Source organism: Streptomyces sp. PA03-3a, assembly GCF_033792735.1.
GTDB lineage: Bacteria > Actinomycetota > Actinomycetes > Streptomycetales > Streptomycetaceae > Actinacidiphila.
Genome location: NZ_JARAVM010000015.1, coordinates 1 through 110256, shown reverse-complemented (window position 1 = coordinate 110256; position 110256 = coordinate 1). Strand labels below are relative to the sequence as shown.

Here is a 110256-nt window from a genome sequence, read left to right as displayed (position 1 = left end):
GCACCGCGGCCCAGCGGGAGCTGGCGCTCCAGTCGTACCCGCGGATCCTGAAGGACACCTACGGGGGCTACTACACGCTCGGCCGGGCCTTCGTGAAGCTGATCGGCAACCCCAAGGTCATGAAGCTGGCGACGCAGCGCGGCCTCACGCACCCGATGCTGATGCGCTTCACGCTGAAGCTGCTGGCGAACCTCACGGACCCGTCGGGCGGCGACGCGATGGACCGCGTGATCAACGGTCTGTCGAAGGTGGCGCCCCGCTCCTGACGTCCCGGCACCCGCTTGCCGCGCCGGCCCGTACCGCTCGGGCCGGCGCGGCTTTTTTCTGCCCTCTGCCATGAGCGTGGGTAGGTAAACGCCCCTATCCTTCCCCTTGAAGGGTAGGATGCATACATATGGAGAGGGATTGGCTGTCCGTCGAGCAGGTCGCGGACCGGCTCGGCCTGCATGTCCGCACGGTCCGCGGCTACATCCGCGACGGCCGGCTGAAGGCGGTCCGCATCGGCAAGCAGTACCGCGTCGCCCGGACCGACCTGGACGCCCTCACCGGTGCGCCGGCGGCCGCCGCGCGGCACCGGGTGGAGGTCTCGGCCATCGTCGAGGTGGACGGCATCGGGGCGGCCGCGGCCGACCGACTGGGCACCCTTCTCGTGGCCGGTGCCCAGATGGCGCGGGACCCCCACGAGTTGGCCCGGGTGCGGACGGCGTACGACGACGAGCGTTCGCGGCTGAAGGTCGTGGTGCTCGGCGGCGCCGCGGCGACGGCGGACGTCCTGCGGACCATCGACGACGTCATGGGAGGGGAGAACGACATGTTCCCGGAGGAGCGCACCGAGCACCCGGAGGCGGGCCGTGACTGACGTGGTGACCGAGCGGCGGGGCGTGCCGGTCCTCGTCTGCGGCGAGGACGGCGCACGGATCCGCGGAGTCCAGGACGCGCTCGACGTGATCGGCTCGGCCTTCCAGCGGGCGGAGGTCGTCGCCGTCCCCGCCGGCCGCCTGGACGAGCGGTTCTTCGCCCTGCGCACCGGCCTGGCGGGGGAGATCCTGCAGAAGTTCGCCAACTACCGCATCCTGCTCGCCGTCGTGGGCGACGTCTCGGCGTACACGACGGCCAGCAAGGCCTTTCGGGACCTGGTGCGCGAGTGCAACCGCGGCGACCGCACCTGGTTCGTCGACGACCTCGAAGCGCTCGACGCCCGACTGGGCTGACCCGGCGCCGGAGCGGCCCGGGCGCGAACCCCGCCCGGGATCGGCCGTGTTGCCCCGCCCGGCATCACCTCCCATGGGAGCCGAGCGGTGAACTCCGCAGCCCTGTACGCCGGTTCGCGCGGGCCGGGGTGGAGGGGCGCGGGCGGGGCGGACCGCCGGTTCTTTGACATCGATGTCGTTGACATCGATGTCAGATGAGTCTGCCCCGGAGTCAGCTCGCGCTCGAAATGCGGGATTTGAGGCGTTGTGCTCATACTTTTGATCACTGCTCGGGGATTCGTGATCAACAGAAGGGTGCAGACATGAGCACGCGCATATTCCAGGTCCTGGCCGCCGCGGCCGCATCGGTCCTGCTCGCCGGAGGGGGCGTGCTCGCAGCCGGCCCGGCCTCCGCGGCCCCGACGGACCACCGCTCGAGCGACCGGCAGGGCGACGACCGCCGTGGCGACGACCGCCGTGGCGACGACCGCCGTGGTGACGACCGCCGGGACGGGGACCGCCGTGGCGACGACCGCAGGGACGGCGACCGGCGTGGTGACGACCGCCGGGACGACGACCGGCGCGGCGACCGGCAGCGACAGTGCTCGGTCGGTCTGGGCTCCTGGAAGCTGGAGTACCGTCCCGGACGCCTGGTGCGGGTCTCCAGCCACGGTCGCGTCAAATGGGTCCGCACGCCGGGCCACTGGGTCAGGGTCTGGCACGGCGGAGGCCGCGACTGCCACCGCTGATGAACCCGAGGCCCGGAGCCCGGTCCCCCGCCACCGCGGAGGCCGGCTCCGGCCCGTGAGCCCCGTCCGGGGCTCCCCGGTCGTCCGGCCCCGTGTGCGGTACCTCTCCTTGCGGCGGGGCCGGACCCCTGTCCGGCCGCCTTCCGCGGGGCGCGCTGCGGCGGCCCCGTCCCGCGGCGGCGGAGGACCGCACGGGGTGGAACGGAGGAGGCCGCCGGCCCTTCGCGGGCCGGCGGCCTCCGTGGGGACGGGGCGCGTGATCAGAGCACGCGGACGGCCGACGTCGGCATGTAGTTGGACATCTGCTGGATGACGACGCCCTTGCTCGGGTTCGCCGCGTCCAGGTACTGCCCGCCGCCTATGTAGACGGCCACGTGGTAGGCGGAGCCCGCGCCGCCCCAGAAGACGAGGTCGCCCGGCTGGACCGCGCTCACGGACACCGGGGTGCCGAAGGTCGACTGCGCCTGCGAGGTGCGCGGCAGGTCGACGCCGATGGTGCGGAAGGCGGCCTGGGTGAGACCGGAGCAGTCGTAGGCGCTGGGGCCCGTGGCGCCGTAGACGTACGGCTTGCCGACCTGGGCCTTCAGGAAGCCGATGACGGAGGCGACGCTGCCCGTCGCGGAAGTGGAGGAGGAGGCGGCCAGCGCGGTGCGTCCGGCGGAGCGGGACGCGGTCGCGGTCTCGCGCGCCTTGGCGGCCTTGGCCGCGGCGCGCGACCGCGCGTCGGCGGCGGCCTTCTTCTTCTGTGCGGCCTTCATGGCCTCGGTGCGGGCCTCCGTGCGTGCGGCGTCCAGCTGCTGCTCGACGACGGTCTCGTCGACGGCGTCAGCGGCCTGCGCGGCGGTGGCGGTGGTGGAGAGGGCGGGGATGACGGGGATGCTCCCCGTGGTCGCCGGGTCGGCGGCCGAGGGCTCGGCGTTCGCCGAAGACGACATTCCGGTCAGGGCGAGCGTTCCGATGACGCCGCCGGCGACTCCTGCGCGGCGCACCCAGTTGGGGCTCTGCGAGGCGCGTCGCCGGCGGCGTATATGCGAGGTCTGAAGGGACATGAAGACTTGGGTATCAGGCCAGGTCGGTTCCGTTCAACAAAAGTGTGATGCGCCACAGTTGGCTTGCGAGCAGTGCTATTGTCCCCTTTTCGATCTTCCTTATTCGGGATGATGGGGACATCGAACCGCAAATCCTCGTGCGCGCGTTCACGTGCCTCGGGCCGCTGTCAGTGCGGGGTTTCGCGGCTCACCCGCGCGAGTGGCGAGGCGCTATCACGTCCTGCGGACCAGCTCCAATTTGCCTCGGATCGTCGGCGCCTGATAGTGCGGCACCCCTGTTTACCAGCGGAAACGCAAGTAAATGTGACTTCTGGTGATCGTTTGGGATTACTGAGTGAGAAGATCACCGCTCATCCCCGTTCATGATCGTTCGACTGGTGGCAGAGATCACAAAGGCCAGAGTGAACCCCGTGTCGCAGATCACAGACCAGGAGGCATAGGATGCGGGCAGTCTGGGCTTGTGAACTGCCTCACATGGAGGGGATCCAGGTGGCGTGGGGCGCACGTCCGGGCACGGTCCGTCATCAGTCATCGTCGACTGGAAGGAGCGGGGACGTGAATGCCTACGCGCCCATCCTCGTGCTGGGCGGCCTCGGGGCCGGCTTCGCGATCTTCTCCGTGGTCATGGCCTCCATCATCGGCCCAAAACGGTACAACCGGGCTAAGTTGGAGGCGTATGAGTGCGGTATCGAGCCGACTCCGCAGCCAGCCGGGGGCGGCCGTTTCCCGATCAAGTACTACCTGACGGCGATGCTCTTCATCGTCTTCGACATCGAGATCGTCTTCCTCTACCCCTGGGCCGTCACCTTCGACGCCCTCGGGGTCTTCGGGCTCGTCGAGATGCTCCTCTTCGTGCTCACCGTCTTCGTCGCCTACGCCTACGTCTGGCGTCGCGGCGGCCTGGAATGGGATTAGGGGCGGAGAATAGCCATGGGTATTGAAGAGAAGCTGCCGAGCGGGTTCCTGCTCACCTCCGTCGAGGCGGCGGCCGGCTGGGTCCGGAAGGCCTCGGTCTTCCCGGCCACGTTCGGCCTCGCGTGCTGCGCCATCGAGATGATGACGACCGGGGCCGGGCGGTACGACCTGGCCCGCTTCGGCATGGAGGTCTTCCGCGGGTCCCCGCGCCAGGCGGACCTGATGATCGTGGCCGGCCGGGTGAGCCAGAAGATGGCGCCCGTCCTGCGCCAGGTCTACGACCAGATGCCGAACCCCAAGTGGGTGATCTCGATGGGGGTCTGCGCATCGAGCGGCGGGATGTTCAACAACTACGCAATTGTGCAGGGTGTTGACCATGTGGTGCCTGTTGACATTTATCTCCCGGGATGTCCGCCCCGCCCCGAAATGCTGATGGACGCCATCCTCAAGCTCCACCAGAAGATCCAGCACAGCAAGCTCGGCGTGAACCGCGAAGAGGCCGCGCGCGAGGCGGAGGAGGCGGCGCTGAAGGCGCTGCCGACGATCGAGATGAAGGGGCTGCTTCGGTGAGCGACGCACGCGAGGCCGCCGGGCCGCAGGCAACGACGAGCCCCGCACCTCTGCGCCTGGGGGCGCCTCCCGCGCCGCAGGCCGCGGGGGCGGGCGGAGAAGCGAACGAAAGGGGCGCGCGATGACGGATTCCCCGGACACCCCGAACCCGGACAGGGACGTCAACGCGGCCGGACTGCCCGGCCAGCGCGGCGACCACGGGGAGGCGATCCGCGTCCAGCGCGGAATGTTCGGTGCCCGCAACGGCGGCGACACCTCCGGGTACGGCGGCCTGGTGCGCACGGTGCGGCTGCCCGGTGCGGCGAGCCGTCCGTACGGCGGCTGGTTCGACGACGTCGCCGACGAGCTCGAGGGCGCCCTGGAGGAGCAGGGTCTCGTCCCGGACAACGCGATCGAGAAGGTCGTCGTGGACCGCGACGAGATCACCTTCCACGTCGCGCGCGAGCACCTGCCCCTGGTCGCCAGGACCCTGCGGGACGACCCCGCGCTGCGCTTCGAGCTCTGCACGGGCGTGAGCGGCGTCCACTTCCCGGAGGACAAGGGCCGCGAGCTGCACGCCGTCTACCACCTGCGCTCGATCACCCACAACCGGCTGATCCGGCTGGAGGTGAGCGTCTCCGACGCGGACCGGCACGTCCCGTCGCTCGTCGAGGTCTACCCGACCAACGACTGGCACGAGCGCGAGGCCTACGACTTCTTCGGGATCGTCTTCGACGGGCACCCCGCCCTGATCCGGATCATGATGCCGGACGACTGGCAGGGCCACCCGCAGCGCAAGGACTACCCTCTCGGCGGCATCCCCGTCGAGTACAAGGGCGCCCAGATCCCTGCTCCGGACCAGCGGAGGTCGTACTCGTGAGCACTCACCACGCACCCCAGCAGGCCGAGGAGCGGGAGACCACCGAGGGCCGGGTCTTCACGGTCACCGGCGGCGACTGGGACGAGCTGGCCGAGACCGTCGGCAAGGCCGACGACGAGCGCATCGTCGTCAACATGGGCCCGCAGCACCCGTCCACCCACGGCGTGCTCCGGCTGATCCTGGAGATCGACGGCGAGACGGTCACCGAGGCCCGCTGCGGCATCGGCTACCTCCACACCGGCATCGAGAAGAACATGGAGTTCCGGACCTGGACCCAGGGGTCCACGTTCGTGACGCGCATGGACTACCTGACGCCGTTCTTCAACGAGACGGCGTACTGCCTGGCGGTGGAGAAGCTGCTCGGCATCACCGACGCGATCCCGGACCGCGCCTCGGTGATCCGCGTGATGCTGATGGAGCTGAACCGCATCTCCTCGCACCTGGTGGCCATCGCCACCGGCGGCATGGAGCTCGGCGCCACCACGATCATGATCTACGGGTTCCGCGACCGCGAGCTGATCCTGGACCTCTTCGAGCTGATCACCGGCCTGCGGATGAACCACGCGTACATCCGCCCCGGCGGCCTCGCCCAGGACCTGCCGCCCGGCGCGGTGGACCAGGTCCGCGAGGTCGTGAAGAAGTTCCGCAAGAACCTCCCCGAGTACGACAAGCTCGCCACCGGCAACCCGATCTTCAAGGCCCGCATGCAGGACGTGGGTTACCTGGACCTGGCGGGCTGCATGGCGCTCGGCGCCACCGGCCCGATCCTGCGCTCCACGGGCCTGCCGCACGACCTGCGCAAGTCGCAGCCGTACTGCGGCTACGAGAACTACGAGTTCGAGGTCCCGACCGTCGACACCTGCGACTCCTACGGGCGGTTCCTGCTCCGCCTGGAGGAGATGCGGCAGTCGCTGGACATCGTCGAGCAGTGCCTGGACCGGCTGCAGCCCGGCCCGGTCATGGTCGCCGACAAGAAGATCGCCTGGCCCGCGCAGCTCGCGCTCGGCCCGGACGGGCTCGGCAACTCCCTCGACCACATCAAGAAGATCATGGGCACCTCCATGGAGGCCCTGATCCACCACTTCAAGCTGGTGACCGAGGGCTTCCGGGTCCCGGCCGGCCAGGCGTACGTCGCCGTCGAGTCGTCCAAGGGCGAACTCGGCGTCCACGTGGTCAGCGACGGGGGCACCCGCCCCTTCCGCGTCCACTTCCGCGACCCGTCCTTCACCAACCTGCAGACCATGGCGGCGATGTGCGAGGGCGGCCAGGTCGCCGACGTCATCGTCGCGGTGGCGTCCATCGACCCCGTGATGGGAGGCGTCGACCGGTGACAGAGGTATCACTCGGCATCCCCGCGATGCCCGCGCCGGACTACCCGGCCGACGTACGGCAGCGACTGGACGAGGACGCGGCGAAGATCATCGCGCGCTACCCCGGCAGCCGCAGCGCCCTGCTGCCGCTGCTGCACCTGGTGCAGGCGGAGGAGAGCTACGTCTCCCGCACCGGGGTGCGCTTCTGCGCCGAGCAGCTGGGGCTGACCACGGCCGAGGTCACCGCGGTGGCCACCTTCTACTCGATGTACCGGCGCAAGCCGTCCGGCGAGTACCAGGTCGGGGTCTGCACCAACACGCTGTGCGCGGTCATGGGCGGCGACGCGATCTTCGACGAGCTCAAGCAACACCTCGGCGTGGGGAACGGCGAGACCACCGACGACGGCAAGGTCACGCTGGAGCACATCGAGTGCAACGCGGCCTGCGACTTCGCCCCCGTGGTGATGGTCAACTGGGAGTTCTTCGACAACCAGGACCCCGAGTCGGTCAAGCGGCTCGTCGACGACCTGCGCGCCGGCCGCACCGTCGAACCCACCCGCGGCGCTCCTCTGTGCTCGTACAAGGAGACGTCCCGGATCCTCGCCGGGTTCCCCGACGAGCGCCCCGGCGCCGTCGAGGCGACCGGCGGCGCCGGCCCCGCCTCACTGGCGGGCCTGCGGCTCGCCCGCGGCGAGTCGCTGCCGGGCGGCGGGGCCGGCGTGCCCCGGCAGACCTCCGCCCCGCCGCAGGACGAGACACCCCCGGCCCACCCCAGCTCCCACGACGCCCCCCTGGACTCCGCGGTCTCCGACCCCGAGCACCCGGCGGGACCGGTCACGCAGGAGCGCCCGACGGAAGGCGAGGAGGACCGGTGACCATGGTCGACTCGGCGGAGAAGGTGCTGGCACCCGTTCTCTCGGCCTTCTGGGACGATCCCCAGTCCTGGACCCTCGACACGTACCGCCGCCACGAGGGCTACGAGGGCCTGCGCAAGGCGCTGGCCATGCCCCCGGACGACGTGATCGCCCTTGTGAAGGAGTCCGGCCTGCGCGGCCGCGGCGGCGCCGGCTTCCCCACCGGGATGAAGTGGCAGTTCATCCCGCAGGGCGACGGCAAGCCGCACTACCTCGTCGTCAACGCGGACGAGTCGGAGCCGGGCACCTGCAAGGACATCCCGCTGCTCTTCGCCAACCCGCACTCGCTCATCGAGGGCATGGTGATCGCCTGCCACGCGATCCGCTCCCACCACGCCTTCATCTACCTGCGCGGCGAGGTCGTGCCCGTGCTTCGGCGGCTGCACCACGCCGTGGCCGAGGCGTACGAGGCCGGATTGCTCGGCAAGAACATCCTTGGCAGCGGCTTCGACCTGGAGCTGACCGTGCACGCCGGCGCCGGCGCGTACATCTGCGGTGAGGAGACCGCGCTGCTCGACTCCCTGGAGGGACGCCGCGGCCAGCCCCGGCTGCGCCCGCCCTTCCCGGCGGTCGAGGGCCTGTACGCCTGCCCGACGGTGGTCAACAACGTCGAGTCCATCGCGTCGGTACCGTCGATCCTGGTCAAGGGCAAGGACTGGTTCCGCTCGATGGGCAGCGAGAAGTCCCCGGGCTTCACGCTGTACTCGCTCAGCGGCCACGTCGCCAACCCCGGCCAGTACGAGGCCCCGCTGGGCGTCACGCTGCGCCAGCTGCTGAACCTCAGCGGCGGCATGCGGCCCGGCCACCGGCTCAAGTTCTGGACCCCGGGCGGCTCCTCGACGCCGATGTTCACCGACGAGCACCTCGACGTCCCGCTGGACTACGAGGGCGTCGGCGCCGCGGGCTCCATGCTCGGCACCAAGGCGCTGCAGTGCTTCGACGAGACGACCTGCGTGGTGCGCGCCGTCACCCGCTGGACCGAGTTCTACGCACACGAGTCCTGCGGCAAGTGCACCCCCTGCCGCGAGGGCACGTACTGGCTCGTCCAGTTGCTCCGCGACATCGAGGCGGGCAAGGGCACCCTGGCGGACCTCGACAAGCTCGCCGACATCGCCGACAACATCAACGGCAAGTCCTTCTGCGCCCTCGGCGACGGAGCGGCCAGCCCGATCTTCTCCTCCCTCCAGTACTTCCGCGACGAGTACGTGGAGCACCTGGAGGGCCGCGGCTGCCCCTTCGACCCGGCCAAGTCCACGGTCTGGGCCGACAAGTCTCACCTGGAGGTGAACGCGTGACCGTCACGACCAACGCCGCCTCCGGTGAGGCGGCGGTGCCGCCCGAGGACCTGGTGTCCGTCAGCATCGACGGCGTCGAGATCTCCGTGCCCAAGGGCACCCTGGTGATCCGTGCCGCCGAGATGATCGGCATCGAGATCCCGCGCTTCTGCGACCATCCCCTCCTCGACCCCGTGGGCGCCTGCCGCCAGTGCATCGTCGAGGTCGAGGGCCAGCGCAAGCCGATGGCGTCCTGCACGATCACCTGCACCGACGGGATGGTCGTCAGGACCCAGCTCACCTCCGGCATCGCGGACAAGGCCCAGCGCGGGGTGATGGAGCTGCTGCTCATCAACCACCCGCTGGACTGCCCGGTCTGCGACAAGGGCGGAGAGTGCCCGCTGCAGAACCAGGCGATGTCCGCCGGCCAGGCCGACACCCGCTTCGAGGGCCGCAAGCGGACCTACGAGAAGCCGGTCCCGATCTCCACCCAGGTGCTGCTGGACCGGGAGCGCTGCGTGCTGTGCGCGCGCTGCACCCGCTTCTCGCAGCAGGTCGCCGGCGACCCGATGATCGAACTGCTGGAGCGCGGCGCCCTGCAGCAGGTCGGCACCGGCGAGGGCGACCCCTTCCAGTCGTACTTCTCCGGCAACACCATCCAGATCTGCCCGGTGGGTGCCCTGACCTCGGCGGCCTACCGCTTCCGGTCGCGGCCCTTCGACCTGGTCTCCTCGCCGAGCGTGTGCGAGCACTGCGCGGGCGGCTGCGCCACCCGTACCGACCACCGGCGCGGCAAGGTCATGCGCCGGCTCGCGCAGGACGACCCCGAGGTCAACGAGGAGTGGATCTGCGACAAGGGCCGCTTCGGGTTCCGCTACGCGCAGCGCCCCGAGCGGCTCACCACCCCGCTGGTCCGCAACGCCGACACCGGTGAACTGGAGACCGCGAGCTGGCCCGAGGCGCTGGAGGCCGCGGCCCGCGGGCTCGCGGCGGCCCGGGGCCGCACGGGCGTGCTGACCGGCGGCCGGCTCACCGTCGAGGACGCCTACGCCTACGCCAAGTTCGCCCGCGTCGCCCTCGACACCAACGACGTCGACTTCCGGGCCCGCGCGCACTCCGCTGAGGAGGCCGACTTCCTGGCGGCCGTCGTCGCGGGCCGCGGGCGGGACCTGTCCGGCGACGGGGTCACCTACACCCTGCTGGAGAAGGCCCCCGCCGTACTGCTGGCCGGACTGGAGGCCGAGGAGGAGGCGCCCGGCGTCTTCCTGCGGCTCCGCAAGGCCTGGCGCAAGCACAAGCAGCGCACCTTCGCGCTGGCCCCCTACGCCACCCGCGGGCTGGAGAAGGCGGGCGGCACCCTGCTGCCCGCCGCGCCCGGCACCGAGACCGAGTGGCTGGACGCCCTGGCCGGTGGGGGTACCTCCGGCGAAGCCAGGGGGAGCGTCGGGCTGGACGGCAACGGCCGTACCGCCCATCAGGCGCTGCGCGCCGAGGGCTCGGTCGTCCTGGTGGGCGAGCGGCTGGCGGCCGTCCCCGGCGCGCTGACCGCGGTCGTGCGGTTCGCCCAGGCCACCGGCGCCCGGCTGGCGTGGATCCCGCGCCGCGCGGGCGAGCGCGGTGCCGTCGAGGCGGGCGCCCTGCCCGGGCTGCTGCCCGGCGGCCGCCCCGTCACCGACCCGCGGGCCCGCGACGAGGTCGCCGAGGTCTGGGGCGTGGCCACGCTCCCGTCCCGCCACGGCCGCGACACCGGCGGGATCCTGGAGGCGGCCGTAAGCGGCGAGCTCGGCGCGCTGCTGGTCGGCGGCGTCGAGCCGGCCGACCTGCCCGACCCGGCCCTGGCCCGCGCGGCCCTGGACGCGGCGGGCTTCGTGGTCAGCCTGGAGCAGCGTCCCGGCGAGGTCACCGAGCGGGCGGACGTCGTCCTTCCGGTCGCCGCGGTCGCCGAGAAGGCCGGCACCTTCCTCAACTGGGAGGGCCGCGTACGGCTCTTCGAGGCCGCGATCAAGCCGGCCCAGCAGGTCCAGCGCCACCAGTACCCGGACGCCCGGGTGCTGACCATGGTGGCCGACGCGATGGACGTCACCCTCGGGCTCGCCGACGTGAGCTCGGCCCGCGCCGAGCTCTCCCGGCTCGCCCCGTACGAGGGCCCGCGTGCCGCGGCCCCGCAGGAGACCGGCCGGCCGCTGCCGAAGCCCGGCAGCGGCGAGGCGGTCCTCGCGGGCCACCGGCTGCTGCTCGACCAGGGCCTGCTGCAACAGGGCGACGACGCCCTCGCCGGCACCCGCCACCCGGCGGTCGCCCGCGTGTCGGCGACCACCGCCAAGGAGATCGGCGTCGCCGACGGCGAGCCGCTGGAGGTGTCCGGCCCGCTGGGCACCGTCCGGCTGCCGCTGCAGGTGACGGCGATGGCCGACCGCGTCGTGTGGGTGCCCCTCAACTCGGCCGGCGGGGGAGTCGCCTCGGACACCGGCGCGCTGCCGGGCCAGATCGTCCGGATCGCCCCGGCCGCCGTGGACACCGCTGCCGCACCGGAGGTGACCCCGTGACGGGACTGACCACGCTCGCCGCCGAGGACCTGTCCCTGTTCGGGCGGGACCCGTGGTGGCTGATCGCCATCAAGGCGGTCTTCTGCTTCGCGTTCCTGATGGTGACCGTGCTCTTCTCCATCGTGTGGGAGCGCAAGGTCGTCGCGTGGATGCAGCTGCGCATCGGCCCCAACCGGCACGGCCCCTGGGGCATGCTCCAGTCGCTCGCCGACGGCATCAAGCTGATGCTCAAGGAAGACCTGATCGTCAAGAAGGCCGACAAGGTCGTCTACGTGCTGGCCCCGATCGTGGCGGCCATCCCGGCCTTCATGGCGGTCGCGGTGATCCCCTTCGGCCCGGCGGGCAACGAGATCTCCATCTTCGGCCACCGCACGCCGATGCAGCTCACCGACCTGCCGATCGGCGTCCTCTACATCCTGGCCACCGCCTCCGTCGGCATCTACGGCATCGTGCTGGCCGGCTGGTCCTCCGGCTCGACGTACCCGCTCCTCGGCGGTCTGCGCTCCTGCGCGCAGATGATCTCCTACGAGATCGCGATGGGCGTCGCCTTCGCGTCGGTCTTCCTCTACTCCGGCTCGATGTCGACCTCGCAGATCGTCGCCCAGCAGGAGGACCGCTGGTACGTGCTGCTGCTGCCGGTGTCCTTCATCATCTACATCGGCACCATGGTCGGCGAGACCAACCGCGCGCCGTTCGACATGCCCGAGTCCGAGGGCGACCTGGTCGGCGGCTTCAACACCGAGTACTCCTCGATCAAGTTCGCGCTCTTCATGCTCGCCGAGTACGTGAACATGGTGACCGTCTCGGCGGTGGCCACCACGCTCTTCCTGGGCGGCTGGCGGGCCCCGTGGCCCATCAGCACCTTCTGGGAGGGCGCCAACCACGGCTGGTGGCCGCTGCTCTGGTTCGTGATCAAGGTGCAGCTGCTGCTCTTCTTCTTCATCTGGCTGCGCGGCACGCTGCCCCGCGTCCGCTACGACCAGTTGATGAAGCTGGGCTGGAAGGTCCTGATCCCGGTCTCGATGGTGTGGCTGATGCTGGTCGCCACCGTCCGGGCGCTGCGCAACGAGAACTACGACTTCCAGTCGATCGTGCTCTACGTCGGCGGCGGCGTGGTCCTGCTGCTCCTGCTCTCGCTGGTCTTCGACGTCTTCCGCGACCGCGGCGACAAGGCCCGGGAGGCGGCCGAACAGGCCGGGCCGCAGGAGCCGTTCGATCCCATGGCGGGCGGGTTCCCCGTGCCGCCGCTGCCCGGCCAGGAGCTGCCGCCCGTCCCGCGGCGGCCGTCCCGTGCGGAGCGTCAACTCGTAGGCAAGGAGGCCGACGATGCCTGAGTTCCTGGGCCCGGTCGCGGGCTTCGGCGTGACCTTCAAGGCCATGTTCAAGAAGCGCCTGACCGAGCAGTACCCCGAGGAGAAGAAGCCGACCGCGCCGCGGTTCCACGGCCGCCACCAGCTGAACCGGCACCCGGACGGGCTGGAGAAGTGCGTGGGCTGCGAGCTGTGCGCCTGGGCCTGCCCGGCGGACGCGATCTACGTCGAGGGCGCCGACAACACCGACGAGGAGCGCTACTCGCCGGGCGAGCGCTACGGCCGCGTCTACCAGATCAACTACGCCCGCTGCATCCTGTGCGGGCTGTGCATCGAGGCCTGCCCGACGCGCGCCCTGACCATGACCAACGAGTACGAACTCGCCGACAGCAGCCGCGAGTCGCTGATCTTCACCAAGGAGCAGCTGCTCGCGGGCCTGGACGAGAACATGGTCGACACCCCGCACGCGATCTTCCCCGGCATGGACGAGGGCGACTACTACCGCGGCGCGGTGACCCACGCGGCCCCCGGGACCGAGCGCCAGGTCGCGGTCTCCAAGGGCGAGAAGCCGGACGAGACGGAGCCGGGCGACCGGGACGGCGAAGGCGCGGCGGGCGCGCAGGTCCCCGCGACCGGTGCCGCCGCTCCGGCCGGGACGGGAGGCGAGGCATGAACGGCGTGACCACGCTGGCCGCTTACACCACCTCCACCGGGGAGGCGGTCCAGTTCTGGGTGCTCGGCACCGTCGCAGTGCTGGGCGCGCTCGCGACCGTACTGATGAAGAAGGCCGTGCACAGCGCGCTGTCGCTCGCCGGGACGATGATCGTTTTGGCGGTCTTCTACCTGGCCCAGGGCGCGTACTTCCTCGGGGTCGTCCAGATCGTCGTCTACACCGGCGCGATCATGATGCTCTTCCTCTTCGTCGTCATGCTGGTCGGCATCACCGCCGCCGACTCGCTCAAGGAGACGCTGAAGGGGCAGCGCTGGCTGGCCGCCGGGGCCGGACTCGGCTTCGGCGTGCTGCTGATCGCCGGCATCGCCAACGCCTCGATCAAGAACTTCCAGGGGCTCGGCCAGGCCAACGCCGGCGGCAACGTCGAGGGACTCGCCTCCCTGATCTTCACCAAGTACGTGTGGGCCTTCGAGATCACCGGCGCGCTGCTCATCACCGCCGCCGTCGGCGCGATGGTCCTCACCCACCGCGAGCGCACCGAGGCCCGCGCCACCCAGCGCGAGCTCGCCGAGCGGCGCGTGCGCGAGGGCAAGCAGATCACCCCGCTCCCCGCGCCCGGCGTCTACGCCCGCAACAACGCGGTCGACGTCCCCGGCCTGCTGCCGGACGGCACGGTCTCGGAGCTCAGCGTCAGCCCGACGCTGCGCGGCCGCGGCCAGTACCGGGACGTGTCCGCGGAGTCGGTCGCCAAGGTCGCCGAGCTGGAACAGCGCTCCGAGGAGGCGTCGAAGTGAATCCGGTCAACTACCTGTACCTGTCGGCGCTGCTGTTCACCATCGGCGCCGCCGGGGTGCTGATCCGGCGCAACGCGATCATCGTCTTCATGTGCGTCGAGCTGATGCTGAACGCCGCCAACCTGGCGTTCGTCACCTTCTCCCGCATGCACGGCAACCTCGACGGCCAGATCATCGCCTTCTTCACGATGGTCGTCGCCGCCGCGGAGGTCGTCGTGGGTCTGGCGATCATCGTGACGATCTTCCGCTCCCGCCACTCGGCCTCGGTCGACGACGCCAGCCTGATGAAGCTCTAAGGGGTAGCGACAGTGGACTACTTGATCGGATGGCTCGTCCTCCTGCCGCTGCTGGGCGCCGGTGTGCTGCTCACCGGCGGACGGAGGCTGGACCGTACGGGCCACTGGATCGGCACCGTGCTCGCGGGGTCGTCCTTCGTCGTCGCGGCGGTGCTCTTCTTCGACATGCTCGGTCGCGGCGGCGAGGACCGCGCGCTGCACTCGACCGCGTTCACCTGGATCTCCGTCGGCAGCTTCAAGGCGGACGTGGCCTTCCAGCTCGACCAGCTGTCGATGACGTTCGCCCTGCTGATCACGGGTGTGGGCACGCTCATCCACATCTACTCGATCGGCTACATGGAGCACGACGAGCGGCGCCGCCGCTTCTTCGGCTACCTCAACCTCTTCCTCGCGGCGATGCTCCTGCTGGTCCTCGCCGACAACTACCTGCTGCTGTACGTCGGCTGGGAGGGCGTGGGCCTCGCCTCGTACCTGCTGATCGGCTTCTGGCAGCACAAGCCCAGCGCGGCGACCGCGGCCAAGAAGGCCTTCATCGTCAACCGCGTCGGCGACGTCGGCCTGTCGATCGCGATCATGCTGATGTTCACCACCTTCGGCACCTTCACCTTCGGGCCGGTCCTCGGAGCCGTGGACGGCGCGGGTGAGGGAGTCCTCACCGGCATCGGCCTGATGCTGCTGCTCGCCGCCTGCGGCAAGTCGGCGCAGGTCCCGCTGCAGTCCTGGCTCGGCGACGCGATGGAGGGCCCGACCCCGGTCTCGGCCCTGATCCACGCGGCGACGATGGTGACCGCCGGCGTCTACCTGATCACCCGCTCCGGCGCGATCTTCGACGCCGCGCCCACCGCCCAGGTGGCCGTGGTGACGGTCGGCGCGGTCACCCTCCTGTTCGGTGCGATCGTCGGTTGCGCGAAGGACGACATCAAGAAGGCCCTGGCCGGCTCGACGATGTCGCAGATCGGCTACATGGTGATGGCCGCGGGCCTCGGCCCGATCGGCTACGTCTTCGCGATCATGCACCTGGTCACCCACGGCTTCTTCAAGGCCGGGCTCTTCCTCGGCGCCGGATCGGTCATGCACGGCATGAACGACGAGGTGGACATGCGCAAGTACGGGGGCCTGCGGAAGTACATGCCGGTCACCTTCGTCACGTTCGGCCTCGGCTACCTGGCGATCATCGGCTTCCCGGGCCTGTCCGGCTTCTTCTCCAAGGACAAGATCATCGAGGCCGCCTTCGCCAAGGGCGGCACCGAGGGCTGGATCCTCGGTGGCGCGGCCCTGCTGGGCGCGGGGATCACCGCGTTCTACATGACCCGCGTGATGCTGATGACCTTCTTCGGCGAGAAGCGCTGGGAGCCGGACGCCGAGGGCCATGAGCCGCACCCGCACGAGTCGCCGAAGTCGATGACGATCCCCATGGTCGTCCTGGCCTTCGGCTCCGTCTTCGCCGGATTCCTCTTCAGCTGGAACGAGGCCTTCGTGACCTGGCTGGAGCCGGTCACCAGCTTCGAGGAGGGCCACCCGCCGATGGGCGCGGCGGCCGTCACCGGCGCCACGATGGTGGTGATGGTGCTCGGCGTGGGCCTCGCCTGGGCCATGTACGGGCGCCGCCCCGTCCCCTCCGTCGCCCCGCGCGCCAGCTGGCTCACCCGCGCCGCCCGGCGCGACCTGCTCCAGGACGACTTCAACCACGTCGCCCTGGTGCTGCCCGGCGAGTACCTCACCCGCGGGCTGGTCTACGTGGACCACAAGGGTGTGGACGGCGTCGTCAACGGCACCGCGGCCGCCGTCGGCGGCCTCTCCGGCCGGATGCGGCGTCTCCAGAACGGTTATGTGCGCAGCTACGCCGTGTCGATGCTGGCGGGCACCGCGGTGCTGGTCGCCGCGACGCTGCTGATGAGGGGTGTTGCCTGATGTCCTTCCCCCTGCTCACGCTGACCGCCGGCCTGCCGGCGCTCGGCGCGATCGCCACCGCCGCCGTGCCGGCGGCGCGGCGCGGGGCCGCCAAGTGGCTCGCGCTGGCCGTCTCGCTGGCGACGCTCGTGCTGGCCGCGATCGCCTTCGTGCGCTTCGACCCGGGCGGGGCCCGGTACCAGCTCACCGAGTCCCATGCGTGGATCGCCGACTTCGGGGTCCGCTACGAACTCGGCGTGGACGGCATCGCCGTCGCGCTCATCGGGCTGACCGCGCTGCTCGTACCGTTCGTCATCGCGGCGGGCTGGCACGACGCCGACCCTCTGGAGGAGAAGAACCCCAACCGCCGCTGGCGGCCCACCCAGGGCTTCTTCGCGCTGATCCTGCTGGTCGAGGCGATGGTGATCATCTCCTTCGAGGCCACGGACGTCTTCCTCTTCTACATCTTCTTCGAGGCCATGCTCATCCCGATGTACTTCCTCATCGGCGGCTTCGGGGACCGTGCGCACGAGCACGGCGAGGAGGAGGCGGCCCGTCAGCGCTCGTACGCGGCGGTGAAGTTCCTGCTCTACAACCTGGCCGGCGGACTCATCATGCTGGCCGCGGTCATCGGGCTGTACGCCGTCACCGCCGACCAGCTCGGCCAGGGCACCTTCTCCCTCCAGGAGATCCTGCAGGCCCGGGCGGCCGGTGAGCTCGACATGTCCACCACCGCGGAACGCGCCCTGTTCCTGGGCTTCTTCTTCGCCTTCGCGGTCAAGGCACCGCTGTTCCCGCTGCACACCTGGCTGCCCAACGCCATGGGCGAGTCCACGGCGCCGGTCGCGGTGCTCATCACCGCGGTCGTCGACAAGGTCGGCACCTTCGCGATGCTCCGCTTCTGCCTCCAGCTCTTCCCCGAGGCCAGCAAGTGGGCGACGCCGGTGATCCTGGTGCTGGCGCTGATCAGCATCGTCTACGGCGCACTGCTCGCGCTCGGCCAGCGCGACATCAAGCGGCTGATCGCCTACGCGTCGATCTCCCACTTCGGCTTCATCATCCTGGGCATCTTCGCGATGACCTCCCAGGGCCAGGGCGGGGCGACGCTGTACATGGTCAACCACGGCATCTCCACCGCCGCGCTGATGCTGGTCGCGGGCTTCCTGATCTCCCGCCGCGGCTCCCGCCTCATCGCGTCCTACGGCGGGGTGCAGAAGGTGGCCCCGGTGCTGGCCGGCACCTTCCTGATCGGCGGTCTGGCCACCCTGTCGCTGCCGGGGCTCGCGCCCTTCGTCAGCGAGTTCCTCGTCCTCGTCGGGACGTTCAGCCGCTACCCGGCCGTCGGGATCATCGCCACCACCGGCATCGTCCTCGCCGCGCTGTACGTCCTCGTCCTCTACCAGCGGACGATGACCGGCCCGGTGAAGGCCGAGGTGCAGGGGATGCCCGACCTGAAGGTCCGGGAACTGGCCGTCGTGGCGCCGCTGATCGCGCTGCTGATCGTGCTCGGGGTGTACCCGAAGCCGCTGACCGACGTCGTCAATCCGGCGGTGCAGCAGACGCTCTCCGACGTGCACAAGACCGACCCCAAGCCGGCGCTGGAGGCATCCAAGTGAGCAGCACAGTTGCTGTCCACAGCCTGTGGACAACGGCGGCACCGCTCGCCGCCGACAAGATCAACGCGCCGAAGATCGAGTACGCCCAGCTCGCTCCGGTCCTGATCGTCTTCGGTGTGGCCATCCTGGGCATCCTCCTCGAGGCGTTCCTGCCGCGGCGGTTCCGCTACACCGGGCAGGTCGGCCTCGCGGTCGTCGGCATGGCCGCCGCCTTCGCCGCGGTCGTGGCGCTCGCGGCGGGCGGCTACGCCACGACGAAGGCGCACATCGCGGCCATGGGCGCGGTCGCCGTCGACGGCCCGGCCCTCTTCCTGCAGGGCACGATCCTGCTGGTGGGCATGGTCGGGGTGTTCACCTTCGCCGAGCGCCGGCTCGACCCCAAGGCGCACGGCCGGCACGTCGACTCCTTCGCCGCGCAGGGCTCCGCGGTGCCCGGCAGCGACCAGGAGAAGGACGCCGTCCGGGCCGGTTTCACCACCACGGAGGTCTTCCCGCTGCTGATGTTCGCCATCGGCGGCATGCTGATCTTCCCGGCGGCCAACGACCTGCTGACGCTCTTCGTGGCCCTGGAGGTCTTCTCCCTCCCGCTCTACCTGCTCTGCGCCCTCGCCCGGCGCCGCCGCCTGATGTCGCAGGAGGCGGCGGTCAAGTACTTCCTGCTGGGCGCCTTCTCCTCCGCCTTCCTGCTCTTCGGCATCGCCCTGCTCTACGGCTACGCGGGCACCGTCTCCTACTCCGGCATCGCGTCGGTCGTCGACGGCACCGCCAAGCTCAACCCGGCCCTGGCCGACTCGGCGGGCAACGACGCGCTGCTGCTGATCGGCGCCGCGCTGGTCGGCATGGGCCTGCTGTTCAAGGTGGGCGCCGTGCCGTTCCACATGTGGACGCCCGACGTCTACGAGGGCGCGCCGACCCCGGTCACCGGCTTCATGGCCGCGGCCACCAAGGTCGCCGCCTTCGGCGCGCTGCTGCGGCTGCTCTACGTGGTGCTGCCGGAGCTGCGCTGGGACTGGCGACCGGTGCTGTGGGGCGTGGCGATCCTCACGATGCTGGTCGGCGCGATCGTGGCGGTCACCCAGACCGACGTGAAGCGCCTGCTCGCGTACTCCTCGATCGCGCACGCCGGGTTCATCCTGGCGGGTGTCATCGCGACCACGCCGGAGGGCGTCTCCTCGGTGCTCTTCTACCTGGCGGCGTACTCCTTCGTGACGCTGGGCGCCTTCGCGGTCGTCACGCTGGTGCGCGACGCCGGCGGGGAGGCCACGCACCTGTCGCGCTGGGCGGGTCTGGGCCGTCGTTCCCCGCTGGTGGCCGCGGTCTTCGCGGTCTTCCTGCTCGCCTTCGCCGGCATCCCGCTGACCTCGGGCTTCGCCGGGAAGTTCGCGGTCTTCAGCGCCGCCGCTCAGGGCGGTGCGATGCCGCTGGTGATCGTGGGTGTGATCTCGTCCGCCATCGCGGCGTTCTTCTACATCCGGGTCATCGTGCTGATGTTCTTCAGCGAGCCGAAGGCCGACGGCCCCACGGTCGCCGTGCCCTCGCCGCTGACGTCCACGGCCATCGCGGTGGGTGTGGCCGTCACCCTGGTGCTGGGTGTCGCGCCCCAGTACTTCCTGGACCTCGCGAACCAGGCGGGCGTCTTCGTCCGCTGACCCCTCGCACGGCCCGAGCGCCCCGTGACCGGCTCCCCGGTCGCGGGGCGTCGTGCTGCCGCGGGCCGGCCGCCGGGGCCCGGGCCGCCGCGGCCCGTCACGGCCTCATCGCGCCAATCCGGTTTCCGTAGCGGCTTTCTGACCTGCGTTCGCCCGCGACACCCCGATGAATTGGGCCACTTGATGCCATGGTGAACAGCTCTTCTCGATTGTCTAAAGAGTTCGCAATGTCCGGAAAAGTCTTGCGGTACCGGTCAATTCGGGCTTAGCTTCCTTTCGGGTCACGGTCGGGAGGGGCCGATCAATACCGTGACCATTGGGGGGATTACGTGGTGAAGTCCGCGTTCGCGGTCGACCCTGCAGTGCCGGGACTGATCGTGAAGATCGGAAACTATCCGCTGCACCATGGCGGCGTGGGGGCGATCCGCAGTCTGGGGAGGCTCGGGGTCCCCATGTACGCCGTCACCGAGGACCGGCACACACCCGCCGCGGCCTCCCGCTACCTGCGCGGTCGCTTCGTCTGGCCGACCACCGGACTGGAGCCCGCGGAGCGCCTGGTCGAGGGGCTGCGCCGGATAGGCCACCGGATCGGGCGCCCCACGGTGCTCATCCCGACCGACGAGGAGGCGGCCGTGCTCATCGCCGAGCACGCCGCCGAACTGGAGGGCCTCTTCCTCTTCCCGCGCACCGACGACCCCGGGCTGTCCCGGCGCCTGGCCAGCAAGCAGGGCCTGCACGAGCTGTGCGTCCGGCACGGGGTGCCGACCCCGCGGTCGGCCTTCCCCGACTCGCCGGAGGAGGTCGAGAAGTTCGCGGCGGACGCTCGCTTCCCGGTCGTCGCCAAGAACCGGGAGGCCTTCGAGCGGCGCCGCACACCCGCCGTGCCCGGCACCACCCGTATCGACGACGCGGAGGAGCTGCTGGCCCTGGCCCGCGGCTGGGGACCGAGGCCCGGCGTGATCCTGCAGGAGTACCTGCCGCGCGAGGAGGTCGAGGACTGGATCGTCCACGCCTACTTCGGGCCCGGCGGGACGGAGCCCGTGCTCTTCACCGGCGTCAAGGTGCGTTCCTGGCCGCCGCACGCCGGGATGACGGCCTGCGCCTATGTGGTGGCCAATCCGGAACTTGCCGCAATGGCCCGCCGTTTCTGCGCGGCCATCGGATTCCGGGGCATCGCCGACCTCGACTGGCGCTACGACCGCCGCGACGGCCGCTACAAACTGCTCGACTTCAATCCCCGCATGGGCGCCCAGTTCCGGCTCTTCGAATCCGAGGCCGGGATCGACGTCGTCCGCGCGCAGCACCTCGACCTGACGGGGCGGGAGATCCCCCGGGCAGGGCAGCCGGAGGGCCGGCGCTTCGTCGTGGAGAACATCGACCTGCCCGCCCTCCTGGCCTACCGCCGCAGCGGTTACACCACGCCCCACGCCCCCGCCCGCGCCGGCCGCACCGAGCTGGCCTGGCTGGCCGCCGACGACCTGGGGCCGTTCGTCACCATGCTCGCCCGCTTCGTACGGCCGGGCGCCCGGCACCTGATGCAGATGTACCGGTCGCGACGTCGAACCGCGATGCGAAGGGAACACCCATGACGACGCCCGTTGCCGTGATCGGCGCCGGCCCCTACGGACTGTCCACCGCCGCACACCTGCGCGAACGGGGCGTCCCCGTACGCACCTTCGGCGACCCCATGGTCAGCTGGCGGGAGAACATGCCCTCCGCCATGGTGCTGAAGTCCACCCCCGCCGCCTCCGACATCTCCGCCGCCCGGCCGGGGCACACCCTGCGCGACTTCTGCCTGGACGCCGGGGAGCGGCCGCTGGTCACCGACTGGGACCTCGTCCCCGCCGAGACCTTCGTCCGCTACGGCCACTGGTTCCAGCAGCGGCTCGTGCCCGATCTGGAGCAGGTCAGGGTGGTGTCCGTGGACCGGGCCGGCGGCGGGGGCTTCGAGCTCAAGCTGGACTCCGGCGAGCAGTTCCGGGCCCGGGCGGTCGTCGTCGCCAGCGGGCTGCACGGCTTCGCGCACACGCCCGACGTGCTGCGCCGCGTCACCCCCGACGGGCCGTCCGCGGCCGGGCCCGTCTCCCACAGCTCCCAGCACACCGACCCGGGCCGGCTCGCCGGACGCGCGGTGGTGGTCGTCGGCGCAGGGCAGTCGGCCCTGGAGAGCGCGGCGCTGCTCGCCGAGGCGGGCGCCACCGTACGGCTGCTGGCCCGCGGACGGCGCGCCGTGGGTTTCGGAGCCCCGCCGGACCGGCAGCCGCGCCTGCGGCCCGAGTCGCCCTTCGGGCGGGCCTGGTCCCTGTACGCCTTCAGCCACCACGCCGGGTACTTCCGCGGCCTGCCCGCGCCCCTGCGGCTCTACCTCGTACGCCGCGTACTGGGCCCGCTGGGCGCATGGTGGCTGCGTGAGCGCTTCGAGGGCAAGGTCGCCGTCAGCGAGGGCCACACGCTGCGCAGCGCCCGCCTGGACGAGGACGGCAAGGTCGTGCTGTCCACCGCCGCGCCCGGTGGCCGCGCGGCCGAGTTCCGCGCCGACCACGTGATGGCCGCCACCGGCTACCGCGTCGACCTGGAGGCGCTGGAATTCCTCGGCCCCGAGCTGCGCGCCGAACTGGCCCGTACCGGCGGCTCACCCCGGCTGGGCGCCGACTTCGGTTCCTCCGTCCCGGGGATGTATTTCACCGGTCTGCCCGCCGCGGCCACCTTCGGGCCGGTGCTGCGCTTCGTGTGCGGTACGGAGTGGGCCTCGCCGCGACTGGCGGCGGCGGTGGCGAAGGCGTACGGGCGCTAGGCGCGTTCCGGCGCACGGCCATCCACGGCGCGGCGCCCCGCACTTGGCGGGGGCCGCGCCGTTCGCCGTGCGCGCCGGGGGCCCGCGGCGGTCGGGCATGGGGGGCGGCTCTCGGGGAAGGAGTGACAAGGGCGCGGGTTCCTCGCGGAGGCGGCCGCGGTGCCTCGTCAGGGGACGTGCGGGGCGGCGGTGGTCCCCGTGGACGGGCGGAAAGCCGGTGTGGGCCGGGCTCGGGCCGGTCGCGGGCCGGGAAAGTCCGGCCGCACACGCGGGCAAAACCGGGCGTAGTGGCCCGAGGGGGCCATGCCCTCGCAGTGATCGAGAGGCGACCGGTTACGCTGCCGGTGTAGTACAGCGCCACGCCGCAAGCCGCAGAAGCGATCTCAGCGACAGGAGAATCCCAGGTGACGACCGTCGTCGGGCCCTTCGGGCTGAGCGTAATGGATGAGGACCTCGAGTCCGGGATCCGGGCCGGGCTGTCCGCCGTCGAGGAAGGCCTCATGGAGGCCACCAAGAGCGATGTGCGGTTCATCACGGAGGCGGCCCGGCACCTCGTGCACGCGGGCGGGAAGCGGTTCCGTCCCCTGCTGGTGCTGCTGGCAGCCCAGTTCGGCGATCCGCATGCGCCCGGCATCGTGCCGTCGGCCGTGGTGGTGGAGCTGACGCACCTGGCCACGCTGTACCACGACGACGTCATGGACGAGGCCGAGGTGCGGCGCGGCGTGCCGAGCGCCAACGCCCGCTGGGACAACTCGGTGGCCGTGCTGACCGGCGACTTCCTCTTCTCCAAGGCCTCGCACATACTGGCCGACCTCGGGCCGGAGGCCGTACGCATCCAGGCCGAGGCCTTCGAGCGGCTGGTCACCGGGCAGATCCTGGAGACCGTCGGCCCGCGCGACGGGCGCGACCCGATCGACCACTACCTGGAAGTCATCGCCGGCAAGACGAGCTCGCTGATCGCCGTCTCGTGCCGCTTCGGCGCGATGATGTCGGGCGCCGAGGAGAGCGTCGTCGACATCGTCACCCAGTACGGGGAGCGCATCGGTACGGCCTTCCAGCTCGCCGACGACGTGCTGGACATCGCCAGCGACTCGCACGAGTCCGGCAAGACCCCCGGCACGGACCTGCGGGAGGGCGTGCCGACCCTGCCGGTGCTGCACCTGCGTACGGCCGTGGACAAGGCGGGCGGCTTCGCCTCCGCGGACGACCGGCGGCTGTGCGAACTGCTGGACGGCGATCTGACGGACGACCGGCGGCACGCCGAGGCTCTGGCGCTGCTGCGCGCCCACCCGGCGCTGGCTCAGGCCCGGCGCGACACCGTGCGCTATGCGGACGAGGCGCGGGCCCTGCTGGCACCGCTGCCCGACTGCGCCGCCAAGCAGGCCCTGGAGGGCCTCTGCGACGCGGTGGTGCACCGCGCGGGCTAGCCCAGAGCCAGGGCCGCGTTCCCGGCGCCCACGCCGCCTCTGCGGCCCGCGCGGTCCGTCCGACCTGTGCGGCCACGGGGGTGCGGGACGCCTTCTGCCCTGAGCTGGCGTCAGGGGACGTCATCCCAGAGGCGTACGCCGAGTTGATCCCGTCGGGCGATGCGCCCGAGGGGCCGTGTTGATGGGATAAGAGGCACCACCACACGGCGGATCGGGTGACAATGGCCCGAGGTGGACGATTGCGACGCTGACGGGAACCCGCCGTTGACAACGGAGGTAGGGACGTAATGGCACCCATCCAGCCCATGGACGACGACCGGGAGCCCCGGCGGCGGGCCAAGGCGATACGTTACGCGGTCCCGGTGGCGGCCGCGGGGGTCGCCGCGGCGACCATCGGCCTCGTACCGGCGCTCGCGAGCGTGGGCAGCCCCGATCTGCCCAAGATCACGGCCGAGGAGCTGATCGCGAAGGTCGCGGCCTCGGACACCGAGACGGTCTCCGGCTCGGTCCGCATCAGCACGGACTTCGGCCTGCCGGCCCTGCTGACCGGCGCCACGGGCTCCGGCGGGCCGTTCGGCGGCGGTGCGGGCGGCCGTGGTGACTCCTCGGCCGATCCGAAGGAGCAGCTGACCGAGCTGCTGGCCGGCTCCCACACCCTGCGCGTCGCGGCCGACGGCCCGCAGCGGCAGAAGGTGTCGATCGTGCGGAACGCCGCGGAGTACAGCCTCATCCACAACGGCGACGAGGTCTGGGCCTACGACAGCGGCAGCAACCAGGCCTACCACCTGACCGGCCTCCCGCAGGAGGCTCAGGGCAAGGACGGGGCCAAGAGCGGGCACGAAGCGCCCGAGGGCTGGCCGGCCACCCCGCAGGAGGCCGCGAAGAAGGTCCTCGACGCGGCGGACGACAGCTCCACCGTCACGGTGGACGGCACCGCGCGCATCGCCGGGCGCGACGCCTACCAGCTGGTGGTCACGCCCAAGGCCACGGACTCCACCGTCGGGTCGATCCGGATCGGCGTCGACGCCGCCACCGGTGTGCCGCTGAAGTTCACCCTCGCCCCGAGGGGCGGCGGCAAGGCCATCGTCGACGTCGCCTTCACCAAGGTCGACTTTTCCCGGCCCGCCGCCTCGACCTTCGACTTCACCCCGCCCAAGGGCGCCGAGGTGACGACGGAGAAGGCCGGCGAGAAAGCGGACGCGAAGACCGGGCGGGAGGCCCGCGGGGCGCGCGAGGAGTTCGGTGACCTCGGCGGCCCGGACGCTCTGGAAGGCCTTGACGTCCTCGGCAAGGGCTGGGACTCGATCGCCGAGCTGAAGCTGCCCCCGGAGGCGCTGAACGCGTCCCCGTCCGAGGGCGGCGGCAAGGCGCCCGGTCTCGGCGGTCAGGGGCTGCTCGGCACCTTCGGCAAGGAGGTCAAGGGCGACTTCGGCACCGGCACGGTGGTCAGCACCCGCCTGGTGAACGCCCTGGTCACCGACAGCGGCAAGGTCTACGTGGGCACCGTGACCCAGGACGCCCTGATCAAGGCCGCGGACGCGGCCGCACGGTAAGGCGCGGAGCAGGACACGTCACCGAGCGAAGGAGCGCCGATGGGGGAGCCGTCCGCGCAGACCGGTGAGCACGCGACCGGTGAGCACGTGAGCGGTGAGCACGTGAGCGGTGAGCACGCGATCTCCACGAGCGGGCTCACCAAGCGGTACCGCGGTGGACAGCTCGCCGTCGACGGCCTTGACCTGGCCGTCCCCCGCGGCAGCGTCTTCGGCTTCCTGGGGCCCAACGGCTCCGGGAAGACGACGACGATCCGCATGCTCATGGGGCTCATCGCCCCGACCTCCGGCACGGCACGGGTGCTTGGCGAGCCCATGCCGCGCGCGGTGCGCAGCGTCCTGCCGCGCGTGGGCGCGCTGATCGAGGGCCCGGCCCTCTACGGCTTCCTCTCCGGCCGTGACAACCTGCTGCGCTTCGACGCGGCCGATCCGACCGCCGTGCCCCGCACCCGCGGGGTACGGGTCGACACGGCGCTGGAGAGGGTGGGCCTGGCCGCCGCCGCGGGCAAGAAGGCGCGCGCCTACTCGCTCGGCATGAAGCAGCGGCTCGGTCTGGCGGCCGCGCTGCTGCGCCCACGCGAGCTGCTGGTGCTGGACGAGCCCACCAACGGCCTGGACCCACAGGGCATGCGGGAGATCCGCTCGCTGGTCCGGGAGCTGGCGGCGGACGGCACCACGGTCTTCCTCTCCTCCCACCTCCTCGACGAGATCGAACAGGTCTGCACCCACGCCGCGGTGATGTCCCGCGGCAGGCTGATCACCCAGGGCCCGGTGGAGGCGCTGTCCTCTGCCGGGCGCCTGGTGGTCACCACACCCGACCCCGCCGAGGCGGTACGGGTGCTGAAGGAGCAGGGGGTCACCGGTCTGGCCGCCGACGGCGACCGGGTCACCGGAGAGCTGCCGCAGGACCCCGCGGCGCTCCCCGAACTCGCCGACCTCAACGCCGCACTGGTCGCCGCCGGAGTCCGCGTCCGCGGCTTCGGCGTCGAACGGGCGTCACTTGAGGACGCGTTCGTCGCGCTGACCGGAGAGGGCTTCGATGTCGCAGGCTGACACCCTGACCAGGTCGCTGTGGCCGATCCGCTCGCTGGGGCTGTTCCGCAGCGAACTGGTGACCGTGCTGCGCCGCTGGCGCACCCTCGCCCTGCTGGCCGTCCTGGCCGGGGTCCCGGTGCTCATCGGGGTCGCGGTGCGGATCGAGACCGGTGACGGCGGCTCGGCCGGTGGCGGCGGCGGGGGCGGCCCGGCCTTCGTCGCGCTGATCACCAACAACGGTCTCTTCCTGGTCTTCGCCTCGCTCGCCGCGACGCTGCCCTTCTTCCTCCCCATGGCGATCGGTGTCGTGGCCGGCGACGCCGTCGCCGGCGAGGCCAACGCCGGCACCCTGCGCTATCTGCTGGTGGCCCCGGCCGGGCGCACCCGTCTGCTGGTCTCCAAATACGCCTCCGTCCTGGCCTTCTGCCTGATCGGCACCCTCGTGGTGGCCGTCTCGGCCCTGGTGACCGGCGCGTTGCTCTTCCCGCTCGGGGACGTCACCCTGCTGTCGGGTACGACCGTCCCCTTCTCCGAGGGACTGCTGCGCGCCCTGCTGGTCGCCCTGGTCGTGGCGGCCTCGCTCACCGGCATCGCCGCGCTGGGCCTGTTCATCTCCACGCTCACCAACAGCGGCATCGCCGCCATGGCGACGACCGTGGGGCTGCTGATCACCGTGCAGATCGTCGACACCATCCCCCAACTGCACGCCGTGCAGCCCTACCTCTTCCCCCACTACTGGCTGAGCTTCGCCGACCTGGTCCGCGACCCCGTCTACTGGGACGAGATGCGCAGCAACTTCCAGCTCCAGGCCCTCTACGTCGCCGTGTTCGGCTCCGCGGCCTGGGCCCGCTTCACCACCCGCGACATCCTGGCCTGACCCCCGCCGGTCAGCTGAAGAAGGCCTTCGCCCGGCCCAGTGCCGCCGTGTCCCGCAGGATGTCGCCAGGCCCGCTGCCGTAGCCCAGCAGCGCCCCGCCCCAGCGCATACCGGCGTAGTCGGCCGTGTGGCGCAGGGTCCCCACCAGCGGGGCCGCCGTCGCCGGGTCCTGGCCGCCGTGCACGGTCACCGACCACAGGGTCTTGCCCCGCATCCGCTCCAGGAAGTCCAGCCCCGGCACCCGCATCCAGCCGGACCAGAGGTCCAGGTAGAGCTTGGTGGCGGTCGAGACGCTGTACCAGTCCAGCGGTGAGACCACCACGATGTCGGTGGCCGCCAAGGTGGCCTCCAGGAGCCTCTCGGCGAGCCCCGACGACGCGGGACGGGGCCCCTCGCCCTCGTGCCGGCGGTCCTCGAAGAGCGGCCGCGCCAGATCCCCCAGCCGCAGCCAGCGCCGGTCCGTCGTCGGCGGAAGCTGCTCGGCGGCGCGGCGCGCCAACGTCTCGGTGTTGCCGTCGGCGCGGCTGCTTCCCACCAGGAAGAGGAACGACCGCTCTGAATCCGACACCCCGTCATCTCCTTGCGTATGCAATAATTGCGTATGCATGGAGATATTTTCATCGCGCCGCCACTGGCGTCAAGGTGAGCGCGGTAGGGCTACTCGACGTCGAACTCGTTCCCCTCCGGGTCGGCCATGGTGACCCAGGTGCCGGAGGGCTCCGCTATCCGCCGCAGCACCTTCGCGCCGAGCGATTCCAGCCGGGCCACCTCCTCTTCCAGCCGTCCGCCGCCCGGGTGGAGGTCGATGTGCAGCCGGTTCTTCGCCATCTTGGTCTCGGGCACCCGCTGGAAGAGGATGCGCCGTCCCAGTCCCGAGCCCTTCTCCTCGTCGTACGGGTCCTCGGGGTGCCGAACGGCCGCAAGGTCCCGCCAGGCCCTGCGGCCGGCCGCCTCCGTCAGGAGGTCCTCCGTGACGGCGCCGAACCCCAGCAACTTCTCGATCAGCACGCTGTGGTCCTCGAGCGTGTACTCCAGGACCTCCGCCCAAAAGGCGGCCTGCCGGTGCGGATCCGCCGCATCGATCACGAGTTTCCAGTGAACTGCCATGACGTGCCCCCTCGTTCGCGTCCCCGCCGACTCTCGGCCGGTGTGTAACCAGTTATATTGGTTACATGACGGAGCCCGCAATCGGTCTGGTCCTCCATTCATCCGAAGGAGTTGCCTACCGCTTCGACCCGGGAGCACTCGGCCTGGAACTGCTGCCCACCGGAGGCCCCGGCGCGTACGCCCGCCACGAAGTCCTCCACGAGCCCGCCGACCTGGCCCGTTGGGCGGCGTCGTCCCGGCTGCGCCCCGACGCCGGCGCCCTCGCCGTCTCCCCGGAGGACGTCGCCGTGGCCCGGTACCTGCGCGATGCCCTCTGGCACATCGCCGTCGCCCGCGTCCACGGCCAACCGCTGCCCGCCCCGGACCTCGTCGTCCTCAACGAGGCGGCCGCCTGGCGGCCCCCGGCGCTGCGTCTCGCCCCCGACGGGGGCCGCAGCTGGCGCACCCCGGTCACCGGCACCCAGGTCCTGGCGGCAGTCGCCCGGGACGCGGTGGAGCTCTTCTCCGGCCCGTACGCCGACCGCGTCCGGGAATGCTCCGCCCACGACTGCCGACTGGTCTTCGTGGACGTCTCACGCCCCGGCCGGCGCCGCTGGTGCTCCATGGAGCACTGCGGCAACCGCCACAAGGTCCGCGCCCACCGCTCCCGCGGCCACGCCCACGAGGCGCCGGAAGGCTAGCGCGCGCCGGTGGGCGGACGCCGCCGCTCAGCCGGTGACGGCCCCGCGCGGCGCCGCCTCGTCGGGCACCACCGCCGCGTCGCGCACCGCGATCCGGCCGCGCCGGGCGGCGCGCAGCGCGTCCCAGGTCAGCAGGGCCAGCGCGAGCCAGACGAGGGCGAAGCCCGCCCAGCGCTCCGCCGGCATCTCCTCGTGGAACCAGAGCAGTCCGAGGGCGAACTGGAAGACCGGCGCGAGGTACTGCAGCAGCCCCAGCATGCTCAGCGGGATGCGGATGGCCGCGGCGCCGAAGCAGACCAGCGGCACCGCGGTGACGACGCCGCACGCGGCGAGCAGGGAGGCGTGACCGGCCCCGTGCGAGGCGAAGGTGGTCTCCCCGCGGGTGCCGAGGAAGATGAGGTAGCCGAGCGCCGGCAGGAACTGGATCGCGGTCTCGGCCGCGAGCGACTCCAGGCCGCCCATGCCGACCTTCTTCTTGATGAAGCCGTACGTGGCGAAGGAGCAGGCCAGGGTGAGCGCGATCCAGGGCAGCCGCCCGTAGCCCAGGGTCAGCACCAGGACGGCGGCGGCGCCGACGCCCACGGCCGCCCACTGCGCGGGCCGCAGGCGCTCGTGCAGGACGAGGACGCCGAGGGCGATGGTGACGAGCGGGTTGATGAAGTAGCCCAGCGAGGTCTCGACGACGTGGCCGCTGTTGACACCCCAGATGTACAGGCCCCAGTTCACGGATATCACGGCCGCGGCCACGGCCAGCAGCCCGAGCCGCCGCGGCTGCCGCAGGAGCTCGGGGACCCAGGCCCAGCGGCGCATCACCAGCAGCACGACGGAGACGACGGCCAGCGACCAGACCATGCGGTGGGCCAGGATCTCGCCCGCGCCGGACGGTTCGAGGAGCGGCCAGTAGAGGGGGAAGAGCCCCCAGAGCCCGTAGGCGGCGAATCCGTACAGCAGACCGGCACGCTGCTCGTTCACTCGTTCCTCCCGGGGCGCTGGCCGACCGCTCGAAGGTAGCGTGCGGGGCGTTCTCCCGTCATCTGCGTATCGCATGACGGTCATGACACCTTCGTGGCGGGCGGGGAGGGCGCCGTGACGGGGCGGAACGGGCGGGGCCCCGCGGGCGGATCCTCTCCGCCGCGGGGCCCCGTCCCGGCGGGTGCCTCAGGTCAGCCCTTGAGCGCCGCCGCGATCGTGTCCGCGAGCGGGGTGGTGGGACGTCCGATCAGCCGGGCGAGGTCGCCGCTGCCGCCCTGGAGGAGGCCGCGGGAGACGCCGGCGACGTCCACGTCGACGTAGATCGCGGCCACCGGCTCGGGCAGCCCGGCGCCGGTCAGGACCGCCAGGAAGGCGTCGGCGGGCAGGTCGGTGTAGGCGACCGGCCGGCCGGACTGGTGCGCCAGCTCGGCGGCGTACTCGGCCATCGTCCAGGCCTCGTCCCCGCTGAGCTCGTACACCGCGTTCTCGTGCCCCTCGCCGGTCAGCACGGCCGCGGCGGCGTCCGCGTAGTCCTCGCGGCTCGCGGAGCCGATGCGGCCCTCGCCCGCGCTGCCGGCGACGCCGTGCTCCAGCTGGGTGGGGATCTGGGCGGTGTAGTTCTCGGTGTACCAGCCGTTGCGCAGCAGCGTGTAGGTCAGGCCGGAGTCCAGCAGGGCCTGCTCGGTGGCCTTGTGCTCGGCGGCGAGCAGGAAGTCGGCCGACGGGCCGCCGAGGACGCCGGTGTACGCGAGCCGTGCGACCGCCGCCTCCTTGGCGGCCTCGATCACGGCGGTGTGCTGGGCGACACGCTGCCCGACCTCGCTGCCCGAGATCAGCAGCACCACGTCGCCGGCCCGGAAGGCGCCCTTGAGGGTCTCGGGGGCGTTGTAGTCGGCCACCCGGAGCTCCACGCCCCGGGCGGCGAGGTCCGCGGCCTTGTCCGCGTCGCGTACGACGGCCACGATCTCCCCGGCCGGGACGCCGGCGAGGAGCCGGTCCACGACCAGACGGCCCAGCTGTCCGGTGGCTCCGGTGACGACGATGCTCATGAGGGGTTCACTCCAGTCCCTGTTGTCCCCGTTGGTGATGACTGAACTAACTCTAGGGCCGGTACTAACTTCTAGAAAGTACCCACTTTGAAGTAAGCTAGTGGCATGGACGTAAGGGAAGAGCCGGCCGGCCTGCTGCAGGCGCCCCCCGACGTGAACGCGCGCAACTGCCCCTCACGCGTGATCCTCGAACACGTCACCAGCCGCTGGGGTGTGTTGGTACTGGCCGCACTGATCGACGGCACCCTGCGCTTCAGCGAGCTGCGCCGCACGGTCGGTGGGGTCAGCGAGAAGATGCTCGCCCAGACCCTGCAGACCCTGGAGCGCGACGGCTTCGTGCACCGCGAGGCGCACCCTGTCATCCCGCCGCGCGTCGAGTACTCCCTCACGCCGCTCGGCAAGGAGGCCGCCGACCAGGTCTGGGCCCTGGCCCGCTGGAGCGAGGACCGCACCGGGCAGGTGATCGCCGCCCGCCGGACGTACGACGAGGCCCGGGCCTGATCGTGCGGCCCGGGCCCCGTACGGCGGCTGAGACGGGTGGCGCGGCTCAGCCCACGACCGTCCAGGTGTCGTTGCCGGCCAGCATGGCGGCGAGGTCGCCCTTGCCGTGCTGCTCGACGGCCTGCTCCAGCTGCTCGGACATCAGCGCGTCGTAGACCGGCCGTTCGACGCTGCGGAACACGCCGATCGGCGTGTGGTGCAGCGTGTCGGGGTCGGCGAGTCTGGACAGGGCGAAGGCCGTCGTGGGCGTCGCGGCGTGCGCGTCGTGCACCAGGACCTCGTCCTCGTTGGACGCGTCGACGTCGACGACCCGCAGATCGCCGGTCGCCCGGTCGCGCACGACGCCCTTGGCGTTGTCCGCGCCGAAGCGGATCGGCTCGCCGTGCTCCAGCCGGATCACCGCGTTCTCCGCCGAGGTCCGGTCCTTCAGCACCTCGAAGGCGCCGTCGTTGAAGATGTTGCAGTTCTGGTAGATCTCCACGAAGGCCGTGCCCGGGTGCGCGGCGGCCGCCCGCAGCACGCTCGTGAGGTGCTTGCGGTCGGAGTCGACGGTACGCGCCACGAACGAGGCCTCCGCGCCCAGCGCCAGCGAGACCGGGTTGAAGGGCGCGTCCAGCGAGCCCATCGGCGTCGACTTGGTGATCTTGCCGAGCTCGGAGGTCGGGCTGTACTGCCCCTTGGTCAGCCCGTAGATCCGGTTGTTGAAGAGCAGGATCTTGAGGTTGACGTTGCGCCGCAGCGAGTGGATCAGGTGGTTGCCGCCGATGGACAGCGCGTCGCCGTCTCCCGTGACGACCCACACCGACAGGTCGCGCCGCGAGGCGGCGAGCCCGGTCGCGATGGCCGGGGCGCGGCCGTGGATGGAGTGCATCCCGTAGGTGTTCATGTAGTACGGGAAGCGGGAGGAGCAGCCGATCCCCGAGACGAAGACGATGTTCTCCCGGGCCAGGCCCAGTTCGGGCATGAAGCCCTGCACCGCGGCGAGGATCGCGTAGTCACCGCAGCCGGGGCACCAGCGCACTTCCTGGTCCGACTTGAAGTCCTTCATGGACTGCTTGGCTTCGGCCTTGGGGACCAGGGACAGCGCCGGCAGCCCCGGCGTGCGGTGTTCGGCGGCAGGAGCCTCAGACATCTGCGCTCTCCTCCTGGATGGCGGCAGCGAGTTGCTCGGCCTTGAAGGGCAGGCCGGTGACCTGGGTGTGCGAGCGTGCGTCGACCAGGTACCTCGCCCGCAGCAGATGAGCGAGCTGGCCGAGGTTCATCTCCGGGACCACTACCTTCTGGTAACGCCCGAGGACCTCCCCGAGATTCCTCGGGAAGGGGTTCAGATGGCGCAGATGGGCCTGCGCGACCGCGCCCCCTGCGCCCCTGATGCGCCGTACAGCCGCCGTGATCGGACCGTACGTGGAGCCCCAGCCGATCACCAGGGTCCTCGCCTGCCCGTCTGGGTCGTCGACGACGACGTCGGGCACCTCGATGCCGTCGATCTTGGCCTGCCGGGTGCGCACCATCAGATCGTGGTTGGCCGGGTCGTACGAGATGTGCCCGGTGCCGTCCTGCTTCTCGATGCCGCCGATGCGGTGCTCGAGACCGGGGGTGCCCGGCACCGCCCAGGGGCGCGCCAGGGTCTCCGGGTCGCGCAGGTACGGCCAGAACTCCTCGGTGCCGTCCTCCGCCACGTGGTTGGGCGTCGTCGCGAACTGCACCCGAAGGTCGGGCAGCTCGTCCAGCTCGGGGACCCGCCACGGCTCGGAGCCGTTGGCGAGGTAGCCGTCGGAGAGCAGGAGGACGGGGGTGCGGTAGGTCAGCGCGATGCGGGCCGCCTCCAGCGCGGCCCCGAAGCAGTCGCCGGGGGTGCACGGCGCCACGATCGGGACCGGCGCCTCGCCGTTGCGCCCGTACATCGCCTGCAGCAGGTCGGCCTGCTCGGTCTTGGTCGGCAGGCCCGTCGAGGGCCCGCCGCGCTGGATGTCGACGACCAGCAGCGGCAGCTCCATGGAGACCGCGAGGCCGATGGTCTCGGACTTCAGCGCGACGCCCGGACCGGAGGTGGTGGTGACGGCCAGCGAGCCGCCGAAGGCCGCGCCGAGCGCGGCGCCGATGCCGGCGATCTCGTCCTCGGCCTGGAAGGTGCGCACACCGAAGTTCTTGTGCCTGCTCAGCTCGTGCAGGATGTCCGAGGCCGGGGTGATCGGGTACGAGCCCAGGAAGAGCGGCAGGTCCGCCTGGCGGCTCGCGGTGACCAGGCCGTACGACAGCGCCAGGTTCCCCGAGATGTTGCGGTAGGTGCCGGCCGGGAAGGCCGCCTCGGCCGGGGCCACCTCGTAGCTGACCGCGAAGTCCTCGGTCGTCTCGCCGAAGTTCCAGCCCGCGCGGAAGGCCGCCACGTTCGCCTCGGCCAGCTCGGGCTTCTTCGCGAACTTCTTGCGCAGGAAGTCCTCGGTGCCCTCGGTGGGACGGTGGTACATCCACGACAGCAGACCGAGCGCGAACATGTTCTTGCTGCGCTCGGCCTCCTTGCGGGTCAGCGGGAATTCCTTGAGCGCCTCGACCGTCAGGGTGGTCAGCGGCACCGGGTGCACCGCGTAGGCCGACAGCGAGCCGTCCTCCAGCGGCGAGACCGCGTAGCCGACCTTGCCCATCGCGCGGGAGGTGAACTCGTCCGTGTTGACGATGACCTCCGCGCCGCGCGGCAGGTCCGCGATGTTCGCCTTCAGTGCCGCCGGGTTCATCGCGACCAGGACGTTCGGGGCGTCACCCGGGGTGAGGATGTCGTGGTCGGCGAAGTGCAGCTGGAAGCTCGAGACGCCCGGCAGGGTGCCTGCCGGAGCCCGGATCTCGGCCGGGAAGTTCGGCAGGGTGGACAGATCGTTGCCGAACGACGCCGTTTCCGAGGTGAACCGGTCTCCCGTGAGCTGCATCCCGTCGCCGGAGTCCCCGGCGAAACGGATCACCACCCGATCGAGCTTCCTGGTCTCCTTGGCCGGTTTCCGCTGCTCACCCAGAACGGGGCGATCGGGGGTAGTCGGGCTGCTGACCTGGCTGGTCACTGAATCGGACCTCCTTCGAGGCGGCGGCTCACGACCGGGGCCGTGACCTTGTGTCCCACGCGCCATCGTACGTGGGTAAGGGTCGCCTTCCCGGGTCTTCCCGCATCGTGGGCGCCGCGCTGAGCTCCCTTTGTGCCCTGATGGGTCACGGTCACCGCCCCCCGGAGCCCGTGCTGCCTGCTTCCTCCATATGGGACGCCTCCCGGCGCCGCTCCGGTTCTGTGCCTCCGCGGGCTCCTCTGACGATACGTCAGAGGATCAGGAATTGAGGTACGTGAGCACGGCCAGGACACGCCGGTGATCACCCTCGCTGGGGGCCAGCCCCAGTTTGAGGAAGATGTTGCTGACGTGCTTCTCGACGGCGCCGTCGCTCACCACCAGCTGCTTGGCGATCGCGGAGTTCGTCCGGCCCTCCGCCATCAGTCCCAGCACCTCGCGCTCCCGCGGGGTGAGACCTGCCAGTACGTCCTGCTTGCGGCTGCGCCCCAGCAGCTGCGCCACCACCTCCGGGTCCAGGGCGGTACCGCCGCCCGCCACGCGGACGACCGCGTCGACGAACTCCCGCACATCGGCTACCCGGTCCTTGAGCAGATACCCGACCCCGCGGGAACTGCCGGCCAGCAGCTCGGTGGCGTACTGCTCCTCCACGTACTGCGACAGCACCAGCACGCCCAGCTGCGGATGGTCGCGGCGCAGCCGCACCGCGGCGCGCACGCCCTCGTCGGTGTGGGTCGGCGGCATCCGCACGTCGGCCACGACCACGTCGGGCACCGCGCCCTCGGCGGCGAGCTCGCCGATCACCTTCAGCAGGGCCTCGGCGTCGCCGACCCCGGCGACGACCTCGTGCCCGCGGTCGGTCAGCAGACGGGTCAGTCCCTCCCGCAGCAGCACCGAGTCCTCGGCGATGACCACGCGCACTCTGTCCTCCACCGCTACCGGCTCCCCCGTGTCGACGTCGACGTGTCCCTCCCCCCAGCATTCCAGCTTCCGGCGGCCGGCACACGACCTTGCCGCCGGGGTGGAGTGCGGGGGAGGGACGGAGGGGGGCGCCGTCAGCGTCCTCTCGGTAGTTTCCGGTCTTCTCTGTCCGCAGGGTCCCGCGGGCGTTCTCCAGCCGACGCCCTCGCGGGGTCAGGTACGCCAGGGCAATTCCGCCGCGACAGTGGTCGGGCCGCCGGCGGGGGAGTCCACCGCGAGGACGCCGTCCACCGCTCCCAGCCGCTCCGCGAGCCCGGCCAGACCCGAGCCGCGCACCGTGGACGCGCCGCCGCGCCCGTTGTCGACGACGTGGATCATCAGCCGGTCGCCGGAGCGCCACAGGTCGACCGTGGCGCGCGAGGCCCCGCTGTGCTTGCTGATGTTCTGCAGCAGCTCGGAGACGGTGAAGTACGCGATGCCCTCGATCGCCGGCACCGGCCGCCCCGGCAGGTCCACGCTCACCTGCACCGGCACGGTGCAGCGCGCCGCGAGCGAGGACAGGGCGGCGTCCAGGCCGCGGTCGGTGAGGACGGCCGGGTGGATGCCGCGGGCCAGGTCGCGCAGCTCCTGGAGGGCCAGCTTCACCTCGCCGTGTGCCTCCTCCACCATGGTGGCGGCCGCCTCGGGGTCCTCCTGGAGCTTCTCCTTGGCCAGGCCCAGGTCCATGGCGAGCGCCACGAGCCGCGCCTGCGCCCCGTCGTGCAGGTCGCGCTCGATGCGCCGCAGGTCGGCGGCGGCGGTGTCCACCACCGTGCCGCGGTCCGACTCCAGCTCCGTGACGCGGCTGGCCAGCCGTGACGGCCCCAGCAGCCCGGCGACCAGGCCCCGGTCCACGTACGCCATGCCCCGGATCAGCCAGGGGGTGACCAGGACGAGCAGCAGGCCCAGTACCGAGGTCATGGCCACCTCGAACGGCGAGTCCAGCCACCAGCCGTTGCCGTTCCCGTCCCCGTACAGCTGGAGTCCGGGCTGGTCGGTGTAGGCCGGGAAGACCCACTGCCACAGCGGGTACGTGAGGAGCCCCCAGCCGTAGGTGAAGAACGAGACGGCCACGGAGAAGGTGAACACGCCCCACGGGAAGTGCACGAAGAAGTACAGGATGTGCCGCCAGGAGGCGCCGCTGGTCAGCTGGCCGCCGAGCCACGACATGAAGCCCTGGCCGGGCCGCCGGCGCAGCGGCTCGGGCGCGGCCACGTCGATGCGCAGGCACTGGCGGGCCCGCTCGCGCTCCACGACGCCGAGCCCCCGGCACCCGGCCAGCATCAGGGCGAGGACGGGCAGCCCGAGGAAGGTGACCAGCAGCCCCGCGCCGAGCGACAGCATCGTCACGGTGAAGACGAAGCCGATGATGCCCATCGGCAGGTTCAGCAGCAGATACAGCAACTCGCGCCAGGTGCGGGCCTCGATCGGCGCGCGCAGCGCCGCGGGCAGCCGGTGCTCGCGCGGCTCCGGGAAACCGTATGCCATGGTCACGTCCGTCCTCTTCGTCGTCCCTCTGCGACCGCCTGTGTGCCTCCAGCCTCGTCCTCCGGGGCCTTCGCGCCCATGGTGCGGATAGGCGTCTTGGACCTGGGGAAAACCCCACCCCCGCGGTGCGGCCCTTCGGTGTCCCGAACCGTAGGCGAAGCCGGCACCCGGCGGCACGCGGGAAGGCCGGTGCCCTCCAGCGAGGGCACCGGCCTTCCCGTACGCGGTTCAGGCGCGGTCCCGCCAGGGCAGCTCGGCCGTCACCGTCGTCGGGCCGCCGGCCGGGGAGTCGACCACCAGCAGACCGTCCACCGAGTCCAGCCGCTCGGCCAGCCCGCCCAGACCGCTGCCGCCCGACGTGGTCGCCCCGCCCCGGCCGTCGTCGCGGACCTGGATCATCAGCCGGCCGTCGGAGCGCCACAGCTCGACGACGGCCCGGCGCGCCCCGCTGTGCTTGCTGATGTTCTGCAGCAGCTCGGAGACCGTGAAGTACGCGATGCCCTCGATAGCCGGCGCCGGCCGGCTCGCCAGGTCCACCTGGACCTGTACCGGCACCGTGCACCGGGCGGCCACCGAGGACAGGGCGGCGTCCAGGCCGCGGTCGGTGAGGACGGCCGGGTGGATGCCGCGGGCCAGGTCGCGCAGCTCCTGGAGGGCCAGCTTCACCTCGCCGTGGGCTTCGCCGACCATCCTCGCCGCAGCCTCCGGGTCCTCCTGGAGCTTCTCCTTGGCCAGGCCCAGGTCCATGGCGAGCGCCACGAGCCGCGCCTGCGCCCCGTCGTGCAGGTCGCGCTCGATGCGCCGCAGGTCGGCGGCGGCGGTGTCCACCACCGTGCCGCGGTCCGACTCCAGCTCGGCGATCCGCCGCTCCAGCTCGTCGGAGGGCGACAGCAGGCCGCGGACCATCGCGCGGTCGGCGTTGGCCAGCCCCCGCGCGATGAACGGCAGCACCGGCCACGCGACGAAGAGCGAGGTCAAGGCGATGGTGAAGGTCACGATCCCCCACGGCAGCCGGATGAAGAAGTACAGCGCGTGGCGCCACCCCACCGGGTCCTTCAGCGAGGTCCACAGCCAGGGGAAGAAGCCCATCCGCCCGGGGCTCAGCGAGCGGGGCTCGTCCACGGCCAATCCGAGCATGCCGCGCGCCCGTATCCGCTCCAGCCGCCCCAGCAGCCGGCACCCGGCCAGGCCCAGAGCCAGCACCGGCAGGCCGATCACCGTCACCGACAGCCCGACGCCGAGGTAGAGCACGACGGCGACGTAGACGAAGCCCGCGATGTCCATGGGCAGGTTCGCCAGGAGATACGCGATCTCCTTCCATGTCACGGCGTCGAAGGCGAAGCGCGCCGGCGGCAGCGGGGCGGCTTCCCCGCGCTGGGAGTTGATGGTCATGACCTCAAGCCTGCCGGGGACGGGGCGGCCACCGCCATGGGGTGCGCCTGCCAGGACAAGGTGGGGTTATCCGTACCACCGGTCAGGACGGGTGGTCCGGCTCCGGGGGGCAGGGCCTAGACTCCGTTCGTACAGATCGTCTAAAGATCCGCCGGGATCGCTGGACAACGCGCTTACGACGAGAAACGAGGGGCGGACGGACGTGGACTACTTCCACGGCTACTCGGTCGTCGGGCTGGTCGCGGTGCTCGGGGTGCTCTTCGTGACCGTGGCCTTCGGGGCCGGTCGCCTGCTGCGGCCCGTGGTGCCGACGCAGGAGAAGATGCTCACGTACGAGTGCGGCGTCGACCCCGTCGGCGAGGGCTGGGCGCACACCCAGATCCGCTACTACGTCTACTCCTTCCTCTACGTCATCTTCGCGGTCGACGCGATCTTCCTCTTCCCCTGGGCGACGGTGTTCGCCGCCGAGGGGTACGGCGGCACGACGCTGGTCGAGATGTTCGTCTTCCTCGGCTTCCTCGCCGTCGGTCTGCTCTACGCCTGGAAGAAGGGCGTCCTGGAATGGACGTGACCGAGGTGACCGATGTGAGCACTCCCGAGTACCTGCCGGAGCCGCGCCGCCTCGGTACGCTGGCGCGCCTGGCACCCGAGCCGATGAAGGTGGTCCTGAACTGGGGCCGCCGCTACAGCCTGTGGGTCTTCAACTTCGGGCTCGCCTGCTGCGCCATCGAGTTCATCGCCGCCTCCATGGCCCGGCACGACTTCATCCGGCTCGGCGTGATCCCCTTCGCGCCCGGCCCGCGCCAGGCCGACCTCATGGTCGTCTCCGGCACCGTCACCGACAAGATGGCCCCGGCCGTGAAACGTCTGTACGAGCAGATGCCCGAGCCGAAGTACGTCATCTCCTTCGGTGCCTGCTCCAACTGCGGCGGCCCCTACTGGGATTCGTACTCCGTGACCAAGGGCGTCGACCAGATCATCCCCGTCGACGTCTACGTGCCCGGCTGCCCGCCGCGGCCCGAGGCGCTGCTGCAGGGCATCCTCAAGCTCCAGGAGAAGATCGCCCGCGAGTCGCTCGGCGAGCGCTACGGCGACGGCGGCACCCCGCGCGCGTCCACCGCGGCGCTGCGCAGCGGCCTCGTCCAGGCCCCGCCGCCGCCCGGGGAGGAGGCGAAGTGACCACGCCCTTCGACCGGCTCCCCGAGCCGGACGCCGTCGCCGAGGTCTTCGGCGCCGAGGCCACGGCGGAGGAGGCGTACGGCCTGCTGACCGTCGACGTCCCCGCCGCCTCCTGGACGGACGCCCTGCGTGCCGCCCGGGACACCCTCGGCTGCACCTTCTTCGACTGGCTCAGCGCCGTCGACGAGGGCGGCAGCGGCTTCCGGGTCTGCGCCCACGTCGTCGCCCCCGCGGTCGGCTCGGTGCGGCGCCTGATGATCCGTACGACCGTCCCGCACGGGGCACCGGCCCTGCCGACCGCCGTCGGCGTCTACGCGGGCGCCGCCTGGCACGAGCGCGAGACGCACGAGATGTTCGGCGTCGACTTCACCGGGCACCCGCACCTGGCGCCGCTGCTGCTGCCCGAAGGCTTCGAGGGGCACCCGCTGCGCAAGGACTTCGTGCTGGCGGCACGCGTCGCGAAGGCGTGGCCCGGCGCGAAGGAGCCGGGGGAGTCCGATCACGGCGGCCCCAAGCGGCGTCAGATGCTGCCCCCCGGCGTGCCCGATCCCAACGACTGGGGCCCCATGAAGGGCCAGCTCCCGCCCGCCCCTGCGCGCCCCGCCCGGACCCCGCGCGCTGCCGGAGCCGCCGGTGCGGCGGGCGCCGCCGAGCGCCCGGCCCGGCGTTCCCGCAGCGTCAGCGACGGCTCCGCCAGCCAGGGTGCCGCCGAGGCTCCGGCAGCGCCCGCAGCCGCCGCCGCCCGCCGCACGCGCTCGGCGAGCGACGGCCCGGCCGGCCGGACCGGTGCCGCCGAGACCCCGGCAGCTCCTGCGACTCCGGCGACTCCGGAGGCCCCCGCGGCTCCCGGGACGACGCCCCGCAAGCGCACTCCGGACGCCCCCTGGGACGTTCCCCGCGACACCGGACCGGCCGCCGCCGCTCCCGCGGCGGAACCCGGCGCGACGAAGCCCGGGGAACCCGCGCCGCCCGCCGAGGACGGCACCGGCGAGCCCGCCGAAAGCTCCCCCGACGGCAGCCCGGCCACCGCGCCGGACTCCTCCGGCAACGACGACGCAGAAGAAGGAGGCAGCACATCGTGAGCGACGCCCTCGAAGTGATCCTCCGGCTGCTCGCCGTGCTCGTCGCCTTCCTCGTCCTGCCCCTGGTCGTCGGCCAGACCGAGCACAAGGTCATGGCCCACATGCAGGGCCGTCTCGGGCCCATGTACGCCGGCGGCTTCCACGGCTGGGCCCAGCTCGTCGCCGACGGCGTGAAGTTCGCGCAGAAGGAGGACGTGGTCCCGGCCGACGCCGACCGGAAGATCTTCCAACTCGCGCCCGCCGTCGCACTGCTGCCCTACCTCCTGGTCCTCATCGCGATCCCGATCGGCCCCGGCGGGCTCGTCGGCCAGGACATCGACGCGGGCCTGTTCTTCGTCCTCGCCGTGATGGGCGTGGGCGTGCTCGGCTCGCTCATGGCCGGCTGGGCCTCGGCCAACAAGTTCTCCCTCCTCGGCGGTCTGCGCAGCGCGGCCCAGCTGATGTCGTACGAGCTGCCGATGCTGCTGGCCGCCGCGTCCGTCGCCATGGCGGCGGGCACGCTCTCGCTGCCCGGCATCGTCGACGCGTACGCCTGGTGGTGGACGCCGTGGCAGCTGATCGGAGCCGTCGTGTTCTTCACGGCCGGCCTCGCCGAGCTCCAGCGTCCGCCCTTCGACATGCCCGTCGCGGACTCGGAGATCATCTTCGGCGCCTACACCGAGTACACGGGCCTGCGCTTCGCCCTGTTCCTGCTCGCGGAGTACGCCGGCATCGTCGTGCTGTGCGGCCTGACGACCGTCCTGTTCCTGGGCGGTTGGCACGGCCCCTGGTCCGACAGCGTCGGCTGGCTGTGGACGCTGCTGAAGACCGCGGCCCTGGCCTTCGTCGTGATCTGGCTCCGGGTCACGTACCCGCGGCTGCGCGAGGACCAGCTGCAGAGGTTCGCCTGGACCGTCCTCATCCCGCTCGCCCTGACCCAGATCGCGCTCACCGGCGTGGTGAAGGTGGTGATCTCCTGATGGGCATCCCCGGTTCCGGCCTGGCCAAGGGCCTCGCCGTCACCCTGCGCACGATGACCCGGCGCTCGCACACCGCGCAGTACCCCGAGGTGCAGCCCGAACTGCCCCCCCGCACCCGCGGAGTGATCGCGCTGTTCGAGGAGAACTGCACGGTCTGCATGCTGTGCGCCCGCGAGTGCCCCGACTGGTGCATCTACATCGACTCCCACAAGGAGACGGTGCCCGCCGCAGCCCCGGGCGGCCGCGAGCGCAGCCGCAACGTGCTGGACCGCTTCGCCATCGACTTCTCGCTCTGCATGTACTGCGGCATCTGCATCGAGGTGTGCCCCTTCGACGCCCTGTTCTGGTCGCCGGAGTTCGAGTACGCGGAGACCGACATCCTCGAACTCACCCACGAGCGCGACAAGCTGCGCGAGTGGATGTGGACGGTGCCCGCCCCGCCGCCGCTCGACCCGGCCGCCGAGGAACCCAAGGAGCTGGCCGCCGCCCGCAAGGCCGCGGAGAAGGCCGCCGCCACCGCCGCCACTGCCGCCGCCACTGCCGCCGCCGCCCAGGGCGAGGCAGAGCCCGGGCGCGAGCAGCCGGGGGGCGAGGCGTGAACGCCGCCGCAGCCCACCCCGGCTTCCTGTCCCCGACCGGGGTCGAGATCGTCTTCGTCCTCGTCGGCGTCGCGACCCTCGCCGCCGCCGTCGTCAGCGTCACCACCAAGCAGCTGGTGCACGCCGCGCTGTGGCTGGTCGTCGCGCTCGGCGGCGTCGCCGTCGAATACCTCCTCCTCACCGCCGAGTTCATCGCCTGGGTGCAGGTGCTGATCTACGTCGGGTCCGTCGTCGTGCTCGTGCTGTTCGGCCTGATGCTCACCAAGGCGCCCATCGGGCGTTCCCCGGACGCCGATTCCGGCAACCGGATCGCGGCCCTCGCCGTGGCCGCCGCCGCCGCGGGCACGCTGGTGTGGGTCGTGGTGGACGCCTTCCGGTCCACCTGGATCGCCGTGGACGGCGCCGCGCAGGGCTCCACCAAGGTCACCGGCGAGATCCTCTTCCGCCACTGGGTGCTGCCGTTCGAGGCGCTGTCCGTGCTCCTGCTCGCCGCGCTCGTCGGTGCGATCGTCCTGTCCCGCAAGCAGTCCCGTCAGCAGCCGGGAGAGCGCTGATGCATCTCGCCTATCCCGCCGTCCTCGCCGCCCTCCTGTTCTCCGTCGGCCTGTACGGCGTCCTCGCCCGGCGCAACGCGATCCTCGTCCTGATGTCGGTCGAGCTGATGCTGAACGCGGTCAACCTCAACCTGGTCGCTTTCGACGTCTGGCTCCGCGACACCCTCCACGCCGGGCAGGCGCTGACGCTGTTCGTCATCGTCATCGCCGCCGCCGAGATCGGCATCGGTCTCGCCATCGTGCTGCTGGTGTACCGCAACCGGGGCAGTTCGGATGTCGACCGCCTCACCGACCTCGCCGAGCACGGACCGCATGATCCGCACGACCCGCAGGGCGAAGGGGCCGGGCCCTCCGCACCCGAAGAGAAGGCCGAGGCCGCAGCGTGACCCTGACGACCCTCGCCGTCCTCGTCCCCCTCCTCCCCTTCCTCGGCGCCGTCGGTGGTCTGCTGCTCGGCCGCACCGCCCCCGGCTTCGTCCGGCCGCTGGCCGTGCTGCCCACCGCGACCGCGTTCGTGCTGGCCGCCATCGTCGCCGTACGGCAGGGAAGCGGCCCGGCCACCGACGCCGCGACCCGGCTCACGCCGACCGGCTCGGTGCCCGTCGACCTGGCCCTGCACCTCGACGGCTTCGCGGTGCTCATCGCCGTCCTCGTCGGGCTGGTCGCCACCTGCGTGCAGCTGTACTCCACGGCCTACCTGCGGCACGACCCCCGGTACGCCTCCTACTCCGCCCTGGTCTCCCTCTTCACCGCCGCCATGTTCCTGGTCGTCTACACCGGCGACCTGATGGTGCTGCTGGTCGGCTGGGAGATCATGGGCATCTGCTCGTACTTCCTGGTCGGCCACTACTGGGAGACCGAGGTCGCCCGGGCCGCCTCCCTCAAGGCCTTCCTGGTCACCAAGCTCGGTGACGTCCCCTTCCTGATCGGTGTCTTCGCGCTCGCCGCCGACGCCGGGACCTTCCGGATCAACGGCATCCTCACCGCCGCGACCCACGGCGGGATCGAGCACCCGACCGTCGTCGGCCTGCTGCTGCTCGCCGGTGTCGCCGGCAAGTCGGCGCAGTTCCCGCTGCACACCTGGCTGCCCGACGCGATGGCCGGTCCCACCCCGGTGTCCGCGCTGATCCACGCCGCCACGATGGTCGCGGCCGGCATCTACCTCGTCGCCCGGCTGCTGCCGGTCTTCGAGGCCTCCACGGTCACCCTCGCGGTGCTCGGCGTGCTGGCCGCCGTCACCATGATCGGCTCCGCTCTGGCCGCGCTCGCCCAGGACGACATCAAACGCGTGCTCGCCTACTCGACGATCGGCCAGCTCGGCTACATGGCCGCCGCCCTCGCCGTCGGCGACCGCAGCGCCGCCGTGTTCCACCTCGTCTCGCACGGTGCCTTCAAGGCCCTCCTCTTCCTCGCCGCCGGCGTCGTCATCCACGCCGCCGGCACCAACTCGCTGGCCGCGATGTCCCGCATGGGCGACCTCGGCAAGCGCGCCCCCGACGCCATGTGGACCATGGGCATCGCGCTGGCCGCCCTGGCCGCGGTCCCGCCCTTCTCCGGCTTCTTCTCCAAGGAGTCGGTGCTGCGGGCCGCGGAGCACGCCGCCTCCGGCCATGCCGAGGGCGTCCCGTCGGCCGTCGGCTGGCTCGTCCTGGTCGCCGCGCTGCTCACCGCCGTGCTCACCGCCGGCTACGCCACGCGCCTGTTCCTCCTCGCCTTCCGCGGCCAGGGCGCCGCCGCGCCCGAGGCCCACGGCAGGGAACCGGCCCTCATGACCGTCGTGCTGTGGGTGCTGGCCGTACCGACCCTCGCCTTCGGCGCTGTCGCCCTCGTGCCCTCGCTCCTCGACCTCCCCGCCTGGCTCGACGGCAACGCACTCGCCCCGACCCTGGTCACCTCGATCCTCGGCGTCGGCCTCGCCGTCGTCGGCATCCTGGCGACCTACGGCGCCTGGCAGGCCGCCGCGATCCGTCGCGGAACCCCGCTCGGCGCGGTCGTCACCACCGAGGCCGCGGAGGAGGAGCCCGCCCTCACCGAGGCCGCCGCTCTCCAGACCCACGAGCAGGTCTACGGGGACGTCGCTGCCGCACAGGACCCCGCCGACCCCGGACGCCTGCTGCTCGGCCCGCTCTTCGAGCCCGCCTCGCACGGCTTCCGCCTCGACGCCCTGTACGCGAAGCTCTTCGTCCGCCCCGTGCTCGCCGCCTCCGGTCTCGTCCGCTTCCTCGACCGCGAGGTCGTCGAGACGTACGTCCGCGGCGCGGGCGGACTGCCCCGGCTGCTCGGCGCGCTCGTGCGCCGCACCCAGACGGGCAACGTGCAGACCTATATCAGCGTGCTGCTGGCCGGCTCCGTGATACTCGCCGTCCTCGTCGCCGTCGGAGCGTGAGCCGTGAACGACACCGTCCTCCCGTACGTCCTCGCGGCCGTCGTCGTCCTGCCGCTGCTCGGCGCCGCGGCGGCCCTGCTGCCGCCCCCGCCCGGCCTGAAGGGGAAGAACCCCGACCAGGCCGTGCTGCGCCACGGCGTCACCGTCACCGGTCTCGTCCTCGTCCTGAGCATCGTCCTCGCCGCGGGCTTCGACCACGGCCACCCCGCGACGATGCAGGCGAGCACCGACATCAGCTGGATCCCGGCGCTCGACATCCGCATCCACCTCGGCATCGACGGCATCAGCCTCCCCCTCCTCGTCCTGACCGCGCTGCTGACCTTCCTCTGCGCGCTCTACAGCTACTTCAAGATGCCCGCGGGTCCTTCCCCGAAGGCCTTCGTGGCGCTCCTGCTCCTCCTGGAGACGGGCACGCTCGCCACCTTCGCCGTGCTCGACCTGGTGCTCTTCTTCCTCGCCTTCGAGACCGTCCTCATCCCGATGTACTTCCTCATCGCCCGCTGGGGCGGCGAGAACCGGGAGAAGTCCGCCCTCCGCTTCATCCTCTACACACTGCTCGGCTCCGTGATCATGCTGCTCGGCCTGCTCCTCATCGGGCTGAAGGCGGGCACATTCGACATGGTGGCACTCGCCACTGACAACGGGTCACCGCTCAGTCACTCCACGCAGCTGATCGCCGTCCTCGCCATCGGCCTCGGCCTCGCCGTCAAGGCCCCGATGTGGCCGCTGCACAGCTGGCTCCCGGACGCCCACACCGCCGCGCCCACGGTCGGCTCGGTGCTCCTGGCCGGCGTCCTGCTCAAGATGGGCACCTACGGCTTCGTGCGGATCCTGCTCCCGGCCGCCCCCGAGGGCATGCAGACCTTCGCGCCCTACCTGGCAGCCCTCGCCGTCGTCGGCATCGTCTACGGATCGCTGGCCTGCCTGGCCCTGGCCCGCCGCGGCGCCGGCGGCGACCTCAAGCGGCTCATCGCCTACAGCTCCGTCGGCCACATGGGCTTCGTGCTGCTCGGCATCGCGACCCTGACCCCCACCGGCGTCAACGGCGCGCTCTTCGCCAACATCGCCCACGGGCTCATCACCGGCCTGCTCTTCTTCCTGGTCGGCGCCCTCAAGGACCGCTACGGCTCCACCGACCTGGACAGCCTCGCCGGGCAGACCGGCGCCGCGCTGTACGGCAAGGCCCCCCGCATGGGCGGCCTGCTCGCCTTCGCGGCCGTCGCCTCCCTCGGCCTGCCGGGTCTGGCCGGTTTCTGGGGCGAGATGCTCGCGATGTTCGGGTCCTTCAAGCCCGCCCCAGGCCTGGACCGCGGCGCCTACCTGGTCTTCACCGCGGTCGCCGCCTTCGGCACCCTGCTCACCGCCGCGTACCTCCTCGTCGTGGTGCGCCGCGTGTGCATGGGCGAACGCGAGACCGTCCAGGCCGCGCCGGCGCTCGCCGACGTCCGGGGCTACGAGTTCGCCGCCTGGACCCCGCTGGTCGTCCTGACCGTCCTCGCGGGCCTCTGGCCCGCCGCCCTGCTCGGCCTCACCGACCCGGCCGTGCGCACCCTGCTCGGAGGCAGCTGATGAGCACCCTCGCCACCTCCGTCGTCCAATCGGTCGACTGGGCCGCGATCGCCCCGCCCGGCATCGTGGCCGCGGCCGCGCTCGTCGTGCTGGTCGCCGACCTCTTCCTGCCCGAGGGCCGCAAGCGGCCGCTGGTGGGGATCACCCTCGCCGGCCTCGTGCTCGCCGGGCTGAGCCTGCTGCCGCTGCTCGACGGCGACCGCAGCACCTTCTGCCTGGTCGGCAGCCCGGCCGACTGCTCCTACGTCGCCGACCGCTTCACGCTCGTCGTGCAGCTGCTGGTCCTGGCCGGAGCGCTCGTCGCCGCCCTGCTGTCGGTGCACACCCTCGACGAGCTGCCGGCCGGCGAGTTCTGGTTCCTGCTGCTCTCCTCGGCCTCCGGCGCCGCACTGCTGCCCGCCTCCCGCGACCTGGCGACCCTCGTGATCGCCCTGGAGGTCACCACCCTCCCGTCGTTCGCCCTCGTGGGGCTGCGCCGCGGCGACCGGCTGTCGAGCGAGGCGGCCCTGAAGTTCTTCCTGTCCTCGGTCGCCGCGACCGCCGTCACCCTGCTGGGCGTCAGCTTCGTCTACGCCGCGACCGGCACCCTCCACCTGGAGGCCATGGCCAAGGGGTTGCAGGGCGTCGACCCCCGCCTGGACACCCTCGCCGCCGCCGGCGCCGCCCTCACCGTCGTCGGCTTCGCCTTCAAGCTCGCCGTCGCGCCGTTCCACTTCTGGGTGCCCGACACCTACACCGGCGCCCCGCTCCCGGTCGCCGGCTACCTGTCGGTCGTCGGCAAGGCCGCCGGGTTCGCGGGCCTCATCCTCGTCACGGTCGTCGCCTTCCGGCCCTACGCGCACGTCTGGGGCCCCGCCGTCGCCGTCCTGGCCGCCCTCACCATGACCGTCGGCAACGTCGGCGCGCTGGTACAGCGCCCCGAGCGCCCGCGCAGCGCGGTCCGCCTGCTGGCCTGGTCGTCCATCGGCCAGGCGGGCTACCTGCTCGTCCCGATCGCCGCCGCCGCGTACACCGACCCCGACCGCCAGGTCGGCACCACCCTGGCCTACGCGCTGATGTACGCCGCCGTGAACCTCGGTGCCTTCGGCGTCGCCGCGCTCGTCGGCCGCACCGCGCCGCAGAACCGGCTCACCGACTACCGAGGCCTCCACAGCGCCCACCCGCTCGCGGCGGCGGCCATGGCCTTCTTCCTGCTCTGCCTGGCCGGCCTGCCGCCCGGCGTCATCGGCCTCTTCGCCAAGGTCGCCGTCTTCTCCTCGGCCGTCGACGCGGGCCTCGGCTGGCTGGCCGCCGTCATGGCCGTCAACGTCGTGATCGCGCTCGTGTACTACCTTCGGTGGACGGTCCTGCTCTTCGCGAAGCCCGGGACGGAGCCGGCCGCCGCCGTACGCCCGTCGGGCCCCTCGCGCCCGCTCGGCGCCGCCATCGCGCTCACCGCCGTCGTCGGGATCGTGCTGTCCGGCGCACCTCAGCTCGTCCTCCGCTTCGCCTCCGCCACCCTGCTCTGAGCACCCGGTCGGAAGGTGCACAAGGGAACTAACACCCCTCCGGTGGCGTTGGCCCCTTCGGGAGGTTCTCCTTGAACGAGGAGAGATGGTCCTCCTGATGCACAACTTGGAGGGTGTACCGTGCACCGCCGGCACAACGGCCTGAAGACCGCCGCGCTCCTGGGCGGAATGTCGGCTCTCATCCTGATCATCGGCAGTTTCTTCGGCCGTACGGGACTGATCGTCGCACTCGTCGTAGCCCTCGGGACCAACGCCTACGCGTACTGGAACAGCGACAAGATCGCGCTGCGCTCCATGCGCGCCCGCCCGGTCAGCGAGTTCGAGGCCCCGGCGCTGTACCGCATGGTGCGCGAACTCTCCACCTCCGCCCGGCAGCCCATGCCGCGGCTCTACATCTCCCCGACCGAGGCCCCCAACGCCTTCGCCACCGGCCGCAACCCGCGCAACGCCGCCGTGTGCTGCACCGAGGGCATCCTGCGCCTCCTCGACGAGCGCGAACTGCGCGGCGTCATCGGGCACGAGTTGAGCCATGTCTACAACCGCGACATCCTCATCTCGTCCGTCGCCGGCGCCCTGGCCTCCGTGGTCATGTTCCTCGTCAACTTCGCCTGGCTGATCCCCGTCGGCCGCTCCGACGACGACGAGGGCCCCGGCCTGTTCGGCCTGCTCCTGATGATGATCCTCGGCCCCGTCGCGGCCTCCCTCATCCAGCTCGCCGTCAGCCGCTCCCGCGAGTACGAGGCCGACTCCTCGGGCGCCCGCCTCACCGGAGACCCGCTCGCCCTCGCCTCCGCGCTGCGCAAGCTGGAGACGGGCACCAAGCGCGCCCCGCTGCCGCCCGAGCCCCGGCTGGAGACCACCAGCCACCTCATGATCGCCAACCCGTTCCGCCCCGGCGACGTCTCCAAGCTCTTCTCCACCCACCCCCCGATGGCCGAGCGCATCGCCCGCCTCGAGGAGATGGCCGGGCACCGCCGCTGAACGCGCACGTGCGGAAGGGCCGGCGCGCGGGTACGGGCCCTGCGGGGGACGCCTGACGGAGCGGCGGCTCCCGCCCCCTGAGGGGCGGGGCCCGCGGACGCATGGGAGGCTTGGGCAATGAAGGCGGTCAACATCGTCCTGAACGTCGTGTGGCTGATCATCTGGGGCCTGTGGATGGCGATCGGCTACGCCCTGCTGGGCCTGCTGATGTTCATCTTCATCATCACCATCCCCTGGGGGATCGCGTCCCTGAGGATCGCCAACTACGTACTGTGGCCCTTCGGCCGCACCACGGTGGAGCGCCGCGACGCGGGAGTCGCGTCGCTGCTGGGGAACATCATCTGGCTGGTCCTCGCGGGCATCTGGCTCGCCATCGGCCATGTGATCGCGGGCGTCGCCTTCTGCCTGACGATCATCGGCATCCCGTTCGGCATCGCCAACTTCAAGATGGTGCCGATCTCCCTGGTGCCGCTCGGTCGCGAGATCGTCCCCGTCGACGCCCCGTACGCCACCCGCTGAACCGAGGCCCGCCTCCCGGTGCGGGGCCTCAGCCCGGCTCGATGTTGTGGTTGAGCCGGAAGACGTTCTCCGGGTCGTACTCGGTCTTCACCCGTGCCAGCCGCCCCAGGTTGTGCGCGCCGAGCCCGGCGATCACCCGGCCCTCGCCCTCGTCCCCGATGAAGTTGAGGTAGACGGCGCCCGAGGACCACTGCCGCAGGTCGGCGCGGACGTCGTGCGCCCACCGCCGGGCGCGCTCGTCGTCCGCCGGGTCCGCCCACAGACCGAACGGGTGCACCACCCACGGCGCCCGGCGCCAGGGCAGCGGGTAGTCGGCCGGAGCGCGCGCCACGGCGCCGCCCACGGGGAACAGCACGTGCTGGGAGGGGGAGGGGACCACCATGTCCCGGGCACGCGCGCAGAAGCGGTCCACGGCCGCGTCCGGGAAGTCGTCCAGGTACTCCGCCGACCAGTAGTTCCGGTATCCCGGCGGGTCGTCGAGCGCCGACTGCAGGTCCGCGTACGGCATCTCCGCCACCATGCGGCCGTGCGGAGCGAGCGCGAGCAGCGGTTCCAGCACCTCGCGCGCCGCGTCCAGGGTGCCCGCGTACGTGAACACCACGGCGCAGGCCAGTTGGCCCACCATGTGCTCCGGCACGAACTCCTCCGGCGGCCCGGTCAGGAAGAGCATGCCCCCGCCCACCTCGTCCGGCGCCGACGCCAGCAGGGCGCGGTAGGCGCGCAGCACCTCAGGACCTGCCTCCGGCGGCCACAGCAGCACGGCCAGGGTGGCCGCGGGCAGCGGGTGCAGCCGCAGCGTGAGCGAGGTGGCGACGCCGAAGTTGCCGCCGCCCCCGTGCAGGGCCCAGAACAGCTCCGGGTTCTCGTCCTCGGCGGCCCGCACCAAGGTGCCGTCCGCCGTCATCACCTCGGCCTCCGCCAGGTTGTCGCAGGCCAGCCCGAACTTGCGCTCCAGCCACCCCGATCCGCCCCCGAGGGTGAAGCCGCCCACCCCCGTGGTGGACACCCGGCCGCCGGTGGTGACCAGGTCGAACGGCTGCGTCGCCCGGTCCAGGTGGCTCATCGTGGCGCCCCCGCCGACCCGTGCCGTGCGCGCCGCAGGGTCCACGACGACCGCGTGCATGCGCCGCAGGTCGACGACGACGCCGCCATCGCTCAGCGCGTTGCCGGAGACGCTGTGCCCGCCCCCGCGGACGGCGACCTCGAGGCCGCGCTCACGGCCGAAGCGGATCGCCGCGGCCACGTCGTCCACCGTCTCGCACAGAGCGATCACGGACGGCCTGCGGTCGATCATCGCGTTGAACAGCGTGCGGCTCTCGTCGTACGACGGGTCACCCGGTGCGACGACCTCACCCGCGAACCCCGAGCGCAGGGCGTCCAGTGCCGCGTCGTCCAGGACATGGGGTGCCATCGCTGCTGCCCCCTCTCTCCACCTCCACGGTAGGACGGGGGCATGGGCCCGGCACGTCGGCGCCGGGCCCGTGCGGTCAGTCCGCCAGCCCGGCGGCCAGGGTCGCGCCCAGCTCCCAGCAGGCCCGCAGATCGGCCTTGGACGGCTCCCCGGTGACCGTCACCTCCGCCGCGGCCTGCTCCCAGCCCAGGCCCGTGGTGATCGACCGGATGCCCCGCACCGTCCCCGTGACGTCGTTGCCGCCGTGCACGTAGTAGCCGAACGGGCGGCCGCGCGTGCTGTCCAGGCAGGGGTAGTAGACCTGGTCGAAGAAGTGCTTGAGCGCCCCCGACATGTAGCCGAGGTTCGCCGTCGTGCCCAGCAGGTAGCCGTCCGCCGCGAGCACGTCGGAGGCGGTCGCCGAGAGGGCGGCCCGCCGTACGACGTCCACGCCCTCGATCTCGTCGGTGGTCGCACCGGCGACCACCGCCTCGAACATCGCCTGCAGGTTGGGCGACGGCGTGTGATGCACGATCAGCAGGGCCGGCACTCAGCTCACTCCGACAGGCGCCGACGCCGGCAGGCTGTCCATGAACGAGCTCACCGAGAACACCGCGTTGCCGGGACCGGCCGGGCCGTACCCGGGCGGCGAGCTCAGCCCGTACTCCTCCAGCGTCGCGCGGTACACGTCCAGCAGGCGGATGTGGTACTCCAGCGGCGCGCCCTCCGGGTTCGCCTTGCCCAGCGGGGTCGTCGGCTCCGGGCACCAGGTGGTGAAGCGCGGCGTGATGCCCCGCGACATGAAGAAGCGCAGGCCCTCCGCCGTGGAGTCGATCGCCTCCCCGACGCTGGTGAAGCCGAACGGCTCGGCCATCTCCACGCCCGCCACGAAGTTGGGGATCACATTGCGCGGGCCGAAGATCTCCGCCGAGTCCAGGATCCGGCGGTGCCACTCGTCCCGGCCGACGTAACGCTCCTTGCCCGGGCAGTACAGCTCGAACAGACGGGGGTCCCACACCTCGTAGTTCGGGTGGTAGATCTGCACGCCGTAGTCCTTGAAGCGCTGCACGTCCTCCTTGGGCAGCGCCTGCGCGACCACCTTGCCGATCCAGCGGCCGGGGAAACGCTCCTCGATGGCCTTCGCGTAGTGGCCGTAGAAGTCGGCCTCGTCCCGCCCGGCGACCTTGGAGGTGATCGCCCCACCGGTGAGGGTGTACGCGGTGGAGGACTTCGTCTCGTCGTACTTGTCGATGATCTCCAGCGCCTCCAGCACCTCCTCGACCGGCTTCACACCCGTGTAGGGGCGGCCGGCCGCCTTGTGCTGGCGCCAGTTGTGGTTGATGTCGCAGTACTGGCACTCCTCCTTGGCGCCGAAGTACTGGCACACGCGGAAGACCGTCAGGTAGATCAGGTAGCCCCACTGGATCGTGGGCGCGACCTCCATCACCGACTTCCCGTTCTCCAGGCTGTGCCGGTAGTACGCCGGCATCGGCGGCAGGCCGACGTCCGCGATGCGCACCCCGTCGAGGTAGAGGCCGAGCACACCGCGCCCGCCCGCCCGCACGCGGTACGGCGAGGCCGGGTTGACCCGCACCGACACCACCGTGCGGCGCAGGTCGTACGGCCCGCCGGTGAGCACGATCTCCTCCGGCGGCCGCTTCAGCGCGGCGGCGCCCAGTTCGGGAAGCGTGCGATGGTCGAAGGAGAAGATGAAGTACGACTTCGGTTTGACGTCGCCGTCCTCGTTGCCGCTGAGCGCGGACTCGTCGAACGCGATCCCGCCGCGCAGCAGGTCCTCCTTGATGACCGCCTCGCGGGGAACGTGCGGGAAGCGGCTCATCAGGTCCTCGACCAAAGCGGTGCGGCTTTGCATGCCCGGCTCCATCCTCGAGACGCTGCCCCGGGTCCGCCGTCGACGGGCGGGGCGGTCCCGGGGAGACCTAACAGGAAGACACTACGCACCTGCGGCGGCCTGCCGGGCGGCACCCTCCGAATGCGCCCCGTCGTGCGCGCGGCAAAGGCCCCGGCCGCCTCCTCCCGGCCGGGACCTCGGGCGGTACCTCGATCAGCGGTAGTTCACGAACTGCAGCGCGAAGTCGAGGTCCTTGCCCTTCAGCAGCGCGATGACGGCTTGCAGGTCGTCCCGGCTCTTGGAGGTGACGCGCAGCTCCTCGCCCTGGACCTGGGCCTTGATGCCCTTGGGCCCCTCATCGCGGATGATCTTGGCGACCTTCTTGGCGTTCTCCTGCGAGATGCCTTCCTCGATGGTCGCGAAGATCTTGTACTCCTTGCCGGACAGCTGGGGCTCGCCCGCGTCCAGCGACTTCAGCGAGATCCCCCGCTTGACCAGCTTGGTCTCGAAGACGTCCAGGATGGCCTTGACCCGCTCCTCGGAGTTGGCCTGCATCAGGATCTTGTCCCCGGACCACGAGATCGACGCACCGACGTTCTTGAAGTCGTAGCGCTGCGAGATCTCCTTCGCGGCCTGGTTGAGGGCGTTGTCGACCTCCTGCCGCTCGACCTTCGAGACGATGTCGAAACTGGAGTCGGCCATCTTCTGTTGGCTCCTTGGCTCTGATCCATCAGGTCCGCGACCCGTCACCGGGCCGCCCCCGCAAGCCTAGCCACCGGACCCGCCCGGAGCGCTGATCAATAGGGTGGCGGAGCACCCCCGCGCATCGGGTATTGTTTACGACGTCGCCAAGGGGGACCGCACACAAGCGGCCCGCGGAGACATTTCCCAGGCGGTGTGCCCGAGTGGCCAATGGGAGCGGACTGTAAATCCGTCGGCTTAGCCTACCCAGGTTCGAATCCTGGCGCCGCCACAGTGGAAACACAGCCCCTGAGCTGCGGAAACGCAGCGCGGGGGCTGTTCTCTTTGTTCCGCCAGGGGTGGGTAACTGTCTCGCTCCGTCCCGTTCTCGCACGCTCTCTACCGGCGGTTGTGGAAGGGGACGGGCGAACCCTGGTCGCCGTCGTGACCGCCTTGTCAACGGCTGGTGCGAGGCTCCCCGCGCAGCGGTGCGAGGAGATCATCATGGGTACCTGGGCTACCGGCCCCTTCGACAACGACACTGCCGCAGACTTCGCCTGCGCTCTCGACGACGCCAAGCCCGAGGAACGTGAAGCCCTGATACGTGGGGTACTCACCCGCACCGTTCATGCCGCCGGCTACCTCGCGGAAGCGGAGGAAGCTGTGGCCGCTGCGGCACTGATCGCGGCGCAGTGTCCAGGCGGTGAACCAGTCGCCACGTCCTACGGCCCGGAAACCACCTTCCCCTCCAACCTTCGGACCCTGGCGGATGAAGCCCTCGCCCGGATCGTCAGCGACGAGTCCGGATTGTCGTCGAACTGGGTCGATTCACGAGAGGGGAGGCAATGGCGTGCGACGCTCAACCGCCTTCGCTCCGTACTCGCCCCGCCGCCACCGGCCATCCCGCTCTTTGGCATCGAGCCGTAGCGCAGGGCGGTGGGCTCCGTGCCACGCGCCGCCCTGCGGCCGAGGCGATGCCGTGGCCGTTCGTGTGTGCGCCCGAGTGCGGAACGGAGGTGCGGCCGTTCCGCACTGTGCCGTGCACCGTCACGTGTCACCGGGCAACGCAGCCGGCTCCGGAGGGATGGGCACGTAGCGCACGCCTCCAGGGACCCGGTCCGGAGCCGGAGAGAGAGAAGGCCTTGGCCGCGGGGGGCGGTGGGGCGGCTGGTCAGGGCCGGGCGGAACGGCATGAACTCATCAGATAGGCTGCCGCCCCTTCCAACGGCCTTCTGCTGAAGAGGTGTGAATGAAAACTGGCAGACGAATCGCCACGGTGGCCACGCTTGTGGGGACGCTGGGGCTCTCGGCGCTGAGCGCGCCGACGGCTCATGCTGCGGACACCGGCATCACCGTGTCGAACATCGTCGTCAACAACGGCAAGCCGATCGTCGTCGGCACGTCGAAGGTGGTGGAGCCGCCCATGCGGTTCAACATCGCACTGCCTTCCGGGTACAGCACCGCCGACCCCGACCGCTACGACACGTTCCCCTTCCTCTACCGCGGAAGCATCAATACGGCGGCGGACAACGGGGAGAACTTCATCGGGCCGGGCGGTTACACCTGTTACGAGATCGACTCCAAGCACGCCCGCTGTGAGGGCAACCTCTACATCGACCCGCACCCGAGCCAGGAGCACGTCGACTCCAACAGCGACGCCACGACCTGGAAGGTCGGCGTCTCGCTGCGGCTGTGGAAGGCCAGCGGCGGCCTGAAGACCGCGGAACTGGAGACGCGGTCCACGACCGTCCAGCTCAAGCGCGCGGCCAAGGCCACCACCAACGCCTCGCCGGAGCCGGTCACCAAGGGCAAGCCGATCACTGTCACGGGCAAGCTCACCCGGGCGAACTGGAGCACCAAGAAGTACGGCGCCTACAGCGGCCGTTTGGTCAGCCTCCAGTTCCGCGCCAAGGGCACCGACACCTTCAAGCTGGTCAAGAAGGCCACCACCAGCAGCACCGGAGGCCTGAAGACCACGGTTACCGCCTCGGTCGACGGTTACTACCGCTGGGTGTACTACGGCAACTCCACGACAGGCGTCGCCACCAGCGCGTCCGACTACGTCGACGTGCGCTAGAGCCGGGCCGAGCGGTTCACTTCACGCGGAATCGGGCCCGGCGTGGCGCGCCGGGCCCGTTGGCGGGATCGCCGGCGGCGATCCCGACCGTGATGCGAGCTGTTCCTGAAACGTGGTTGGCGCGTGCGCAGCGCTCGTGCGACCGGCCGTGACTTCTGCCGCCGGCGGCGATGAACGGCTACCTCGGATCAGTGGGCCCGGCGGGTCTGGCCGCGGCGTACGGCGCGGCGGCGGAGCAGGTAGACGGTCTTGGCCAGGAGGGCGGCCAGTACGGCGGCCAGAGCCCAGTGCTTCCAGGGGCCGGACGCCAGCAGGAGTCCGCCCAGGCCCAAGTGGACGGCGACGACCAGGACGACGACGGCAGCGATGCCGAGCTTCGTGCCGTGGCGCGGGCGGGGCCCGGTGGCTACGGCCGGTTCCCAGGCGACCGGAGGCGCGTCGGGCCCGCCGGTCTCCCGCAGGCGCTCGGTGATCAACCGCTGGATGCGCCGGAGGCCGTCCCGGTCGGCGGCTTCGACGTGGAGCGTCAGCCCGTCGGGCCCGGCCTGTACAGTGCACCGGCCGCCTGCGAAGTCGATGGTCCCGTGCGTGTCGGACCGGTCGGCGAGCCGCTCGGGCTGCGGACGGCTGCCCGCCGTGCCCGCCCACTCGCGCAGTCCTGCCAGGTCTCGGGCCGGGTGGTCGGTGCGCATGCGACCTTTGGCCTGCTGCGGCTGCTCGGCGCCCATGATGAGGAACCCCCACCTTCCGTGGCCGGTGTGTCTCCTCCATGAGGACAGGGCGGCCGGGCGGTATGTGACAGCGGCCACGCTCGTTCCGGGGTCAGCGCCAGTAGGTGTCGTGCGTGAGGCGGTGGTGGCGCTTGTCGTACTGGTCGACGGCGCTGATGGTCTTGCCGTTGGGTATGGCGACGGCCCAGGCGCGGTAGTCGGTGCCGGGGACGGTGACCGTGGGGGCCTTCAGTCGGGTGCCGTCGGTGAGGCTGACGATGCCGTAGGCGATGTCGGCCTCGGGGTTGGAGACCATGAGGCGGGAGCCGCTGGTGCCCTTGTCCTGGAAGCCCCACAGGCCCATGCCGCCGGAGCCGGCGGGGTCGTGGGTGCCGGTGACGGGTTGGCAGTCGGACCAGGGGCCGCCTTGGTGGTCGATGCGGACGCCGTCGATGTACATGCGCTGGCACAGCAGTGCCGTGCCGGGGGCGGTGGTCCCGTTGGGCGCGGTGGGCAGTTCGTAGCCCTCGGGCAGTGACCGGTGGAACTCCAGCGCCACCGACCAGGGGGCGCCACCCGTCGTGCCCCCGCCGACCGAAACGGTGAGGGGATCGGGCGTCGCGGTGGCGGTCGGGCTCGCGGCGGGGGAGGAATGCTGCGCGGGGCCGGCGGAAGGGTGGGGTCCTGGGAGCGAGAGGGCCAGGGCGGCGGCGAGGACACAGGCGGCACCGGCCACGGCGCCGACGGCAGCGGCGGCGCGGTGGCGTTTCCTGCGAGCCCGCGCCGTGGCGAGGATCCGGTCGACGGGGGCCTGGGAGGTGGGGTAGGCGTCGCGCGACCGAGCGAAGGCGTCGCGCAGCCAGTCCTCTTGGGCGGAGCGTCGGTCGTGGTGGTGAGTCATCGTGCCTCTGCGGGGCGGCTGGACGGGTGAAGACGGGCGAGGGTCCCCCGGTTGCGCAGCTTGTCCAGGGCCCGGGAAGCCTGGCTCTTCACGGTGCCGACCGAACAACCGAGGATGTCCGCCACTTCCTCCGCGGACAGGTCCTCGCAGTAGCGGAGCACGACGACCGCCCTCTGCCGCCCGGGCAGTTCGGCGAGCAGGCGGGCCAGGGCGTCGTAGCCGTCCACGCCCCCGACACCCGCCCCGTCCTCGGGGACGGGGCGGGTGTCGGGAAGCGACGGAAGAAGGAGGTGGGCGATCCTGCGGCGGCGGTGCCGGCTGCGGTTGGTGTTGACCAGCGCCCGCCGCACGTAGTGCTCGGCGTGCTCGGGCCGTAGCCGTCCCCAGTGCGGGTACACCCTGGCCAGCGTGGACTGCACCAGGTCTTCCGCTTCGTGAAAGTCTCCGGTGAGCAGGTACGCGGTGTGGGTCAGGGCGCGCCAGCGGGCGGCGACGAACCGGGTGAACTCGGCGTCCGGTCCGCCGTCCTCGGCTCGGTGGTCACGTGGCTGCACGGCAGGAGGTGCCTGTCCTTCTTTCCGGGGTCAGCGCCAGTAGGTGTCGTGCGTGAGGCGGTGGTGGCGCTTGTCGTACTGGTCGACGGCGCTGATGGTCTTGCCGTTGGGTATGGCGACGGCCCAGGCGCGGTAGTCGGTGCCGGGGACGGTGACCGTGGGGGCCATCAGTCGGGTGCCGTCGGTGAGGTTGACGATGCCGTAGGCGATGTCGGCCTCGGGGTTGGAGACCATGAGGCGGGAGCCGCTGGTGCCCTTGTCCTGGAAGCCCCACAGGCCCATGCCGCCGGAGCCGGCGGGGTCGTGGGTGCCGGTGACGGGTTGGCAGTCGGACCAGGGGCCGCCTTGGTGGTCGATGCGGACGCCGTCGATGTACATGCGCTGGCACAGCAGTGCCGTGCCGGGGGCGGTGGTCCCGTTGGGCGCGGTGGGCAGTTCGTAGCCCTCGGGCAGTGACCGGTGGAACTCCAGCGCCACCGACCAGGGCTTGCCGTCCACGCGGCCCTTGCCGATCAGTTGCGTGACGACCTGGGGCGTCTGCTTCCGGGGCGCGGCGACCGCCTTGGCGGCCACGGCGGCGGGTGATGCGCCGACCCGGTGCGCGGCAGGTGCCGCCGGGCCCGCCGGCGCCGCCACCGCGGAGGCGCCGAACGACACCGCGCCGATGGCGACCGCTGCGGCGGTCGCCATGCCCGCCTTCCTGGCAAAACTGAGAGCCACGGAGCATTTCTCCTTCGAAGCCGCCGCCCGGCACTGCGCCGGGCGGTCCTTGACGGCCGGCGCGGTGGGCCCGCGCGCCGGCCTGCGGCGGCCACCGGATGTGGTGGCCGCCGCGTGGACGTCTGTTCGTAGGTACTCCCGAAAATGCGCGGGGGGTTGCACGGCTCCGCAACTTCTTCTGCCGCGCGGCCGGTTGAGGCCGCTCCGTATGCCGGCGTCCGGCAGGCCCCACCGCGCGGGGTCCGGGAAGGGGTCGGAGGGCACGTCCTGCGGGACAAGCTGTTCCTTGCGGTTCCGCGTTGTTTTCGGGGCCGACCACCGGGCCCGAGGACTCCACGACGCCCGGCTCGTCGCGGGCCGCCGCCGCCCCTCGGCGTATCCCGCGTGACCGGGCCCCGCGCCCGCGGTCCCGAGGAGGCGAGGTCACCGGTGCCGTTCAGCACTTCCGGCATTCCGGTATGAGATGTAGAAAAGAGGGGAAAGTGGTTGAAAGCAGCACACAGATATCGCGTGCCTTCTGAGGAAGGAGGGATGCCTGTGTGATCCGCGGTGACCGCATCAACCCGCTCCGCTGGTCCCCGGGACGGCCGGTGCCGCCCGTCGGGGCTCGGGGGGCAGAAGAGGGTTCCCCATGAACTACATAGCTGAGCGATTGCGCGTTCCGCCGCAGACCGAAGGCGGCCCGCCGGCACGGCCGCGGGTGACCGCCGGTGACTGCGGTCTGCTGCTGATCAGGCTCACCTTCGGCGTCCTGATGGCGGGGCACGGGCTCCAGAAGACCCTCGGATGGTTCGGCGGCCAGGGGCTCACCACTACCGGCAAGGGCTTCGAGGAACTGGGCTACTCGCCGGGCAAGGTCTACGCCGCCATCGGCGGGGCCTCGGAGTTCCTGGGTGGCGTGGGCCTCGCGCTGGGGCTGCTCACCCCGCTCGCCTCGGCCGCGCTGATCGGCGTGATGATCAATGCCATGGCCACCGTGACCGGCGCCCGCGGGCTCTGGGACGAGCAAGGCGGCATCGAGTACAACCTGGCCATCACCGTCGTCGCCCTCGGCGTCGCCGCCATAGGCCCCGGGCGGCTCGCGCTGGACCGCTACTTCCGCTGGGGGAGGGGCGGCTGGGCCGATGCCGCCGTCGCCCTGGGTCTGGGCGGTGTGGGGGCCCTCGTCGTCCTGAACCTGTAGGCCGCCCCCGGCGGTGGCACACCTTCCTGCGGCCCCGGGGTGAGGGGGAGCCCAGGGGTCGTAGGACGTCCGAGCCGGGCTCCGCCGCGATCTCACCCCTACGAGTGACCCGTGAGGCGTGCGCAGGAAATCGAACACATGATTGAATTACGCGCATGGCCGACACCGTGTTCCCGCCCGATCTGGTGCAGGCGCAGCGCGAATGGCACCGCACCTACGCGCGACTCGCAGCGGAGCCGGCGCATGCGGCGCTCCTGCGACGACGTCTGCTGTGGCTCTCCGCCCGTCTGTTCTGGCACCCCTACTGGCGCACCGCCCCGGGCCGCTCGCCCGCGGCCCGGGTGGAGCTGCGGCGGCAGGCGCGGGCCGTTCAGAACCCGAGGTCGGAAAGACCGGGGTGATCGTCGGGCCGCCGTCCGAGCGGCCAGTGGTACTTGCGCTCCGACTCGGCGATGGGGGTGTCGTTGATGCTGGCCAGGCGTACGCGCATCAGGCCCTCGTCGTCGAACTCCCAGTTCTCGTTGCCGTAGGAGCGGTACCAGTTGCCGGAGTCGTCGTGGCACTCGTAGGCGAAGCGGACCGCGATGCGGTTGCCGTCGAAGGCCCAGAGCTCCTTGATGAGCCGGTACTCCTGCTCCCTCGTCCACTTCCGGGTGAGGAACGCGACGATCTCCTCCCGCCCGTGGACGAACTCGCCGCGGTTCCGCCACCGGCTGTCCGGTGTGTAGGCGAGGGACACCTTCTCGGGGTCGCGGCTGTTCCAGGCGTCCTCCGCGAGGCGGACCTTCTCGATCGCGGTCTCGCGGGTGAACGGGGGTGCCGGGGGCTTCATCGGCATGCTCTCTCCGTGACGTCAGGGGATGGTGCTGGCCGTCCCGATACGATCAAGTGCAGCCCAGAGCCGCACTGATCGCATCTCGGCCGTACCCCCTACCCGCCCATCCCAGCCCGCATCCGCGCCTCGCGGAAACGGGGTTCGGGGGCGGAGGCAGCCGCTCCCGAGGCGTCCGCTCCGGGGTGCGGTTCAGTTGCCGGCGACGTCCTTCACCGCGACCGACACCGGCGTGTGACCCTCGATCAGTTCCAGGGTGAGCCCCGCCGTCGAGGGTGTGTCGAGAAGCTCCGCGAGGACCGCCGCGACGTCGTCACGCGTCACCGAACCGCGCCCGGTGTCGGCGGCGAGCCGGACGCGTCCCGTGCCGGGGTCGTCGGTCAGACGGCCCGGGCGGACGATCGTCCACTCCAGGGCGGCACGACGGCGCACCTCGGCGTCGGCGGCTCCTTTGGCGCGCAGATAGGCGGCGAAGACCTCGTCGGTGCCGGGGCGGGGGTCGCCCTCCGCCCCCATCGCGGAGACCATCAGGTAACGGCGTACGCCCGCGCGTTCGGCCGCGTCGGCCAGGAGCACGGCGGCGTCCCGGTCCACGGTCTCCTTGCGGGCGGCGCCGCTGCCCGGCCCCGCGCCCGCGGCGAAGACGACCGCGCCCGCGCCGGCCAGCGCCCGGGCCACCTCGTCCACCGACGCCGACTCCAGGTCGAGCACGATCGGCTCGGCCCCAGCCTCGCGCAGGTCATCGGCCTGTTCCGGCCTGCGGATGATGCCGGCCACCTCGTCCTCGCGCGCGGCGAGCAGCCGTTCCAGCCGCAGCGCGATCTGTCCATGTCCACCAGCGATCACAGTGCGCATGCCACCGACGCTACGCCCGGCGTGCCGTTCATGCCGGGTCACGGCGGCTCCTCGATTGACGCGGCAGGTCGAGCGCCAGGGTGTCGGTGTACTCGCGCACCGCGCTGGTCCGCGAGACGACCCGCCCCCGGTGGATGACGATCCGGCTGTACGCGAGCGACAGCGCGCTCTCCAGCCGGTCGGCCCGCACCGCGAGCAGCTCTGCGGGAAAGCCCGCCTCCACCCGCACCTCGGGCAGCCCCATGACGGCGCGGGCGTCCCGGCTCACCGCCTCGTAGGCCTCCCCGGGGGCGCACTCGCCGTGTGTGGCGAGCAGGAAGGCGGCCTCCAGGGGGTCGCCGCGGCCGACGGGGTTGGCCAGATCGCGCAGTGCGCCGCTGCCCGCGGCGATCCGGACGCCGGCCGCCCGCAGGGTCCGCACCGGCGCGGTGCCGCCCCGGCGCACCGACTCCAGTGCGCCGCAGCCGCCCTGCGGGAGGGCGGTCAGCGAGACGCCGGCGGCGGCGAGCTGCCCCGCGAGGCGGACGGTGGTGTCGTACGGGAGCCGGGTCAGTCCGCCGCAGGGACCGAGGGCGACGCCCGGGCGCAGTCCTCCCGCCATCGCGGCGAGCCGGGAGAGCCGGGCCGGGTCGGCGGCGTCGGTGTGCAGGTCGACGGGCAGGCCGAACTCGGCGGCGACGGTGAGCACGGTCTCCGCGTAGCCGGCCGGGTCCGGATCGAGGTCGGGGCAGCCGCCCACCACGTCGGCCCCCATTTTGAGGGCGTCGCGGAGCACGGCGAGGCCGTCCGCGCCCGCCGGCCCGGTGAGCACCCGGGGCACGGCCACGGTCTGCACGTCGACCAGGCCGCGCAGCGCGCGCCGGGCCTGCAGCGCCGCCTCCAGGGCGCGCAGCCCCTGCACGTCGCCGATGCGGATGTGGGTGCGGACCGCGGTGGCGCCGTGGCCGAGCTGGTGGAGGGCGCCCTCGGTGACCCTGCGCTGTACGTCCTCGGCGTCGTACGAGGGCGGGCCGGCGGAGCCGGCGGTCAGCGCCGTGTCGAGGTGGGCATGGGGTTCGGCGGGGGCGGGCATTAGGAGGTAGCCGCCGAGGTCGACCCGGGTGCCCTCGTGGAGGCTGCCGGCGGTGCCGACGGCCTCGATGCGCGCTCCGGCCAGACGCACGTCGACGGTGCGGCCGTCGGCGAGGCGGGCACCGCAGAGCAGGAGGGCGGGGGCTGGGGCGGCTTCGCCGAGTGGGGGGTCGGTGGGCTGCTGCGGCTGGCTGTCGGTCATCGCGCTCCTCGGGGCCGGAGGCAAGATCACGCGGTTCCGAGCCTAGGGGGCCGTGCCCGGTCCGTCCGGGAAGAGCGAATAGTCGTACTGGTGACGTCAAGTGACGTATGGGGCCGAGCGGCTGGGGCGGCGGAGGTGGCCTCGTAGGCGGGAGGTGGTCCCGCGACTGCCCGCAAGATACGGATTTCACCTTCGGCGGCGGACCGTGTAATGTCTTCCTCGCTCGCCCCAATAGCTCAGTCGGCAGAGCGTCTCCATGGTAAGGAGAAGGTCTACGGTTCGATTCCGTATTGGGGCTCTGGTGATCGGATGACCCGCCACCCGGCGGGTGATCTTTTCATCGAAGCGGCGTAGCTCAGTCGGTAGAGCAAGCGGCTCATAATCGCTGTGTCACCGGTTCAAGTCCGGTCGCCGCTACCCGCGTAGCCGATTGTGGGATCGGTCCCTCAATCGGCTACTCTTTCCGTGTTCAAACCTTATTGCCGTTCGTCAAGGAGCACTCACGTGGCCGCCACCGACGTCCGCCCGAAGATCACGCTGGCCTGCGTGGAGTGCAAGGAGCGGAACTACATCACCAAGAAGAACCGGCGCAACGACCCGGACCGTCTTGAGATGAAGAAGCACTGCCCGCGCTGCAACGCCCACACCGCGCACCGCGAGACGCGCTGAACCAGGCCGTAAGACCAAAGAGGCCGCCCCTGTAAACGGGGGCGGCCTCTTGGCGTTGGCGGACCCGCCGACGTGTACATCACAGCTCCAGGAGGTGCCGATGGCGCTGGACCAGTCCTTCGTGGGGCGGACGTATCCGCCCACCGCTCCGTACGAGGTGGGCCGGGAGAAGATCCGCGAGTTCGCCGAGGCCGTCGGCGACCCGAACCCGGTCTACACCGACCCCGACGCGGCCAAGGCCCTGGGCCACCAGGACGTGATCGCGCCGCCGACCTTCCCGTTCGTGATCACGTACAAGGCCTCGGGGCAGGTCGTCCTCGATCCGGAGCTGGGACTGGACTACGGCCGGGTGGTGCACGGCGACCAGAAATTCAGCTACACCCGCCCCGTGCGGGCCGGTGACCTACTGTCGGTGACGGTCACCATCGAGGCCATCAAGTCGCTCGCGGGCAACGACGTCATCGACGTCCGCGGCGAGGTCCACGACGAGAGCGGCGAGCACGTGGTGACGGCGCTGATGAAACTGGTGGCGCGCGCGCCGGAGGGTGAGTGACCGATGACGGCGAAGATCTCCTACGACGAGGTCGAGGTGGGCACCGAACTGCCGGCGCAGTCCTTCCCCGTGAACCGCGCCACACTCGTGCAGTACGCCGGCGCCTCCGGTGACTTCAATCCGATCCACTGGAACGAGAAGTTCGCCAAGGAGGTCGGGCTGCCGGACGTCATCGCGCACGGCATGTTCACCATGGCCTCGGCGGTCCGCGTGGTGACGGACTGGGCCGGCGACCCGGGGGCGGTCGTGGAGTACGGCGTCCGCTTCACCAAGCCGGTCGTGGTGCCGAACGACGGCACGGGTGCGCTGATCGAGGTCAGCGCCAAGGTCGCGGCCAAACTGGACGACGACGAGCGCACGGTCCGGGTGGACGTGACGGCCGTCAGCGCCGGGCAGAAGGTGCTGGGAATGTCCCGCGCGGTGGTCCGGCTCGCGTAGCCGTGGGGAGTGGGGCGGCGGGCATGCCCGCCGCCTTCCTCTTGCCCCGGCTTGTTATTGACTGATAACTTACTTCGCATGGCAGGCGACGGGATGCGGATGAGTGCGGACGAGCGCCGCGAGGCGGCGGTCCGCGCGGCGATGGCGGAGTTCGGAACGGGTGGCTACAACGGCACCTCGACCGGCGTCATCGCCCAGCGCATGGGTGTGTCGCAGCCGTACCTCTTCCGGCTCTTCCCGAACAAGAAGGCGCTGTTCCTGGCCGCCGCGGCGCGGTGCGTCGAGACGATCGAGGCGCACTTCGAGAAGGCGGCCGAGGGGCTGGAGGGGGAGGAGGCGTTCGAGGCGATGTGCGGCTCGTACCAGGGGCTCATCGGGGGCGGCGACGTCCTGCGGATGCAGCTCCAGATGTACGTCGCCGCCGTCGACGACGAGGAGATCCGCGAGGCCTGCCGGCGCGGCTGGCTGGGCCTGTGGGACTACGTCAGGGCGCGCACGGGGGCGGGCGACGGCGACATGGCGCAGTTCTTCGGCACGGGGATGCTCGTGAACGTGCTGGTGGCGCTCGGTGTCCCGCAGGGCGAGCGCGGCTGGGCGGGGATCGTCGACCTCTACGCCGACCGCTTCCCGGGGAAGGGCTGACGGGTGGCCGGCTGACGGGCGGCCCCGGCCTTTCCGGAGCCGACCCATGGCCATGAAAGTTATTGATCAATTACTAATCAGCTGGGGGAGTTCATGGCACAGCAACCGGCGGAGGCCAGGCGCGGCAGCGTCGTCTGGGCACTCGTCATCACCAGCGTCGCCGGGTTCATGGCGGCGCTCGACAACCTCGTCGTCACCACGGCGCTGCCCTCCATCCGCGCTGACCTGGGCGGAGCCCTGGAGGACCTGGAGTGGACGGTGAGCGCCTACACGCTCACCTTCGCCGTCCTCCTGATGTTCGGCGCCGCCCTGGGCGACCGCTTCGGGCGCCGGCGCATGTTCCTCGTGGGGCTCGGCGTCTTCTCCGCGGCCTCCGCCGCCGCCGCGCTCGCCCCCGGCATGAACGAACTCATCGCCGCCCGGGCCGTCCAGGGCGTCGGCGCCGCGATCCTCATGCCGCTCACCCTCACCCTGCTCTCGGCCACCGTCCCGCCCGAGTGGCGCGGCATGGTGTTCGGCATCTGGGGCGCCGTCAACGGCCTCGCGGTCGCCGCCGGACCGCTCATCGGCGGCTCGCTCACCGAGCACATCTCGTGGCAGTGGATCTTCTGGCTGAACGTCCCGATCGGCCTGCTCCTGCTGCCCCTCGCCCGGCTGCGGCTCGCCGAGAGCCGCGGTCCCGAGCCCCGGCTCGACGTGACCGGCACGGTGCTCGCCAGCGCGGGTCTGTTCGGCATCGTCTACGCCCTCGTCCGCGGCAACGCCGACGGCTGGAGCAGCGGCCCGGTCCTGGGCGGCCTCGTCGGCGGCGGTGTGCTGCTGGCCGCCTTCGTCCGGCACGGCATCCGCGCCCGCAACCCGATCCTGCCGATGCGGCTCTTCCGCAGCCGCGCCTTCGCCGCCGTCAACGCGGCCAGCCTGCTGATGTTCCTCGGCATGTTCGGCTCGATCTTCCTGCTCAGCCAGTTCCTCCAGGGCGTCGCGGGCTACTCCCCGACGGAGGCTGGGCTGCGCATGCTGCCCTGGACCGGCATGCCGATGCTCGTCGCGCCCGTCGCAGGCTTCCTCTCCGACCGCGTCGGCGGCCGGCCGGTCGTCGCCGCCGGGCTCGCCCTGCAGGCGGTGGGGCTCGGCTGGTTCGCCCTGATCGTGGAGCCGGGCATGTCGTACGCGTCGCAGGTGCCGGCGCTGATCGCGAGCGGCATCGGAATGGCGATGTACTTCGCGCCGAGCGCCAACATCGTCATGGGCAGCGTGCGGCCGGAGGAGCAGGGCATCGCCTCGGGCGCCAACAACGCCCTCCGCGAGGTCGGCGGGGCCCTCGGCGTCGCCACCCTCGCGGCGGTCTTCTCCGCCCAGGGCGGCTACGAGTCCGCGACGCGGTTCGTCGACGGCCTCACCCCGGCGCTCTGGGTGGGCGCGGCCGCCGTCGCGGCGGGCGCGCTCGCGGCGCTCCTCGTCCCGGGCCGCCGCGCCGCGAAGGCCCCCGAGGCGACCCCGGTCCCGTCCAAGCCCCTGGTCGACGCGGCGCCCTGACGGTGCCTCACGCGAGGCGGGTGTGCCGGTGCGGCGCACCCGCCTCGCGGCGTGCTCGACCCGCTCCGCCCGCACGGGCGGGCCCCTGGTTCAGGCGGGCGGCGCGGCCACCGTCCGTCCCGCGGAAGTCCACCCCTCGCTCCGGATGTCGAGTGCGAGGTCGTGGTCGTGGACCTCGTCCCCGCAGGTGCGGCAGTACTCGACGGCGTCCACCGGGTGGTCCCCCCGGTGCCGCAGCACCACCGGCGGCTCCTCCACCGCCCACTTGTCGCCCCACGCCACCAGGGCCCGGATGACCGGCGCGAGATCACGCCCCGCCGCCGTCAGGTGGTACTCGTACCGCGGCGGCCGCTCGCTGTAGGCGCGCCGTTCGACGATGCCGGCCTCCTCCAGGGCGCGCAGCCGCGCGGTGAGGCGGTCGCGGGGAGCGCCCGTGTTGCGGGCGAGGGCGTCGAAACGCCGGTTGCCGTAGAGAATCTCGCGAACCGCGAGCAGCGCCCACTTCTCGCCGACGACGTGCAGGGCCGCGGCGGCGGAGCAGGGACGCCCCGGCAGTGGGGGCACAGGTGTGGTCGGGCTCACCGGCCCAGTCTCACACAGCGGGTTGTGATTCCAAACCCACCCGCCCTACCCTCGTCTCCGCGTCATAGTTTGAAAGTCGAACTCACTCATCCGCCATCCCGTCCGCACACCCCGCAGAAGGTGAGAACGTCATGCGCGACGCCGTCATCGTCGAAGCCGTCCGCACCCCCATCGGCAAGGGCAAGCCGGGAGGTGCGCTCGCCGGTACGCACCCGGTGGAGCTGCTCGCCCACACCCTCGAGGAACTCGTCGGCCGCAGCGGGATCGACCCGGCGCAGGTAGACGACGTCATCGGCGGCACCGTCGACCAGGTCGGCGAGCAGGCCATGAACACCACCCGCTGGGCCTGGCTGTCGGCGGGCTTCCCGGACTCCGTCCCGGCCACCACGGTCGACCGGCAGTGCGGCTCCTCCCAGCAGGCCGTGCACTTCGCCGCGCAGGGCGTCGTCGCCGGCGCGTACGACGTCGTCGTGGCCTGCGGGGTGGAGTCGATGAGCCGGGTCCCCATGTGGTCCAACGTGCCGCCCGGCGCGGACCCGTTCGGCCCGGGCGTGGCCGCGCGCTTCCCCGGCGGACTCGTGCCGCAGGGCATCAGCGCGGAGCTGATCGCCGCCAAGTGGTCGCTGAGCCGCGAGGCAATGGACGCCTTCGCCGCCGAGTCGCACGGCAGGGCCGCCGCCGCGTGGTCGGCCGGTGCCTTCGACGCCGAGGTCGCGCCGCTGGCCGGACTCACCACGGACGAGTCCGTCCGCCCCACGACCACCCCGGAGATCCTCGCCGGGCTGCGCCCCGCCTTCGCCGACCCCGGCTACGCCGAGCGCTTCCCGCAGATCGACTGGTCGGTCACGGCCGGCAACAGCAGCCCGGTCAACGACGGCGCCTCCGCGGTGCTGATCACCAGCAGCGAGACCGCCGAGCGCCTGGGCCTGCGCCCGCTCGCCCGGCTGCACAGCTTCGCCGTCACCGGCTCCGACCCCCTGCTGATGCTCACCGGCGTCATCCCGGCCACCGAACGGGTGCTGCGCCGCGCGGGGCTGGACCTGGCGGACGTCGACCTCTTCGAGGTCAACGAGGCCTTCGCGAGCGTCGTCCTCGCCTGGCTCCAGGAGACCGGCGCCGATCCCGCCAAGGTCAACGTCAACGGCGGCGCCATCGCGCTGGGCCACCCGCTGGGCGCCAGCGGCACCCGGCTGATGACCACCCTGGTCCACGCCATGCGGGCCCGGGGCGCGCGCTACGCGCTGCAGACCATGTGCGAGGCGGGCGGGCTGGCCAACGCGACGGTCCTCGAGGCGCTCTGATCCGTACGGGACGGGCGGCAGCCCTGGCCGGTCCGCCCGCCCCCGTACCCTGAATGCCGTGCACGTACTCAACGACGCCCCGCTCGCGCCCCTGACCACCTTCCGCCTCGGGGGTCCCGCCACCCGCCTGGTGACGGCGACCACGGACGCCGAGGTCGTCGAGGCCGTCCGGGAGGCGGACGCCGCCGGGACGCCGCTGCTGGTCATCGGAGGCGGCAGCAACCTGGTGATCGGCGACGAGGGCTTCGCCGGAACCGCGCTGCGCATCGCCACCGGCGGCTTCGAGCTGAACGGCACCGAGCTGGAGCTCGCGGCGGGCGAGGTGTGGACGGACGCCGTCGCCCGTGCCGTGGAGGCGGGCCTGGCGGGCGTCGAGTGCCTGGCCGGCATCCCGGGCTCCGCCGGGGCCACGCCCATCCAGAACGTGGGCGCGTACGGCCAGGAGGTCGCGAGCACGATCACCGAGGTGATCGCCTACGACCGGACCACCGGCGAAACGGTCGTCCTGGACAACGCCGGGTGCGCCTTCTCCTACCGGCACAGCCGCTTCAAGGCGGACCCCGCCCGCTACGTCGTGCTGCGGGTGCGCTTCGCGCTGGAGGACGCCGGCGGTATGTCCGGCCCGCTGAAGTACGCCGAGGTGGCCCGCGCCCTCGGCGTCGGCACGGGCGACCGGGTGCCCCTGGCCACCGCCCGCGAGACGGTGCTGAAGCTGCGCTCGGGCAAGGGCATGGTGCTGGACCCCGAGGACCACGACACCTGGTCGGCCGGCTCCTTCTTCACCAACCCGGTCCTCACCGAGGCCGGATACGCGGACTTCCTGACCCGGGTCCACGACCGGCTCGGCCCGGACACCGCGCCCCCCGCCTACCCCGCGGGCGACGGCCGCATCAAGACCTCCGCCGCCTGGCTGATCGACAAGGCGGGCTTCACCAAGGGCTACGGCACCGGCCCCGCGCGGATCTCCACCAAGCACACCCTGGCCCTGACCAACCGGGGCGGGGCGACGACCGCCGACCTGCTCGCGCTGGCCCGCGAGGTCGTCGACGGCGTCCACGCGGCCTTCGGGATCACCCTGGTCAACGAGCCGGTGACGGTCGGCGTCAGCCTCTGAGCCGCCGGCGCGCCCCCGGTACGCCGCCCGGCGCCCCCGCCTGTACCGTCCCGGCCGGGATCAGACGCCGAGCCAGTCGTCGATCCCCGCCAGGAGCTTGTTCCGCACACCCTCCGGCGCCGCCGAACCGCGCACCGACTGGCGGGCCAGCTCGGCCAGCTCCTCGTCGGTGAAGCCGTGCGCCCGCCGGGCCAGCTCGTACTGCGCGGCGAGCCGCGAGCCGAACAGCAGCGGGTCGTCGGCGCCCAGCGCCATCGGCACGCCGGCGTCGAAGAGGGTGCGCAGCGGCACCTGCTCGGGCCGGTCGTAGACGCCGAGGGCGACGTTGGACGACGGGCACACCTCGCAGGTGACGTCCCGCTCGGCGAGCCGGGCCATCAGCCGCGGGTCCTCGGCCGCCCGCACGCCGTGCCCGACCCGGCTCGCGTGGAGGTCGTCCAGGCAGTCCCGGACGCTCCCCGCGCCCGCCAGTTCGCCGCCGTGCGGAGCCGCCAGCAGTCCGCCCTCCCGGGCGATGGCGAAGGCGCGGTCGAAGTCCCGGGCCAGTCCCCGGCGCTCGTCGTTGGAGAGCCCGAAGCCGACCACCCCGTGATCGGTGTAGCGCACCGCGAGGCGGGCGAGCGTACGGGCGTCCAGGGGGTGCTTGGTGCGGTTGGCGGCGATGAGGACGGCCATGCCCACGCCCGTCTCCCTGGAGGCGGTCTCCACCGCGTCCAGGATGATCTCCATCGCCGGGATCAGCCCGCCCAGGCGCGGCGCGTACGAGGTGGGGTCGACCTGTATCTCCAGCCACCCCGAGCCGTCGCGGGCGTCCTCCTCGGCGGCCTCGCGCACCAGACGCCGGATGTCGTCGGGGGAGCGGAGCACGGAACGCGCGATGTCGTACAGGCGCTGGAAGCGGAACCAGCCGCGCTCGTCGGTCGCCCGCAGACTGGGGGGCTCGCCCGAGGTCAGCGCCTCGGGGAGGTGCACCCCGTACTTGTCGGCGAGCTCCAGCAGGGTCGCGGGCCGCATCGAGCCGGTGAAGTGCAGGTGGAGGTGCGCCTTGGGGAGGAGGGATACATCGCGTGCCATTCACAGATCCTGCCGCACCGGTGGGGGGTGCCGGTACCGCTTTCGGCCGCTTTCCCCGAACGAGGGCTTGCCCGCACACACACGCGGGCCCCCTGACCGGCCGGTCAGGGGGCCCGCGGGGCGGTCCGAACAGGCTCAGGCCTTGGCCTCGCCCAGCAGCTTCTGCATCCGGGAGACGCCCTCGACGAGGTCCTCGTCACCGAGCGCGTACGACAGACGCAGGTAGCCGGGGGTGCCGAAGGCCTCGCCCGGGACCACGGCGACCTCGGCCTCCTCCAGGATCAGCTCGGCCAGCTCCACGGAGCTCTGCGGCCGCCTGCCGCGGATCTCCTTGCCGAGCAGCGCCTTGACCGAGGGGTACGCGTAGAACGCGCCCTCCGGCTCGGGGCAGACGACACCGGGGATCTCGTTGAGCATCCGCACGATGGTCTGGCGGCGGCGGTCGAAGGCCTTGCGCATCTCGGCCACGGCCACCAGATCGCCGGAGACGGCCGCCAGGGCGGCGACCTGCGCGACGTTGCTCACGTTCGAGGTGGCGTGCGACTGCAGGTTGGTGGCGGCCTTCACGACGTCCTTGGGGCCGATGATCCACCCCACGCGCCAGCCGGTCATGGCGTAGGTCTTGGCCACGCCGTTGACGACGACGCACTTGTCGCGCAGCTCGGGGAAGAGCGCCGGCAGCGAGACCGCGGCGGCACCGCCGTAGACCAGGTGCTCGTAGATCTCGTCGGTCAGCACCCACAGGCCGTGCTCGACGGCCCAGCGGCCGATCGCCTCGGTCTCGGCCTCGGTGTAGACGGCGCCGGTGGGGTTGGACGGCGACACGAAGAGCACGACCTTGGTCTTCTCCGTGCGGGCGGCCTCCAGCTGCTCGACGGATACGCGGTAGCCGGTGGTCTCGTCGGCGACCACGTCCACCGGGACGCCGCCCGCCAGCCGGATCGACTCGGGGTACGTCGTCCAGTACGGCGCCGGGACGATGACCTCGTCACCCGGGTCGAGGATCGCGGCGAAGGCCTCGTAGATGGCCTGCTTGCCACCGTTGGTGACCAGGATCTGGGAGGCGTCGACCTCGTAGCCGGAGTCGCGCAGCGTCTTGGCGGCGATCGCGGCCTTCAGCTCCGGCAGACCGCCGGCCGGCGTGTAGCGGTGGAACTTCGGATTGCGGCACGCCTCCACGGCCGCCTCGACGATGTAGTCGGGGGTCGGGAAGTCGGGCTCGCCGGCTCCGAAGCCGATGACCGGTCGCCCGGCGGCCTTGAGGGCCTTGGCCTTCGCGTCCACGGCGAGCGTCGCGGACTCGGAGATCGACCCGATGCGGGCCGACACGCGTCGTTCAGTTGCAGCGGTCATGTCTGCATCGTCGCAGACCCGGCGGCACCGGAGCACACGAGTTCACGTTCCGGGCAGAACCGAGCGGAACCTCGCCGAACCGCGCCCGGACACGCTCCGCATTCGACGCCCGGCCCGCGAACACGTACACTCATCCGTCGATGGCCCCCGCAAGCTGATCTTGGCTGCGCACATCGTGCAGCCGCTCGGATGCGGTACGTTGGGGGGCACTCAAAGGGTCGTAGCTCAATTGGTAGAGCACTGGTCTCCAAAACCAGCGGTTGGGGGTTCGAGTCCCTCCGGCCCTGCTAGAAGCAGGCAGACGCTTTGAGGATTGTTTCGGCAAACGAACCGGATTCAGGTGAGGACGAGTGACGGAAGCCCTGGGCTCCACCGCGACGCCTGAAAGTGGTCGTCCCGACAGTGATTCCGCGGACGCCGGCTCGAAGAAGCCCCGCCGCGGCGGCAAGCGCGGCAAGAAGGGCCCTCTCGCGCGCCTCGCGCTCTTCTACCGCCAGATCGTCGCGGAGCTCCGCAAGGTCGTCTGGCCCACGCGCAACGACCTGGTCACCTACACCAGCGTGGTGATTGTCTTCGTTGTGGTCATCATCGCGCTCGTTACCGTGATTGACTGGGGATTCAACAAGGGCGTCTCGTACGTCTTCGGGTGATTCCTCCCGCGGAGGGCGCCCGCGGCGCCCGACCGCCTGTTCCACATCGTGAAGGAAGAAGCAGCGACCGTGTCTGACCCGAACCTGTACGACGCCGACGAGACCGTCGAGGGCGACGACACCGCGCTCGACATCGTCGAGGCAGCCGACGGCGACATCGACCAGGCGGAGGCTGCAGACGAGGCCGCCGGCGAGCCCGCCGAGCAGGCTGCCGTCCAGGTCGTCGACGAGGACGAGGCGGACGGGACGGACGAGGCCACGACTGAGGAAGCCGCGGAGGAGCAGGCCCCGGTTGACCCGGTCGCCGCGTTCCGCGAGGAGCTGCGCGTGCTCCCCGGCGAGTGGTACGTCATCCACACCTACGCCGGCTACGAGAACCGCGTGAAGTCCAACCTGGAGCAGCGCGCGGTCTCGCTGAACGTCGAGGACTACATCTACCAGGCAGAAGTGCCCCAGGAAGAGGTCGTCCAGATCAAGAACGGCGACCGCCGTACCGTCCGCCAGAACAAGCTGCCCGGCTACGTGCTGGTGCGCATGGACCTGACGAACGAGTCCTGGGGCGTCGTCCGCAACACCCCCGGCGTCACCGGCTTCGTCGGCAACGCCTACGACCCGTACCCGCTGACGCTGGACGAGGTCACCAAGATGCTGGCCCCGGAGGTCGAGGAGCTGGCTGCCGCCGCCGAGGGCGGCGAGGGCGGCGCAGTGCCGAAGCGCAAGGTCGAGGTCCAGGTGCTGGACTTCGAGGTGGGCGACTCGGTCACGGTCACCGACGGCCCGTTCGCGACGCTGCAGGCCACGATCAACGAGATCAACCCGGACTCGAAGAAGGTCAAGGGCCTCGTGGAGATCTTCGGCCGCGAGACGCCGGTCGAGCTCAGCTTCGACCAGATCCAGAAGAACTGACCGACCCAGAACACCGGAAGAGCCCCCGCCCGCGGTTTCCCGCCGGGCGGGGGCTCTTCCGTGTGCGGCGAGGCCCGGCGGTGCCGCAGGCCTGGTGCGCGGCGGAAGCCTCCTGACGCGGTCCTCACCCGGGCACTGAGGCCGCTCGGGCGTCCCTGGTCGTTGCCGGCTCCGGCGGGCGGCACCGGCGGCGTCCGCGAGCGCGTGAACGGGCCCGCAGCCGGCCGCGCGAAGCGCGGATCGACGGGGGGTGGGCCGGTGCTCGCGGCGGCGCCCCAGAGCTTCGCTGACCTGCCCGGTTTCAGGGCTCGGCACGATACCCGCTATCGTGGTGCGGTATGCCTGCTCGCAGGCAGGAAACTCTCACTAGGACCCGGAGAGAGCACATGCCTCCCAAGAAGAAGAAGGTCACGGGGCTTATCAAGCTCCAGATCAACGCCGGCGCGGCCAACCCGGCCCCGCCGGTGGGCCCGGCGCTGGGTCAGCACGGCGTCAACATCATGGAGTTCTGCAAGGCCTACAACGCGGCCACCGAGTCGCAGCGTGGCTGGGTGATCCCGGTGGAGATCACGGTCTACGAGGACCGTTCCTTCACCTTCATCACCAAGACCCCGCCGGCCTCCCGCATGATCCTCAAGGCTGCGGGTGTGGAGAAGGGCTCCGGCGAGCCGCACAAGACCAAGGTCGCGAAGCTTACGCGCAACCAGGTCCGCGAGATCGCCACGACCAAGCTGCCCGACCTCAACGCGAACGACCTGGACGCCGCGGAGAAGATCATCGCCGGCACCGCTCGTTCCATGGGCATCACGGTCGAGGGCTGACCACACCACCGGCAGTTCCGTGGTTGGGCCTGCTCGGCCCGCACCACGACTCCTCAAGACACACAGGAGCAGTAGTGAGCAAGCGCAGCAAGTCTCTCCGCGCTGCGGACGGCAAGATCGACCGGGAGCGTCTGTACGCGCCCCTCGAGGCCGTCCGTCTCGCCAAGGACACCTCCACCAGCAAGTTCGACGGCACCGTCGAGGTGGCCTTCCGTCTGGGCGTCGACCCGCGCAAGGCCGACCAGATGGTCCGTGGCACCGTGAACCTTCCGCACGGCACCGGTAAGACCGCCCGGGTCCTGGTCTTCGCGACCGGTGACCGTGCCGAGGCCGCGCGTGCCGCGGGCGCCGACATCGTCGGCGCCGACGAGCTGATCGACGAGGTCGCGAAGGGCCGTCTGGACTTCGACGCCGTCGTCGCCACCCCGGACCTCATGGGCAAGGTCGGCCGCCTCGGCCGTGTCCTCGGCCCCCGTGGTCTGATGCCGAACCCGAAGACCGGCACCGTCACCCCCGACGTGGCCAAGGCCGTCACGGAGATCAAGGGCGGCAAGATCGAGTTCCGCGTCGACAAGCACTCGAACCTGCACTTCATCATCGGCAAGACCTCGTTCGGTGAGCAGCAGCTGGTCGAGAACTACGGCGCCGCCCTGGACGAGATCCTTCGTCTGAAGCCGTCCGCCGCCAAGGGCCGCTACATCAAGAAGGCCGCCATCAGCACCACGATCGGCCCCGGCATCCCGGTGGACCCGAACCGCACCCGCAACCTCCTCGTCGAGGAGGACCCGGCCGCCGTCTGACCGGGTCGGGCCCCTGCGGCTCGTGTGATGTGAACCGGCCCCGCACCTCCTCCGGGAGGCGCGGGGCCGGTTTTTTATTGCGTACGGCCCTGTCGGTGGCGTGCGTTACGGTGTCCCACGTTTCACGGGGGACACACAGCAGACGAACAGCATGGGGTGGGAAAGCATGAGCATGTCCGGATGGAAGCGTGCCGGCGTCTGCCTGGCGGCGGTGGCCGTCGTCGCCGGTGTCGCGGGCTGCGACGACGGTGACGGGGGCGGCAAGAAGCGGAAGAAGGCCGACGGCTCGCCGGTCTCGCGGGTGCTGTCGCAGAGCGAGATCGCCAAGGCCGTCAGGGCGGCCTTCACGACGACCTCCGAGGCGAAGTCCGCCAAGGTCCGCATGACCATCACCGCGCCCGCCGGGACGCAGGGCGGCGGCACCACGCGGATCTCCGGTGTGCAGGGCTGGGACCCCGCGGTCATGGACGTCACCGTCACGGGCTCCGCGCTCACCGAGGGTGCCCCGGACGGCCCCTCCCAGGTGCGCATGAAGATGCTGGACAACGTCATGTACATGGACATGGGCCCGAGCATGGCCGCCGAGACGGGCGGCAAGCGCTGGATGAAGATGGACTTCGAGGCGGCGGCCAAGGCGAGCGGCGACGCCGAGATGCAGAAGCGGATGACCGCCGGCCTGGAGAACATGAACCAGGACCCGGCCGAGCAGCTCGCTCTGCTGCTCCAGTCGCCGAGCATCAAGCACGTCGGCGCGGAGAAGGTCGGCGGCGCGCAGACCGAGCACTACCGGGGCACGCTCACCTTCGCGGAGATGATCGCCACCAACAAGGCCGCCGACCTGGTCTCCGAGAAGGACCGCAAGACCGCGATCGCCAACGCCGAGAAGGCCGGCATCAAGGGGTACGACACCGAGATCTGGGTCAACGAGGACCACTTCCCGGTCCGGATGGCCATCGGGATGAAGATGCCCGAGGGCACGGTCCGCATCGCCGCGACCTACTCCGACTTCGGGACCGCCGCCACCGTCGAGGCGCCGCCGGCGAAGGACACCTTCGACCTCTTCAAGATGATCAAGGACATGAAGCCGTCCGAGCTGTCCGGGGGCACCGGTTCCACGGGCTGACCTGCCCCAACGGCGGATTTGCCTGGCAGGGATCCGTTCACGTATTCTTCCCGAGAAGCCAAAGACCGCTGGTTGTTGGCGCGCCCGCGAGGGCGCGGCAGCCGAAGGATCCGCTGATGCGGACGACCCGCGCAGGTGACAGTGGATGTACTCCCGGAATTCTCGCAATTCCGGTCGAGACACGCCCCGTGCGCCTGCGCCGGGGCGTTTGTTTTTGCCCGGCCCCTTCCCGCGCGGTCCGAATCACCCGGAAGGAGGCCGAGGCTCTATGGCGAGGCCCGACAAGGCCGGTTCGGTCGCGGAGCTGACGGACAAGTTCCGCAGCTCCAACGCCGCCGTGCTGACCGAGTACCGCGGTCTCACCGTGGCGCAGCTCAAGACGCTGCGCCGTTCGCTCGGTGAGAACGCCACGTACGCCGTGGTGAAGAACACGCTGACCAAGATCGCGGCCAACGAGGCCGGGATCACCCAGCTCGACGACCTGTTCGCGGGTCCGACGGCTGTCGCCTTCGTCACCGGTGACCCGGTGGAGTCGGCGAAGGGTCTCCGTGACTTCGCCAAGGAGAACCCGAACCTCATCATCAAGGGCGGTGTGCTTGACGGCAAGCCGCTGTCCGCCGATGAGATCAAGAAGCTCGCGGACCTCGAGTCCCGCGAGGTGCTGCTCGCCAAGCTGGCGGGTGCCATGAAGGCCAAGCAGGGCCAGGCCGCTGCTGTCTTCCAGGCCCTGCCGTCGAAGCTCGTTCGCACCGTGGAAGCGCTGCGCGCGAAGGCCGAGCAGGGCGGTGCCGGTACGCCGGCTCCCGCCGAGGACGCGGAGTAACCACTCCCGTGCTCTAGCGGGCCCGTACGCCCGCCGACATGTACATCCGGCACCAGCCGAATTAGTGGAAGGACCGCCATCATGGCGAAGCTCAGCCAGGACGACCTGCTCGCCCAGTTCGAGGAGATGACCCTCATCGAGCTCTCCGAGTTCGTGAAGGCCTTCGAGGACAAGTTCGACGTCACCGCTGCCGCGCCGGTCGCCGTCGCCGCCGCCGGCGTCCCCGGTGCCCCGGCCGAGGCCGTCGAGGAGAAGGACGAGTTCGACGTCATCCTCACCGGCGCCGGCGACAAGAAGATCCAGGTCATCAAGGTCGTGCGCGAGCTGACCTCCCTGGGTCTGAAGGAGGCCAAGGACCTCGTCGACGGCACCCCGAAGCCGGTCCTCGAGAAGGTCAACAAGGAGGCCGCGGAGAAGGCCGCCGAGTCCCTCAAGGCCGCGGGCGCGGCTGTCGAGGTCAAGTGATCGCTGCCCCTTCCGAGGGGCTGATCAGCCGCTGGGCGGCCACCCTTTCGGGTGGCCGCCCTCGGTCGTTTGCGTGGTGCGTCACCCGGTCCGGCGACCGACCCGGGTAGGGTGATCATCACTGTTCCGTGACCGTCGGCTCCCTCGAGCTGTGACGATCTCCGCGGGGCGGAGGCCTTGACGAACCGCACGCAGCGCGCGATTCTCAGGACGCGTCGTCACATCGGCCATGGACCGAGGCATGGAACGAAGGCGATGCGGGAATGCCTAGCGTGGCAAGCGTGAAAGAGGGCATGACGGCTCACAACAAGGGGATCTCACCGACCCCTCCGGAGGACGAGATTGGTGCAGCACCGGTCTCCGAAACTCTGCACTGGACATCAGTGTGCCAAGTGGCTACACTGACCCTTTGCGCTGCCTGTTAGCTGTCGCCTGGCCCGTCACCAGGGACAAGCCCAAGCCTGAGCACACATGAGGAACCGTCCTGACCAGGACATCCTTGTCTGCGCCCGGGGGCGGAACCGGTACGCGCGTAGTGAGTCCGAGCCCTCGGAAGGACCCCCTCTTGGCCGCCTCGCGCAACGCCTCGACTGCCAATTCGAACAACGGCGCAAGCACCGCCCCGCTGCGCATCTCTTTCGCGAAGATCAAGGAGCCCCTCGAGGTCCCGAACCTCCTCGCGCTGCAGACCGAGAGCTTTGACTGGCTTCTCGGCAACGCCGCCTGGAAGGCTCGCGTCGAGGCGGCCCTGGACAGTGGTCAGGACGTCCCCACCAAGTCCGGTCTGGAGGAGATCTTCGAGGAGATCTCCCCGATCGAGGACTTCTCCGGGTCGATGTCGCTGACCTTCCGCGACCACCGTTTCGAGCCTCCGAAGAACTCGATCGACGAGTGCAAGGAGCGCGACTTCACGTACGCGGCCCCGCTCTTCGTCACGGCCGAGTTCACCAACAACGAGACCGGCGAGATCAAGTCCCAGACGGTCTTCATGGGCGACTTCCCGCTCATGACCAACAAGGGCACCTTCGTCATCAACGGCACCGAGCGTGTCGTGGTGTCCCAGCTGGTGCGCTCGCCGGGTGTCTACTTCGACAGCCAGATCGACAAGACGTCCGACAAGGACATCTACTCCGCCAAGGTCATCCCCTCGCGTGGTGCCTGGCTGGAGATGGAGATCGACAAGCGCGACATGGTCGGTGTCCGCATCGACCGCAAGCGCAAGCAGTCCGTCACCGTCCTCCTGAAGGCGCTCGGCTGGACCACCGAGCAGATCCTCGAGGAGTTCGGCGAGTACGAGTCGATGCGCGCCACCCTGGAGAAGGACCACACCCAGGGCCAGGACGACGCGCTGCTCGACATCTACCGCAAGCTGCGTCCGGGCGAGCCGCCGACCCGTGAGGCCGCGCAGACGCTGCTGGAGAACCTCTACTTCAACCCCAAGCGCTACGACCTGGCCAAGGTCGGCCGCTACAAGATCAACAAGAAGCTGGGTGCCGACGCGCCGCTGGACGCCGGTGTGCTGACCGTCGAGGACGTCATCTCGGCGATCAAGTACCTGGTCAAGCTGCACGCGGGCGAGACCGAGACCACCGGCGACAACGGTTCCTCCGTGGTCGTCGAGGTCGACGACATCGACCACTTCGGCAACCGTCGTCTGCGCAACGTCGGCGAGCTCATCCAGAACCAGGTCCGCACGGGTCTGGCCCGTATGGAGCGCGTCGTCCGCGAGCGGATGACCACCCAGGACGTCGAGGCGATCACGCCGCAGACCCTGATCAACATCCGGCCGGTCGTCGCCTCCATCAAGGAGTTCTTCGGCACCAGCCAGTTGTCCCAGTTCATGGACCAGACGAACCCGCTGTCGGGCCTGACCCACAAGCGCCGTCTGTCCGCGCTGGGCCCCGGTGGTCTGTCCCGTGAGCGGGCCGGCTTCGAGGTCCGTGACGTGCACCCGTCCCACTACGGACGCATGTGCCCGATCGAGACCCCCGAAGGCCCGAACATCGGTCTGATCGGTTCGCTGGCCTCCTACGGCCGGGTCAACGCGTTCGGTTTCGTGGAGACCCCGTACCGCAAGGTCGACGAGAACGGTGTCGTCACCGACGAGGTCAACTTCCTCACGGCCGACGAGGAGGACCGCTACGTCATCGCGCAGGCGAACGCGCCGCTGACCGACGACGACCACTTCGCGGAGTCCCGCGTCCTGGTGCGCCGCCGTGGTGGCGAGATCGACTACGTCCCCGGTGAGGACGTGGACTACATGGACGTCTCGCCGCGCCAGATGGTGTCGGTCGCGACCGCCATGATCCCGTTCCTCGAGCACGACGACGCCAACCGCGCGCTCATGGGATCGAACATGATGCGCCAGGCCGTGCCGCTGCTCAAGGCGCAGGCCCCGCTGGTCGGCACCGGCATGGAGTACCGCTGCGCGGTCGACGCCGGTGACGTCATCAAGGCCGACAAGGACGGTGTGGTCCAGGAGGTCTCCGCGGACTACATCACCGTCGCCAACGACGACGGCACCTACAACACCTACCGGGTGGCCAAGTTCTCCCGCTCCAACCAGGGCACCTCCTTCAACCAGAAGGTCGTCGTGGACGAGGGCGCTCGGGTGATCGCCGGCCAGGTGCTCGCCGACGGCCCGTCCACCGAGCGCGGTGAGATGGCGCTCGGCAAGAACCTCCTGGTGGCCTTCATGCCGTGGGAGGGCCACAACTACGAGGACGCGATCATCCTCAGCCAGCGTCTGGTGCAGGACGACGTCCTCTCCTCGATCCACATCGAGGAGCACGAGGTCGACGCCCGTGACACCAAGCTCGGCCCCGAGGAGATCACCCGGGACATCCCGAACGTCTCCGAGGAGGTCCTGGCGGACCTCGACGAGCGCGGCATCATCCGCATCGGTGCCGAGGTCGTCGCCGGCGACATCCTGGTCGGCAAGGTCACGCCGAAGGGCGAGACCGAGCTGACCCCGGAGGAGCGCCTGCTGCGCGCGATCTTCGGCGAGAAGGCCCGTGAGGTCCGTGACACCTCGCTGAAGGTGCCGCACGGCGAGACCGGCAAGGTCATCGGCGTGCGCGTCTTCGACCGCGAGGAGGGCGACGAGCTGCCCCCGGGCGTGAACCAGCTGGTCCGCGTCTACGTGGCGCAGAAGCGCAAGATCACCGACGGTGACAAGCTCGCCGGCCGTCACGGCAACAAGGGCGTCATCTCCAAGATCCTGCCGATCGAGGACATGCCGTTCCTGGAGGACGGCACCGCGGTCGACATCATCCTCAACCCTCTGGGTGTCCCGTCCCGAATGAACCCGGGACAGGTCCTGGAGATCCACCTCGGCTGGCTCGCAGCCCAGGGCTGGGACGTCTCCGGCCTCAGCGAGGAGTGGGCGCGTCGCCTCACGGCGATCGGCGCCGACCGCGTCGAGCCCGGCACCAACGTCGCCACCCCGGTGTTCGACGGTGCGCGCGAGGACGAGATCGCCGGTCTCTTCGAGGCCACGATCCCGAACCGCGACGGCCAGCGCATGGTGCTGCCCTCGGGTAAGGCCCGGCTCTTCGACGGCCGCTCCGGCGAGCCGTTCCCGGACCCGATCTCGATCGGCTACATGTACATCCTCAAGCTGCACCACCTGGTGGACGACAAGCTGCACGCCCGTTCCACCGGTCCGTACTCGATGATCACCCAGCAGCCGCTGGGTGGTAAGGCGCAGTTCGGTGGTCAGCGCTTCGGCGAGATGGAGGTGTGGGCCCTTGAGGCGTACGGCGCGGCCTACGCGCTGCAGGAACTCCTCACCATCAAGTCCGACGACGTCCTGGGCCGCGTGAAGGTCTACGAGGCCATCGTCAAGGGCGAGAACATCCCCGAGCCGGGCATTCCCGAGTCCTTCAAGGTGCTCATCAAGGAAATGCAGTCGCTCTGCCTCAACGTGGAGGTGCTGTCCTCGGACGGCATGTCCATCGAGATGCGCGACACGGACGAGGACGTCTTCCGCGCGGCGGAGGAGCTCGGAATCGACCTGTCCCGGCGCGAGCCGAGCAGCGTCGAAGAGGTCTGACGGGCCGGCCGGGGAGCCGCCGATGAGCGGCTCCCCGCCTCCCCCGGACCGTTCAGACATGTTTGACTTTCGACCCCGAAAGAGGGATTGACGACAAAGTGCTCGACGTCAACTTCTTCGACGAGCTGCGGATCGGCCTTGCGACCGCGGACGACATCCGGCAGTGGTCCCATGGCGAGGTCAAGAAGCCTGAGACCATCAACTACCGCACCCTGAAGCCCGAGAAGGACGGACTCTTCTGCGAGAAGATCTTCGGCCCCACCCGGGACTGGGAGTGCTACTGCGGCAAGTACAAGCGTGTCCGCTTCAAGGGCATCATCTGCGAGCGCTGCGGCGTCGAGGTCACTCGCGCCAAGGTGCGTCGTGAGCGGATGGGCCACATCGAGCTGGCCGCTCCCGTGACCCACATCTGGTACTTCAAGGGCGTTCCGTCGCGGCTGGGCTACCTGCTCGACCTCGCCCCGAAGGACCTCGAGAAGGTCATCTACTTCGCCGCCTACATGATCACCTGGGTGGACGACGAGCGTCGCACCCGCGACCTGTCCTCGCTGGAGGCCCAGGTCTCCGTCGAGCGTCAGCAGATCGAGCAGCGCCGTGACTCGGACATCGAGTCCCGGCAGAAGAAGCTCGAGGCCGACCTCGGCGAGCTGGAGGCCGAGGGCGCCAAGTCCGACGTGCGCCGCAAGGTGCGCGAGGGCGCCGAGCGTGAGATGAAGCAGCTGCGCGACCGTGCCCAGCGCGAGCTCGACCGGCTCGACGAGGTGTGGTCCCGCTTCAAGAACCTCAAGGTCCAGGACCTGGAGGGTGACGAGCTGCTCTACCGCGAGCTGCGGGAGCGCTTCGGCACCTACTTCCAGGGTTCGATGGGTGCCGCGGCGCTGCAGAAGCGCCTGGAGTCCTTCGACCTCGACGAGGAGGCCGCCAAGCTCCGCGAGATCATCCGTACCGGCAAGGGCCAGAAGAAGACCCGTGCGCTCAAGCGCCTCAAGGTCGTCTCCGCCTTCCTGCAGACCACCAACAAGCCGCAGGGCATGGTGCTGGACTGCGTCCCGGTGATCCCGCCGGACCTGCGTCCGATGGTGCAGCTGGACGGTGGCCGCTTCGCGACCTCCGACCTGAACGACCTGTACCGCCGCGTCATCAACCGCAACAACCGCCTCAAGCGCCTCCTCGACCTCGGTGCCCCCGAGATCATCGTGAACAACGAGAAGCGCATGCTTCAGGAGGCCGTCGACGCGCTCTTCGACAACGGCCGCCGCGGCCGCCCGGTCACGGGCCCCGGCAACCGTCCGCTGAAGTCGCTGTCCGACATGCTCAAGGGCAAGCAGGGCCGGTTCCGTCAGAACCTGCTCGGCAAGCGCGTCGACTACTCGGCCCGTTCGGTCATCGTCGTCGGCCCGCAGCTCAAGCTGCACCAGTGCGGTCTGCCCAAGGCCATGGCGCTGGAGCTCTTCAAGCCGTTCGTGATGAAGCGCCTGGTGGATCTGAACCACGCGCAGAACATCAAGTCGGCCAAGCGCATGGTCGAGCGCGGCCGCACGGTCGTGTACGACGTGCTCGAAGAGGTCATCGCCGAGCACCCGGTGCTGCTGAACCGTGCGCCGACCCTGCACCGCCTCGGCATCCAGGCCTTCGAGCCGCAGCTGGTCGAGGGCAAGGCCATCCAGATCCACCCGCTCGTCTGCACCGCGTTCAACGCGGACTTCGACGGTGACCAGATGGCCGTGCACCTGCCGCTGTCCGCGGAGGCGCAGGCCGAGGCCCGCATCCTGATGCTGTCCTCGAACAACATCCTCAAGCCCGCCGACGGCCGTCCGGTGACGATGCCGACGCAGGACATGGTCCTGGGTCTGTTCTTCCTCACCACGGACGCGGAGGAGCGCGAGCTCCGGGGCGAGGGCCGGGCGTTCGGCTCGACCGCCGAGGCGATCATGGCCTTCGACGCGCGCGAGCTCTCGCTGCAGTCGAGGATCGACATCCGCTTCCCGATCGGGACCGTCCCGCCGCGTGGCTGGACCCCGCCGGCGGACGTCGAGGGCGAGGAGCCCTGGCAGCTCGGCGACTCCTTCCGGCTGAACACGACCCTGGGCCGTGCGCTCTTCAACGAGCTGCTGCCCGAGGACTACCCGTTCGTGGACTACCCGGTGGGCAAGAAGCAGCTCTCCGAGATCGTCAACGACCTCGCCGAGCGGTACCCGAAGGTCATCGTGGCGGCGACGCTCGACAACCTGAAGGCGTCCGGCTTCCACTGGGCGACCCGTTCCGGCGTCACCGTGGCCGTCTCCGACATCGTCGTGCCCGAGGCCAAGAAGGCCATCATCGCGGGCTACGAGGCTCAGGACGAGAAGGTCCAGAAGCAGTACGAGCGCGGTCTGATCACCAAGGACGAGCGCACGCAGGAGCTCATCGCGATCTGGACCAAGGCGACCAACGAGGTCGCCGAGGCGATGAACGCGAACTTCCCGAAGACCAACCCGATCTTCATGATGGTCGACTCGGGTGCCCGCGGAAACATGATGCAGATGCGTCAGATCGCGGGTATGCGTGGCCTGGTGTCCAACGCGAAGAACGAGACCATCCCGCGGCCGATCAAGGCGTCGTTCCGCGAGGGTCTCACCGTGCTGGAGTACTTCATCTCCACCCACGGTGCCCGTAAGGGTCTCGCGGACACCGCTCTGCGTACCGCCGACTCCGGTTACCTGACGCGTCGACTGGTCGACGTCTCCCAGGACGTCATCATCCGCGAGGAGGACTGCGGCACCGAGCGCGGCCTCAAGCTGGCGATCGCCGAGCGTTCCGAGGACGGTTCGCTGCGCAAGACGGACGACGTCGAGACCAGCGTGTACGCGCGCTGCCTCGCCGAGGACGTCGTGGTGGACGGCAAGGTGCTGGCCACCGCCGGCACCGACCTGGGCGACGTGCTCATCGAGCAGCTCATCCGCAACGGCGTCGAGGAGGTCAAGACCCGCTCGGTCCTGACCTGCGAGTCCGCGGTGGGTACCTGCGCGATGTGCTACGGCCGTTCGCTCGCGACCGGCAAGCTGGTGGACATCGGTGAGGCGGTCGGCATCATCGCCGCCCAGTCCATCGGTGAGCCCGGCACCCAGCTGACGATGCGTACCTTCCACACCGGTGGTGTGGCCGGTGACGACATCACCCAGGGTCTGCCGCGTGTCGTCGAGCTCTTCGAGGCGCGTACCCCCAAGGGTGTCGCCCCGATCTCGGAGGCGGCTGGCCGCATCCGGATCGAGGAGACGGAGAAGACCAAGAAGATCGTCATCACCCCGGACGACGGTGCCGAGGAGATCGCCTACCCGATCTCCAAGCGTGCCCGTCTGCTGGTGGGCGAGGGCGACCACGTCGAGGTCGGCGAGCGGCTGACCGTGGGTGCCACCAACCCGCACGACGTGCTGCGCATCCTGGGTCAGCGGGCCGTCCAGGTCCACCTGGTCGGGGAAGTGCAGAAGGTCTACAACTCGCAGGGTGTGTCGATCCACGACAAGCACATCGAGATCATCATCCGGCAGATGCTCCGCCGGGTGACGATCATCGAGTCCGGCGACGCGGAGCTGCTGCCGGGCGAGCTGGTCGAGCGCGGCCGCTTCGAGACCGAGAACCGTCGGGTCGTGGCGGAGGGTGGCCACCCGGCCTCCGGCCGTCCGCAGCTGATGGGTATCACCAAGGCCTCGCTGGCCACCGAGTCCTGGCTGTCGGCCGCCTCCTTCCAGGAGACGACCCGAGTCCTGACGGACGCGGCGATCCACGCCAAGTCCGACTCGCTGCTGGGCCTCAAGGAGAACGTCATCATCGGCAAGCTCATCCCGGCGGGTACGGGTCTGGCCCGTTACCGCAACATCCGGGTCGAGCCGACCGAGGAGGCCAAGGCCGCGATGTACTCGGCCGTCGGCTACGACGACATCGACTACAGCCCGTTCGGCACCGGCTCCGGCCAGGCCGTCCCGCTGGAGGACTACGACTACGGCCCGTACAACGGCTGAGTCGTCCGCTCGAGGCCGCTGGGCGGCCATCCCTTCGGGGGTGGCCGCCCAGCGGCTTTCCGCCGTCCTGGACGGGCCTGGGGGCCCTGGCGGGCGGGTCGGGCGGGGGAGGGGCGGCGCGGTCCGGCCGACCGTGTGACGGGACACCCTCGGAACGGGTTTTCCGGGGCATAATGGAGCGATGCGGGCTGCGCACGATGATCGCGAGCGTACGGTGGACGTTCTCAAGACGGCGTTCGCCGAAGGGCGGCTGACCCAGCCGGAGTTCGAGGACCGGGTCGGTCTGGCCTACCAGGCGGTGACCTACCAGGAGCTGTACGGACTCACCGTGGACATCCCGCGCCCCCGCCGGCTGCCCACGCCGCCGCCGGCCGTGAACGCCAAGGCGGTCGCCTCGGTGGTCTGCGCAGCGGTGGGGATGTTCGGACTGCTGATCCCCGGGATACCGGCCGTGGTGCTGGGGCACATGGCGCGCCGGGAGATCCGGCGCACGGGCGAGCGGGGCGACGCCCTCGCGGTGTGCGGCCTGGTGATGGGATACCTTCTGACCGCGTTCACGGTCGCGCTCACGGCGATCGTCGTTATGGTGGTAGTGGCGGTCAGTCACGGCTGAGTGCGTTCCCGCGAGCCCCCGGCGGAGCCCGGCGGGAGGGTGCGGCATCGGCCGAGACCATATGTTTTGACCGAAGGCTGAGCGCTGGGTACGCTCTGACCTTGTGCCTGGGGTGTGCCCGGGTTCTCGTGCGTGCACTTGTCCGTACGGGACACCGAGGCCGATACACCGACAAATACGCATTTCGCTTCGACGGAAATCGTATGAGGTGCGCGACACACCCGACCGCGTGGGTCGGTGTGAGCCGCTGAAACCCCAGGTTAGAAGTATCGAGATCGGCACACAGAAACCGGAGAAACGGTGCCTACGATCCAGCAGCTGGTCCGAAAGGGCCGGCAAGACAAGGTCGAGAAGAACAAGACGCCCGCGCTGAAGGGTTCTCCCCAGCGCCGCGGCGTCTGCACGCGCGTCTACACCACCACCCCGAAGAAGCCGAACTCTGCCCTGCGTAAGGTCGCGCGTGTGCGACTGACCAGCGGCATCGAGGTCACCGCTTACATCCCGGGTGAGGGTCACAACCTGCAGGAGCACTCCATCGTGCTCGTGCGTGGTGGCCGTGTGAAGGACCTGCCGGGTGTTCGCTACAAGATCATCCGCGGCTCGCTCGACACCCAGGGTGTCAAGAACCGCAAGCAGGCCCGCAGCCGCTACGGCGCCAAGAAGGAGAAGTAAGAATGCCTCGTAAGGGCCCCGCCCCGAAGCGCCCGGTCATCATCGACCCGGTCTACGGTTCTCCTCTGGTGACGTCGCTCGTCAACAAGATTCTTCTGCACGGGAAGCGCTCCACCGCCGAGCGCATCGTGTACGGCGCCCTCGAGGGCCTGCGCGAGAAGACCGGGCAGGACCCGGTCATCACGCTCAAGCGCGCCCTGGAGAACGTCAAGCCCTCCCTCGAGGTCAAGTCCCGCCGTGTCGGTGGCGCGACCTACCAGGTGCCGATCGAGGTCCGCCCCGGCCGTGCCAACACCCTGGCGCTGCGCTGGCTGGTGGGTTACTCCCGCGCCCGCCGCGAGAAGACCATGACCGAGCGTCTGATGAACGAGCTGATGGACGCCAGCAACGGTCTGGGCGCCGCGGTCAAGCGTCGCGAGGACACCCACAAGATGGCCGAGTCCAACAAGGCCTTCGCGCACTACCGCTGGTAGTCCGCGCCCCCATCGAGAGAACCGAGAGAAGACTGAAGCCTTATGGCTACCACTTCACTTGACCTGGCCAGGGTCCGCAACATCGGGATCATGGCCCACATCGACGCGGGCAAGACGACGACCACCGAGCGGATCCTGTTCTACACCGGTGTCTCGTACAAGATCGGCGAAGTCCACGACGGCGCTGCCACGATGGACTGGATGGAGCAGGAGCAGGAGCGCGGCATCACGATCACGTCCGCCGCGACGACCTGTCACTGGCCGCTGGAGAACGTCGATCACACGATCAACATCATCGACACGCCGGGTCACGTCGACTTCACCGTCGAGGTGGAGCGTTCCCTGCGCGTGCTCGACGGTGCTGTCACGGTGTTCGACGGTGTCGCCGGCGTCGAGCCGCAGTCCGAGACCGTGTGGCGTCAGGCCGACCGCTACGGCGTGCCGCGTATCTGCTTCGTCAACAAGCTGGACCGGACCGGTGCCGAGTTCCACCGCTGCGTCGACATGATCGTGGACCGCCTGGGCGCGGTTCCGCTGGTCATGCAGCTGCCGATCGGTGCCGAGGCCGACTTCAAGGGCGTGGTCGACCTCGTCCAGATGAAGGCCCTCGTGTGGTCCGCCGAGGCCACCAAGGGTGAGATGTACGACGTCGTCGACATCCCGGACACCCACACCGAGGCCGCCGACGAGTGGCGCGGCAAGCTGCTCGAGGCCGTCGCCGAGAACGACGAGGAGATGATGGAGCTGTACCTGGAGGGCACCGAGCCCAGCCAGGAGCAGCTGATCGCGGCCATCCGCCGCATCACCCTCGCCTCCAAGGGCGGCGCGGGCTCCGTCACCGTCACCCCGGTGTTCTGTGGCACCGCGTTCAAGAACAAGGGCGTCCAGCCCCTGCTCGACGCGGTCGTGCGCTACCTGCCGTCGCCGCTGGACGTCGAGGCCATCGAGGGCCACGCCGTCGGCGACGCCGAGCAGATCATCAAGCGCAAGCCGTCGGACGACGAGCCCTTCTCCGGCCTCGCGTTCAAGATCATGAGCGACCCGCACCTCGGCAAGCTCACCTTCGTCCGGGTGTACTCGGGCCGCCTGGAGTCCGGCAGTTCCGTGCTGAACTCCGTCAAGGGCAAGAAGGAGCGCATCGGCAAGATCTACCGCATGCACGCGAACAAGCGTGAGGAGATCGAGTCGGTGGGCGCCGGCGACATCGTCGCCGTCATGGGCCTGAAGCAGACCACCACCGGTGAGACGCTGTCCGACGACAAGAACCCGGTGATCCTGGAGTCCATGGACTTCCCGGCTCCGGTCATCCAGGTCGCGATCGAGCCCAAGTCCAAGGGCGACCAGGAGAAGCTGGGTGTCGCCATCCAGCGTCTCTCGGAGGAGGACCCCTCCTTCCAGGTCCACTCGGACGAGGAGACCGGTCAGACGATCATCGGCGGCATGGGCGAGCTGCACCTCGAGGTGCTGGTCGACCGCATGAAGCGTGAGTTCAAGGTCGAGGCGAACGTGGGCAAGCCCCAGGTCGCCTACCGCGAGACCATCCGCAAGACGGTGGAGCGGATCGACTACACGCACAAGAAGCAGACCGGTGGTACCGGCCAGTTCGCGAAGGTGCAGATCGCGCTGGAGCCGCTGGAGGGCGGAGACGCCTCCTACGAGTTCGTCAACAAGGTCACCGGTGGCCGCATCCCCCGCGAGTACATCCCGTCGGTGGACGCGGGCGCCCAGGAGGCCATGAAGTTCGGCATCCTGGCCGGCTACGAGATGGTCGGCGTTCGCGTCATCCTTCTCGACGGTGGCTACCACGAGGTCGACTCCTCCGAGCTGGCGTTCAAGATCGCCGGTTCGCAGGCCTTCAAGGAGGGCGCCCGCAAGGCGAGCCCCGTCCTCCTCGAGCCGATGATGGCCGTCGAGGTCACCACGCCCGAGGAGTCCATGGGCGACGTCATCGGCGACCTCAACTCCCGCCGTGGCCAGATCCAGGCCATGGAGGAGCGCAGTGGCGCCCGGGTCGTCAAGGGCCTGGTGCCGCTTTCGGAGATGTTCGGCTACGTCGGCGACCTCCGCAGCAAGACGTCGGGTCGCGCGAGCTACTCGATGCAGTTCGACTCCTACGCCGAGGTTCCCAAGAACGTCGCCGAGGAGATCATCGCGAAGGCCAAGGGCGAGTAACCCAGCAGTTGTTCCCGCACTAGGCTTGACCGGGAGGCTTAGGGGTATTCCGCCGCGAACCGCAAGGGGAGCGTCGGATGCCCCGGCCGCCCGTAACCCAGCAAAGATCACCCTGGCGCCGATGAAGTAAGGCGTACAGCAACTCCCCAGGAGGACCCCAGTGGCGAAGGCGAAGTTCGAGCGGACTAAGCCGCACGTCAACATCGGCACCATCGGTCACATCGACCACGGTAAGACCACTCTTACCGCTGCGATCACCAAGGTGCTGCACGACGCGTACCCGGACCTGAACCCCTTCACGCCGTTCGACCAGATCGACAAGGCGCCGGAGGAGCGTCAGCGCGGTATCACCATCTCCATCGCGCACGTCGAGTACCAGACCGACGCGCGCCACTACGCGCACGTCGACTGCCCGGGTCACGCGGACTACATCAAGAACATGATCACCGGTGCCGCGCAGATGGACGGCGCCATCCTCGTGGTCGCCGCCACCGACGGTCCGATGCCGCAGACCAAGGAGCACGTGCTCCTGGCCCGCCAGGTCGGCGTTCCGTACATCGTCGTCGCGCTGAACAAGGCCGACATGGTGGACGACGAGGAGATCCTGGAGCTCGTCGAGCTCGAGGTCCGTGAGCTGCTCTCCGAGTACGAGTTCCCGGGCGACGACCTGCCGGTCGTCCGCGTCTCCGCGCTGAAGGCGCTGGAGGGCGACAAGGAGTGGGGCGAGAAGCTCCTCGGTCTGATGAAGGCCGTGGACGAGTCCGTCCCCACCCCCGAGCGCGACGTCGACAAGCCGTTCCTGATGCCGATCGAGGACGTCTTCACGATCACCGGTCGTGGCACCGTCGTCACCGGTCGTATCGAGCGCGGCATCCTCAAGGTCAACGAGACCGTCGACATCATCGGCATCAAGACCGAGAAGACCACCACCACGGTCACCGGTATCGAGATGTTCCGCAAGCTGCTCGACGAGGGCCAGGCCGGTGAGAACGTCGGTCTGCTGCTCCGCGGCATCAAGCGCGAGGACGTCGAGCGCGGCCAGGTCATCATCAAGCCGGGTACGGTCACGCCGCACACCGACTTCGAGGCCCAGGCCTACATCCTGTCGAAGGACGAGGGTGGTCGTCACACCCCGTTCTTCAACAACTACCGTCCGCAGTTCTACTTCCGTACCACGGACGTGACCGGCGTCGTGACCCTCCCCGAGGGCACCGAGATGGTCATGCCGGGCGACAACACCGCCATGACGGTCGCGCTGATCCAGCCGATCGCCATGGAGGAGGGCCTGAAGTTCGCCATCCGCGAGGGTGGCCGGACCGTCGGCGCCGGCCAGGTCACCAAGATCCTGAAGTAAGGATCCCGGCGATCTGCCGCTTGCCGTAGGCGAGTTGCACGAGGGCCCCGGCCCACCGCGTGAGCGGTGGGCCGGGGCCCTCGCCGTTGTCCCGGGACCCGTTGCCCCTGGGCCGGGGCCTAGACCGGGGTGCGCAGTTCCGGCCGCCAGATCCAGGGGGACGCGTCCGCCCCGAACCCCACGACGGCCGGCCGGGCGCCGGGGCGGGTGTGCAGGGCCGGGAAGCCGTATCCGGGGGTGCCGGGGCGCAGCGCGCCGGCCGGTTGGGCGAGACCGGCCACGCGGACGGCGCCGTCGGCGGCGCGGCCGGCGAGCAGGCCGTGGGCCTGGGCGACCGGGCCGTAGCCGTCGAAGGTCCGCGGCCGGTCCGGTCCGGCCGCCGCCCGGACGGCGCCGAGCCGGTGGACGACGAGTTCGTCGCTCGCGGGCAGCCGGTAGACCAGTGACAGCGAGCCGTCGGGCTCCGCCGCGGCGGCCGGGGGATCGGCCGGGACCGGAAGTGCGGTCAGCGCGCGGCAGGTGAACGGCCGGCCCGGCGCGTCCTGGGACCAGTGGTGTACGGCCGTCCGCCCCGCGGCGAACACATGGACCCGTGCGTCGCGGTCCACGACCGCGCTCAGCCCGTCCTGGACCTCGCCGCCGCCGAGGTCCTGCCAGCCGCCCCAGATGCCGTCGGGCTCCCGTACGCGGGTGCTGAGGCCCTTGGCGGCGTTGCGTACGAACAGGTGCACCCGGCCGTCCGGGGCGGCCACCGCGACGGGCACGCCGATCCTGCGCCCCCGGTCCGGGTCGTCCTCGGGGGAGCCGAGCCCCTGCCAGTCGCGGCCCTCCTCCAGCACGACCACGTCCCTGGTGTTCGCCGCCCGGTCGCTGCCCAGGGAGGCGAACCGCAGCGCGAACAGCAGCGGCCCGCCGCCTGCCGGGTCGGCGACGACACTCAGCGCGGGGGCGAGCGGCCCGCCGCCCAGGTCCCGCGGCGGGCCCCAGCGCCCGCTGCCGGGGACCGTCTCCCGCCAGCGCACCGCGCGCGTGCCGAGCACGCCGTGGGCCACCAGCCGCCCCTGGGCGTCGGTCCCCGGGACGAGGCGGGTGCCGGGGTGACGGTAATGGGTGCTGCGCACCCAGCCCTTGCGGTTGGTGAGCGGTCTGCCCATGCCGACCGGGTAGTCGCCGCAGCCGGAGGGGTCGCCGCACGGCCAGTCGGGGGCGCCGCCGTACGGGGCGAGGTAGCCGGCCTTGCGGCGGAGCAGCGCGGGCGGCAGGTTGTGGGGCCAGTGGCGGTTGTAGTAGCCGCGGTAGGCCGTCGTCAGGAAGGCGGGCGCGACGCCCTCGCTGCGGGCCACGGTGTCGGCGTGGCGGGCGATGGCCTTCCAGGCGAAGAGCGCGGTCGCCGTGTGGTCCCAGTGGTCGCTGTAGCCCAGCTGCTCGATGTCCCGCCGCCGGGTGGCCTGGTTGGCCTCCAGGTCCGGATCGGGGTCGAGAGTGTGGACGACGGTCGGCCGGTAGCGCTCCAGCAGCCCGGCGAGCACGTCCACGAGGACCTCGTGCGTGTAGGTGTCCGTGACGGTGTTGGGCGAGCCGGCGGAGGCGAAGGTCGGCAGCGTCATGCCGGGCAGCTGCCACAGCTGCGGCAGCCCGACCCTGGCGGTCGTGCCGTGCATCGCGAGGTTGAGGAAGACCAGCACCGCCTCGCGGTCGCCCACGCGCAGCTCGTCGACCTCGGCGGACATGCCGTGGGCCAGCCGCATGGTGCCGCGCCGCCAGGGCGTGAAGATGTCGGTGCCGAGCATCGCCGCGTACGCCTGCCGCAGTCCCTGGTGGCGGGCGGCGGAGTAGGCGGCCTTGTCGGGAGCCGGACGCGGGCGCCCCGGCGGGCGGTTGACGCCGAGCGCCTCGCCCGCGGTGACGTACACCGACACCACGGGGACGCCCGCCTCGACGAGCTGCACGGTGTCCGGGTTCATGAAGTACAGCTCGTCGTCGGGATGCGCCAGCACCTGGAGCAGCCGCGCCCCGCCGGCCGTGCTCCGGAACGCCAGGGGAGCGGGCGCCGGCTCCGGGCCGATGGCCGCGCCGCCTGTCCGGGAGCAGCCGCCCACGGCGACCGCCGCGGTGCCGGCGGCGAGGACGGAGAGGAAGCGCCGGCGGGTGGGAACGATCTTCACGCCACGCTAGAGGGCCGTTGCGCCCGGGAGGTTGCCGCGCGCCGTTGCGGCGTGCGCCACTCGGGCGACGCGCGCACGTCACCGGGAGGCAACCGCCCCGATGGCGGCGTCGACGGACCGACGTGCACGCTCGCCCGATCGGCGCACTGTGCGAGCAGGGCGTGAGCACTCGGTGTTACGACTTGTGACGTTCGGTGTACACCCGTACGAGTCCCCCGAGGAGCCCGCCATGCGCCTGTCCCAGCGCCGGGCAGTGGTCGCCGCCGCCCTCCTGACGGCCGTCCTGCCTGCCCTCGGCGGGGCCGTCGCGGCACCGGAGCCGCCGGGGGCCCCGCTGAGGATGGCGGCGCAGGGCGGCATCACCGGGCAGTACCTGGTGATGCTGCGACCGGGCACGGACCCGGGCACGGTGCTGCGCAGCGTCGAGGCGCGGGCGATGTTCACGTACACCAGCGCGCTGGTGGGCTTCGCCGCCCGGCTGACGGACGGACAGGTCACGCGGCTGCGCGCGGTGCCCGGGGTGGAGGCCGTGGAGCAGGACGCCGAGGTCGCGGCACCGAAGCCGGCCGCGCAGACGGCGGCGGCCGCCGCCGGAGCGTCCTGGGGCCTGGCCCGCATCGGCAGCCGGGCCCGCGACGGCGCGTCCCTCGGGGTGCGGGCGACGGGCGCCAAGGTCACCTCGTATGTCATCGACACCGGTATCGACTTCGGGCACGCCGAGTTCGGCGGGCGGGCGGCGCCCGGGTTCGACGCGGTGGAGGACGGCCGTGACGGCGCCGACTGCAACGGCCACGGCACGCACGTCGCGGGTACCGTCGGCGGCGCCACCACCGGGGTCGCCAGGGCCACGAAGCTGGTCTCGGTGCGGGTGCTGGGCTGCGACGGCCGCGGGTCGGTGGCCACGGTGGTCGCCGGGATGAACTGGGTGGCGGCCCATGCGGTGCGGCCCGCGGTCGCCAACCTGTCGACCGGCGGCGCCCACAGCGACGCGGCCGACCGCGCGGTGGAGGGGCTGGCGGCCGCCGGGGTCTTCCCGGTCGTCGCCGCGGGCAACTCCGACGAGGACGCCTGCGGGGTCTCCCCGGCCGGCGCGCCGGGCGCGTTCACGGTGGCCGCGACCGACGAGTCGGACCGCAAGGCGTCCTTCAGCAACTGGGGCGGCTGCGTGGACATCAGCGCCCCGGGGACGGGGATCACCTCCGCGGCCATGGGCGGCGGTCTGGTCCGCATGAGCGGCACCTCGATGGCCGCCCCGCACGTCACGGGAGTGGCGGCGCTCTACAAGGACACGTACGGGGACGCCGACACGCCCTTCCTCGCCTCCTGGCTGCTCGCCAACGCCACCCCCGGTGTCCCCGTGGACGCCCCAACCGGCACCCCGCGGCTGCTGGTGTACACATCCGGACTCTGACCCGGGTTTGGGGGAGCGGGGCCGGGGGGTAAGGTACTGCGCCCCGATTGGCGTCCGGCCCGTCCGGTATGGCAGACTAGCCGGGTTGCTCGGTCGAGTGCCGATGCTGCGCGCCTCCCGTCGGGAGGACCGGAAGCGAGTCCCACAGTACTCGTCGTCACTCTCCGCCCCAGGCGGGGTGGCGGACGTACGGGAATCTTCCGGGAAGCGTCAGCGGGGTGCTCGCCAGGCGCTCGGTGGGTGTCTTCTCCCACGTATCCCCTCCCTGAGGGTCTCCGCCATGCGGAGATTTAAGGGAAGGGAAGCGACACGCCCGACCGCGTGGGTCGGAGAAGACGGTCGAACCACCGAGTTCCAGAGCGTTCACTAGCAGACAGGACTACGAAGTAGCCATGGCGGGACAGAAGATCCGCATCCGGCTCAAGGCCTACGACCACGAGGTCATCGACTCCTCGGCGAAGAAGATCGTCGAGACGGTGACGCGTACTGGTGCGCAGGTCGCGGGCCCGGTGCCGCTGCCCACTGAGAAGAACGTGTACTGCGTCATCAAGTCGCCGCACAAGTACAAGGACTCGCGCGAGCACTTCGAGATGCGCACGCACAAGCGCCTGATCGACATCCTCGACCCGACGCCCAAGACCGTTGACTCGTTGATGCGCCTGGACCTTCCGGCCGGCGTCGACATCGAGATCAAGCTCTGAGAGGCGCGGAACAGATGGCTAAGCAGATCAAGGGCATCCTGGGCGAGAAGCTCGGCATGACCCAGGTCTGGGACGAGAACAACCGTGTCGTCCCGGTGACCGTGGTCAAGGCCGGTCCGAACGTCGTGACCCAGGTGCGCACGAACGACGTCGACGGTTACGAGTCGGTCCAGATCGCCTTCGGCGAGATCGACCCGCGCAAGGTGAACAAGCCCCTCAAGGGCCACTTCGCCAAGGCCGACGTGACCCCCCGCCGCCACCTGGTGGAGCTCCGCACCGCGGACGCCGCGGAGTACACCCTCGGCCAGGAGATCACCGCCGAGGTGTTCGAGGCCGGCGTGAAGGTGGACGTCACCGGCAAGAGCAAGGGCAAGGGCTTCGCCGGTGTCATGAAGCGTCACAACTTCAAGGGCCTCGGCGCCGGTCACGGCACCCAGCGCAAGCACCGCTCTCCCGGCTCCATCGGTGGCTGCGCCACCCCGGGCCGTGTGTTCAAGGGTCTGCGCATGGCGGGCCGCATGGGCAACGAGCGGGTCACCACCCAGAACCTGACCGTCCACGCTGTTGACGCGGAGAAGGGCCTGCTGCTCATCAAGGGCGCGGTTCCCGGCCCGAACGGCGGCCTCGTCCTGGTCCGCACCGCGGCCAAGGGGGCCTGAGGATATGAGCACCATTGACATTCTGTCGCCCGCCGGCGACAAGACCGGGACCGTTGAGCTCCCGGGCGAGATCTTCGACGCGAAGGTCAGCATCCCGCTGATCCACCAGGTCGTCGTGGCGCAGCTGGCCGCCGCCCGTCAGGGCACGCACAAGGTCAAGACGCGTGGCGAGGTCCGCGGTGGCGGCAAGAAGCCGTACCGCCAGAAGGGCACCGGCCGCGCCCGTCAGGGTTCGACCCGCGCCCCGCAGTTCGCCGGTGGTGGCGTCGTGCACGGTCCCGTGCCGCGTGACTACTCGCAGCGGACCCCGAAGAAGATGAAGGCCGCCGCCCTGCGCGGTGCCCTCACCGATCGGGCGCGTCACAACCGCATCCACGTCGTGACCGGCGTCGTCGAGGGCGAGGCCCCGTCGACGAAGGCCGCGAAGACGCTGCTGGGCAAGATCAGCGACCGCAAGAACGTGCTGCTCGTCGCCGACCGCGCCGAAGAGGTCGCGTGGCTCTCCGCCCGCAACCTGCCCCAGGTCCACATCCTGGAGGCCGGCCAGCTGAACACGTACGACGTGCTCGTCTCCGACGACGTGGTCTTCACCAAGGCCGCCTTCGACCGCTTCACCGGTAACGGCGCCGCCGAGACCGAAGGGAGCGACGCCTGATGGCCGAGCAGACCGCGATCACCAGCAAGACCTTCACGGACCACCGTGACATCCTGGTCAAGCCGGTGGTCTCCGAGAAGAGCTACGCGCTGCTGGACGAGAACAAGTACACGTTCGTCGTCGACCCGCGTGCCAACAAGACCCAGATCAAGCAGGCCGTCGAGGCGGTCTTCTCGGTCAAGGTCACCGGGGTCAACACGATCAACCGTCAGGGTAAGCGCAAGCGCACCAAGACCGGTTTCGGCAAGCGCAAGGACACCAAGCGCGCCATCGTGACCCTCGCTGAGGGCGACCGCATCGACATCTTCGGCGGCCCGGTCTCCTAACGGAGGCCGGAACGTTCAGAAGTCCGGAATCTTCCGAGGACTGAGAAATGGGTATCCGCAAGTACAAGCCGACGACCCCGGGCCGTCGTGGCTCCAGCGTCGCCGACTTCGTCGAGATCACGCGGTCCACGCCGGAGAAGTCGCTGGTCCGCCCCCTGCACAGCAAGGGCGGCCGTAACAACGCCGGTCGTGTGACCGTTCGCCACCAGGGCGGTGGCCACAAGCGCGCCTACCGCGTGATCGACTTCCGTCGTCACGACAAGGACGGCGTGCCGGCCAAGGTCGCGCACATCGAGTACGACCCCAACCGCACCGCGCGCATCGCGCTGCTCCACTACGCGGACGGCGAGAAGCGCTACATCCTGGCCCCGGCCAAGCTGAGCCAGGGTGACCGGATCGAGAACGGCCCTGGCGCCGACATCAAGCCGGGCAACAACCTGCCGCTGCGCTACATCCCGGTGGGTACGACCGTCCACGCCATCGAGCTGCGTCCCGGCGGCGGCGCGAAGATCTCCCGTTCCGCGGGTTCTTCCGTGCAGCTGCTGGCGAAGGAGGGCTCCATGGCCACCCTTCGCATGCCCTCCGGTGAAGTCCGGCTGGTCGACGCGCGCTGCCGCGCCACCATCGGCGAGGTCGGCAACGCCGAGCAGTCGAACATCAACTGGGGCAAGGCCGGCCGTATGCGCTGGAAGGGCGTCCGCCCGACCGTCCGCGGTGTGGCCATGAACCCCGTCGACCACCCGCACGGTGGTGGTGAGGGCAAGACCTCCGGTGGTCGCCACCCGGTCAGCCCGTGGGGCCAGAAGGAAGGTCGTACTCGCTCGCCGAAGAAGGCCAGCAGCAAGTACATCGTCCGCCGCCGCAAGACGAACAAGAAGCGCTAGGAGCGGGTTTAGATGCCGCGTAGTCTCAAGAAGGGGCCCTTCGTCGACGACCACCTGATCAAGAAGGTGGACGTTCAGAACGAGGCCGGTACCCACAACGTCATCAAGACCTGGTCCCGCCGCTCGATGATCATCCCGGCGATGCTGGGCCACACGATCGCGGTGCACGACGGCCGTAAGCACGTCCCGGTGTTTGTCACCGAGTCGATGGTCGGCCACAAGCTCGGCGAGTTCGCGCCGACCCGCACCTTCCGCGGCCACGAGAAGGACGACCGCAAGTCGCGTCGTCGCTGACCTGCGGAGCGGAACAGTGACGACACAGACAGACACCGAAGGGACAACCATGGAAGCCAGGGCCCAGGCGCGGTACATCCGCGTCACGCCCATGAAGGCCCGCCGCGTGGTGGACCTCATCCGTGGCATGAGTGCCACGGAGGCTCAGGCGGTCCTGCGTTTCGCCCCGCAGGCCGCGAGCGTGCCGGTGGGCAAGGTGCTCGACAGCGCCATTGCCAACGCCGCGCACAACTACGACCACACCGACGCCCAGTCGCTGTACATCAGCGAGGCGTTCGTGGACGAGGGCCCGACCCTGAAGCGGTTCCGTCCGCGTGCGCAGGGCCGTGCCTACCGGATCCGTAAGCGGACCAGCCACATCACCGTGGTCGTCAGCAGCAAGGAAGGAACCCGGTAATGGGCCAGAAGGTTAACCCGTACGGGTTCCGCCTCGGCATCACCACGGACTTCAAGTCCCGCTGGTACGCCGACAAGCTGTACAAGGACTACGTCAAGGAAGACGTCGCCATCCGCCGGATGATGACGCAGGGCATGGAGCGGGCCGGCATCTCGAAGGTCGAGATCGAGCGCACCCGTGACCGCGTCCGCGTCGACATCCACACCGCCCGGCCGGGCATCGTCATCGGCCGTCGCGGCGCGGAGGCCGACCGCATCCGCGGTGACCTGGAGAAGCTGACCGGCAAGCAGGTCCAGCTGAACATCCTCGAGGTCAAGAACCCGGAGACGGACGCTCAGCTGGTGGCCCAGGCCGTCGCCGAGCAGCTGTCCTCCCGCGTCTCCTTCCGTCGTGCCATGCGCAAGTCGATGCAGAGCACGATGAAGGCCGGCGCCAAGGGCATCAAGATCCAGTGCGGTGGCCGTCTCGGCGGCGCCGAGATGTCCCGCTCGGAGTTCTACCGCGAGGGTCGCGTCCCGCTGCACACCCTGCGCGCCAACGTCGACTACGGCTTCTTCGAGGCCCGTACGACCTTCGGCCGCATCGGCGTGAAGGTGTGGATCTACAAGGGCAATGTCAAGAACATCGCCGAGGTCCGCGCCGACAACGCCGCCGCCCGTGCCGGCAACCGTCCGGCCCGTGGTGGTGGCAACGACCGTCCGCAGCGCCGCGGTGGCGAGCGCGGCGGCCGTGGCCGTCGTCCCCAGGGTGACGCCCAGGCCCCCAAGGCCGAGGTGACCACCGCTGAGGCTCCGGCCGCGGAGACCACCGGAACGGAGGCCTGACCCCCATGCTGATCCCCCGTCGGGTCAAGCACCGTAAGCAGCACCACCCGAAGCGTGATGGCATGGCCAAGGGTGGCACCGAGCTGGCGTTCGGTGAGTACGGCATCCAGGCCGTCACCCCCGCGTACGTGACGAACCGGCAGATCGAGTCCGCTCGTATCGCCATCACCCGTCACATCCGCCGTGGCGGCAAGGTCTGGATCAACATCTACCCGGACCGTCCGCTCACGAAGAAGCCGGCCGAAACCCGCATGGGTTCCGGTAAGGGCTCCCCGGAGTGGTGGGTCGCGAACGTCAAGCCCGGTCGGGTGATGTTCGAGCTGTCCTTCCCGAACGAGAAGGTTGCGCGTGAGGCGCTCACCCGAGCCGCCCACAAGCTTCCGATGAAGTGCCGGATCGTCCGGCGCGAGGCAGGTGAGCTGTAATGGCGGCCGGTACCAAGGCGACCGAGCTGCGCCAGCTGGGCGACGAGGAACTCGTCGGCAAGCTGCGTGAGGCCAAGGAGGAGCTGTTCAACCTCCGCTTCCAGGCGGCCACCGGACAGCTCGAGAACAACTCCCGGCTGAAGGTTGTCCGCAAGGACATCGCCCGGATCTACACCCTCATGCGTGAGCGTGAGCTCGGCATCGAGACGGTGGAGAGCGCCTGATGAGCGAGAAGAATGTGACTGAGAGCAGCGAGCAGCGCGGCGACCGCAAGACCCGTGAGGGCCTCGTGGTCAGCGACAAGATGGACAAGACCGTTGTGGTCGCCGTCGAGGACCGTGTGAAGCACGCCCTGTACGGCAAGGTCATCCGCCGTACCAACAAGCTCAAGGCGCACGACGAGCAGAACGCCGCGGGCGTCGGCGACCGTGTCCTCCTCATGGAGACCCGGCCGCTGTCCGCGAGCAAGCGCTGGCGCGTCGTCGAGATCCTCGAGAAGGCCAAGTAACACCGCTCGGCCGGCCGGCACGTAATTCCTGCGGGGGGTTCCCCGCAGGACGGTTCCGCCAGGCTCTCCGGGCCCGCCCCGGAGGGAACCGGCAGACGATCAGGAGATAGACGTGATCCAGCAGGAGTCGCGACTTCGTGTCGCCGACAACACGGGCGCAAAGGAGATCCTTTGCATCCGTGTGCTCGGTGGCTCCGGTCGCCGCTACGCGGGAATCGGTGACGTCATCGTCGCCACCGTCAAGGACGCGATCCCCGGTGGCAACGTGAAGAAGGGCGACGTCGTCAAGGCGGTCGTCGTGCGCACCGTCAAGGAGCGCCGCCGTCCCGACGGTTCGTACATTCGTTTCGACGAGAACGCGGCCGTCATCCTCAAGAACGACGGTGACCCCCGCGGCACCCGCATCTTCGGCCCCGTGGGCCGGGAGCTGCGCGAGAAGAAGTTCATGAAGATCGTCTCGCTCGCGCCGGAGGTGCTGTAACCGATGAAGATCAAGAAGGGCGACCTGGTCCAGGTCATCACCGGTAAGGACAAGGGCAAGCAGGGCAAGGTCATCGCGGCCTACCCCACTGAGGACCGTGTCCTGGTCGAGGGTGTCAACCGGGTCAAGAAGCACACCAAGGCCGGCCAGACCGCTCGCGGTTCGAAGACCGGCGGCATCATCACGACCGAGGCGCCCGTCCACGTCTCCAACGTCCAGCTGGTCGTTGAGAAGGACGGCAACAAGGTCGTGACTCGCGTCGGCTACCGCTTCGACGACGAGGGCAACAAGATCCGCGTTGCCAAGCGGACGGGTGAGGACATCTGATGACTGCCACCACTTCGCCTCGTCTGAAGGCGCGCTACCGCGAGGAGATCGCGGGCAAGATGCGTGACGAGTTCCAGTACGAGAACGTCATGCAGATCCCCGGCCTCACCAAGATCGTGGTCAACATGGGTGTGGGCGACGCCGCCCGCGACTCCAAGCTGATCGAGGGCGCGATCCGCGACCTCACCACGATCACCGGCCAGAAGCCGGCCGTCACCAAGGCCCGGAAGTCCATCGCGCAGTTCAAGCTGCGTGAGGGTCAGCCGATCGGCGCCCACGTCACCCTCCGCGGTGACCGCATGTGGGAGTTCCTGGACCGTCTGCTGTCGCTCGCGCTCCCGCGCATCCGCGACTTCCGCGGTCTGTCGCCGAAGCAGTTCGACGGCCGTGGCAACTACACCTTCGGTCTCACGGAGCAGGTCATGTTCCACGAGATCGACCAGGACAAGATCGACCGCACCCGGGGTATGGACATCACCGTGGTGACCACGGCGACCAACGACGCTGAGGGCCGCGCGCTCCTTCGTCACCTCGGCTTCCCGTTCAAGGAGGCGTGAGCCGTGGCGAAGAAGGCTCTTATCGCGAAGGCCGCCCGCAAGCCCAAGTTCGGCGTGCGTGGCTACACGCGCTGCCAGCGCTGTGGCCGTCCGCACTCCGTGTACCGCAAGTTCGGCCTCTGCCGCGTGTGCCTTCGTGAGATGGCGCACCGCGGTGAGCTGCCGGGCGTGACCAAGAGCTCCTGGTAGACCACCAGGGCTCTCGGTAAGCAGATGAGTGGCGGGAGCCCAGCCCTGAATACCGTAGGGTAGAAGGGTTGGGCGCCCGCCGCCCATGACCGTCTTACTACGCCGTAGGTCCCCGCGCCGCACCCGTCCCCAGCCTCATGGGGGAGAGGGATGGCGCATATAGGAAACCCCGGCGAGAGAGGCCTAAGGCCATCACATGACCATGACTGACCCGATCGCAGACATGCTGACGCGTCTGCGGAACGCGAACTCCGCGTACCACGACGAGGTCACCATGCCGTTCAGCAAGATCAAGTCGCACATCGCGGAGATCCTCCAGCAGGAGGGCTACATCCAGGGCTGGAAGGTCGAGGACGCCGAGGTCGGCAAGAACCTCACCATCGACCTGAAGTTCGGTCCGAACCGCGAGCGCTCGATCGCCGGCATCAAGCGCATCAGCAAGCCCGGTCTGCGGGTCTATGCAAAGTCCACCAACCTGCCGAAGGTGCTCGGCGGCCTGGGCGTGGCGATCATCTCCACCTCCCACGGTCTCCTCACCGACAAGCAGGCCAACAAGAAGGGCGTGGGTGGGGAAGTCCTCGCCTACGTCTGGTAGTCGGGAAACGGAGGTATAGCCATGTCGCGTATTGGACGGCTGCCCATCCCGGTTCCCGCCGGCGTGGACGTCACCATCGATGGCCGGACGGTCTCGGTGAAGGGCCCCAAGGGTTCCCTGACCCACACCGTTGCCGCGCCGATCGACATCGTCAAGAGCGAGGACGGCACCCTTCAGGTGTCGCGTCCGAACGACGAGCGTATGAACAAGGCCCTGCACGGCCTGTCCCGCACGCTGGTGGCGAACATGATCACCGGCGTGACCGCGGGCTACGTGAAGAAGCTCGAGATCAGCGGTGTCGGCTACCGCGTCCAGGCGAAGGGCTCCAACCTGGAGTTCGCCCTGGGCTACAGCCACCCGATCCTGGTCGAGGCCCCGGAGGGCATCTCCTTCAAGGTCGAGAGCCCCACCAAGTTCTCGGTCGAGGGCATCGACAAGCAGAAGGTCGGCGAGGTCGCCGCGAACATCCGCAAGCTGCGGAAGCCCGACCCGTACAAGGCCAAGGGCGTCAAGTACGAGGGCGAAGTCATCCGCCGCAAGGTCGGAAAGGCTGGTAAGTAAGCCATGGCATACGGCGTGAAGATCGCCAAGGGCGACGCTTACAAGGGCGCTGCCAAGAAGCGTCGCCACATCCGCGTCCGCAAGCGGATCTCGGGCACCGAGGTGCGTCCGCGCCTGGTCGTGACCCGTTCCAACCGGGGCATCACGGCGCAGGTCATCGACGACCTGAAGGGCCACACCCTGGCCTCGGCCTCGCACCTGGACACCTCGATCCGGGGTGCCGAGGGTGACAAGACCGAGCAGGCGAAGAAGGTCGGCCAGCTGGTCGCCGAGCGGGCCAAGGCGGCCGGCGTCGGGACCGTTGTGTTCGACCGCGGTGGCAACCGGTACGCCGGTCGCATCGCTGCCCTGGCCGACGCCGCCCGCGAAGCCGGGCTCGGTTTCTGAGCCGGTTCCGTAGCTAGCGGAAACAGAGAGAGGTAAATCCAATGGCTGGACCCCAGCGCCGCGGTGGCGGTGCCGGTGGCGGCGAGCGGCGGGACCGGAAGGGCCGTGACGGCGGCGCAGCTGCCGCCGAGAAGACCGCGTACGTTGAGCGCGTCGTCGCGATCAACCGCGTCGCCAAGGTTGTGAAGGGTGGTCGTCGCTTCAGCTTCACCGCGCTGGTCGTGGTGGGCGATGGTGACGGCACCGTGGGTGTCGGTTACGGCAAGGCCAAGGAGGTGCCGGCCGCCATCGCCAAGGGCGTTGAGGAGGCCAAGAAGCACTTCTTCAAGGTCCCCCGCATCCAGGGCACCATCCCCCACCCGATCCAGGGCGAGAAGGCCGCGGGCGTCGTCCTGCTCAAGCCTGCTTCCCCCGGTACGGGTGTGATCGCCGGTGGTCCGGTGCGCGCCGTTCTGGAGTGCGCCGGCATCCACGACGTGCTGTCGAAGTCGCTCGGCTCCGACAACGCGATCAACATCGTGCACGCCACGGTGGAGGCTCTGAAGGGCCTGCAGCGCCCCGAGGAGATCGCCGCCCGTCGTGGTCTGCCGCTCGAGGACGTGGCTCCGGCCGCTCTGCTGCGTGCGCGTGCTGGGGTGGGTGCGTGATGGCTCGCCTCAAGGTCACGCAGGTCAAGTCCTACATCGGCAGCAAGCAGAACCACCGTGACACCCTGCGTTCGCTCGGCCTGAAGCGGCTGAACGACGTCGTGGTCAAGGAGGACCGCCCGGAGATCCGCGGCATGGTCCACACCGTCCGCCACCTCGTCACGGTCGAGGAGGTCGACTGACATGGGAGAGCAGTCTCCGCTGAAGGTCCACAACCTCCGTCCGGCCCCGGGCGCCAAGACCGCCAAGACCCGTGTCGGTCGTGGTGAGGGCTCCAAGGGCAAGACGGCCGGTCGTGGTACCAAGGGCACGAAGGCCCGTTACCAGGTTCCGGAGCGCTTCGAGGGTGGGCAGATGCCCCTCCACATGCGCCTCCCGAAGCTGAAGGGCTTCAAGAACCCGTTCCGCACCGAGTTCCAGGTCGTGAACCTGGACAAGCTGGCCGCGCTCTACCCCGAGGGTGGCGAGGTCACGGTGGCCGACCTGGTCGCCAAGGGTGCCGTGCGGAAGAACCAGCTCGTCAAGGTGCTCGGCACCGGCGAGGTCTCCGTGGCGCTGCAGGTGACCGTTGACGCGGTCTCCGGCTCCGCCAAGGAGAAGATCACCGCCGCGGGCGGCTCGGTCACCGAGCTCGTCTGACAGTGATGCCGCATCCAGCCGGGGATGTTCCGCACTTTCGTGCGGGGCATCCCCGGTTGGTCATTCCGGGGACGGATGCTCGCCGGTAAGGTGGGCCGGGCTAGTCTTGCGGAGCCTGTGCGCTGACGCGGGTCAGGCAGCCCCATCGTTTTGCAGTTCCACCATTCGTAGCTTTCAACACCGTCACCTCCCGCCCAAGAAGCGGGGGGCGCAGGAGGCACCGTGCTCACCGCGTTCGCCCGGGCGTTCAAGACGCCCGACCTGCGCAAGAAGCTGCTGTTCACGCTGGCCATCATGGTGCTGTTCCGGCTGGGAGCCCACATCCCGATCCCGGGGGTCGACTACCAGGTGGTCAACTCCTGCATCAAGGCGGTCGGGGGGAACCAGGGCCTCTTCGGCCTGGTGAACCTCTTCAGCGGCGGCGCGCTTCTGCAGCTCACGATCTTCGCGCTCGGCATCATGCCGTACATCACCGCGAGCATCATCCTGCAGCTGCTCACCGTGGTCATCCCGCGCCTGGAAGCCCTCAAGAAGGAGGGCCAGGCCGGCCAGACGAAGATCACGCAGTACACGCGTTATCTCACCGTGGCGCTCGCGGTCCTGCAGGGCACCGGTCTGGTGGCCACCGCCCGGTCCGGCAGCCTCTTCCAGCAGTGTCCCGACCGTTTCAACATCGTCCCCGACCAGTCGATCTTCACCACGATCACGATGGTCATCACGATGACGGCGGGCACCGCCCTCATCATGTGGCTGGGCGAGCTGATCACCGACCGCGGCATCGGCAACGGCATGTCGATCCTGATGTTCCTGTCGATCGCGGCCGGCTTCCCCGGTGCCCTCTGGGCGATCAAGAAGTCCGGGAACATCGCGGACGGCTGGGTCGAGTTCGGGGCCGTCATCCTGGTGGGTCTGGCGATGGTCGCCCTCGTCGTCTTCGTCGAGCAGGCGCAGCGCCGTATCCCCGTGCAGTACGCGAAGCGCATGATCGGGCGTCGTTCGTACGGTGGAACCTCCACCTACATCCCGCTCAAGGTGAACCAGGCGGGTGTGATTCCCGTCATCTTCGCGTCATCGCTCCTGTACATCCCGTCACTGGTCGTCCAGTTCAGTGGATCTACCTCTACCTGGGCAAACTGGGTCAGAGACAACCTGGTCAAGGGCGACCACCCGATCTACATCACCGCGTATTTCCTGCTGATTGTCTTCTTTGCCTTCTTCTACGTGGCCATCTCCTTCAACCCCGAAGAAGTCGCGGACAACATGAAGAAGTATGGTGGGTTCATCCCGGGCATCCGGGCTGGTCGTCCCACCGCGGAGTACCTCAGCTACGTGCTCAACCGCATCACGTGGCCGGGCGCGATGTATCTGGGTCTGATCGCCCTGGTGCCCACAGTGGCGCTGGTGCTGTTCAACGCGAACCAGAACTTCCCGTTCGGCGGGACGAGCATCCTCATCATCGTGGGTGTCGGCCTGGAGACCGTGAAACAGATCGAGAGCCAGCTTCAGCAGCGTAACTACGAAGGGTTCCTCCGCTGATGCGCATCGTCCTCGTCGGGCCTCCCGGGGCCGGCAAGGGTACGCAGGCCGCGTACCTTGCCAGGAACTTGTCGATCCCGCACATCTCCACGGGCGACCTCTTCCGGGCGAACATCAGCCAGGGCACGGAGCTGGGCCTCAAGGCCCGGGAGTACACCGATGCCGGCCGGCTGGTCCCCGACGAGATCACCATCGGCATGGCCAAGGACCGCATGCTGCAGCCGGACGCCGAGAACGGCTTCCTGCTCGACGGCTTCCCGCGGAACGTGGGCCAGGCCCAGGCGCTCGACAAGATCCTCGCCGAGGCCGGGATAGCGCTGGACGCGGTCCTGGACCTGGAGGTCCCCGAGGAGGAGGTCGTCAAGCGGATCGCCGGTCGCCGGCTGTGCCGCAAGGACGGCGGCCACGTCTTCCACGAGGCCTACAGGCCTCCGGCGGTCGAGGGCGTGTGCGACGAGTGCGGTGGTGAGCTGTACCAGCGGTCGGACGACACCGAGGAGAAGGTGCGGGTCCGGCTGGAGGAGTACCACAGCAAGACCGAGCCGATCATCGACTACTACAAGCAGCAGGGCCTGGTGCGCACCATCTCGGCCCTGGGCAAGGTCGCCGAGGTGACCAAGCGGGCGATGGACGCGCTGCAGGAGAAGAAGGACGCGGGCGGCAGCGCCGCCTGAACACATGCGTGACCGTTGCGGCCGCGGTGTCCTCCCAGGACCCCGCGGCCGTACCGTTGAGGTATCCGATGGGACGAAGGAAGGCCAGGACCGATGGTGGAGATCAAGACCCCCGAGCAGATCGCGAAGATGCGCGCGGCGGGCCTGGTCGTCGCCGCGATCCACGAGGCCACCCGTGAGGCGGCCGTCCCCGGGGCCACCACCAAGGATCTGGACGACGTGGCCCGCAAGGTGCTCGCCGACCACGGTGCGAAGCCGAACTTCCTGGGCTACGGCGGGTTCCCCGCCACGATCTGCACCTCCGTGAACGACGTCGTCGTCCACGGCATCCCGGACACCGCGACCGTCCTCAAGGACGGCGACGTCATCTCGATCGACTGCGGCGCCATCGTCGACGGCTGGCACGGCGACGCGGCCTACACCGCTTTCGTTGGCAGCGGTCACGCTCCGGAGCTCGTCGAGCTCAGCCGGGTGACCGAGGAGTCCATGTGGGCGGGCATCGCTGCCTTCCGCAAGGGCGACCGGCTGGTCGACATCTCCCGTGCCATCGAGACGTACATCCGCCGGCAGCCGAAGCCCGGCGGCGGCAAGTACGGGATCATCGAGGAGTACGGCGGCCACGGCATCGGCTCGCAGATGCACATGGACCCCCATCTGCTGAACTACGTCTCGCGCAAGCGCGGCAAGGGCCCGCGCCTGGTGCCCGGCATGTGCCTGGCCATCGAGCCGATGGTCAGCCTCGGCACTCCGCTCACCCACGTCCTCGAGGACGAGTGGACGGTCAAGACCGACGACGGCACCTGGTCCTCCCACTGGGAGCACTCCGTCGCGCTCACCGAGGAGGGCCCGCTGGTCCTGACCGCCCGCGACGGCGGCAAGGCCAAGCTGGCGGAGTACGGGATCACGGCCGCGCCGGACCCGCTCGCCTGAGCGCCCCCTCCGTCCCGCTTATCGATCATCTTTCGCGGGCATACACTCCGGATTCGTCTTTCAGGAACGGCTGACGTAGACTGTCACGTCGGCCCAGGCATGTCTTCAGGCATGCCAAAAGCCGATCAAGGTAGCCGATCCCGAAAGCAGGACATGGCCAAGAAGCAAGGCGCCATCGAAATCGAGGGCACCGTGATCGAGTCTCTGCCGAACGCTATGTTCAAGGTGGAGCTCCAGAACGGTCACAAGGTCCTCGCGCACATCAGTGGCAAGATGCGCATGCACTACATCCGCATCCTTCCCGATGACCGGGTCGTTGTGGAGCTGTCGCCCTACGACCTCACGCGCGGACGGATCGTCTACCGCTACAAGTAGATCTCACGACCCGGAGAACCTGAATTCCATGAAGGTCAAGCCGAGCGTCAAGAAGATCTGTGACAAGTGCAAGGTGATCCGCCGTCACGGCCGGGTCATGGTCATCTGCGACAACCTGCGCCACAAGCAGCGCCAGGGCTGACGCACGCCGACCTGCACCTCGCAGTTCTTCGCGCCACGCGAGCAACACATGTACATACGCAGCACCCGTCCGGTCGGAGCACTCCGGCTGACGGCACCTCCGGCGGGGGCCGGAGACCTGATCCGTACCTCGTACGGCGGTCGGGAACGGTGCTGCGGAAGACCCCCGGACACCACAGGAGCCATTGAATGGCACGCGTTTCAGGTGTCGACATCCCGCGCGAGAAGCGTGTGGAGGTCGCCCTCACCTACGTCTTCGGCATCGGCCGCACCCTTGCCCAGCAGACCCTCGCCGCCACCGGCGTGAACCCGAACACCCGGGTCCGCGACCTGGACGAAGAGGACCTGGTCAAGATCCGCGAGTACGTGGACGCCAACATCAAGACCGAGGGTGACCTCCGTCGCGAGATCCAGGCGGACATCCGTCGCAAGGTCGAGATCGGCTGCTACCAGGGCCTGCGCCACCGTCGTGGGCTGCCGGTCCACGGCCAGCGGACCCACACCAACGCGCGCACCCGCAAGGGCCCGCGTCGCGCCATCGCCGGCAAGAAGAAGCCGGGCAAGAAGTAGTCCTCAGCGGACGCTCGTCAGCGGTCTTCGCTGTAGGACCGACCACCTCCACCGGGAGTAACCACATATGCCTCCGAAGGGCCGTCAGGCCGGCGCCAAGAAGGTGCGCCGCAAGGAGAAGAAGAACGTCGCTCATGGGCACGCCCACATCAAGAGCACGTTCAACAACACCATCGTTTCGATCACGGACCCGTCCGGCAACGTGATCTCCTGGGCCTCCGCCGGCCACGTCGGCTTCAAGGGCTCGCGCAAGTCGACCCCGTTCGCCGCGCAGATGGCCGCCGAGTCGGCCGCGCGTCGCGCGCAGGAGCACGGCATGCGCAAGGTCGATGTGTTCGTCAAGGGCCCCGGCTCCGGCCGTGAGACCGCGATCCGCTCCCTCCAGGCCACCGGCCTCGAGGTCGGCTCGATCCAGGACGTCACTCCGACCCCGCACAACGGATGCCGCCCGCCGAAGCGCCGGCGCGTCTGATCAGCAATCCGCTGAGCAGGTAGGAGACAAACAGGAATGGCGCGTTACACCGGGGCCGACTGCAAGCGTTGCCGTCGGGAGAAGCAGAAGCTCTTCCTCAAGGGGAGCAAGTGCGAGAGCGCAAAGTGCCCGATCGAGATCCGTCCTTACCCCCCGGGTGAGCACGGACGCGGGCGCACCAAGGACAGCGAGTACCTCCTGCAGATGCGCGAGAAGCAGAAGTGCGCGCGCATCTACGGTGTCCTTGAGAAGCAGTTCCGCGGGTACTACGTGGAGGCGAACCGCAGGTCCGGCAAGACCGGTGAGAACCTGCTCCGCATCCTCGAGTCCCGGCTGGACAACGTGGTCTACCGGGCGGGCTTCGCCAAGTCGCGTGATCATGCGCGGCAGCTGGTCCGTCACGGCCACTTCCTCGTGAACGGCGTCAAGACCGACATCCCGTCGGCCCGTGTCGTCGCGAACGACATCGTCGAGGTCCGCGAGTCCTCCCGTAACCTGACCCCCTTCCAGGTGGCTCAGGGGGAGGCCGGCGAGAGGACCGTCCCGGCCTGGCTGGAGGCGATTCCCTCACGTCTGCGGATCCTCGTGCACAACCTGCCCGAGCGCCCGGTGATCGACACCCAGGTGCAGGAGCAGCTGATCGTCGAGCTCTACTCGAAGTAGCAGGGCTCACGGTCCCGGGCGGTGCGGCGCAGTGTGTGCCGCACCGCCCGTACCCTTGAAGCCTCGGCATCAAATAGTGGGTGCCGAAGACTGGAGGCATTACCTCATGCTGATCGCTCAGCGCCCTTCGTTGACCGAAGAGGTCGTCGACGAGTTCCGTTCCCGGTTCGTGATCGAGCCGCTGGAGCCGGGCTTCGGATACACCCTCGGCAACTCGCTCCGCCGCACAC

The 110256-nt window shown here is 70.3% G+C and carries 118 protein-coding genes, 4 tRNA genes and 1 pseudogene (1 of these 123 only partly in view); 98 read left to right on the top strand and 25 right to left on the bottom strand.

The window, feature by feature from the left end:
* The 4 genes from PV342_RS19835 to PV342_RS19820 form a co-directional block, all read left to right on the top strand.
* On the top strand, window positions 1–266 hold the 3' end of the coding sequence (locus PV342_RS19835) for a geranylgeranyl reductase family protein (protein WP_329186288.1). It extends 1024 nt beyond the left edge of the window; the window shows 266 of its 1290 coding nt (coding positions 1025–1290); its start codon lies off the left edge, out of view; its stop codon occupies window positions 264–266.
* Window positions 267–394: 128 nt separating this feature from the next.
* Complete coding sequence (locus PV342_RS19830; protein ID WP_018558788.1) at window positions 395–859, top strand: helix-turn-helix domain-containing protein; 465 nt, start codon at window positions 395–397, stop codon at window positions 857–859.
* On the top strand, window positions 852–1211 hold the full coding sequence (locus PV342_RS19825) for a DUF4180 domain-containing protein (RefSeq protein ID WP_400804315.1): 360 nt from the start codon (window positions 852–854) through the stop codon (window positions 1209–1211). Before PV342_RS19830 ends, PV342_RS19825 begins: the two co-directional genes overlap by 8 nt.
* A 302-nt stretch (window positions 1212–1513) precedes the next feature.
* Window positions 1514–1939: a hypothetical protein gene (locus tag PV342_RS19820; protein ID WP_500318103.1), complete on the top strand. Its 426-nt coding sequence runs from the start codon at window positions 1514–1516 to the stop codon at window positions 1937–1939.
* Between the two features lie 260 nt (window positions 1940–2199).
* On the opposite strand, the gene PV342_RS19815 is transcribed toward PV342_RS19820, so the two are convergent.
* Window positions 2200–2988: a C40 family peptidase gene (locus tag PV342_RS19815; protein ID WP_078619855.1), complete on the bottom strand. Its 789-nt coding sequence runs from the start codon at window positions 2986–2988 to the stop codon at window positions 2200–2202.
* Between the two features lie 555 nt (window positions 2989–3543).
* On the opposite strand from PV342_RS19815, the gene PV342_RS19810 reads away from it, so the two are divergent.
* The 20 genes from PV342_RS19810 to PV342_RS19715 all read left to right on the top strand — a co-directional run bounded on the left by PV342_RS19810 (window position 3544) and on the right by PV342_RS19715 (window position 27287).
* Complete coding sequence (locus tag PV342_RS19810) at window positions 3544–3903, top strand: NADH-quinone oxidoreductase subunit A (RefSeq protein WP_089226370.1); 360 nt, start codon at window positions 3544–3546, stop codon at window positions 3901–3903.
* Window positions 3904–3918: 15 nt separating this feature from the next.
* Window positions 3919–4473, top strand: a complete 555-nt coding sequence (locus PV342_RS19805; protein ID WP_018558792.1) for a NuoB/complex I 20 kDa subunit family protein — start codon at window positions 3919–3921, stop codon at window positions 4471–4473.
* Window positions 4474–4594: 121 nt separating this feature from the next.
* On the top strand, window positions 4595–5332 hold the full coding sequence (locus PV342_RS19800) for an NADH-quinone oxidoreductase subunit C (RefSeq protein ID WP_329186283.1): 738 nt from the start codon (window positions 4595–4597) through the stop codon (window positions 5330–5332).
* Entirely contained in the window at window positions 5329–6663 is a 1335-nt protein-coding gene (locus PV342_RS19795; RefSeq protein ID WP_018558794.1) for an NADH-quinone oxidoreductase subunit D, read from the top strand. Before PV342_RS19800 ends, PV342_RS19795 begins: the two co-directional genes overlap by 4 nt.
* Before the next feature lie 26 nt (window positions 6664–6689).
* Complete coding sequence (gene nuoE / locus PV342_RS19790) at window positions 6690–7517, top strand: NADH-quinone oxidoreductase subunit NuoE (RefSeq protein WP_400804508.1); 828 nt, start codon at window positions 6690–6692, stop codon at window positions 7515–7517.
* A 2-nt stretch (window positions 7518–7519) separates the two neighbouring features.
* Window positions 7520–8851, top strand: coding sequence for an NADH-quinone oxidoreductase subunit NuoF (nuoF, locus tag PV342_RS19785; protein ID WP_386991663.1), 1332 nt, complete (start codon window positions 7520–7522; stop codon window positions 8849–8851).
* On the top strand, window positions 8848–11376 hold the full coding sequence (locus PV342_RS19780) for an NADH-quinone oxidoreductase subunit G (RefSeq protein WP_400804322.1): 2529 nt from the start codon (window positions 8848–8850) through the stop codon (window positions 11374–11376). Before nuoF ends, PV342_RS19780 begins: the two co-directional genes overlap by 4 nt.
* Window positions 11373–12710, top strand: coding sequence for an NADH-quinone oxidoreductase subunit NuoH (gene nuoH, locus PV342_RS19775; RefSeq protein WP_018558798.1), 1338 nt, complete (start codon window positions 11373–11375; stop codon window positions 12708–12710). The genes PV342_RS19780 and nuoH (PV342_RS19775) overlap by 4 nt, the downstream gene beginning before the upstream one ends.
* Window positions 12703–13359 carry an NADH-quinone oxidoreductase subunit NuoI gene (gene nuoI / locus PV342_RS19770; RefSeq protein WP_329186280.1) on the top strand — a complete coding sequence of 219 codons (657 nt, stop codon included), beginning with the start codon at window positions 12703–12705 and terminating at the stop codon, window positions 13357–13359. Before nuoH (PV342_RS19775) ends, nuoI begins: the two co-directional genes overlap by 8 nt.
* On the top strand, window positions 13356–14153 hold the full coding sequence (locus PV342_RS19765) for an NADH-quinone oxidoreductase subunit J (protein WP_018558800.1): 798 nt from the start codon (window positions 13356–13358) through the stop codon (window positions 14151–14153). Before nuoI ends, PV342_RS19765 begins: the two co-directional genes overlap by 4 nt.
* Window positions 14150–14449, top strand: a complete 300-nt coding sequence (gene nuoK / locus PV342_RS19760; protein ID WP_018558801.1) for an NADH-quinone oxidoreductase subunit NuoK — start codon at window positions 14150–14152, stop codon at window positions 14447–14449. Before PV342_RS19765 ends, nuoK (PV342_RS19760) begins: the two co-directional genes overlap by 4 nt.
* A gap of 12 nt (window positions 14450–14461) precedes the next feature.
* A complete protein-coding gene (gene nuoL, locus PV342_RS19755) occupies window positions 14462–16360 on the top strand; it encodes an NADH-quinone oxidoreductase subunit L (RefSeq protein ID WP_400804330.1) in 1899 nt (632 codons plus the stop codon).
* The gene (locus PV342_RS19750) at window positions 16360–17955 is read left to right on the top strand and encodes an NADH-quinone oxidoreductase subunit M (RefSeq protein WP_400804333.1); all 1596 of its coding nucleotides are present in this window, start codon (window positions 16360–16362) and stop codon (window positions 17953–17955) included. Before nuoL ends, PV342_RS19750 begins: the two co-directional genes overlap by 1 nt.
* A complete protein-coding gene (gene nuoN / locus PV342_RS19745; RefSeq protein WP_500318097.1) occupies window positions 17952–19604 on the top strand; it encodes an NADH-quinone oxidoreductase subunit NuoN in 1653 nt (550 codons plus the stop codon). The genes PV342_RS19750 and nuoN overlap by 4 nt, the downstream gene beginning before the upstream one ends.
* 377 nt (window positions 19605–19981) lie before the next feature.
* The gene (locus PV342_RS19740; RefSeq protein WP_500318096.1) at window positions 19982–21193 is read left to right on the top strand and encodes a carboxylate--amine ligase; all 1212 of its coding nucleotides are present in this window, start codon (window positions 19982–19984) and stop codon (window positions 21191–21193) included.
* Window positions 21190–22398: an FAD-dependent oxidoreductase gene (locus tag PV342_RS19735; RefSeq protein WP_500318094.1), complete on the top strand. Its 1209-nt coding sequence runs from the start codon at window positions 21190–21192 to the stop codon at window positions 22396–22398. Before PV342_RS19740 ends, PV342_RS19735 begins: the two co-directional genes overlap by 4 nt.
* 440 nt (window positions 22399–22838) lie before the next feature.
* Window positions 22839–23825 carry a polyprenyl synthetase family protein gene (locus PV342_RS19730; protein WP_037731593.1) on the top strand — a complete coding sequence of 329 codons (987 nt, stop codon included), beginning with the start codon at window positions 22839–22841 and terminating at the stop codon, window positions 23823–23825.
* Window positions 23826–24112: 287 nt separating this feature from the next.
* Window positions 24113–25378, top strand: coding sequence for a LolA family protein (locus PV342_RS19725; protein WP_400804348.1), 1266 nt, complete (start codon window positions 24113–24115; stop codon window positions 25376–25378).
* Window positions 25379–25417: 39 nt separating this feature from the next.
* On the top strand, window positions 25418–26428 hold the full coding sequence (locus tag PV342_RS19720) for an ABC transporter ATP-binding protein (protein ID WP_500318092.1): 1011 nt from the start codon (window positions 25418–25420) through the stop codon (window positions 26426–26428).
* Entirely contained in the window at window positions 26415–27287 is an 873-nt protein-coding gene (locus PV342_RS19715; protein ID WP_400804353.1) for an ABC transporter permease, read from the top strand. The genes PV342_RS19720 and PV342_RS19715 overlap by 14 nt, the downstream gene beginning before the upstream one ends.
* 10 nt (window positions 27288–27297) lie before the next feature.
* On the opposite strand, the gene PV342_RS19710 is transcribed toward PV342_RS19715, so the two are convergent.
* Both PV342_RS19710 and PV342_RS19705 read right to left on the bottom strand, forming a co-directional pair.
* Window positions 27298–27855, bottom strand: coding sequence for a flavodoxin family protein (locus tag PV342_RS19710; RefSeq protein ID WP_500318090.1), 558 nt, complete (start codon window positions 27853–27855; stop codon window positions 27298–27300).
* 89 nt (window positions 27856–27944) lie between these two features.
* On the bottom strand, window positions 27945–28394 hold the full coding sequence (locus PV342_RS19705) for a VOC family protein (RefSeq protein ID WP_500318088.1): 450 nt from the start codon (window positions 28392–28394) through the stop codon (window positions 27945–27947).
* 65 nt (window positions 28395–28459) lie between these two features.
* Between PV342_RS19705 and PV342_RS19700 the strand changes: the two genes are divergently transcribed.
* Entirely contained in the window at window positions 28460–29074 is a 615-nt protein-coding gene (locus PV342_RS19700; RefSeq protein WP_400804360.1) for a CGNR zinc finger domain-containing protein, read from the top strand.
* A gap of 27 nt (window positions 29075–29101) precedes the next feature.
* On the opposite strand, the gene rarD is transcribed toward PV342_RS19700, so the two are convergent.
* Both rarD and PV342_RS19690 read right to left on the bottom strand, forming a co-directional pair.
* On the bottom strand, window positions 29102–30046 hold the full coding sequence (gene rarD, locus PV342_RS19695) for an EamA family transporter RarD (RefSeq protein ID WP_500318086.1): 945 nt from the start codon (window positions 30044–30046) through the stop codon (window positions 29102–29104).
* A 191-nt stretch (window positions 30047–30237) separates the two neighbouring features.
* Entirely contained in the window at window positions 30238–31095 is an 858-nt protein-coding gene (locus tag PV342_RS19690) for an SDR family oxidoreductase (protein WP_500318085.1), read from the bottom strand.
* A 105-nt stretch (window positions 31096–31200) separates the two neighbouring features.
* On the opposite strand from PV342_RS19690, the gene PV342_RS19685 reads away from it, so the two are divergent.
* Window positions 31201–31596: a winged helix-turn-helix transcriptional regulator gene (locus tag PV342_RS19685; RefSeq protein WP_018558815.1), complete on the top strand. Its 396-nt coding sequence runs from the start codon at window positions 31201–31203 to the stop codon at window positions 31594–31596.
* Between the two features lie 46 nt (window positions 31597–31642).
* Here PV342_RS19685 and PV342_RS19680 read toward each other — a convergent pair whose 3' ends face one another.
* The 5 genes from PV342_RS19680 to PV342_RS19660 form a co-directional block, all read right to left on the bottom strand.
* Entirely contained in the window at window positions 31643–32728 is a 1086-nt protein-coding gene (locus PV342_RS19680; RefSeq protein WP_386991303.1) for a 2-oxoacid:ferredoxin oxidoreductase subunit beta, read from the bottom strand.
* Complete coding sequence (locus PV342_RS19675; protein WP_500318083.1) at window positions 32721–34646, bottom strand: 2-oxoacid:acceptor oxidoreductase subunit alpha; 1926 nt, start codon at window positions 34644–34646, stop codon at window positions 32721–32723. The genes PV342_RS19680 and PV342_RS19675 overlap by 8 nt, the downstream gene beginning before the upstream one ends.
* A 258-nt stretch (window positions 34647–34904) precedes the next feature.
* Window positions 34905–35564 carry a response regulator transcription factor gene (locus PV342_RS19670; protein WP_026250958.1) on the bottom strand — a complete coding sequence of 220 codons (660 nt, stop codon included), beginning with the start codon at window positions 35562–35564 and terminating at the stop codon, window positions 34905–34907.
* Window positions 35565–35777: 213 nt separating this feature from the next.
* Entirely contained in the window at window positions 35778–37091 is a 1314-nt protein-coding gene (locus PV342_RS19665; RefSeq protein WP_361007646.1) for a sensor histidine kinase, read from the bottom strand.
* A 228-nt stretch (window positions 37092–37319) separates the two neighbouring features.
* A complete protein-coding gene (locus PV342_RS19660; RefSeq protein WP_329186261.1) occupies window positions 37320–38483 on the bottom strand; it encodes a sensor histidine kinase in 1164 nt (387 codons plus the stop codon).
* Window positions 38484–38685: 202 nt separating this feature from the next.
* Between PV342_RS19660 and PV342_RS19655 the strand changes: the two genes are divergently transcribed.
* From PV342_RS19655 to PV342_RS19600, 12 genes are all read left to right on the top strand, one after another.
* Complete coding sequence (locus PV342_RS19655; RefSeq protein WP_018558821.1) at window positions 38686–39054, top strand: NADH-quinone oxidoreductase subunit A; 369 nt, start codon at window positions 38686–38688, stop codon at window positions 39052–39054.
* Complete coding sequence (locus PV342_RS19650) at window positions 39045–39662, top strand: NADH-quinone oxidoreductase subunit B (RefSeq protein WP_400804375.1); 618 nt, start codon at window positions 39045–39047, stop codon at window positions 39660–39662. Before PV342_RS19655 ends, PV342_RS19650 begins: the two co-directional genes overlap by 10 nt.
* Window positions 39659–40744 carry an NADH-quinone oxidoreductase subunit C gene (locus tag PV342_RS19645; RefSeq protein ID WP_500318080.1) on the top strand — a complete coding sequence of 362 codons (1086 nt, stop codon included), beginning with the start codon at window positions 39659–39661 and terminating at the stop codon, window positions 40742–40744. The genes PV342_RS19650 and PV342_RS19645 overlap by 4 nt, the downstream gene beginning before the upstream one ends.
* Window positions 40741–41703, top strand: a complete 963-nt coding sequence (gene nuoH / locus PV342_RS19640; RefSeq protein ID WP_018558824.1) for an NADH-quinone oxidoreductase subunit NuoH — start codon at window positions 40741–40743, stop codon at window positions 41701–41703. Before PV342_RS19645 ends, nuoH (PV342_RS19640) begins: the two co-directional genes overlap by 4 nt.
* On the top strand, window positions 41703–42302 hold the full coding sequence (locus PV342_RS19635; RefSeq protein WP_500318078.1) for a NuoI/complex I 23 kDa subunit family protein: 600 nt from the start codon (window positions 41703–41705) through the stop codon (window positions 42300–42302). Before nuoH (PV342_RS19640) ends, PV342_RS19635 begins: the two co-directional genes overlap by 1 nt.
* Complete coding sequence (locus PV342_RS19630) at window positions 42299–42856, top strand: NADH-quinone oxidoreductase subunit J family protein (RefSeq protein WP_329186255.1); 558 nt, start codon at window positions 42299–42301, stop codon at window positions 42854–42856. Before PV342_RS19635 ends, PV342_RS19630 begins: the two co-directional genes overlap by 4 nt.
* Entirely contained in the window at window positions 42856–43242 is a 387-nt protein-coding gene (gene nuoK, locus PV342_RS19625; RefSeq protein WP_329186253.1) for an NADH-quinone oxidoreductase subunit NuoK, read from the top strand. The genes PV342_RS19630 and nuoK (PV342_RS19625) overlap by 1 nt, the downstream gene beginning before the upstream one ends.
* A complete protein-coding gene (locus PV342_RS19620) occupies window positions 43239–45242 on the top strand; it encodes an NADH-quinone oxidoreductase subunit 5 family protein (protein ID WP_500318076.1) in 2004 nt (667 codons plus the stop codon). The genes nuoK (PV342_RS19625) and PV342_RS19620 overlap by 4 nt, the downstream gene beginning before the upstream one ends.
* 3 nt (window positions 45243–45245) lie before the next feature.
* Window positions 45246–46811, top strand: coding sequence for a complex I subunit 4 family protein (locus PV342_RS19615; RefSeq protein WP_500318074.1), 1566 nt, complete (start codon window positions 45246–45248; stop codon window positions 46809–46811).
* A complete protein-coding gene (locus tag PV342_RS19610) occupies window positions 46811–48319 on the top strand; it encodes an NADH-quinone oxidoreductase subunit N (protein WP_386991317.1) in 1509 nt (502 codons plus the stop codon). The genes PV342_RS19615 and PV342_RS19610 overlap by 1 nt, the downstream gene beginning before the upstream one ends.
* A 120-nt stretch (window positions 48320–48439) precedes the next feature.
* On the top strand, window positions 48440–49300 hold the full coding sequence (htpX, locus tag PV342_RS19605; protein ID WP_018558831.1) for a zinc metalloprotease HtpX: 861 nt from the start codon (window positions 48440–48442) through the stop codon (window positions 49298–49300).
* Window positions 49301–49417: 117 nt separating this feature from the next.
* The gene (locus PV342_RS19600; protein ID WP_400804391.1) at window positions 49418–49819 is read left to right on the top strand and encodes a YccF domain-containing protein; all 402 of its coding nucleotides are present in this window, start codon (window positions 49418–49420) and stop codon (window positions 49817–49819) included.
* Between the two features lie 28 nt (window positions 49820–49847).
* Here the strand turns inward: PV342_RS19600 and PV342_RS19595 are convergent, their stop codons facing one another.
* From PV342_RS19595 to PV342_RS19580, 4 genes are all read right to left on the bottom strand, one after another.
* The gene (locus PV342_RS19595; RefSeq protein ID WP_500318072.1) at window positions 49848–51230 is read right to left on the bottom strand and encodes an FAD-binding oxidoreductase; all 1383 of its coding nucleotides are present in this window, start codon (window positions 51228–51230) and stop codon (window positions 49848–49850) included.
* 76 nt (window positions 51231–51306) lie between these two features.
* Entirely contained in the window at window positions 51307–51759 is a 453-nt protein-coding gene (locus tag PV342_RS19590) for a flavodoxin family protein (protein WP_386991324.1), read from the bottom strand.
* A complete protein-coding gene (locus PV342_RS19585) occupies window positions 51760–53082 on the bottom strand; it encodes a radical SAM protein (RefSeq protein WP_037731584.1) in 1323 nt (440 codons plus the stop codon).
* Window positions 53083–53274: 192 nt separating this feature from the next.
* On the bottom strand, window positions 53275–53763 hold the full coding sequence (locus PV342_RS19580; protein WP_018558836.1) for a YajQ family cyclic di-GMP-binding protein: 489 nt from the start codon (window positions 53761–53763) through the stop codon (window positions 53275–53277).
* A 189-nt stretch (window positions 53764–53952) separates the two neighbouring features.
* Here PV342_RS19580 and PV342_RS19575 point away from each other — a divergent pair.
* From PV342_RS19575 to PV342_RS19565, 3 genes are all read left to right on the top strand, one after another.
* Window positions 53953–54034: transfer RNA gene (locus tag PV342_RS19575), tRNA-Tyr, on the top strand.
* A 212-nt stretch (window positions 54035–54246) separates the two neighbouring features.
* Window positions 54247–54669 (top strand): DUF4259 domain-containing protein, encoded by a 423-nt coding sequence (locus tag PV342_RS19570; RefSeq protein WP_500318070.1) that lies wholly within the window; start codon window positions 54247–54249, stop codon window positions 54667–54669.
* A 322-nt stretch (window positions 54670–54991) separates the two neighbouring features.
* Entirely contained in the window at window positions 54992–55819 is an 828-nt protein-coding gene (locus PV342_RS19565) for a hypothetical protein (RefSeq protein ID WP_400804437.1), read from the top strand.
* A gap of 188 nt (window positions 55820–56007) precedes the next feature.
* Here PV342_RS19565 and PV342_RS19560 read toward each other — a convergent pair whose 3' ends face one another.
* The 4 genes from PV342_RS19560 to PV342_RS19545 all read right to left on the bottom strand — a co-directional run bounded on the left by PV342_RS19560 (window position 56008) and on the right by PV342_RS19545 (window position 58704).
* A complete protein-coding gene (locus PV342_RS19560; protein WP_500318068.1) occupies window positions 56008–56547 on the bottom strand; it encodes a DUF2218 domain-containing protein in 540 nt (179 codons plus the stop codon).
* A 94-nt stretch (window positions 56548–56641) separates the two neighbouring features.
* Complete coding sequence (locus PV342_RS19555) at window positions 56642–57430, bottom strand: hypothetical protein (RefSeq protein WP_500318066.1); 789 nt, start codon at window positions 57428–57430, stop codon at window positions 56642–56644.
* Window positions 57427–57984, bottom strand: a complete 558-nt coding sequence (locus PV342_RS19550; protein ID WP_386991336.1) for a SigE family RNA polymerase sigma factor — start codon at window positions 57982–57984, stop codon at window positions 57427–57429. Before PV342_RS19550 ends, PV342_RS19555 begins: the two co-directional genes overlap by 4 nt.
* Window positions 57985–58014: 30 nt before the next feature.
* Entirely contained in the window at window positions 58015–58704 is a 690-nt protein-coding gene (locus PV342_RS19545) for a hypothetical protein (RefSeq protein WP_500318065.1), read from the bottom strand.
* 631 nt (window positions 58705–59335) lie between these two features.
* On the opposite strand from PV342_RS19545, the gene PV342_RS19540 reads away from it, so the two are divergent.
* A complete protein-coding gene (locus PV342_RS19540; protein ID WP_386991340.1) occupies window positions 59336–59887 on the top strand; it encodes a DoxX family protein in 552 nt (183 codons plus the stop codon).
* Window positions 59888–60042: 155 nt separating this feature from the next.
* Window positions 60043–60288, top strand: coding sequence for a DUF8825 domain-containing protein (locus tag PV342_RS19535; protein ID WP_386991342.1), 246 nt, complete (start codon window positions 60043–60045; stop codon window positions 60286–60288).
* Here the strand turns inward: PV342_RS19535 and PV342_RS19530 are convergent.
* From PV342_RS19530 to PV342_RS19520, 3 genes are all read right to left on the bottom strand, one after another.
* Window positions 60258–60725: a nuclear transport factor 2 family protein gene (locus tag PV342_RS19530; RefSeq protein ID WP_361010455.1), complete on the bottom strand. Its 468-nt coding sequence runs from the start codon at window positions 60723–60725 to the stop codon at window positions 60258–60260. The genes PV342_RS19535 and PV342_RS19530 overlap by 31 nt on opposite strands.
* 186 nt (window positions 60726–60911) lie before the next feature.
* Entirely contained in the window at window positions 60912–61574 is a 663-nt protein-coding gene (locus tag PV342_RS19525; protein ID WP_361010452.1) for an NAD(P)H-binding protein, read from the bottom strand.
* 28 nt (window positions 61575–61602) lie between these two features.
* A complete protein-coding gene (locus tag PV342_RS19520; protein WP_400804445.1) occupies window positions 61603–62847 on the bottom strand; it encodes an amidohydrolase family protein in 1245 nt (414 codons plus the stop codon).
* A 225-nt stretch (window positions 62848–63072) separates the two neighbouring features.
* Between PV342_RS19520 and PV342_RS19515 the strand changes: the two genes are divergently transcribed.
* The 7 genes from PV342_RS19515 to PV342_RS19485 all read left to right on the top strand — a co-directional run bounded on the left by PV342_RS19515 (window position 63073) and on the right by PV342_RS19485 (window position 66685).
* Window positions 63073–63145 (top strand) — tRNA-Thr (locus tag PV342_RS19515).
* 46 nt (window positions 63146–63191) lie between these two features.
* Window positions 63192–63264 (top strand) — tRNA-Met (locus PV342_RS19510).
* Between the two features lie 87 nt (window positions 63265–63351).
* Entirely contained in the window at window positions 63352–63516 is a 165-nt protein-coding gene (gene rpmG / locus PV342_RS19505) for a 50S ribosomal protein L33 (RefSeq protein WP_004571794.1), read from the top strand.
* Window positions 63517–63616: 100 nt separating this feature from the next.
* Window positions 63617–64069, top strand: a complete 453-nt coding sequence (locus PV342_RS19500; protein WP_400804449.1) for an FAS1-like dehydratase domain-containing protein — start codon at window positions 63617–63619, stop codon at window positions 64067–64069.
* 3 nt (window positions 64070–64072) lie between these two features.
* Complete coding sequence (locus PV342_RS19495) at window positions 64073–64507, top strand: MaoC family dehydratase (protein ID WP_361010446.1); 435 nt, start codon at window positions 64073–64075, stop codon at window positions 64505–64507.
* 78 nt (window positions 64508–64585) lie between these two features.
* On the top strand, window positions 64586–65149 hold the full coding sequence (locus PV342_RS19490; RefSeq protein WP_386991350.1) for a TetR/AcrR family transcriptional regulator: 564 nt from the start codon (window positions 64586–64588) through the stop codon (window positions 65147–65149).
* 93 nt (window positions 65150–65242) lie between these two features.
* Window positions 65243–66685 (top strand): DHA2 family efflux MFS transporter permease subunit, encoded by a 1443-nt coding sequence (locus PV342_RS19485; RefSeq protein ID WP_500318061.1) that lies wholly within the window; start codon window positions 65243–65245, stop codon window positions 66683–66685.
* A 90-nt stretch (window positions 66686–66775) separates the two neighbouring features.
* Here PV342_RS19485 and PV342_RS19480 read toward each other — a convergent pair whose 3' ends face one another.
* Complete coding sequence (locus PV342_RS19480; RefSeq protein ID WP_500318060.1) at window positions 66776–67267, bottom strand: winged helix-turn-helix transcriptional regulator; 492 nt, start codon at window positions 67265–67267, stop codon at window positions 66776–66778.
* A gap of 131 nt (window positions 67268–67398) precedes the next feature.
* On the opposite strand from PV342_RS19480, the gene PV342_RS19475 reads away from it, so the two are divergent.
* Window positions 67399–68568, top strand: coding sequence for a thiolase family protein (locus PV342_RS19475; RefSeq protein WP_500318058.1), 1170 nt, complete (start codon window positions 67399–67401; stop codon window positions 68566–68568).
* Between the two features lie 49 nt (window positions 68569–68617).
* Window positions 68618–69682, top strand: a complete 1065-nt coding sequence (locus tag PV342_RS19470; protein WP_400804512.1) for a UDP-N-acetylmuramate dehydrogenase — start codon at window positions 68618–68620, stop codon at window positions 69680–69682.
* 60 nt (window positions 69683–69742) lie between these two features.
* Here the strand turns inward: PV342_RS19470 and PV342_RS19465 are convergent, their stop codons facing one another.
* A complete protein-coding gene (locus PV342_RS19465; protein ID WP_500318056.1) occupies window positions 69743–70756 on the bottom strand; it encodes an adenosine deaminase in 1014 nt (337 codons plus the stop codon).
* A gap of 135 nt (window positions 70757–70891) precedes the next feature.
* Window positions 70892–72109, bottom strand: coding sequence for a pyridoxal phosphate-dependent aminotransferase (locus PV342_RS19460; protein ID WP_400804459.1), 1218 nt, complete (start codon window positions 72107–72109; stop codon window positions 70892–70894).
* 214 nt (window positions 72110–72323) lie between these two features.
* Between PV342_RS19460 and PV342_RS19455 the strand changes: the two genes are divergently transcribed.
* The 15 genes from PV342_RS19455 (at window position 72324) to tuf (ending at window position 91033) form a co-directional block, all read left to right on the top strand.
* Window positions 72324–72396: transfer RNA gene (locus tag PV342_RS19455), tRNA-Trp, on the top strand.
* 63 nt (window positions 72397–72459) lie between these two features.
* On the top strand, window positions 72460–72759 hold the full coding sequence (gene secE / locus PV342_RS19450) for a preprotein translocase subunit SecE (protein ID WP_018558854.1): 300 nt from the start codon (window positions 72460–72462) through the stop codon (window positions 72757–72759).
* 69 nt (window positions 72760–72828) lie between these two features.
* The gene (nusG, locus tag PV342_RS19445) at window positions 72829–73665 is read left to right on the top strand and encodes a transcription termination/antitermination protein NusG (protein WP_018558855.1); all 837 of its coding nucleotides are present in this window, start codon (window positions 72829–72831) and stop codon (window positions 73663–73665) included.
* Between the two features lie 386 nt (window positions 73666–74051).
* Window positions 74052–74486, top strand: a complete 435-nt coding sequence (rplK, locus tag PV342_RS19440) for a 50S ribosomal protein L11 (RefSeq protein ID WP_018558856.1) — start codon at window positions 74052–74054, stop codon at window positions 74484–74486.
* 74 nt (window positions 74487–74560) lie between these two features.
* Window positions 74561–75286 (top strand): 50S ribosomal protein L1, encoded by a 726-nt coding sequence (gene rplA / locus PV342_RS19435; RefSeq protein WP_018558857.1) that lies wholly within the window; start codon window positions 74561–74563, stop codon window positions 75284–75286.
* 166 nt (window positions 75287–75452) lie between these two features.
* Window positions 75453–76409 carry an SCO4651 family lipoprotein gene (locus tag PV342_RS19430; protein ID WP_463047776.1) on the top strand — a complete coding sequence of 319 codons (957 nt, stop codon included), beginning with the start codon at window positions 75453–75455 and terminating at the stop codon, window positions 76407–76409.
* A 268-nt stretch (window positions 76410–76677) separates the two neighbouring features.
* The gene (rplJ, locus tag PV342_RS19425; protein ID WP_018558859.1) at window positions 76678–77232 is read left to right on the top strand and encodes a 50S ribosomal protein L10; all 555 of its coding nucleotides are present in this window, start codon (window positions 76678–76680) and stop codon (window positions 77230–77232) included.
* Between the two features lie 81 nt (window positions 77233–77313).
* Window positions 77314–77697 (top strand): 50S ribosomal protein L7/L12, encoded by a 384-nt coding sequence (gene rplL, locus PV342_RS19420; protein WP_018558860.1) that lies wholly within the window; start codon window positions 77314–77316, stop codon window positions 77695–77697.
* Between the two features lie 565 nt (window positions 77698–78262).
* Window positions 78263–81751, top strand: coding sequence for a DNA-directed RNA polymerase subunit beta (rpoB, locus tag PV342_RS19415; protein ID WP_018558861.1), 3489 nt, complete (start codon window positions 78263–78265; stop codon window positions 81749–81751).
* Window positions 81752–81849: 98 nt separating this feature from the next.
* Window positions 81850–85749, top strand: a complete 3900-nt coding sequence (locus tag PV342_RS19410; RefSeq protein ID WP_018558862.1) for a DNA-directed RNA polymerase subunit beta' — start codon at window positions 81850–81852, stop codon at window positions 85747–85749.
* A gap of 181 nt (window positions 85750–85930) precedes the next feature.
* Window positions 85931–86362 (top strand): DUF1707 and DUF4190 domain-containing protein, encoded by a 432-nt coding sequence (locus tag PV342_RS19405; protein ID WP_500318052.1) that lies wholly within the window; start codon window positions 85931–85933, stop codon window positions 86360–86362.
* A gap of 300 nt (window positions 86363–86662) precedes the next feature.
* The gene (rpsL, locus tag PV342_RS19400; protein ID WP_014144289.1) at window positions 86663–87034 is read left to right on the top strand and encodes a 30S ribosomal protein S12; all 372 of its coding nucleotides are present in this window, start codon (window positions 86663–86665) and stop codon (window positions 87032–87034) included.
* Window positions 87035–87036: 2 nt separating this feature from the next.
* The gene (gene rpsG, locus PV342_RS19395; RefSeq protein ID WP_018558864.1) at window positions 87037–87507 is read left to right on the top strand and encodes a 30S ribosomal protein S7; all 471 of its coding nucleotides are present in this window, start codon (window positions 87037–87039) and stop codon (window positions 87505–87507) included.
* 42 nt (window positions 87508–87549) lie between these two features.
* The gene (gene fusA, locus PV342_RS19390) at window positions 87550–89679 is read left to right on the top strand and encodes an elongation factor G (RefSeq protein WP_018558865.1); all 2130 of its coding nucleotides are present in this window, start codon (window positions 87550–87552) and stop codon (window positions 89677–89679) included.
* 160 nt (window positions 89680–89839) lie between these two features.
* The gene (gene tuf / locus PV342_RS19385) at window positions 89840–91033 is read left to right on the top strand and encodes an elongation factor Tu (RefSeq protein ID WP_018558866.1); all 1194 of its coding nucleotides are present in this window, start codon (window positions 89840–89842) and stop codon (window positions 91031–91033) included.
* 119 nt (window positions 91034–91152) lie between these two features.
* On the opposite strand, the gene PV342_RS19380 is transcribed toward tuf, so the two are convergent.
* Entirely contained in the window at window positions 91153–93198 is a 2046-nt protein-coding gene (locus PV342_RS19380; RefSeq protein ID WP_500318049.1) for a PIG-L family deacetylase, read from the bottom strand.
* A gap of 229 nt (window positions 93199–93427) precedes the next feature.
* On the opposite strand from PV342_RS19380, the gene PV342_RS19375 reads away from it, so the two are divergent.
* From PV342_RS19375 to PV342_RS19225, 31 genes and pseudogenes are all read left to right on the top strand, one after another.
* Window positions 93428–94609, top strand: coding sequence for a S8 family peptidase (locus PV342_RS19375; protein ID WP_400804475.1), 1182 nt, complete (start codon window positions 93428–93430; stop codon window positions 94607–94609).
* Window positions 94610–95001: 392 nt separating this feature from the next.
* A complete protein-coding gene (gene rpsJ / locus PV342_RS19370; RefSeq protein WP_014144312.1) occupies window positions 95002–95310 on the top strand; it encodes a 30S ribosomal protein S10 in 309 nt (102 codons plus the stop codon).
* 14 nt (window positions 95311–95324) lie between these two features.
* Window positions 95325–95969 (top strand): 50S ribosomal protein L3, encoded by a 645-nt coding sequence (rplC, locus tag PV342_RS19365; RefSeq protein WP_018558869.1) that lies wholly within the window; start codon window positions 95325–95327, stop codon window positions 95967–95969.
* A 4-nt stretch (window positions 95970–95973) separates the two neighbouring features.
* Complete coding sequence (rplD, locus tag PV342_RS19360; RefSeq protein WP_326572869.1) at window positions 95974–96624, top strand: 50S ribosomal protein L4; 651 nt, start codon at window positions 95974–95976, stop codon at window positions 96622–96624.
* Complete coding sequence (rplW, locus tag PV342_RS19355) at window positions 96624–96950, top strand: 50S ribosomal protein L23 (protein WP_018558871.1); 327 nt, start codon at window positions 96624–96626, stop codon at window positions 96948–96950. The genes rplD and rplW overlap by 1 nt, the downstream gene beginning before the upstream one ends.
* Window positions 96951–96997: 47 nt before the next feature.
* Entirely contained in the window at window positions 96998–97834 is an 837-nt protein-coding gene (gene rplB, locus PV342_RS19350; protein ID WP_018558872.1) for a 50S ribosomal protein L2, read from the top strand.
* A gap of 12 nt (window positions 97835–97846) precedes the next feature.
* Window positions 97847–98128 (top strand): 30S ribosomal protein S19, encoded by a 282-nt coding sequence (gene rpsS / locus PV342_RS19345; RefSeq protein ID WP_018558873.1) that lies wholly within the window; start codon window positions 97847–97849, stop codon window positions 98126–98128.
* A 49-nt stretch (window positions 98129–98177) separates the two neighbouring features.
* The gene (rplV, locus tag PV342_RS19340) at window positions 98178–98525 is read left to right on the top strand and encodes a 50S ribosomal protein L22 (protein ID WP_018558874.1); all 348 of its coding nucleotides are present in this window, start codon (window positions 98178–98180) and stop codon (window positions 98523–98525) included.
* Window positions 98525–99349: a 30S ribosomal protein S3 gene (gene rpsC / locus PV342_RS19335; RefSeq protein WP_018558875.1), complete on the top strand. Its 825-nt coding sequence runs from the start codon at window positions 98525–98527 to the stop codon at window positions 99347–99349. The genes rplV and rpsC overlap by 1 nt, the downstream gene beginning before the upstream one ends.
* A 5-nt stretch (window positions 99350–99354) precedes the next feature.
* Window positions 99355–99774 (top strand): 50S ribosomal protein L16, encoded by a 420-nt coding sequence (gene rplP / locus PV342_RS19330; RefSeq protein WP_018558876.1) that lies wholly within the window; start codon window positions 99355–99357, stop codon window positions 99772–99774.
* A complete protein-coding gene (gene rpmC, locus PV342_RS19325; protein WP_018558877.1) occupies window positions 99774–99998 on the top strand; it encodes a 50S ribosomal protein L29 in 225 nt (74 codons plus the stop codon). The genes rplP and rpmC overlap by 1 nt, the downstream gene beginning before the upstream one ends.
* Window positions 99998–100282, top strand: coding sequence for a 30S ribosomal protein S17 (gene rpsQ / locus PV342_RS19320; RefSeq protein ID WP_018558878.1), 285 nt, complete (start codon window positions 99998–100000; stop codon window positions 100280–100282). The genes rpmC and rpsQ overlap by 1 nt, the downstream gene beginning before the upstream one ends.
* Before the next feature lie 112 nt (window positions 100283–100394).
* Entirely contained in the window at window positions 100395–100763 is a 369-nt protein-coding gene (rplN, locus tag PV342_RS19315; protein ID WP_004946682.1) for a 50S ribosomal protein L14, read from the top strand.
* Window positions 100764–100766: 3 nt separating this feature from the next.
* Window positions 100767–101090, top strand: coding sequence for a 50S ribosomal protein L24 (gene rplX / locus PV342_RS19310; RefSeq protein WP_018558879.1), 324 nt, complete (start codon window positions 100767–100769; stop codon window positions 101088–101090).
* Complete coding sequence (gene rplE / locus PV342_RS19305; protein WP_018558880.1) at window positions 101090–101647, top strand: 50S ribosomal protein L5; 558 nt, start codon at window positions 101090–101092, stop codon at window positions 101645–101647. The genes rplX and rplE overlap by 1 nt, the downstream gene beginning before the upstream one ends.
* Window positions 101648–101650: 3 nt before the next feature.
* The gene (locus PV342_RS19300) at window positions 101651–101836 is read left to right on the top strand and encodes a type Z 30S ribosomal protein S14 (RefSeq protein WP_003948630.1); all 186 of its coding nucleotides are present in this window, start codon (window positions 101651–101653) and stop codon (window positions 101834–101836) included.
* A 196-nt stretch (window positions 101837–102032) separates the two neighbouring features.
* Complete coding sequence (rpsH, locus tag PV342_RS19295) at window positions 102033–102431, top strand: 30S ribosomal protein S8 (protein ID WP_018558881.1); 399 nt, start codon at window positions 102033–102035, stop codon at window positions 102429–102431.
* Window positions 102432–102452: 21 nt separating this feature from the next.
* A complete protein-coding gene (gene rplF, locus PV342_RS19290; protein WP_018558882.1) occupies window positions 102453–102992 on the top strand; it encodes a 50S ribosomal protein L6 in 540 nt (179 codons plus the stop codon).
* A gap of 3 nt (window positions 102993–102995) precedes the next feature.
* The gene (gene rplR / locus PV342_RS19285; protein WP_018558883.1) at window positions 102996–103379 is read left to right on the top strand and encodes a 50S ribosomal protein L18; all 384 of its coding nucleotides are present in this window, start codon (window positions 102996–102998) and stop codon (window positions 103377–103379) included.
* A 41-nt stretch (window positions 103380–103420) separates the two neighbouring features.
* Window positions 103421–104026, top strand: a complete 606-nt coding sequence (gene rpsE / locus PV342_RS19280) for a 30S ribosomal protein S5 (RefSeq protein ID WP_003998815.1) — start codon at window positions 103421–103423, stop codon at window positions 104024–104026.
* A complete protein-coding gene (rpmD, locus tag PV342_RS19275) occupies window positions 104026–104208 on the top strand; it encodes a 50S ribosomal protein L30 (protein ID WP_018558884.1) in 183 nt (60 codons plus the stop codon). Before rpsE ends, rpmD begins: the two co-directional genes overlap by 1 nt.
* A 1-nt stretch (window position 104209) precedes the next feature.
* A complete protein-coding gene (gene rplO / locus PV342_RS19270; protein WP_018558885.1) occupies window positions 104210–104665 on the top strand; it encodes a 50S ribosomal protein L15 in 456 nt (151 codons plus the stop codon).
* Between the two features lie 222 nt (window positions 104666–104887).
* Window positions 104888–106201, top strand: coding sequence for a preprotein translocase subunit SecY (gene secY, locus PV342_RS19265; RefSeq protein WP_018558886.1), 1314 nt, complete (start codon window positions 104888–104890; stop codon window positions 106199–106201).
* The gene (locus PV342_RS19260) at window positions 106201–106875 is read left to right on the top strand and encodes an adenylate kinase (RefSeq protein WP_386991376.1); all 675 of its coding nucleotides are present in this window, start codon (window positions 106201–106203) and stop codon (window positions 106873–106875) included. The genes secY and PV342_RS19260 overlap by 1 nt, the downstream gene beginning before the upstream one ends.
* A 93-nt stretch (window positions 106876–106968) precedes the next feature.
* A complete protein-coding gene (gene map / locus PV342_RS19255; protein ID WP_018558888.1) occupies window positions 106969–107805 on the top strand; it encodes a type I methionyl aminopeptidase in 837 nt (278 codons plus the stop codon).
* 153 nt (window positions 107806–107958) lie between these two features.
* Window positions 107959–108180, top strand: a complete 222-nt coding sequence (gene infA, locus PV342_RS19250) for a translation initiation factor IF-1 (RefSeq protein ID WP_003956442.1) — start codon at window positions 107959–107961, stop codon at window positions 108178–108180.
* Window positions 108181–108208: 28 nt separating this feature from the next.
* Window positions 108209–108322, top strand: a complete 114-nt coding sequence (gene rpmJ, locus PV342_RS19245; RefSeq protein WP_003956441.1) for a 50S ribosomal protein L36 — start codon at window positions 108209–108211, stop codon at window positions 108320–108322.
* 188 nt (window positions 108323–108510) lie between these two features.
* Window positions 108511–108891 (top strand): 30S ribosomal protein S13, encoded by a 381-nt coding sequence (rpsM, locus tag PV342_RS19240; RefSeq protein ID WP_018558889.1) that lies wholly within the window; start codon window positions 108511–108513, stop codon window positions 108889–108891.
* Between the two features lie 67 nt (window positions 108892–108958).
* Window positions 108959–109363: a 30S ribosomal protein S11 gene (rpsK, locus tag PV342_RS19235; RefSeq protein WP_018558890.1), complete on the top strand. Its 405-nt coding sequence runs from the start codon at window positions 108959–108961 to the stop codon at window positions 109361–109363.
* A 36-nt stretch (window positions 109364–109399) separates the two neighbouring features.
* Window positions 109400–110026, top strand: a complete 627-nt coding sequence (rpsD, locus tag PV342_RS19230; RefSeq protein ID WP_018558891.1) for a 30S ribosomal protein S4 — start codon at window positions 109400–109402, stop codon at window positions 110024–110026.
* Window positions 110027–110132: 106 nt separating this feature from the next.
* Window positions 110133–110256 (top strand): annotated as a pseudogene (locus tag PV342_RS19225) (DNA-directed RNA polymerase subunit alpha); the annotation flags it as partial.

What these genes read in the sequence shown, in the direction of transcription:
- PV342_RS19830 (WP_018558788.1), top strand. Translation starts at nt 395, where the DNA reads ATGGAGAGGGATTGGCTGTCCGTCGAGCAGGTCGCGGACCGGCTCGGC.
- PV342_RS19820 (WP_500318103.1), top strand. Translation starts at nt 1,514, where the DNA reads ATGAGCACGCGCATATTCCAGGTCCTGGCCGCCGCGGCCGCATCGGTC.
- PV342_RS19815 (WP_078619855.1), bottom strand. Translation starts at nt 2,988, where the DNA reads ATGTCCCTTCAGACCTCGCATATACGCCGCCGGCGACGCGCCTCGCAG.
- PV342_RS19805 (WP_018558792.1), top strand. Translation starts at nt 3,919, where the DNA reads ATGGGTATTGAAGAGAAGCTGCCGAGCGGGTTCCTGCTCACCTCCGTC.
- PV342_RS19800 (WP_329186283.1), top strand. Translation starts at nt 4,595, where the DNA reads ATGACGGATTCCCCGGACACCCCGAACCCGGACAGGGACGTCAACGCG.
- nuoE (WP_400804508.1), top strand. Translation starts at nt 6,690, where the DNA reads ATGCCCGCGCCGGACTACCCGGCCGACGTACGGCAGCGACTGGACGAG.
- nuoF (WP_386991663.1), top strand. Translation starts at nt 7,520, where the DNA reads ATGGTCGACTCGGCGGAGAAGGTGCTGGCACCCGTTCTCTCGGCCTTC.
- nuoI (WP_329186280.1), top strand. Translation starts at nt 12,703, where the DNA reads ATGCCTGAGTTCCTGGGCCCGGTCGCGGGCTTCGGCGTGACCTTCAAG.
- PV342_RS19765 (WP_018558800.1), top strand. Translation starts at nt 13,356, where the DNA reads ATGAACGGCGTGACCACGCTGGCCGCTTACACCACCTCCACCGGGGAG.
- PV342_RS19750 (WP_400804333.1), top strand. Translation starts at nt 16,360, where the DNA reads ATGTCCTTCCCCCTGCTCACGCTGACCGCCGGCCTGCCGGCGCTCGGC.
- PV342_RS19735 (WP_500318094.1), top strand. Translation starts at nt 21,190, where the DNA reads ATGACGACGCCCGTTGCCGTGATCGGCGCCGGCCCCTACGGACTGTCC.
- PV342_RS19730 (WP_037731593.1), top strand. Translation starts at nt 22,839, where the DNA reads ATGGATGAGGACCTCGAGTCCGGGATCCGGGCCGGGCTGTCCGCCGTC.
- PV342_RS19725 (WP_400804348.1), top strand. Translation starts at nt 24,113, where the DNA reads ATGGCACCCATCCAGCCCATGGACGACGACCGGGAGCCCCGGCGGCGG.
- PV342_RS19720 (WP_500318092.1), top strand. Translation starts at nt 25,418, where the DNA reads ATGGGGGAGCCGTCCGCGCAGACCGGTGAGCACGCGACCGGTGAGCAC.
- PV342_RS19715 (WP_400804353.1), top strand. Translation starts at nt 26,415, where the DNA reads ATGTCGCAGGCTGACACCCTGACCAGGTCGCTGTGGCCGATCCGCTCG.
- PV342_RS19705 (WP_500318088.1), bottom strand. Translation starts at nt 28,394, where the DNA reads ATGGCAGTTCACTGGAAACTCGTGATCGATGCGGCGGATCCGCACCGG.
- PV342_RS19700 (WP_400804360.1), top strand. Translation starts at nt 28,460, where the DNA reads ATGACGGAGCCCGCAATCGGTCTGGTCCTCCATTCATCCGAAGGAGTT.
- PV342_RS19690 (WP_500318085.1), bottom strand. Translation starts at nt 31,095, where the DNA reads ATGAGCATCGTCGTCACCGGAGCCACCGGACAGCTGGGCCGTCTGGTC.
- PV342_RS19685 (WP_018558815.1), top strand. Translation starts at nt 31,201, where the DNA reads ATGGACGTAAGGGAAGAGCCGGCCGGCCTGCTGCAGGCGCCCCCCGAC.
- PV342_RS19680 (WP_386991303.1), bottom strand. Translation starts at nt 32,728, where the DNA reads ATGTCTGAGGCTCCTGCCGCCGAACACCGCACGCCGGGGCTGCCGGCG.
- PV342_RS19665 (WP_361007646.1), bottom strand. Translation starts at nt 37,091, where the DNA reads ATGGCATACGGTTTCCCGGAGCCGCGCGAGCACCGGCTGCCCGCGGCG.
- PV342_RS19660 (WP_329186261.1), bottom strand. Translation starts at nt 38,483, where the DNA reads ATGACCATCAACTCCCAGCGCGGGGAAGCCGCCCCGCTGCCGCCGGCG.
- PV342_RS19650 (WP_400804375.1), top strand. Translation starts at nt 39,045, where the DNA reads ATGGACGTGACCGAGGTGACCGATGTGAGCACTCCCGAGTACCTGCCG.
- PV342_RS19635 (WP_500318078.1), top strand. Translation starts at nt 41,703, where the DNA reads ATGGGCATCCCCGGTTCCGGCCTGGCCAAGGGCCTCGCCGTCACCCTG.
- nuoK (WP_329186253.1), top strand. Translation starts at nt 42,856, where the DNA reads ATGCATCTCGCCTATCCCGCCGTCCTCGCCGCCCTCCTGTTCTCCGTC.
- PV342_RS19610 (WP_386991317.1), top strand. Translation starts at nt 46,811, where the DNA reads ATGAGCACCCTCGCCACCTCCGTCGTCCAATCGGTCGACTGGGCCGCG.
- PV342_RS19600 (WP_400804391.1), top strand. Translation starts at nt 49,418, where the DNA reads ATGAAGGCGGTCAACATCGTCCTGAACGTCGTGTGGCTGATCATCTGG.
- PV342_RS19595 (WP_500318072.1), bottom strand. Translation starts at nt 51,230, where the DNA reads ATGGCACCCCATGTCCTGGACGACGCGGCACTGGACGCCCTGCGCTCG.
- PV342_RS19585 (WP_037731584.1), bottom strand. Translation starts at nt 53,082, where the DNA reads ATGCAAAGCCGCACCGCTTTGGTCGAGGACCTGATGAGCCGCTTCCCG.
- PV342_RS19580 (WP_018558836.1), bottom strand. Translation starts at nt 53,763, where the DNA reads ATGGCCGACTCCAGTTTCGACATCGTCTCGAAGGTCGAGCGGCAGGAG.
- PV342_RS19570 (WP_500318070.1), top strand. Translation starts at nt 54,247, where the DNA reads ATGGGTACCTGGGCTACCGGCCCCTTCGACAACGACACTGCCGCAGAC.
- PV342_RS19565 (WP_400804437.1), top strand. Translation starts at nt 54,992, where the DNA reads ATGAAAACTGGCAGACGAATCGCCACGGTGGCCACGCTTGTGGGGACG.
- PV342_RS19560 (WP_500318068.1), bottom strand. Translation starts at nt 56,547, where the DNA reads ATGGGCGCCGAGCAGCCGCAGCAGGCCAAAGGTCGCATGCGCACCGAC.
- PV342_RS19555 (WP_500318066.1), bottom strand. Translation starts at nt 57,430, where the DNA reads ATGACTCACCACCACGACCGACGCTCCGCCCAAGAGGACTGGCTGCGC.
- PV342_RS19540 (WP_386991340.1), top strand. Translation starts at nt 59,336, where the DNA reads ATGAACTACATAGCTGAGCGATTGCGCGTTCCGCCGCAGACCGAAGGC.
- PV342_RS19535 (WP_386991342.1), top strand. Translation starts at nt 60,043, where the DNA reads ATGGCCGACACCGTGTTCCCGCCCGATCTGGTGCAGGCGCAGCGCGAA.
- PV342_RS19530 (WP_361010455.1), bottom strand. Translation starts at nt 60,725, where the DNA reads ATGCCGATGAAGCCCCCGGCACCCCCGTTCACCCGCGAGACCGCGATC.
- PV342_RS19525 (WP_361010452.1), bottom strand. Translation starts at nt 61,574, where the DNA reads ATGCGCACTGTGATCGCTGGTGGACATGGACAGATCGCGCTGCGGCTG.
- PV342_RS19520 (WP_400804445.1), bottom strand. Translation starts at nt 62,847, where the DNA reads ATGACCGACAGCCAGCCGCAGCAGCCCACCGACCCCCCACTCGGCGAA.
- PV342_RS19500 (WP_400804449.1), top strand. Translation starts at nt 63,617, where the DNA reads ATGGCGCTGGACCAGTCCTTCGTGGGGCGGACGTATCCGCCCACCGCT.
- PV342_RS19495 (WP_361010446.1), top strand. Translation starts at nt 64,073, where the DNA reads ATGACGGCGAAGATCTCCTACGACGAGGTCGAGGTGGGCACCGAACTG.
- PV342_RS19490 (WP_386991350.1), top strand. Translation starts at nt 64,586, where the DNA reads ATGGCAGGCGACGGGATGCGGATGAGTGCGGACGAGCGCCGCGAGGCG.
- PV342_RS19485 (WP_500318061.1), top strand. Translation starts at nt 65,243, where the DNA reads ATGGCACAGCAACCGGCGGAGGCCAGGCGCGGCAGCGTCGTCTGGGCA.
- PV342_RS19475 (WP_500318058.1), top strand. Translation starts at nt 67,399, where the DNA reads ATGCGCGACGCCGTCATCGTCGAAGCCGTCCGCACCCCCATCGGCAAG.
- PV342_RS19465 (WP_500318056.1), bottom strand. Translation starts at nt 70,756, where the DNA reads ATGGCACGCGATGTATCCCTCCTCCCCAAGGCGCACCTCCACCTGCAC.
- PV342_RS19460 (WP_400804459.1), bottom strand. Translation starts at nt 72,109, where the DNA reads ATGACCGCTGCAACTGAACGACGCGTGTCGGCCCGCATCGGGTCGATC.
- rplK (WP_018558856.1), top strand. Translation starts at nt 74,052, where the DNA reads ATGCCTCCCAAGAAGAAGAAGGTCACGGGGCTTATCAAGCTCCAGATC.
- PV342_RS19430 (WP_463047776.1), top strand. Translation starts at nt 75,453, where the DNA reads ATGAGCATGTCCGGATGGAAGCGTGCCGGCGTCTGCCTGGCGGCGGTG.
- rplJ (WP_018558859.1), top strand. Translation starts at nt 76,678, where the DNA reads ATGGCGAGGCCCGACAAGGCCGGTTCGGTCGCGGAGCTGACGGACAAG.
- rplL (WP_018558860.1), top strand. Translation starts at nt 77,314, where the DNA reads ATGGCGAAGCTCAGCCAGGACGACCTGCTCGCCCAGTTCGAGGAGATG.
- PV342_RS19405 (WP_500318052.1), top strand. Translation starts at nt 85,931, where the DNA reads ATGCGGGCTGCGCACGATGATCGCGAGCGTACGGTGGACGTTCTCAAG.
- rpsG (WP_018558864.1), top strand. Translation starts at nt 87,037, where the DNA reads ATGCCTCGTAAGGGCCCCGCCCCGAAGCGCCCGGTCATCATCGACCCG.
- fusA (WP_018558865.1), top strand. Translation starts at nt 87,550, where the DNA reads ATGGCTACCACTTCACTTGACCTGGCCAGGGTCCGCAACATCGGGATC.
- PV342_RS19375 (WP_400804475.1), top strand. Translation starts at nt 93,428, where the DNA reads ATGCGCCTGTCCCAGCGCCGGGCAGTGGTCGCCGCCGCCCTCCTGACG.
- rpsJ (WP_014144312.1), top strand. Translation starts at nt 95,002, where the DNA reads ATGGCGGGACAGAAGATCCGCATCCGGCTCAAGGCCTACGACCACGAG.
- rplC (WP_018558869.1), top strand. Translation starts at nt 95,325, where the DNA reads ATGGCTAAGCAGATCAAGGGCATCCTGGGCGAGAAGCTCGGCATGACC.
- rplD (WP_326572869.1), top strand. Translation starts at nt 95,974, where the DNA reads ATGAGCACCATTGACATTCTGTCGCCCGCCGGCGACAAGACCGGGACC.
- rplW (WP_018558871.1), top strand. Translation starts at nt 96,624, where the DNA reads ATGGCCGAGCAGACCGCGATCACCAGCAAGACCTTCACGGACCACCGT.
- rplB (WP_018558872.1), top strand. Translation starts at nt 96,998, where the DNA reads ATGGGTATCCGCAAGTACAAGCCGACGACCCCGGGCCGTCGTGGCTCC.
- rpsS (WP_018558873.1), top strand. Translation starts at nt 97,847, where the DNA reads ATGCCGCGTAGTCTCAAGAAGGGGCCCTTCGTCGACGACCACCTGATC.
- rplV (WP_018558874.1), top strand. Translation starts at nt 98,178, where the DNA reads ATGGAAGCCAGGGCCCAGGCGCGGTACATCCGCGTCACGCCCATGAAG.
- rpsC (WP_018558875.1), top strand. Translation starts at nt 98,525, where the DNA reads ATGGGCCAGAAGGTTAACCCGTACGGGTTCCGCCTCGGCATCACCACG.
- rplP (WP_018558876.1), top strand. Translation starts at nt 99,355, where the DNA reads ATGCTGATCCCCCGTCGGGTCAAGCACCGTAAGCAGCACCACCCGAAG.
- rpmC (WP_018558877.1), top strand. Translation starts at nt 99,774, where the DNA reads ATGGCGGCCGGTACCAAGGCGACCGAGCTGCGCCAGCTGGGCGACGAG.
- rpsQ (WP_018558878.1), top strand. Translation starts at nt 99,998, where the DNA reads ATGAGCGAGAAGAATGTGACTGAGAGCAGCGAGCAGCGCGGCGACCGC.
- rplX (WP_018558879.1), top strand. Translation starts at nt 100,767, where the DNA reads ATGAAGATCAAGAAGGGCGACCTGGTCCAGGTCATCACCGGTAAGGAC.
- rplE (WP_018558880.1), top strand. Translation starts at nt 101,090, where the DNA reads ATGACTGCCACCACTTCGCCTCGTCTGAAGGCGCGCTACCGCGAGGAG.
- rpsH (WP_018558881.1), top strand. Translation starts at nt 102,033, where the DNA reads ATGACCATGACTGACCCGATCGCAGACATGCTGACGCGTCTGCGGAAC.
- rplF (WP_018558882.1), top strand. Translation starts at nt 102,453, where the DNA reads ATGTCGCGTATTGGACGGCTGCCCATCCCGGTTCCCGCCGGCGTGGAC.
- rplR (WP_018558883.1), top strand. Translation starts at nt 102,996, where the DNA reads ATGGCATACGGCGTGAAGATCGCCAAGGGCGACGCTTACAAGGGCGCT.
- rpsE (WP_003998815.1), top strand. Translation starts at nt 103,421, where the DNA reads ATGGCTGGACCCCAGCGCCGCGGTGGCGGTGCCGGTGGCGGCGAGCGG.
- rpmD (WP_018558884.1), top strand. Translation starts at nt 104,026, where the DNA reads ATGGCTCGCCTCAAGGTCACGCAGGTCAAGTCCTACATCGGCAGCAAG.
- rplO (WP_018558885.1), top strand. Translation starts at nt 104,210, where the DNA reads ATGGGAGAGCAGTCTCCGCTGAAGGTCCACAACCTCCGTCCGGCCCCG.
- PV342_RS19260 (WP_386991376.1), top strand. Translation starts at nt 106,201, where the DNA reads ATGCGCATCGTCCTCGTCGGGCCTCCCGGGGCCGGCAAGGGTACGCAG.
- map (WP_018558888.1), top strand. Translation starts at nt 106,969, where the DNA reads ATGGTGGAGATCAAGACCCCCGAGCAGATCGCGAAGATGCGCGCGGCG.
- infA (WP_003956442.1), top strand. Translation starts at nt 107,959, where the DNA reads ATGGCCAAGAAGCAAGGCGCCATCGAAATCGAGGGCACCGTGATCGAG.
- rpmJ (WP_003956441.1), top strand. Translation starts at nt 108,209, where the DNA reads ATGAAGGTCAAGCCGAGCGTCAAGAAGATCTGTGACAAGTGCAAGGTG.
- rpsM (WP_018558889.1), top strand. Translation starts at nt 108,511, where the DNA reads ATGGCACGCGTTTCAGGTGTCGACATCCCGCGCGAGAAGCGTGTGGAG.
- rpsK (WP_018558890.1), top strand. Translation starts at nt 108,959, where the DNA reads ATGCCTCCGAAGGGCCGTCAGGCCGGCGCCAAGAAGGTGCGCCGCAAG.
- rpsD (WP_018558891.1), top strand. Translation starts at nt 109,400, where the DNA reads ATGGCGCGTTACACCGGGGCCGACTGCAAGCGTTGCCGTCGGGAGAAG.